Below are 110,343 nucleotides of genomic sequence, written 5' to 3' on the forward strand. Positions count from 1 at the left end.
AGTGCCTGCCCCCAGGAAAGCCCCGGGCCTCGACGGGAAAGTCGACGAAAATCATTCGCCTGGGGCTCGATTTCTTGCACTCAGGGGTAATAGGGCAGGGCGATCTGGTCGCTGCGCTCGACGCCCTCGGTCAGCTGCCGGCACAGCTTGAGGAATTCGCGCATCCCGGTGGTCAGGTACTTGTGACGGTGCCAGATAAAGGCGAACTGGCGGCGCAGGTCTAGCTCCGGGGTGGCGATGGGCACCAGGCTGCCGCGGCGGAAGGCGTCGCGCAGCGCCAGCCGCGACACGCAGCCGATGCCCAGCCCCGACTCCACGGCGCGCTTGATGCCCTCGGTATGCTCCAGCTCCAGCAGGGTATTGAAGCGCCCGCGGCGGTGACGGGCGGCGTGTTCCAGGGTCAGGCGGGTGCCGGAGCCCGGCTCGCGCATGATCCAGGCCTCGCGCATCAGCCGCTCCAGGGGCACCGCCTCGCCCGCCGCCAGGGGGTGCTCGGGGCCGCAGAATACCACCAGCTCGTCCTCCACCCAGGACTGCATCACCAGGTCCTCGTGCTGACAGTCTCCCTCGATCAGCCCCAGGTCCAGCTCGTGCTGGACGATGCGCTCGATGATGCCCTGGGTATTGCGCACCGAGAGGCGCACCCGGCTGCCCGGGTGGCGCTGCATGAAATCGCCGATCAGCAGGGTGGCCAGGTAGTTGCCGATGGTCAGGGTGGCGCCCACGTCCAGGGAGCCGACGCCGTGCTGGCCGCGCAGCAGTTCCTCGATCTCCTCGGCGCGGTCGAGTAGCGCCACCGCCTTGGGCAGCAACTGGAAGCCCAGGGCATTGAGCTTGAGGCGCTTGCCGATACGGTCCAGCAGCTGGCAGTCGAACTGGCGCTCCAGCTCCGCCAGGGCGGTGCTGGCCGCCGACTGGGAGAGGGCCAGGGCACGGGCCGCCCGGGAGACGCTCTCGTGCTGGGCCACGGCCACGAAGACCTCCAGCTGACGCAGGGTGTAACGCATAGGTGCCTCGCTCGGCAGGATCTTATATCTGTATTATAGATAAGCTTTATCCATACAATCCATTTAACAGATATGAGGTCGGCTCTTAGAATTAGCACAAAGATCAGCTTAGTCGCCTTATGCGCTAATCGAATATGAGAAGGAGTCGGTCGTGAGCAAGTTTGCCTCGGAAGAAGTCTTGAGCGTCCACCACTGGAACGACACCCTATTCAGCTTCCGCACCACCCGGGAGCGCAGCCTGCGCTTCAAGAACGGCCAGTTCGTGATGATCGGCCTGGAAGTGGACGGCAAGCCGCTGATGCGCGCCTACTCCATCGCCAGCCCCAACTACGAGGATCACTTGGAGTTCTTCAGCATCAAGGTGCCGGACGGCCCCCTGACCTCGCGGCTCCAGCACCTCAAGGTGGGCGACCATATCATGGTCAGCCGCAAGCCCACCGGCACCCTGGTCACCGACGACCTGCTGCCGGGGCGTAACCTCTACTTCCTGTCGACGGGCACCGGCCTGGCGCCCTTTATGAGCCTGATCCAGGACCCCGAGGTCTACGAGCGCTTCGAGAAGATCGTGCTGGTACACGGCGTGCGTACCGTCAGCGAGCTGGCCTACGCCGACTTCATCACCAAGGAACTGCCGGCCCACGAGTACCTGGGCGAGGAGATCAGCGAGAAGCTGGTCTACTACCCCACCGTGACCCGGGAAGAGTTCCACACCATGGGCCGCCTCACCGACCATATCCGCAACGGCAAGCTGTTCGAGGATACCGGCCTGCCGCCCCTCGATCCCAAGCAGGATCGCGCCATGATCTGCGGCAGCCCGGCCATGCTCGACGAGACCAGTGCCCTGCTCGATGACCTGGGTTTCAAGATCTCCCCGCGCATGGGCGAGCCCGGCGACTATGTGATCGAGCGCGCCTTCGTCGAGAAGTAAGCGTTACGTCATTAGCGCGAAGAAAAACCGCCCTCATGGCTCTGCCATGGGGGCGGTTCGCGTTCGGCCGGCTTTTCGCCGGCGCTTAGGCTGGTAGAATGCCGCCACTCCCCCAGGTGAAGGCGCAGCCGTGTTGACCCAGCTAGCCGAGCGTGTCGCTCGCCATCTCGAGGCCTCCCCCCGTACCCCCAAGTACCTCTGCCTGCGCGATGCCCTGGTCGAGCTGATCAACGAGGGCGAGCTGCCCGAGGGCACCCGGCTGCCCACCGAACAGGCCCTGGCCGAGGCGCTGCCGCTGAGCCTGGGCACGGTGCAGAAGGCGCTGCGCGACCTGGTGGAGAGCGGCGAGCTCTACCGCCGCCGGCGCCTGGGCACCTTCGTGGCCGCTGGCGACCATCGTCGCGAGATCACCACCCCGGCCTTCCACTTCCTGCGCCCCGATGGCTCCCCGGTTAAGCTGGTGTTTATCCGCCTGCTCAGGCGCGAGGCCCTGACTCGCCAGGGTGCCTGGGAAGCGGTGCTGGGCGAGTGCCGGAGCGGCTACCTGCATCTGGTGCGCCAGGACCGCATCGACGGCACCTTCGACTGCTATACCGAGATCTACCTGCGTGCCGACCAGGCCGGCGAGCTGATGCGCCTGCCCGCCGAGGCCCTGGAGCACGAGAGCGTGCTGCCGCTGCTGCAGCGCCTGGGGGTGGCGCCGACCCTGGCCGATAACCGCATCGGCCAGGGGCGCCTGCCCAAGGCGGTGGCGCGGGCCATCGTGCCGGAGCTGGCCGAGGCCCCGCCCCCGGGGATGCGCCTGGAGACCCGCTATCAGGATGGCGAGGGGCGCACCCTGGCGTGGCAGATTATGTACATTCCCCCCAACGATTACCGGCTGACCCTGACCACCCAGCTCCGCCAGTTCGCCGAAGGCTAGCCCCCTCTGTCCCTTTCTTTCTTGCGTCCTCGCCCGATGAATACTATATAGTATTGACAGGCGAGGCGGCTCGACTATACTCGCCTACATAGGATCAAATAATAAATCGTGTTTCATTATTGATACGCGAGCACGGACGACCCACGCATCCAATGATGAGGACGGCCCCATGAGTTGGACCCCTGTCTGCAAGACCGATCAGGTGCAGGAAGACTTCCCCTTCTCCGCCAAGCTGGGCGACAAGGAGATCGGCGTCTATGTGCTGGACGGCGAATACTACGCCCTCGAGGACGTCTGCCCCCACGCCTATGCGCTGCTCTCCCAGGGCTTCGTCGAGGATGGCCAGGTGGAGTGCCCGCTCCACGAGGCGGTATTCGACATCAAGACCGGCAAGTGCCTGCGCGAGCCCGCCGACCGGGACCTGCATGTCTACCCGGTACGCATCATCGACGACGAAATTCAGCTGCAAGTCAGCGAGGAGGCCTGATCGCCATGTCCACCACCCTCGACCATAACCCCGAGCTCAAGACCTGGGCGCGCATCATTCCCTCCTCGGAGCCGGGTCAGGGACATATCGAGCGCCCCGGCGGTTTCGACAACCGGGTCTGGCAGAACCGCCAGCGCTCCCCGGAGGCCTTCGAGCTGGCCCTGGTGGCGGCCCTGGAGGCCGTCTTCGAGAGTGGCGCCAGCGAGCTCGAGGCGGTGATCGCCGGGCTCAACGAGCGCCATAGCCAGGATCGCCAGGGCCAGCCCTGGACCCAGGAGAGCTTCCTCCAGGAGATGGCGGTGTTGGGCCAGTAAGGCCGCGCCCCGAGACAACGATAATCAAGGTGAGAGAGATGACGACAGCCGCTTCCATGGACGCCGACGTCCAAGACTATCTCGATACCGGCCTGCGCTCCCTGTGGTACCCGGTGGTGGCCAGCTGGGAGGTGGGCAGCAACCCCCTGGGCATCACCCGCCTGGGCGAGAACCTGGCCCTGTGGCGCGATCATGACGGCGTGGTGCACGCCATCGAAGACCGCTGCCCCCATCGCGGTGCCCGCCTCTCCAAGGGCTGGAACCTGGGCAATCGCCTGGCCTGCTGGTACCACGGCGTCGAGGTGGACGGCGAAGGCACCGTCTGCGACGTGCCGGCGATCAGCAACAGCCCCATGGTGGGCACCTCCTGCGTGCGCCACTACCCGGTGCAGGAAGCCCATGGCGCCATCTTCGTCTTCTTCGGCACCACTCCGGACGAGGAGCCACCGGCGCTGGAGCTGCCCGAGCAGCTCACCGACGAGGCCACCTACGGCAACTTCCTGTGCACCGCCACCTGGAAGTGCAACTACCAGTATGCGGTGGACAACGTCATGGACCCCATGCACGGCACCTACCTGCATGCGGATTCCCACTCCATGGCCGAGGGCGACCGCCAGGCGGAGATGGTGCTGGAGCCTACCGCGACCGGCTTCGTCTTCAAGAAGACCGGCCAGACCGGGGTCAACTTCGACTGGGTGGAGTACGGCAACGGCGGGGCCCTCTGGTTGCGCCTGTCGATTCCCTACCAGAAGCGCTTCGGGCCGGGCGGTCCCTTCTGGATCGTCGGCATGGCGGTCCCCGAAGACAAGGAGCACACCCGGGTGTTCTTCTGGCGGGTGCGCAAGGTCGACGGCTGGCAGCGCCAGGTGTGGCGCTTCTTCTACCGTACCAAGCTCGAGGGCCTGCACTGGGACGTGCTGGAGCAGGATCGCATCATCCTCGAGAACCTGGCGCCGGACGCCCGTCACCACGAGAACCTCTACCAGCACGACGTGGGCCTCTCGCGGCTGCGCCGGGTGATGCTGAAGATGGCCAAGGCGCAGCTCGCCAAGCGCCAGGAGGCGGCCTGAGATGGCCGGGCAGGGGCTGGCCGGCAAGCGGCTGATGATCACCGGCGCCGCCCGCGGCCTGGGGCGTAGCATCGCCGAGGCCGCCGCCGCCGAAGGCGCGCGCCTGGTGATCAGCGATATCCTCGAGGCGGAGCTGACCCAGACCGCCGCGGCGCTGCGCGAGAGCGGCGCCGAGGTGGAAGCGCTGGTGATCGATCAGGGCGATGTCGCCTCCATCGAGGCCGGCCTGGCGCGGGTCGCCGAGGGCGGGGCCCTGGATGGCCTGGTCAATAACGCCGCCATCGCCACCAATGTGGGCGGCAAGACCCTGGACGAGTACGACCCCGAGCTGTGGGACCGGGTCATGGCGGTGAACGTGCGCGGGGTCTGGCAGATGACCCGGGCGGCACGGCCACTGCTGGCCCAGGCCAAACGCGGCAAGGTGGTCAATGTGGCCTCCGACACCGCCCTCTGGGGGGCACCGCGGCTGATGGCCTATGTGGCCAGCAAGGGCGCGGTGATCTCGATGACTCGAGCCATGGCCCGGGAGCTGGGCGAGCAGGGCATCTGCATCAACGCCATCGCCCCGGGGCTGACCCACTGCGAGGCCACCGAGTACGTGCCCGAGGAGCGCTACGCCTACTATGCCGCCGGGCGCGCCCTCAAGGAGGAGCAGCACCCCCGGGACATCGACGGCACCGTGCTCTACCTGCTCTCGGACTGGTCGAACTTCGTGACCGGTCAGCTGATCCCCATCAACGGCGGCTTCGTCTTCAACTAGGGGGAAAGGACCATGTCCAGCGAGGAAATTTCCCGCATCGTGGTGATCGGCGGTGGCCAGGCCGGCGGCTACGCCTGCAAGGCGCTGCGCGGCGAGGGCTATACCGGTCGCCTCACGGTGGTGGCCGACGAGCCCCACGACTTCTACGAACGCCCGCCGCTCTCCAAGGGCGTGGTCACCGCGGACGAGCCGCTGCCGCGGCTCTTCCCGGAAGACAGCCTGGCGGCCCTCGATATCGACTGGCAACGGCCCAAGCGGGCTTCTGCCATCGATCGCGAGGCCCGGGAGGTGGTGCTCGACGATGGCCAGCGCCTGCCCTACGACCGGCTGCTGATCGCCACCGGCAGTCGGCCGCGGTTGCCGGTGGCCGAGTGGGCGGAGCTCGGCCGTGTGATGACCCTGCGCACCTGGGACGACGCCACCCGGCTCAAGGCGCGGCTCGCCGAGAGTCGTCGCCTGGGGGTGATTGGCGGCGGCTGGATCGGCCTGGAGGTGGCCTCCAGCGCTCGCAAGCTGGGCCTCGAGGTGGATGTCTTCGAGCGCGCCCCGGCCCTCTGCGGGCGCAGCGTGGGGCCGGAGGTGGCCGAGGCCATCCGCGGGCTCCATGAGCATCACGGCGTGGGCCTGGCGCTGAATCGCCAGGATATCCAGCTGAGCGAGGCGGCCGATGACCGGGTGACGATCACCGCCGATGGCGAGGCCCATGCGCCCTACGACCTGGTGGTGGTGGGCGTCGGCGTCGAGATCAACCTGGAGCTGGCTCGCGACGCGGGGCTGTGCACCGAGCAGGGCATCGTGGTGGACGCCGCCGGTCGGACCTCGGACCCGCGGATCTTCGCCGCCGGCGACGTCTCCCAGCACCCTCAACTGGGGCTCTGCCTGCAGTCCTGGGCCTATGCTCAGAACCAGGCCCGGGTGGTCGCCGATGCCATGCTCGGCAAGGCCGCCCACTACGACGAGCCGGCCTGGCTGTGGTCCGATCAGCACGGGGTCAATATCCAGATCCTCGGCGTGCCGAGCGGCGAGCTCCAGTGCGTGGTGCGCCATGAGGCCCAGGGACCGGTGTTCTTCTACCTGGACGAGGCCCAGCGTCTGGTGCAGATGGTGGCCTTCGACCAGCCGCGGGCCATCAAGCTGGGCAAACGCTGGATCGCCGCCGGGCGGGTGCTGGATGCCGCCGAGCTGGCCGATCCCGACTTCAACCTGATGTCGCTGCGTTAAGCGCCTGATCGGGGAGGGGCGTCGCGTCCCCTCCCGCCCCGGGAGTCCCTATGCTGATCCCGTCCCGCTACGGCCACTGGGTCGTCTCCGTGTTGATGACCACCTATATGGCGGGGCTGATGACCCTCGCCATCACCCTCGTCAATACCGGCCTGGATGGCGGTTTCCCCGGTCGCTGGGGGCGCTCCTTCCTGATCTCCTGGCCGATCGCCTTCGGCCTGATCACCCTGGGCCGCCCCCTGGTCCTGCGCCTGGCCGATAAGTTGATTCGGCACTGATTCCGCGGCCGCCTCCGGAGGCGTTGGTCGATGTCCGGCCGCCGGGGCCGCTCCTTCCTGAGCTCCTGGCCGACACGCTGATTCGTCATTGATCCTGTGCCTGGCCAGCCCCCGATCCGTTATCGTTCTTCCTCTCGCCAATGGCCGCCCCCTGTCTCGGGGCGGCCATTGGCGATTTCGATGTTTGACAAAGCCTCGGGCTCGACCTACAGTCTGACTATCAAATAATAAACTCTGTTTTATATATGAAATAAGGCGACCCAGAGAGATCGCCCGAGCAGAGTCAACGACGGAAGGACCTGCGCACTTCCCTGGCGCATCCCGGGAGCCGAGGCTCCCTCCAGGACGTTCCCAGTAGCTCAGAAACAGGTGGGGTATGACAAAGCTAAGAATTGGTATCTGTGGTGGTGGTGTGGGCGGTCTCTGTGCGGCCATCGCCCTGCGTGAGGCGGGCCACGAGGCCATCGTCTTCGAGCAGGCCAAGCAGTTCCTGCGCATCGGCGCCGATGTGAACCTGACGCCCAATGCGGTACGCGCCCTGGATCGCCTGGGCGTGGGCGACGTCCTGAGGGAGACCGCGGCACGGCCCACCCACCGCCTGAGTCGCACCTGGGACAGCGGCGAGATCACCTCCAAGCTGCCCATGAGCGATGCCGCCGAGGAGAAGTATGGCGCGCCCCAGCTGACCATTCACCGTGGCGACCTTCTCAAGGCGCTGGAAGCGAAGCTGCCGGCGTCGGCGATTCGCCTGGGCAGCAAGGTGTCCGGCGTCGAGGCCGGTGAACAGCCGGTGGTGCACTTCGAGGACGGCAGCAGCGAGCGCCTGGACGTGGTGATCGGCGCCGATGGCATTCACTCGGCGGTGCGTCGTTCCCTGTTCGGCGACGATAGCCCCGAGTTCACCGGCCTGGTCTCCTACCGGGCGGTGGTGCCGCGCAGCGCCGTGCCCGAGGTGGAGAACCTGGATGCCTTCACCAAGTGGTGGGGCGAGACCGCCGACAGTCAGGTGGTGGTCTTCCCGCTGACCCGTGGCGAGGAGGTCTTTATCTTCGCCACCACGCCCCAGGAGGGCTGGCGCGAGGAGTCCTGGACCCTGCCCGGTGACGTGGACGAGCTGCGCGACGTCTACAAGGATTTCCACCCTGATGTGCGTGCCCTGCTGGCGGCCTGCGACAGCGTCACCAAGTCGGCCCTCTATGTGCGCGAGCCCATGGAGCGCTGGTCCGAGGGCCATGTGACCATCCTCGGCGATGCCGCCCACCCCATGGTGCCCTTTATGGCCCAGGGCGCCTGCATGGCCATCGAAGACGCCGTGGTGCTGTCGCGTTGTCTGGCCGAGGCCGGGCGCGACGAGGTGCCGGCGGCCCTGGCCCGCTATGAGCAGGCCCGCCGCGAACGCACCGCCCAGGTGCAGCGAGGCTCCCGTGCCAATAATTGGCTCAAGGGCGAAGGTAATGCCGACTGGGTTTATGGGTATGATGCCTGGGGTGTGGCCCTGGACTGAGTGACGCCTGCGGTAACCACAACAACGAGAGCCACAATAATGAGAGAGAGTGCAATGAAAACAACGACTCTGACGTCCCTGGTGGCCGGTATTTCCCTGGCCGGCCTGAGTTTCACCGCTGCCGCCGATGAGGTGAGCCTCAACGTGGTGAGCTTCACGCCCAAGACGGCGGCGGTCTCCGCCGGCTTCGAGCACTTCGTGAATGCGGTGAACGAGGAGTTTGCGGGCGAGCTGTCGCTGAACTGGCGCGGGGGCCCCGAGGTGATGCCGCCCTTCCGCCTGGCCGATGCGGTGCGCAACAACTCCATCGACATGGCGCTGATCAGCCCCAGCTACTACTCCGGCCTGGTGCCCTCCTCGAGCAGCGCCAACTTCTCCTTCAAGAACTACGAGGAGATCCTCGAGAGCGGCTACTATGACCGCATGACCGAGATCCACGCCGAGCGCGGCCTGCGCTACCTGGGCGAGATCCCGGCCACCGACGTCAAGTTCTTCCTCTTCTTCCAGGATCGCGTCGACGGCATCGATGACCTGGCCGGCAAGCGTATCCGCGTCTTCCCCACCGGCCTGCCGTTTATCGAGGCGCTGGGGGCCAATGGCCTGGTGCTGCCCATCGGTGAGATCTATACCGCCATGGAACGGGGCGCCATCGATGGCTTCATGCAGGGTAACCTGGGCTGGGCCGAGCAGTACGAGGACGTGGTCAACTACTACATCACGCCGCCCTTCTACCGTGCCGGCTTCAGCATCCTGGTCAGCGAGCGGGCCTGGGAGCGCCTGCCCGAGGAACTGCGTGGCGAGCTCCAGGACTACGTACGCAACACCCTGGGGCCGGAACTCGACCAGAGCTGGGGCGACGTGATCGCCGCCGGTAACGCCGAGGTGGAGGCCGCCGGCTTCGAGGAGATCGCCCTGGAAGGCGAAGAGGCCGAGCGTTACCTGGAGATCGCCATCGACGCTGCCTGGGAGCATATGCAGGAGCAGATCGGCGACGACGAGCTGACCGCGGAGCTGCGCTCCATGCTGGTGGAGTGATCCACCCCGGCGGGGCGCCCTATCCCATCCTGGATGGGGCGCCTCCGACTTTTTCTATCTCAGGTGGCTCGATATGCAACAGTCACTCTCTCGCGGTTCCTCTCCCCTGGCACTCCTGATGCGGGGCGTGAGCCGTTTGAACCTTTACCTGGCAGGTTTCAGTGCCTTCGTTTTGCTGGCCGCCACGGCGGCGGTCTTCTGCGAGATCCTGTCGCGACTCTTCTTCGGCAAGTCGCTGGTCTGGGTGGTGGAGCTCAGCGGCTACTCGCTGCTTTACATGACCTTCCTGGGGGCGCCCTACCTGCTGGAAAAGAATCGCCACGTGGCCATCGATATCGTCACCGAGCACCTGCCGCCGCGGCTGCAGATGCCGCTGGCGTTCCTGGTGGCCCTGTTCGGGGCGGCCATCTGTCTCTATGCCGCCTGGTATGGCCTGGCGGTGACCCTCGACCAGTTCCAGTACGGTTCCCGCGAGACCACCGTGCTGGCGCCGCGCAGCTATCTGCTCACCTGGGTCTTTCCCCTGGGCATGGTGCTGCTCTCCATCCAGTTCGTGGCACAGGCCGTGGCCTGTCTGAAGCGCTGACCCCGTCGGCTCACCCGACTCGGGCCCCCTGTGGAGGTATGTTATGGATTGGTGGCTAACGCTATCGCTTATTCTCGGCGCCCTGCTGGTATTGATGATGCTGGGGCTGCCGGTGGCCTTTGCCTTTCTGGCGGTGAACCTGGTGGGCGCCTATGCCTTCTTGGGCGGCACCTCCGGCATCGAGCAGCTGGTGATCAACACCACCGATGCCCTGACCAGTTTCACCCTGGTGCCCATCGCCATGTTCATGATCATGGGCGAGGTGATGTTCCGTTCCGGTATCGCCAATGACCTGATGGACACCCTCGACAAGTGGTTCGGCAAGCTCAAGGGTCGCCTGGCCTTTATGGCGGTGGGGGGCGGCGTGCTCTTCTCCACCCTGACCGGCAACAGCATGGGCGCCATCGCCCTGTTGGGCTCCAGCCTGGTACCGGAAATGGAGCGCCGCGGTTACAAGAAACCCATGTCCCTGGGCCCGATCATCGGCTCCGCGGGCCTGGCCATCATGATTCCGCCCAGCGCCCTGGCGGTGGTGCTGGGGGTGGTGGCGGAGCTCTCCATCGGCCGGCTGCTGATCGCCATCATCCTGCCGGGCCTGCTGATGGCGGTGCTCTATGCCCTCTATATCTGGGGGCGCTGCACCTTGCAGCCCGACCTGGCGCCCACCTTCGAGGTGCAGCCCACGCCGCTCCGGGTCAAGGTGGAGGCGGGCATTCGCAACATCCTGCCGATCGGCTTTATCGTCTTCGCCGTGGTCGGGGTGATCTTTCTCGGCCTGGCCACGCCCACCGAGGCGGCGGCCTCCGGCGCCGTGGCCACCATCCTGCTGGCCCTGGCCAAGCGTCGCCTGACGGTGGAGAACTTCCGGGTCTCCATGTTCGAGAGCGCCAATATCTCGGTGATGGTGCTGCTGATCGTCGCCGGGGCGGTGGCCTTCAGCCAGCTGCTGGCCTTTACCGGCACCACCTTCGGCATGATGGACGCGGTGCTCTCCCTGCCACTGAACGACCATATGATCGTGCTGGCCATGGTGCTCACCGTGGTGCTGCTGGGCATGTTCATGGGGCCGCTGCCGATCATGCTGATCACCCTGCCGATCTTCGTGCCGGTGGTGGAGCAGCTAGGCTTCGATACCATCTGGTTCGCGGTGCTCTTCCTGCTGGCCATCGAGACCGGTTCCACCTCGCCGCCGCTGGGCGCGGCCCTGTTCGTGATGAAGGCGGTGGCCCCCCAGGGCACCACCATGGGCAGCATCTACAAGGCCGCCATTCCCTTCCTGGTCTGTGACTTCGTGGCCATCGCCATCATCTTCGCCTTCCCGCAGATCGTTACCGTGCCGGTTAGCTGGATGTTCGGCTGATCGCGCCGCTCTGGCCCCGGCCGCCCCGCCGGGACCGGAGCCTCGGCCCCGGAGAGTCCCGATGCGACGCCCCAATTTCGTGATCTTTATCACCGACCAGCAGCGTGCCGATCACCTCGGCTGCTATGGCAACCCCACTGTCAGGACGCCGCATATCGATGCCCTGGCCGCGGCCGGGGTGCGCTTCGAGCGCTTCCACGTGGTCACGCCGATCTGCCAGCCCAACCGGGCGGCCCTGGTCACCGGCCAGATGCCCTCGGTGAACGGGGTGCGCCAGAACGGCATTCCCCTGGGGCTCGATAGCCTGACCTTCGCCGAGGTGCTGCGCGGAGAGGGCTACCGCACCGGCTATATCGGCAAGGCACACTTCCAGAACGTCACCGATATCCCGGCGCCGCCGCGGGTCCCGGGCGGGGTGGGGGACACGCCGGAACTCGTCCTGAGCCGGCGCGACCAGCGTCAGGGCCCCGACTATGGCTGGGAGGTGCGGCGTCGCTGGGCCGAGCAGCCCGGCCTCACCCTGTCCGGTCCCTACTACGGCTTCGAGCGGGTGCGACTGTGCATCGGCCACGGGGACCTAGTGGATGGCCACTACACCGCCTGGCTGAACGAGCGCCACCCCGATCCGGCCGCGCTGCGCGGGCCCGCCAACGCCCTGGCGTCGACGGTGACGGCCCCCCAGTGCTGGCGTACCGCCGTGCCCGAGGCGCTCTATCCCACCCGCTATGTTCAGGAGCAGGCCTGCGACTTCCTCGCCGAGCAGGACGCCGAGACCCCCTTCGTGCTGGTGGTCTCCTTTCCCGACCCCCATCACCCCTTCACCCCGCCGGGCCGCTACTGGTCGATGTATGACCCGGACGAGGTGGATCTGCCGGCCTCCTTCCACCATCCGGTGGAAGCCATCGAGGGGCTGCCCGCCTCGGCCCTGGAGGCCTACCGCTGGGGCGCCGAGGACCCGGAGAGCCACTGGCCCTTCGCGGTGAGCGAGCGCCAGGCCCGGGAGATCATCGCCCTCAACTACGGCAGCATCAGCATGGTCGACGATGCCGTGGGCGAGGTGCTGGCCGCCCTCAAGGCCCAGGGCCTCGCCGACGATACCGTGGTGGCCTTCACCTCGGACCATGGCGACTACATGGGCGATCACGGCAGCATGCTCAAGATGGGCCTGCACTTCCAGAGCGTGCTGCGGGTGCCGCTGATCTGGCATGATCCGCGGCGGCCAGGCGAGGGTGAGGTTTCCGAGCGCCTCGGCAGCGCCATCGACCTGGCCCCGACGCTGCTACAGCGGGCCGGCCTCAGGGTGCCGATCGGCATGCAGGGCCAGGACCTGTTCGGCGAGGTGCCGGCACCGGACGTGCTGGTGGAGGACCCGGGCATCCGGGTGTTCCGCGACAGCGAGGCGCGGGCGAGCATCATCAGCCTGGTCACCGAGCGCTGGCGGCTGAGCCTCTTCGAGGGCGAGGCGGGGGGCGAGCTCTATGACCTCAAGGCCGACCCCCATGAGCTCAGCAACCGCTGGGGCGATCCCGCCTACCAGGCGGTGCGTCTCGACCTCCAGGCACGACTGAGCCAGCGTTTGATCGCCCTGCGCGACCGCAGCCTGGTGGCCACGGCCCGCGCCTGATCCCTCCGTCGCGTCGTTTTTCTCCCCAAGCCTGTCTACCGCACCCTCGGCTGTCGCCGAGGGTGTCGGGAATCACTATATAAATCAGCGAATTACGCTTGACATTTTGCATGGGATCGAGCCTTGACAAGGGCCCGATAACCACCTATCTTGGTTGTATCAAATAATAAATCGTATTTCATATTTGAAATTTACCGAGGCGGGCCGCGAGGCCGCCGAAACACCGGACGAGATCGACTCTCCCAGGGCCATGGCCGCGGAAGCGACTCGCGGTGCCAGACGACCGAGGCGCGCAGACATGCCGCGCGACAGAGGCAGGGGTATGCTGGTACCCGAATGGCCAACCACGGAGAGCACGCCCTATGAGCAATAAAGACGAGCGCAAATACCTGATCCCCGGCCTGGAGCGGGGCCTGACGATCCTGATGGAGCTGAGTCGCAGCCATCGCGAGATGAGCTTCGCCGAGATCGCCAAGCGGGTGGATATTCCCAAGGCCACCGCCTACCGGGCCATCCAGACCCTCGAGTACATGGGTTTCCTGCGCCGTCACCCCACCACGGGGCACTACTCCCTGGGGGTCAATGTGCTGCGTCTGGGCTTCGAGTACGTGGCGTCCCTGGACGTGGTGCAGGTGGGGCAACCGGTGATCGAGTCGCTGCGCGATGCCACCGGCTGCTCCAGCCATATCGCCATCCGCGATGGCCAGGACGTCATCTACGTGGCCCGGGTCAGTGCCGCCAACGCCACGGTGCGGCGGGTCAGCGTCGGCACCCGGCTGCCGGTGCACCGCACCTCCCTGGGGCGGATGCTGCTCACCGGGCTGAGCCGCGCGGAGTTCGAGGCCCTCTACCCGGATGACGAGCTGCCGGATGCCAAACCGGGCTCGCCGGACAGCCGCGAGGCGTTGTGGGAGCTGGTGCAGGCGGATCGCCGGCGGGGCTATGTGGTGGCGGAGTCCTATTTCCAGTTCGGCATCTCCTCCATCGTTTACCCGATCTACAACGCCGACGGCGAGATCGAGGCGGTGGTCAGCATCATGGTGCCGGTGCACGAGATCCCCGCCGAGGAGCGGGAGCGGCTGCGCGGTCATGTGGCCGAGGCCTCCGAGACCATCTCCGGCCTGCTGGGCCACCAGGGGAGTGCCTCGGGACGAAACCTGGGGCAGGAGCCCTAGCACCAGAGACAAGGGTCGGCGTCAGACGCCGAGCCACGAGTAACCAGCGCGTCGAGGACGCAGGAGAGAGCGATGAGCATCGTGGGTATCGAAGAGTTGGAGTTTGGCGTCGAGGATCTTGATGCCGCCAAGCGGTTCCTGGAAGACTTCGGCCTAAGCGCCGCCGGCAGTGACGCCCAGGGGCGGGACGTCTTCGAGACCCTGGATGGCGCGCGCCTCAGCGTGGCCGGCGTGGATCATCCCAGCCTGCCCAGCGCCTTCGAGGAGGGCTCCACCCTGCGCCGCATGACCTGGGGAGTCGCCGACGGCGAAGCCCTCGAGGCCCTCAAGGCGCGCCTGGCCGACCAACCCGGCTATGTCGACCAGGGCGACGCCATCCAGTGCACCGACCCCAACGGCATGACGGTGCGCATTCGCGTCACCGGCCTGCGCGACGTCCAGCTTGAGGTGACCCCCATCAACCAGTGGGGCGACATGCGCCGGGTCGATGCGCCGAGCCCGGTCTACGAGCGGGCCACTCCGGCCTCCATCGGCCATGCGGTCTTCTTCGTCGATGACCTGGAGGCCACCGAGGCCTTCTACCGCGATACCCTGGGCTTCGCCGTCTCCGACCGCTACACCGACCGCGGCGTCTTCCTGCGCATGCAGGCCCGGGGCGGTCACCACAACCTCTTCCTGCTCAAGCTGCCGCACCGCGGTCGGGGCCTCAACCACGTGGCCTTTACCGTGCGCGATATCCACGAGGTGATCGGCGGCGGCCTGGCCATGAACCGCAAGCAGTGGAGTACCTTCCTGGGCCCGGGCCGGCATCCGGTCTCCTCCGCCTACTTCTGGTACGTGAACAGCCCCCTGGGCGGTGCCTTCGAGTACTACACCAACGAGGACTACCTCACCGAGGCGTGGCAGGCGCGCGAGATGCAGCACTCCCTGGCGTCCTTTACCGAGTGGGCCATCGAGGGCGGCATCGACGCCGAGACCCGTCGCCAGAAGAAGAGCGAGGCCTGACGGTTACTTCGGTTTATATAAAGTAATAACGACCCTGGCGAACAATGCCTAGTGAACTAGGAGGGTACGACTCGATAACGAGACAATAACGCCCGAATACTTATTCAACGCCTCGATCATCGATTAATGAATAGGTCGATTGCCGCTTCGCCGGCGATCCGGGGACTCCTTTGTCTCGAAAGCCGCGAGTCGTCATTGATGGACCCTGGTGGGTCACGATATTTCCCGGAAAGTTTCCGTGGACACCGACAAGAGGAAACGACGATGTCAGAGATGCTCGAAACCTGGAAGAAGCCCGACGATCTCTCCTTCCAAGAGTGGATGGAAACCCGCGTGGCTCGTTTCAAGGGGCGCAAGTACGACTGGAACGCCCTGAAGTTTCAGGCCGATTTCGACCCCAAGTATCGCCGTGCCCAGATGCGTTATATCGGCACCGGTGCCACCGGCGTCAAGGCGGACACCAATACCATTCCCGCCGAGCACTTTACTTTCTCCACCATGGTGCTGCCGTCCAAGTGCGAAGGACCGCTGCATGTGCATGACGACGTGGAAGAGGTCTTCTTCGTGCTCAAGGGCACCATCACCCTCTTCCTCAAGGACGGCGACGATTATATGGAGACGGTGCTCGAGGAGCGTGACGTCATCTCCATTCCGCCGCGTATCTATCGGGGGCTGTTCAACCATGGCGAGGAAGAGGCGCTGATGTGCGTGATGCTGGGCACGCCCAAGCCGCAGATCCCCACCTATCCGGAGGATCACCCCCTCTCCAAGGTCAAGCGCAACTAAGCCCGTCAGCGGCTACCCGAGGAGGACCATCGTGGACGCCAAACGCCTCACTCTCGATAGCGGAGTCCAGTGCTACCGCGAGCAGCCACGGCCCGAGCCGGCCCCGACCCTGGTGCTGCTGCACGGCATCAGCTCCGGCGCCGGTTCCTGGGCGAAGCTCGCCGAGCATCTGCCCGGCTACCGCCTGCTGGCCTGGGATGCCCCGGGCTACGGCGACAGCCGTCCGCTGCCGGCCAAGGCGCCCAGCGCGGCGGACTATGCCCAGCGCCTGGAGGCCTGGCTGGCCGGGCTCGGCATCGAGCGCTGCGTGCTGGTGGGGCACTCCCTGGGGGCCATGATGGCCGGCGCCTACCTGGCGTCCTACCCCGGCCGGGTGGCCGGGGTGGTGTTGGCGGACCCGGCCCAGGGCTACGGCGATGCCGATGAGGCCAAGCGCGACGAGGTCTACCGCAGTCGCTGGACTCAGTTGATGACGCAGGGGCATGGCGCCTATGCCCGGGCCCGGGCACCGCGGCTGCTGCGCGAGGACGCCGAGCCGGCGGATGTCGCTCGGGTCGAGGCGGAGATGGGCAAGCTTCATGTGGAGGGCTTCGCCCAGGCCGGCTGGATGCTCGCCAATGACCAACTGGGCGACTACCTGGCGGCGACGCCAGCGGTGCCGGCCCTGGTGGTGTGCGGCGACGAGGATCGCATCACCCCGCCGGAGGATGCCCGGGCCCTGGCCGATCGCCTGGGGCTGCCCTACCGGGATATCCCGCGGGCCGGCCACGCCAGCTATATCGATGCCCCCGCGGCCTTCGCCGCGGCCCTCGACGACTTCGCCCGCCCGCTGTTCGGCGGGGCGGCCGCCCCCGAGATTTCCTAGGAGAGTCCCATGAGTTTCCTGATCGAACGACGCGTCGCCGTGGTCACCGGCGGTTCCTCCGGCATCGGCCTGGAGGCGGTGCGCCTGCTGCTGGCGCAGGGCGCCCGGGTGGCCTTCTGCGGCCGCAATCGCGAGCGCCTCGCCGCCGCCGAGGCCGAGCTGCGCGCCGCCTTTCCCGAGGCCGAGCTGCTGAGCCAGGCCTGCGATGTGTTGGACGAGGCCTCCTGCGCCGACTTCGCCGCCGCGGTGGCCGAGCGCTTCGGCGGCGCCGATATGCTGATCGCCAACGCCGGCCAGGGCTATGTGGCCCACTACGACGACACGCCCAAGGAGGCCTGGCTCGCCGAGGCCAACCTCAAGCTGTTCGGGGTGATCAACCCGCTGAATGCCTTCCGAGGCCAGCTGGCCGCCTCCGAGATCGGCTCGCTGACCTGCGTCAACTCCCTACTGGCGCTGCAGCCGGAGCCGCACATGATCGCCACCTCGGCGGCCCGGGCGGCGCTGCTCAACCTGACCCATTCGCTGGCCCACGAGCTGATCGACGAGGGCATCCGCGTCAACTCCATCCTGCTGGGCATGGTGGAGTCGGGCCAGTGGCGGCGCCGCTTCGAGGCCCGCGACGACCAGTCGCTGAGCTGGGAGCAGTGGATCGCCGGCATCGCCACCAAGCGCGGCATTCCCATGAAACGCCTGGGGCGCCCCGAGGAGCCGGCCCGCGCCCTGGTGTTCCTGGCCTCGCCCCTGGCCTCCTTTACCACCGGCGCCGCCCTGGACGTCTCCGGTGGCTTTAACCACCACCTTTAAGCCGAGGACCCCCTCCCCATGACGACCAAGCGTTTGATGATTATCGGTTACGGGGCCATGGCCCGGGAAGTGCATCGCCTGCTGCCGGCCGGCCTGGAACTGGCCTGGGTGGTGGTGCCCGAGGCCCAGGTCGCCGCTACCCGCGAGCTGCTGGGCGATGGCGTCGAGGTACTGTGTCGCGTCGCCGACTGTCAGGCCCGCCCCGACCTGGTCGTCGAGTGCGCCGGCCAGCCGGGCCTGGCCGAGCATGGCGAGGCGGTGCTCTCCCGGGGCCTGACCCTGGCCATCGTCGCCACCGGCGCCCTGGCCGATGAGGGCCTCTATGGCCGCCTGCGCCAGGCCGCGGAGCGCGGCGACGGGCGCATGCTGGTGCTCTCCGGCGCCGTGGCCGGCATGGACGGCCTGGCCGCGGCCCGGGAGGGCGGCCTCGACAGCGTCACCTACGAGGCCTGCAAGGCCCCCAAGAGCTGGAAGGGCAGTCATGCCGAGCAGCTGGTGGACCTGGATGCCCTGACCGAGGCGACGGTCTTCTACGAGGGCACCGCCGGCGAGGCCGCGCGCCTCTTCCCGGCCAACGCCAACGTGGCGGCCACCATCGCCCTGGCCGGCATCGGCATGCAGGCCACCACCGTGCGCCTCACCGCCGACCCGGCGGCGACCCGCAATACCCATCGCATCCATGCCCAGGGACGCTTCGGCGAGTTCCGTATCGAGCTCAATGGCCGGCCCCTGGAGAGCAATCCCAAGACCTCGATGCTCGCCGCCCTGTCGGTGGTCCGCGCCTGTCGTCAGGCGCTGGACCCGGTGACGGTGTGAGCGAAAGGAGCACTCCCATGACGCAACCGATCTTTATCGCCGGCGAATGGCGCCAGGGCCGCGGCGACCCCATGGCCTCGGTCTTCCCCGCCGATGGCTCCGTGACCGCCCGGCTCCACGCCGCCAGCCTCGAGGACGTGGCCGAGGCCATCGAGGCCGCCGATGCCGCCTGGCGTCGCCCCGAGTGGCGCGACCTGGTGCCCCACCAGCGGGCCAGCATCCTCTACCGGGTGAGCCAGTTGATCGAGTCGCGTCTCGAGGAGCTGGCCGCCCTGCAGACCCGCGATAACGGCAAGCCCCTGGCCGAGACCCGCGCCCTGGTGGCCAGTGCCGCCGGCACCGCCCGCTATTTCGCCGCCGCCTGCGAGACCCTGGAGGGCGAGCTGCCCACCCCGCGCAGCGGCGACCTGATGACCCTGAGCACCTACGAGCCGCTGGGGGTGATCGCCGCCATCACCCCCTGGAACTCGCCCATCGCCAGCGAGATGCAGAAGATCGCCCCGGCGCTCGCCGCCGGCAACGCGGTGGTGGTCAAGCCCGCCGAGGCGACGCCGCTGCTGGCCCTCAAGCTCGCCGAGCTGTTCGAGGAGGCGGGCCTGCCCAAGGGGCTGCTCAGCGTGCTGCCGGGCCGCGGCCGGGTGATCGGCGAGGCCATCGTGCGCCACCCCAAGGTGCGCAAGATCTCCTTCACCGGCGGCACCAGCACCGGCCGTCACCTGGCGCATATCGCCGCCGACAAGCTGATCGGCACCTCCCTGGAGCTGGGCGGCAAGTCGCCGACCATCGTCTGCGAGGACGCCGACCTGGAAGAGGCCACCCAGGGCATCGCCTACGGCATCTTCAGTTCCGCCGGCCAGGCCTGCATCGCCGGCTCGCGCCTCTTTATCCCGCGTCGCCGCTACGACGAGGTGATGGGGCGCCTGCTGGAGATCACCCAGGGCCTGCGCATCGGTCACCCCGAGACTCCGGGCACCCACCTGGGGCCGCTGGTCAGCCCGGCTCATCGCGATAGCGTCGCCGCCTACGTCGACCAGGCCCGCGCCGAGGGCGGCCGGGTGTTGTGCGGCGGCCAGGCCCCGCAGGACCCCGAACTGGCCGACGGCAGCTACTACCTGCCGACCATTATCGAGGGGCTGCCCCACGACAGCGCCGTCTGCCAGGAGGAGATCTTCGGCCCGGTGCTGGTGGCCATGGCGTATGACGACGAGGAGGAGCTGGTGGGGCTGGCCAACGACAACGTCTTCGGCCTGGCCGCCGGCATCTGGACCGCCGACTACCGCCGCGCCCTGCGCCTGGCCGCGCGGCTGGAGGCGGGCACGGTGTGGATCAACACCTACAAGAAGTTCGCCATCTCGACCCCCTTCGGCGGCTTCAAGGAGAGCGGCCTGGGGCGCGAGAAGGGACGCCAGGGCATCCAGGCCTATATGCAGCAGAAGAGCCTCTACCTGGGCCTAGGCACCGCGCCCATGGGCTGGGCCAACTGATGCCGCGCCGGCAACCACAATAAAGGAAGTCACCATGAGCACTATCACCGTCGGCGAAGCGATCGCCCGTACCCTCGAAGCCTATGCGGTCTCCGCCGTCTATGGCGTGATCTCCATCCATAACCTGCCGATCGCCGACGCCATCGGCCGTCGCGACAAGGTCCGCTTTGTGCCGGCCCGTGGCGAGGCCGGGTCGGTGACCATGGCCGACGCCCATACCCGGGTGGGCGGCCTGGGCGTGGCCCTGACCAGCACCGGCGCCGGCGCCGGCAACGCCATCGGCGCCCTGCTCGAGGCCCTCAACGCCGGCACCCCCCTGCTGCATATCACCGGCCAGGTGGAGAAGGATTACCTGGATCGGGACGCCGGCTTTATCCACGAGACCAAGGATCAGCTGACCTTCCTCAAGGCCAGCTCCAAGGCCGCCTACCGGGTCTGCACCCCGGAGCAGGCGGTGCCCCTGCTGCACCGCGCCATCCGCGAGGCAATGACCCTGCCGCGGGGCCCGGTGAGCCTGGAGATCCCCATCGATATCCAGGCCGCCCCGGTCGAGTGGGTAGACACCGCGCCGGTGGTCCCGGCCACCCCGGCCCCGGTGAGCGATGCCGAGATCGACGCCCTGGCCGAGCGGCTCCAGGCGGCCAAGCGCCCGCTGCTGTGGATCGGCGGCGGCACCCTGGAGGCCGGGGACGCCGTGGAGCGCCTGGCGGATCTCGGTATCCCGGTGGTCTCCAGCACCCATGCCCGGGGCGTGCTGCCCGACAACCATCCGCGCAGCCTGCGCGCCTTCCATAACGCCGCCTCGGTGGAGGCGCTGTTCGCCGAGAGCGACCTGATGCTGGTGGCCGGCTCCCGGCTGCGCAGCAACGAGACCAAGACCTACTCCGTCGAGCTGCCGCGGCCCCTGGTGCAGATCGATATCGATCCCGCCGCCGCCCACCGCAACTACCGGGCCGACGCCTTCCTGTGCGGCGACTGCGGCGATGTGCTGACACGCCTGGCCGAGCGCCTCGAGGGCCGCGAGCCGGATGCCGCCTACGACGCCGCCGTGGCCAAGGCGGTGGCCGAGGCCGAGCAGGCCCTGCGCACCCAGGTGGGCGAGTACGCCAAGCTCAGCGACGCGGTACGCGCCGCCCTGCCCGAGGATGGCATCTTCGTGCGCGATATCACCGTCTCCGGTAGCACCTGGGGCAGCCGCCTGCTGCCCATCCAGCGGCCGCTGACCAATATCCACTCCCTGGCCGGCGCCATCGGCCTGGGCCTGGCCCACGGCATCGGCTGTGCCGTGGCCCAACCCGAGCGCAAGGTGGTCACCCTGGTCGGCGACGGCGGCCTGGCACTCGGCGTCGGTGAGCTGGCGACGATGGCCCAGGAGAACCTGGACATGGTGCTGGTGGTGATGAACGACGGCGGCTACGGGGTGATGCGTGGTATCCAGGAGAAGTATTTCGAAGGGCGCCAGTACTACAACGAGTTGCATACCCCAGACTTCCAGCAGTTGGCCGATGCCATGGGCATCAAGCGCTGGAAGGTTAGCCATGGCGACGACTTCGCCGCGGTGCTGGCCGAGGCGGTGGATTATGCGGGGCCGGCCCTGGTCGAGGTGGATATGCCCAGCGTCGGCGAACTGAAGTTCTCCGGCCCGCCCCAGAAGAAGCTCTATTGATGATTTAGCCAGGTTAGGCCACCGGAAGACTCACGCCGGTGGCTAGACACTCCCCGCGAGCTTGATGGAGGTAAAGCACCAATAACGACTCGCTTAACACCATAACAACAGCACGAATCCATTATCGTTAAAGGGATACACTCCAATGAAAACCAAACAGACCTTTGCATTGGCGGCGATGCTGCCGGTAGGCCTGGCTGCGGCCATTCATGCCCATGCCTATGATGTGGTACCCGCCGGCCAGCCGGTGGTCACCGGCGAGCCGAGCCGCGTCGGCGCCCCCTGGAACCATCGTTCCACCTTCAATATTCCCGGCACCAATACCGATGTAACCTTCGGTGGCTACATCAAGTTCGATGCCATCTATGACTTCGACTACGATCTGGGCAGTTCCACCGATCCGCTGGCGGCCGCCAGCGAGGGTAACGCTACCGATGGTCGCACGACCTTCACCGCCCAGGAATCTCGGCTGAACTTCCGCACCCAGACCCGCTTCGGCGACGAGATGCTGCGCACCTACTTCGAAGGGCACTTCCTGCCCGACGACAAGTTCAACCTGCGCCATGCCTACGGCGAGTACAATGGCTTCCTGGCCGGTCAGACCTGGACCAACTTCATGCACTTCCTGGGCACGCCGCGCATCCTCAAGCTGGGCGGTCCCATCGGCTATGCCACCGGGCGTCCCGAGCAGGTGCGCTACACCTATCAGGCGGGCCCCAACACCTTCGCCGTGGCGCTGGAGAACCCCGAGTCCTCGATCTCCGACCTGGGGCCGGGCGGTGCGGTCGACGAAGGGACCGAGCTGCCCGACCTGACCCTGCGCTACCAGTACGGCCGCAGCTTCGGCATTTCCGGCGTGGTGCGCCAGTTCTCCACCGACTCCGAGGTGAGCGGTCAGGACGAGAGCACCACCGGCTTCGGCATCGCCGCCCAGGGGGCCTTGCCGTTGGGCAGCAGCACCACCCTCAAGGGTAACCTGATGGCGGGTAGCGGCCTGGGCGGGTATCTGGACTACGTGCCGGCGTCCGGCGCCAAGTTCCGCGCACCGGATGCCTACCTGGATGCCGACGGGAATCTCGAGGCCGTCGACCTGCAGAGCGTTGGCATCTCCCTGGACCACCGCTGGAATGCCGACTGGTCCAGCTCCATCGGCACCTCCCGGGTCGAACAGGACCTGGCGGACGATGCCCCGGCCTTCCAGGGCATGGCCGACACCGTGCAGTTCTCCCACGTCAACCTGATCTGGGACGTCAACGACCGCCTGACCGTGGGGGCCGAGTACCAGTACATCGACCTGGAGAAGGTCAGCGGCGAGGAGGTGGACGCCAGCCGCGTGATGGCCAGCGCCCAGTTCCACTTCTAAGCCGGCCTTCGGGCCGACCCCGGGGATGGCGCACCGTTCGCCTTGGCACCGTCCCCGGCACGGAGTCGCTGTTTCGATTGGCGGTATCGAGCCGCCCGCATTGTGCCGATGGTTTCCATCGGCACTTTTTCGTTGTGGGCGATAAGGGGGCAGTATGAAGACGATTCGCGCCCTAAGGCGTGGGTTGGAAGTGATCGATTGCCTTGCCGCGAGCGCCGAGCCTCTGGGGCTCGCCGAACTGTATCGCGCCACCGGCATCGACAAGAGCACCCTGCTGCGGCTGCTGGCGACCCTGATCGAGCAGGGCTGGGCCTGCCGAGGGCTGGGGGATGGTCGCTATCGGCTGACCGCGACGCCGGTCACCCTGGGGCCGGCGAGCGCGGAGGTATCCTGGCTGAGCCTGGTGGGGCCTTATCTGGTCGAGCTCCACGATGGCCTGGGCTGGCCCTCGGACCTGGCGTTGGTCGATGAGGCAAGCCTGCGGATTATCGAGACCTCGCGGCCCCTAAGCCGACGGATCCGGCATCGTGAGGTGCTGGGCTTTCGTCCGGGCCCGCTGCGCTCGGCCCTGGGGCGGGCCTGGCTGGCGGGTAGCGAAGAGAGGCGCCGGCAGACCCTGCTGAGACGGCTCGCATCGGGGCCCGGCGAGGCGGCCTGGCTGGCCCGGGACAAGGACTATCTGGCCCGTCTAACCCAGGAGTTCGACGCGCTAGGTTATGCCCGCCGCGACCCCGCCGAGCGGTTGATGGTCTCCGCCGAGGAGCCCGGCTACGCGGCGATTGCCCTACCTATCCGCCGGGGCGGCGAGGTATGCGCTTGCCTGAGCGTGGTCTTCGTCCCCGGCGAGGCCGAGGAGGCCCAACTGGCCCAGGGGCTGCGCCACGTCATCACCGCCCTCGAGACCCCGGCTACGCCAGGAGTTTGAGTCTGTGAGAAAACCGCCCCATGGCCTAGCCATGGGGCGGTTTCTATTAGCTTGCTAAGAATAGTCGCGCGACCCGGGTTGCGGGATCAGACCGCGTCTTTATCCGTCTCGCCGGTACGAATCCGGCGGTGCGGCGTTCCGCTCACCTGCTCCAGGGCGGAGACGAAGACCTTGCCGTCGCCGATCTTGCTGAATGTATTAGCGCGACTCGGGTAGCGGGATCAGACCGCGTCTTTATCCGTCTCGCCGGTACGAATCCGGATCACCTGCTCCAGGGCGGAGACGAAGATCTTGCCGTCGCCGATTTTCCCGGTATTGGCCACCTGAGTAATCGCATCGATCACCTGCTCGGCCATGGCGTCGTCCACGGCCACTTCCAGCTTTACCTTGGGCAGGAAGTCGACCACGTACTCGGCGCCCCGATAGAGCTCGGTGTGGCCCTTCTGCCGACCGAAGCCCTTGACCTCGGTGACGGTAATGCCCTGTACGCCGATCTCGGAAAGTGCCTCGCGAACGTCGTCGAGCTTGAACGGCTTGATGATGGCGGTCACCAGCTTCATGGTCTGTCTCCTCGCATCTAAGGGTCGGTCGGCGGTTGCCGGTCTTGGCACAAGCATACACCAAGAAAAAAGGCCCCCGAAGGGGCCAGGGGAGCACGCCAGCTCACTCGGTTCGCGTCGACAGACGCGCTGATTGGCTCAGGCCGTCGTTCTGGGGGCGGCCGCTGCCACCGCCACGCACCTTGGCGACGGTGAATTCGGGGTAGGCCTCCAGGCCGCACTCGGCCAGGTCGACGCCCTCATACTCTTCTTCCTCGCTGACCCGCAGGCCCATCGCCGCCTTGATGATCAGCCACACGGCCAGGCTGGCCAGGAAGACCCAGACGAAGATGCCGATGATGCCGAGGACCTGGGCGCCGAAGGTGGCGTCACCATTGGTCAGCGGCACCGCCAGCAGGCCCCAGATGCCCACCACGCCGTGCACGGAGATGGCGCCCACCGGGTCGTCGATCTTCAGCTTGTCCAGGCCGACGATGGCGGCCACCACGATGGCGCCACCCAGGCCGCCGATCAGGGTCGCGCCCAGGGCGGAGGGCGCCAGGGGCTCGGCGGTGATGGCCACCAGACCGGCCAGAGCGCCGTTCAGGGCCATGGTCAGGTCGGCCTTGCGGAACCACAGCTTGGCGATGATCAGGGCGGCGATCACCCCGCCGGCGGCGGCGGCGTTGGTGTTGACCAGAACCTGGGCCACGTTGTTAGCGGAATCCACGTCGGAGACCTTCAGCTCGGAACCGCCGTTGAAGCCGAACCAGCCCATCCACAGGATAAAGGTGCCCAGGGTGGCCAGGGGCATGTTGGCGCCAGGAATGGCGTAGATGCTGCCATCCTTGCCGTACTTACCCTTGCGCGGACCAAGGATCAGCACGCCGGCCAGCGCCGCGGCGGCGCCCGCCATGTGCACGATGCCGGAGCCGGCGAAGTCGGAGAAGCCGGCGGCGGAGAGCCAGCCACCGCCCCAGGTCCAGTAGCCGGAGACCGGATAGATGACGCCGGTCATCACCACGGCGAAGGCCAGGAAGGCCCACAGCTTCATGCGCTCGGCCACGGCCCCGGAGACGATGGACATGGCGGTGGCCACGAACACCACCTGGAAGAAGTAGTCGGCACGCATCGAGTAGTAGGGGGCGTCATCGCCACCGGCCAGCACCGCGTCCGCGCTGTTTTCGCCGCCCAGCAGGAAGCCCAGGCTGGGCAGCACGCCGCCCTCGCTGCTGGAGTACATCAAGTAGTAGCCCACCAGCAGGTACATGGTGCAGGCGATGGCGAACAACGCGATGTTCTTGGTCAGGATCTCGGCGGTGTTCTTGGAGCGCACCAGGCCCGCCTCGAGCATGGAGAAGCCGGCGGCCATCCACATCACCAGGACGCCGCAGATCAGGAAATAGAAGGTGTCGAGCGCGTAACTCAGCTCTACTAGATCGGTCATGGTCGTAACTCCTGAGCCAGTCGGGCTGGCTGGAAGGGGAAAGAGGGGCGAACTCAGACGGCGTCGGCGCTACGCTCACCGGTACGAATACGGATCACGTCCTCCAGGCTGGTGACGAACAGCTTGCCGTCACCGATCTTGCCGCTGTTGGCGGCGCCGCGGATGGCGTCCAGCACCGTCTCGACGCGGGCATCGTCGACGGCCACCTCGACCTTGACCTTGGGCAGGAAGTCGACGACATATTCGGCGCCGCGGTACAGCTCGGTATGGCCCTTCTGGCGGCCGAAGCCCTTGACCTCGGTGACGGTGATGCCCTGAACGCCGTTGTCGGCCAGGGCCTCGCGGACGTCGTCGAGCTTGAAGGGCTTGATGATGGCGGTGATGAGTTTCATCCCGGTCTCCCTACAGCGAAGTTGTCATTGGCGTGCAGCAGGCGACTGCCTGCCTTAGCTATTGCGTAAAGCATGCCAACTGGAGATTTTTTCCTTATAAAGCAGTCGTCTGTCTGGCTCTTGTGGCGCCGGGGGGACGATAATGGCGCGGCGGGATGCACCAGGCTGGTGCTCGCCGTCCGGGGTGGTGCATCCCCGCGGCGCATGCGTGATGGCCGCGGCTTGCGTATCCTGTAGGGCAGTTCATGGCGTTTTTTTCAGGAGTCGATCGGCGATGATCAACAACGAGCGAATCGGGCGGCTCGCCCAACAACTGGGTGAGCGCCTGCAGGGGGCCTCCCAGGCCCCGGAGGAGCTGCAACGCAGCGTGCAGCAGGTGGTCAAGGGCGCCTTCGATCGCCTGGAGCTGGTCTCCCGGGAAGATTTCGACATCCTGATGGAGGTGCTGCAGCGTACCCGCTCCCGGGTCGAGGCCCTGGAGGGCCAGGTGGCCGAGCTGGAGCGCCTACTCCAGGCGCGGCTGGAGGCGGAGGCGCGGGACGCGTCACCCTCGCCGGCGGCGGAAGATGCCGGCGGTGGCGAGGCTCAGGACGAGACGTCGCCCCGGGCCTGAGTGTCGTCCTGGCGTCCCTGAGCTAGGGTTAAGGAATCCTCGACTACTCAGGGACGAGTCATGACGCTGGCCATCGTTACCACCCGTGCCGCCCTGGGGCTGGAGGCCCCAGAGGTGCGGGTGGAGGTGCATCTGGCCAATGGCCTGCCCGGCATTACCCTGGTGGGATTGCCGGAGACCGCCGTTCGCGAGAGCCGCGAGCGGGTGCGTAGCGCCCTGCTCAATGCCAACTTCGAGTTTCCCACCACCCGCCGCATTACCCTCAACCTGGCCCCCGCCGATCTCCCCAAGGAGGGCGGACGCTTCGACCTGCCCATCGCCCTGGGCATTCTCGCCGCCTCCGGCCAGCTGCCCGCCGACGCCCTGGCCGACCTGGAGAGCCTGGGAGAACTGGCCCTGGATGGTCGCCTCTGTCCGGTCGGAGGGGTGCTGCCGGCGGCCCTGGCGGCCAAGCGCGCCGGGCGGCGGCTGATCCTGCCCCGGGAAAATGCCGCCGAGGCGGCCCTGGTGCAGGGCCTGGAAGTGCTGCCGGCAGCGCATCTGCTGGAAGTGGCGGCGCACCTCTGGGGGCGCGAACCGCTGACGCCCCAACCCCTCAGCCAGCCCGAGCCGGCGTGCCTCGAGGTCGCCGACCTGGCCGAGGTGCGTGGCCAGCCCCAGGCCCGTCGCGCCCTGGAGGTGGCCGCCGCCGGTGGCCACAACCTGCTCTTCGTGGGGCCGCCGGGCAGCGGCAAGACCCTGCTGGCCAGCCGCCTGCCGGGCATCCTGCCGCCCCTGGACGAGGATGAGGCCCTGGCGCTGGCGGCGATCCGCTCGGTGGCGGGGGAAGCGCCGCTCGAGGGGTGGGGCATTCGTCCCTTTCGTGCGCCCCACCATACCGCCAGCGCCGCGGCCCTGGTGGGCGGCGGCTCCTCGCCGCGCCCCGGCGAGGTTTCCCTGGCGCACCATGGCGTGCTCTTCCTCGACGAACTGCCGGAGTTCAACCGCAGTGTGCTGGAGGTGCTGCGTCAGCCCCTGGAGTCGGGGCGGGTGGACCTGGCCCGGGCCCGGGTGACCCGCCGTTACCCGAGTCGCTTCCAGTTGGTGGCGGCCATGAACCCCTGTCCATGCGGCTTCCTGGGCGATGCCCGCCGCGACTGCCACTGCACGACGGGGCAGGTGCAGCGCTACCAGTCACGCCTCTCGGGGCCCCTGCTCGACCGTATCGATCTGCAGGTCGAGGTGCCGGCCCTGCCCGCCGAGCAGCTGACGGCGGCGACGACGGCGGAAGCCTCGGCGCGGGTGCGGGAGCGGGTAGTGGCGGCGCGGGGGCGTCAGCGGGAGCGGGGCGGCCTCAATGCCGCCCTTCCCGTAGCGGCCCTGGAGACGGCCTGTGCGCTGAGCACGGCGGATCGCGCCTGGCTGGCCCAGAGCCTGGAGCGGCTACACCTCTCGGCCCGGGCCTATCATCGGGTGCTGCGGGTGGCCCTGACCCTGGCGGACCTGGAGGGGCTCGGGCGTCCCGGCCGCGATCAGTTGCTGGAGGCCATCGGCTATCGGCAGCTGGAGCGTCTATTGGGTCGCCGATAAGGCGTGACGCGCCGGTAATGACTAAAGGGCATCGGCATCGAAGGCGCCGCTGAGGGTTCGCTCCCAGCGTGGCCGGGCGTCACCCGGCCGCCGCAGGCCAAGCTCCAGCCGGTAGGGGAGCAGGGCGCGGTCCGAGAGCCGCAGCTCGGGGCCGTCGGCCGCCAGGCGCGCATCCAGCAGCCACTGGCCGGCGGGAGTCGCCGCCTGGCCGGTCTGCGGCTGCCAGTCGATCACCTGGGGGCCATCCGGGTAGGCCAGCAGGGCCCGGGTCAGGCTCTCGGCGAAGCGCTCGGCGCCGATGGGCAGGGCGCTATCCACCTCGGTGCTGGACAGCAGCAAGACGATCTCTCGGGCCTCGAGCTCCCAGGCCGGCTCCTCCATCAGTAGCCGGCTGGCGTCCTCGCCGAGCCCCAGCAGCGCCTGACGCAGCTGGGTGGGGCGATCCGGCGGGCTGGCGCAGGCCGTCAGCAAGGTGAGCGTCAGCAGCAGTATCGCCAGGCGTCTCATTGGGGGGGCTCGCGACGGGCCAGGAAGCCGTCCAGTTCATCGAATAGCGCCTCGCGGATCGGCAGCGTCTCGTTGACCAGATGATGGCGCGCCTCCGGATGGCGATGAATCTCGGCGTCGGGGAACTTGCGAGCCAGGATATCCAGGTTCCACTGCCAGTCTACCGTCAGGTCCTGTTCGCCTTGCAGGATCAACACCGGCAGCTGTGCCGGCGGCAGCGCCAGCAGGCGCGGGATCCAGCGTCGCATGGCGCTGATCCAGTTGACCGAGAGGCGATCCGGCTGGAGGGGGTCCTGGTCGCGGAGGAAGGCGGTGAAGTCCGCATCATTGGAGTTGGCCCGGTACTTGCGCGGCAAGCTGCGGATAAAGGGGCTGGCCACCAGGTGCAGCCAGCTGGACTGGTTCCAGCCCCAGGGGCGTACCAGGGGCGCCAGCAGGACCAGACCGGCCCACTGGCTCTCGGCCTGACGGTCGAGGGCGTCGGTGGCGAGGACGGCGGCGCCGGTGCTCTGGCCGATCCCCACCCAGGGGCGCGGGGCCAGGCCTTCCAGGCTGAGGCGCCGCTGCAGGGCGGCCAGGCAGCGTCCGTAGTCGTCGAAGTCATCGATGCAGGCGCGGCGCCCGGTGGAGAGGCCGTGGCCCGGCAGGTCCCAGAGTACCACCCGCCAGCCACCGTTCAGCAGGCGTTCCAGCAGGTGGCGATAGAGCCCCAGATGATCGAAATAGCCATGTACCACGAAGGCGGTGCCGCGAGGGTGGGGAGGGCTCCACACCTGGGTCCAGAGACGGAAGGGATCGGCCTCGGTATAGCCCACATGCAGCCCGATGCGATCCTTGAGCAGCGGCATCAGGCGGTAGTGGACGAGATAGTCTTCCAGGTGCGGCATGGCCTGTGGTGCCTGGCCGGCAGGCATGATGGGGCCCAGGGTGGTGAGGGGCGTGAAATCGGTCATGATGGCCTCCCGTCAGGCACCAATCCTAGCGTCATGAGTCCTCCCAGGCCATATTGCCGGCAGGGGGAATTCATCATTTGGTCGAGGCGGGCAGACCAGACGCCCAAAATCGGGTAGCATATGGAAGGTATTTCCACAAATATATGCCGGTTTCGTATTAGAGATAACGACAAGCAGTCGGCGGTGCCGGCCGGCTGCAGCGCATCAGGAGGCCCCATGACCGACCGAGTCACTCGCCACCGTCTCCAGGTGGCCAGCGAGCTGGACCATTTCATCAATGAACAGGCCCTGCCGGGGTCAGGTATCGATGCCGAGGCCTTCTGGGCCGGCGTCGATGCACTCTTTCATGATTTGACCCCAAAGAACAGGGAATTGCTCGCCGAGCGCGAGCGTCTGCAGCGCGAGCTGGATAGCTGGCATCGCGATAACCCGGGCCCGGTGCAGGATATGCCGGCCTATCGCCGCTTCCTCGAGGAGATCGGCTACCTGGCCGAGGTCCCGGCCAAGGTCGCGGTCAGCACCAGCAAGGTGGATGCCGAGCTGGCCTCCCAGGCCGGCCCCCAGTTGGTGGTGCCGGTCAGCAATGCCCGTTATGCCCTCAACGCCGCCAATGCGCGCTGGGGCAGCCTCTATGATGCGCTCTATGGCACCGACGCCATCAGCGAAGCCGACGGCGCCGAGAAGGGCAAGGCCTTCAACCCCAAGCGCGGGGCCAAGGTGATCGCTTACGCCCGCGGCGTGCTGGATATCGCCGCGCCGCTGGCCACCGGCTCTCACCGCGAGGCGGTCAAGTATGTGATCCGTGATGGCCACCTGGTGGTGACCCTGGAAGGCGGTCGCGAAACCGGCCTCAAGGATGCCGGCAAGCTGGTGGGCTATCGTGGCGAGGCGGCCTCCCCCGAGGCGGTGCTGCTCGGTAACCATGGCCTGCACCTGGAGATCCAGTTTGATGCCGAGCACTTCATCGGCAAGGACGATCCGGCGCATATCAAGGACCTGCTGATGGAGGCGGCCCTCTCCGCCATCATGGACTGCGAGGACTCCGTGGCCGCGGTGGATGCCGAGGACAAGGTCGGGGTCTATCGCAACTGGCTGGGCCTGATGAAGGGTGACCTGGAAGAGCGTTTCGAAAAGGGTGGCAAGACGGTAGTGCGTCGCCTCAATCCGGATCGCCGCTACACCACCCCGGATGGCGGCAGCCTGAGCCTGCCGGGGCGTTCCCTGCTCTTCGTGCGCAACGTGGGTCACCTGATGACCACCCCGGCGGTGCTGGATGCCGAGGGCAACGAGGTGCCCGAGGGCATCCTCGACTGCGTGGTGACCAGCCTGATCGCCCTGCGCGACCTGCACAAGGGCGCCGACGAGCCGCGCAACTCCCGCGAGGGCTCCGTCTATATCGTCAAGCCGAAGATGCACGGTCCCCGGGAAGTGGCCTTCGCCAACGAGCTGTTCGGTCGCGTCGAAGACCTGCTGGACATGCCCCGCGATACCCTGAAGATGGGCATCATGGACGAGGAGCGCCGCACCTCCACCAACCTCAAGGCGTGCATCCATGCCGCCGCCTCCCGGGTGGTGTTTATCAACACCGGCTTCCTCGATCGCACCGGCGACGAGATGCATACCGTGATGCAGGCGGGGCCCATGGTGCGCAAGGGCGACATGAAGCATGCCGCCTGGATCCAGGCCTATGAGCGCAACAACGTACAGATCGGCCTGGCCTGTGGCCTGCGCGGTCGCGCCCAGATCGGCAAGGGCATGTGGGCCATGCCGGACCTGATGGCCGCCATGCTGGAGCAGAAGGTGGCCCAGCCCAAGGCCGGAGCCAACACCGCCTGGGTACCGTCGCCCACCGCCGCGACCCTGCATGTGCTGCATTACCATCAGGTCGATGTCCAGGCGGTGCAGCGCGAGCTGGAGGCCCAGGGCGAGCCCGACTACCTGGGCGATCTGCTGAGCGTGCCGGTGGCACAGGACCCGAACTGGTCCGATGACGAGATCCAGCAGGAACTCGACAACAACTGCCAGGGCATCCTCGGCTATGTGGTGCGCTGGGTCGAGCACGGCGTCGGCTGCTCCAAGGTGCCGGACATCCATGACGTGGGCCTGATGGAGGACCGCGCGACCCTGCGGATCTCCAGCCAGCACGTGGCCAACTGGCTGCACCATGGCGTGGTCAGCGCCGAGCGGGTCCAGCAGACCCTGGAGCGCATGGCCAAGGTGGTGGACGAGCAGAACGCCGGCGACCCCGCCTATGTGCCGATGAGTCGCGACTTCGCCGCCTCCACCGCCTTCCAGGCGGCCAGCGAGCTGGTCTTCAAGGGCCTCGAGCAGCCTTCCGGCTACACCGAGCCGCTGCTGCACCATTGGCGGGCGGTCCACAAGGCGCGCGCCAACTAAGCCCCATCGGCCATCCCGCTAGTGCAACGCCCCGGCGGCCTTTCGGCACCGGGGCGTTGGTGGTTTCGGGCTGGGCCCGGAGGCGGCCTTGCGCTATCTTGTGGCGCAACGCTTGCCACCGTTTCGCCAGCCGCAGGGAGCGCCGCCATGACCGTGATGACTGCCGCCGCCATCGAGGAATTCCTCGACGAGGTCTTTCCCCAGCGCCAGGGCACCATCGAGGGCGTCGACGAGATGCGCGCCACCATGAGCCTGGCCATCGAGGACGAGCACCTCAGGCCCGGCTCTTGCGTCTCCGGGCCGACCCTGATGGGGCTGGCGGATGTCTGCCTCTATGTGGCCATCCTCGCCCAGGTGGGGCCGGAGCCCATGGCGGTGACCACCGACCTCAACTGCCACTTCCTGCGCCGCGCCCGGGGCGACCGCGACCTGATCGCCAACGCCCGCATCGTCAAGCTGGGGCGGCGCCTGGCGGTGGGCGAGGTGCAGCTCTTCTCCGCCGGGGAGGAGGCACCGGTGGCCCTGGTGACCGCCACCTATGCGCTGCCGGATGGCGACTAGCGCCGCTCTCGGTCGCGCCCCATGCCGGGCCCGGCGCGCAGCACGCAGGCCCCCAGGGCCAGCCAGCCGCCGATCATCGCCAGGCCACCCAGGGGGGTGATCAGGCCCAGGCGGCCCAGGCCGCTCAGCGCCAGGGCATAGAGGGAGCCGGAGAAGAGCGCGATGCCCAGGGCCCAGAGGCCCAGCACCAGGCGCTGGCCGGCCATCGGCGTGGCGGCCCGCCAGGCCAGCACGCCGAGCATCGCCAGGGTGTGCCAGGCCTGATAGCGGACCCCGGTCTCGAAGGCCGCCAGCAGGCGCGGCGCCAGGTGCCCCTCCAGGGCATGGGCGCCGAAGGCGCCGGCGGCGACCAGCAGGGTCCCCGAGGCGGCCACCAGCAGCCACCAGTTGCGATCACGCATCGCTTGTCTCCCAACCATTCATGGCAGGCGCTACCGTACCCCGAGCGGGGCGAACAGGCTACAATATGGCCCCTGCCATCCTGCTATCGAGAGGACGCCATGCAGATCCAGCTCAATGGAGAATCCAAGCCGCTCGATGGCGAGGTGACGATCCAGCAACTGCTCGAGTCCCTGGGGCTCGCCGGGCGGCGTATCGCCGTCGAGGTCAACGAAGAGATCGTCCCCCGCAGCATTCACGCCGAGACTCGCCTCGCCGAGGGCGATCGAGTCGAGATCGTGCACGCCATCGGCGGCGGCTAAGTCCGCGGCGTCCGTATTCGACGCCCTGAGATCCCGCGGCCAATCGAGGAAGCCAAACAGATGACTCAAACACTCAGCGACCAGCCCTTCGTGGTGGCCGGCCGCCCCTTTAGCTCCCGCCTGCTGGTGGGGACCGGCAAGTACCAGGATTTCGACGAGACCGCGGCGGCCATCGACGCCAGCGGCGCCGAGATCGTCACCTTCGCCGTGCGGCGCACCAACCTGGGGCAGGATGCCTCGGCGCCGAACCTGCTCGACGTGATCTCGCCGCAGCGCTATACCCTGCTGCCCAATACCGCCGGCTGCTACACCGCCAAGGACGCGGTGCGTACCTGCAAGCTGGCCCGGGAGCTGCTCGACGGCCATAACCTGGTCAAGCTCGAGGTGCTGGGCGACGACACCACCCTCTACCCCAATGTGGTGGAGACCCTGAAGGCCGCCGAGGCGCTGCTGGCCGATGGCTTCGACGTGATGGTCTATACCAGCGACGATCCCATCGTGGCCAAGGAGCTAGAGCGCTTGGGCTGCTGTGCCATCATGCCCCTGGGCTCGCTGATCGGCTCCGGTCACGGCCTGCAGAACCCGCACAATACCCGCCTGATCGTGGAGCAGGCCGAGGTGCCGGTGCTGGTAGACGCGGGCATCGGTACCGCCTCCGACGCCGCCATGGCCATGGAGCTGGGCTGCGATGCGGTGCTGATGAACACCGCCATCGCCCATGCCCGCCAGCCGGTGCTGATGGCCCAGGCCATGAAGCAGGCGGTGGAAGCCGGGCGCCAGGCCTATCTGGCCGGGCGCATGCCGCGCCGCCAGAGCGCCGATCCCTCCTCGCCCTTTGCCGGCCGTATCAACGGCTGAGCCCGACCCAGGAATCGAACGAGGCGTATGAACGACGAACGTACCCCCGAGCCGGGCGCCGAGGCCGCCGGCGAGGCCAGTCAGGACACGCTCTACAAGCGTGGAATCAAGAGCTATGTGCTGCGTGCCGGTCGCATGACCGGCGCCCAGACCCGCGGCCTGGAAGAGGTCTGGCCGCGGCTGGGACTGACCCTGGACGGCGGGCGCCTGGACCTGGATGCCCTCTTCGGGCGGCGGGCCCGGCGGGTGGTGGAGATCGGCTTCGGCATGGGCGCCTCCCTGATCGAGCAGGCCGAGACCCACCCGGATACCGACTTTATCGGCATCGAGGTGCATGCCCCCGGCGTCGGCAAGCTGCTCGACGAGGCCGACAAGCGGGGCCTGACCAACCTGCGGGTATTCCGCGAGGATGCGGTGCGGGTGTTGGACGAGTGTTTCCCGGCGGACAGCATCGACACCCTGCAGCTGTTCTTCCCCGATCCCTGGCCGAAGAAGAAGCACCACAAGCGGCGCATCGTGCAGCCCGCCTTCGTGGAGCTGATTCGCCGCCGTCTCAAGGTGGGTGGCACCCTGCACATGGCCACCGACTGGGAGAACTATGCCGAGCATATGGCCGAGGTGATGGCGGCGGCGCCGGGTTACCGCAATACCGCCACCGCGGAGACCGCGCCCTATGTGCCGCGCCCCGAGTTCCGGCCGCTGACCAAGTTCGAGGCCCGCGGCGAGCGCCTGGGGCATGGCGTCTGGGACCTGATCTTCGCGCGTAGCGAGTAAGTGAAGGCGATGGGGTCGGGGCGGCCCCTTCGTCTGCCAGGCGGCGCCAAAAAAAGCGGCGACTCCGAGGGAGTCGCCGACAAGGACCGTGACTAGCTTGATGAGGAGAAACCATGGCAGGGGGCCTGACACCCGCTGCGATGGGTATGGCGTCTGGCCGACGCCATGTAGACAAGGTAATCATTCGCATTTCTCGCGTCAACAGAAAACGAGAATCTTTTTCGTTTGCCCTCGTCCCCTCCCAGGCATAAAAAAGCGGCGACTCCGAGGAGTCGCCGACAAGGACCGTGACTAGCTTGATGAGGAGAAACCATGGCAGGGAACCTGACATTCTCTGCGATGGGTATGGCGTCTGGCCGACGCCATGAAGACAAGATAATCATTCGCATTTGATGAGTCAACAGCAAATGCGACTATTTTTCATTTGTAGCCTATCGAGCCACCAGACTCAGCCATAGCGGTAGGCTCAGCATCGCCAGCAGCGTCTGCCCGGTGATCAGCGCCGCCATCAGTTCGGCGTCGCCCCCCAGCTGGCGCGCCAGAATATAGGCCGAGGTGGCGGTGGGCAGGGCGGCGAAGAGCAGGGCCACGTCGCGACTCACGCTATCCAGCCCCAGTGCCCAGGTCAGGCCTAGCACCAGGGCCGGCATCAGCAGCAACTTGATGCCATGGGTCGCCCAGACGGCGCGATCACGGCGCAGCAGTGCCTGGGGGCGCAGCGCCACGCCCACCGCCACCAGGCCCAGGGGCAGGGCGGTGCGGCCCAGCAGCTCCAGGGTGGGAGCGCTCCAGCCGGGCAGGCCCAGGCCCGAGAGATTCAGGGCGATACCCCCCAGGCAGGCGAGGATCAGCGGGTTACTGACCAGGGCGCGCAGGCTGCGACCCAGGCTGCCGGGGCCCAGGGTGCCGACGCCGATAAAGCAGAGCACGCAGAGCAGGTTGACGGTCGGCACCATCAGGGCCACGGCCACCGCCGCCGTGGTAGCGCCGAGGCCGCCATGCAGCGCCGCGGCGCCGGCCACGCCCACGTAGGTGTTGAAACGCAGGCTGCCCTGGAACAGCGACGTAAAGGTGGGCGCCTCCGGCGTGAGGCGAGGGCGCCACCACCACAGCAGGATGGCGAACAGCAGCATGCCGCCCAGCAGCGCCAGGGCCAGCCGGGCCACCGGGACCCGGGCGATCTCCGCCTCGGCCAGGGTACCCACCAGCATGGCCGGAAACAGCAGGTAATAGATCAGCCGCTCCAGGCGAGGCCAGAAATCGCCGCCGGGCAGCTCCAGGCGTCCCAGCAGGGCCCCCAGCAGGATCAGCAGAAAGAGCGGGCCCAGGGCGTCGAGAATCTGCATGGTGCGACAAGGCTCCAGGTCACGGTCGTTGGCGAGTGCTGATAAGCTTACCCTGATAGAGAGGCGGCCCGCGATGGTCGCGACATGAGACGACGAGGGGGAGAGGATGACGCTGACGGTTCGCTGGTTGAGCGCGGGTGTCCTGGGACTGGCGTTGCTGGCCCTGGGCGGCTGGTTCTGGCAGCAGGGACACGAAGACGATGGCGCGCCCCAGGGTGGCGAGATCGCCCTGCCTTCCACCCATGGCGACTTCGCCCTATCGTCGCTGGGCGAGGAACAGCTGGCGGCCATCTACTTCGGCTACACCTATTGCCCGGATGTCTGTCCCATGACCCTGGCGGTAGTGCGTCAGGCCCTGGGCCAACTGGCGCCGGAACTGGCCGAGCGGGTGGTGCCGGTGATGATCAGCGTCGACCCGGAGCGCGATACCCTGGCGCGACTCGAGGAGTATATGGGCTATTTCGGCGATGAATTTATCGGCGTCCGGGGCAGCGAGGCGCAGCTGGCGGAGGTCGCCGAGCGCTATGGGATCTTCTGGCGTCGGGTCGAGATGGAAGCGTCCGCCATGGGCTATACCGTGGATCACGGCGCCTCGCTCTATCTGGTCGACCGAGAAGGGGAGATTCGCCGGCGGGTGCTCTATTCATCGACTCCCCACGCCCTGATCGAGGCGTTGCGCCAGGAGCTGGGCGAGGGGTAGGTCGGATAAATGCCACCGGGCGACGCTACTCGCTCGCCTCGGGTGGACTGAGCAGGCGTTCCACCATGGCATCCAGGGCCCGCAGCTGGCGGCCATCGCGGCTGTCATGGTCGGGGCGGGGACGCCAGCTGTTTTCGTCGTAGCCCCACCAGTCCCAGCAGCCCTGGGGGTTACCCAGGCTGGGCGAGACCTGGGGGTAAAGCACGGCCAGACGGTATGCCTCGGCCCAGGCATTGAGGCCGGAGTGGCGGGCGAAGGCATCGCCGACCTGCTCGGTGGCCATGCCACAGCCATGCAGGGCCACCACCAGGCCGCAGGCCTCGCCATCGGCGCATGCCGCCGGCAGATAGAGATAGCCGCTCTCACCCAACTGGCGTGCCCCGCTGTCGACCTCCTGAGAGAAACGCGAGAGTTCTCCCGAGGGGGCGGCCGGGGGGGACTCGGCCTCGCCATAGAGCCAGGCCAGGGCCTCGCCGGGGCCGTCGTAGCCGCAGTCCAGCAGGTAGGGGCTGCCCCCCGCCGCACAATCCACCAGGGGCGCCTCTTGGGCGACGCGCTCGCCGGCCACCGGCCAGCCATGGCCGGCCCCCGGCGTGACGACCCGGCGCAGCTGGGCGTCGGCATCCGCCAGCCAGTCACGATACTGCTCGACGAGCCGCTCCCCCACGGCGGGGAGCACGGTGCCATCTTGCTCGCCATGCCAGAGGAAGACCCGCTGACGGGCCAGCGCCTCGGGGGGGCCGACTCGGCCCTCGGCCAAATAGGCGGCGTGGCGGGCCGCCAGCTCGCTCGGCTCGGGGAGCCCCCGGTGGGTGAGCATGCACCGACCCAGGGCCTGGCCGAGGCTACCCTGGGCGCAGCCCCAGGGGCCGGCGGCGAACACCCCCAGCCGGGAATAGCGCGCCGGGTAGGCCACGGCCAGTTGGGTGGCCATATAGCCCCCGGAGGAGACGCCCAGCACGGCCAGGCGTTCGCCGTCCAGGCCTAGTGCTGGTAGCGGCGGAGGCGCTGCCTCCTCGGCGAGGGCGGCACCGCCGAGGAGCAGCGCCGCCACACCGAGGATGCCCTTACTCGGCATCGGCCTCGTCATCGACGCCCAGCAGCTCCACCTTGAAGGTCAGGGTCTCGTAGGGACCGATGGGGCCGCCGGTGCCGGCCTCGCCATAGGCCAGGTCGTAGGGCAGGTAGAGCATCCAGGTGTCGCCCTCGCTCATCAGCTGCAGGGCCTCCTGCCAACCCTCGATCACCTGATCGACGCGGAAGCTGATCGGCTCGCCGCGCTCATAGGAGCTGTCGAAGACGCTGCCATCCAGCAGGGTGCCCTCATAGTGCACCTCGACCTGGGACTCGGGACCCGGGGAGGGACCCTCGCCGGACTCGATGACCTTGTACTGCAGGCCGGAGTCGGTCACCACCACGCCCTCGGCGTCGGCGTTCTCGGCGAGGAAGGCCTCGCCGGCTTCGCGGGCCGACTCGGCCTGGCGCTCGGCCTCGGCCTGGCGCTCGGCCATTGCCTGCTGCTGGAACTGCATCAGCGTCTCGGCCATCTGCTCCTCGCTCAGGGCCAGTTCCGCGTCGGCGTAGACATCGCGAATGGCCTGGGTGAAGGCTTCGATATCCAGGTCGTCCACGTCCTGAACCAGGCTCTGCCCCAGGGTCACGCCCAGGCTGTAACCGAGCCGGGCCTCGTCGCTTTCCAGGTCGGCCAGGGCGAAGGGCGCGGCACACAGCAGCGAGCCCAGGGTGGCGGCGCGAACCAGTGTCTTCATGCAGTATCCTCGATCGATGGGGTCATAAAACACCCCTCGGACTCTATCAGGAGTGGCCGGGTTCCGCACCCGCCTACCCCGGGTACAAAAAGACAGCGGGCCGGGGAGTGCCCGGCCCGCTGCTAGGGTCGCGACGGGGGTGGCGTCAGACCACCAGGGTGGGGCACTTGGCCATGCTGGCCACCCGCTGGGAGACGCTGCCCAGCAAGTACGAGGTCTTGTCGCCATTGGTGCCCTGGGAGCCGATCACGATCAGGTCGATATCGCGCTTGCGGGCGAAGCGCACGATGGTATTGGAGGGGCGGCCTCCCTTGACGAAGGCGCGTACCTTGGTGGCCCCCCGCTCCAGGGCATCGTGCTTGGCCTGGACGGCGATCTCGGTGGCGTACTCCTTGAGGGCATCGTCGGGGATATCCAGCTTGCTGGGACGCACCATGGACAGTGACGCCTCCAGCAGGCTGTGATGCTTGAAGACGCAGAGGATATAGAGCTCCGCATCGGTGAGCTTGGCCAGCTCCACGGCCTTCTCCAGGGCCTTGAGGGCCCCCTTGGAGCCGTCCACCGGCAGCAGGATCTTGTGAAACATCGTCGTCTCCTCCATGAGCCAGGATCAGCTGAAGGCCAGGTCCCGGAGGAACAGGGCGATCTGCGGGAAGATGATCAGCAGCGCCGCCGCCGCCACCAGCATGAAGACGAAGGGCGGGGTGCCCTTGATCACGTCCAGGTAGGGGCGTTTGAAGATGGCGATGGCGGTGAAGATATCGCAGCCGAAGGGTGGCGTCGCCGAGCCGATGGCCACCTGCAGGGTGATCAGGATCCCCACCAGCACCGGGTCGAGGCCGGTGGCCTCGATGGCCGGGGCGAAGATCGGCGTCAGGACCAGGATCACCACGATAGGATCGACGAACATGCAGGCCACGAAGAAGGCCACGCAGATGGCGATCAACACCCCGGTGGGGCCCGCCTCGTTGATGCCCACCGCCTCGAGGATGGCCTGGGGGATCTGGGCGAAGGAGATGATCCAGGAGAAGCCGTTACCGACCCCGACCAGGATAAAGACCACGGCGGTAATCAGGCCGGTGGATTTGGCGATGGCGTAGATGTCCGCCATCTTCAGGGAGCGGAAGATCACGAACTCCAGCAAGACCGCATAGAGCACGCAGGCCGCGGCGGCCTCCGTGGGGCTGAAGATGCCGCCATAGATGCCGCCGACGATGATCACCGGGAAGCCGAGGGGCCATAGCGCCCCTTGCACCGCCTGGGCGCGCTCCTTCCAGCTGCTCCTGGGCTCGGTGGGCACCTTGTTGATATAGGCGTAGGCGATGCAGTAGACGGAGAACATCAACAGGATCAGCAGCCCCGGGCCGATGCCGGCGATAAAGAGCTCACCGATGGAGGTACCGGAGATGACGCCATAGATGATCATGCCGATGCTCGGCGGGATCAGGAAGGCGATATCGCTGGCGTTGATGATCAGCGCCAGGGTGAAGGAGTCGGAGTAGCCCGCCTTGAGCATGCGCGGACGTAGCGGCGAGCCCACCGCCACCACCGTCGCCTGGGTGGAGCCGGAGACGGCCCCGAAGAGGGTACAGGAGGCCGCGGTGGAGACCGCCAGGCCGCCCTTCACGTGACCGATGAACGACATCACCATATTGATCAGTCGTTCGGCGGATTGGCCCCGCGTCATGATGTCGGCGGCCAGGATAAACATGGGAACCGCGATCAGCGAAGCGGGACGGATGCCCGCCATGATCTGCTGAATCAGCGTATCCATCTGGCCGAGGCCGTTGAACATCATGAAGAAGCCGATGACTGCCGCCGTGATCAGCGGAATCATCATCGGAAAGCCCAGCAACAGCAGGGCGATCATGGTGACTACCATTATTGTCGTCATCGTATATTCCCCTGGGAGACTCGCCCGGTATCAGACTTCCGTTTCCGTATCCTTGTATCCATCCACCACGCCCGTCGAAAGGTAGACGTCCCGGGAGACCAGGTTCTTGATGGCGGTCAGCAGGTACTGGATGCCCGTGATCAAGAAACCCAGGGGGACCCAGACATAGATGATCCAGATCGGGAAGCCTAGGGCCGGCAAGACCCGCCCCTTGGACTGCAGGTCGAGGATATAGATGATGGAGTAGTAGCAGAGGAAGAACATCACCAGGGAGGTAAAGGTGGCGATGGTTATCATCAGTGCCTTGCGCCCACCCACCGGCAGGGCATCGTAGATGGCCGACATGCGAATATGACGACCGTGGCGAGCCGCGTAGCCGATACCGGCGAAGGTGATCATGATGATCAGGATGCGATTGATCTCGCCGGTAAAGAAGATGCTGTCACCCAGCACGAAGCGGGCGATCACATTGGCGATGGTGTTGATGGCCATCAACAGCACCCCCAGGGCCAGGATGACCGCCTCCACCTTGCTGATAAAGGTGTCGATGGTTCCCAGGAAGCCCGGCAGGCCGGAGCGATAATTCTTTTCGGACTCTTCTTCGGTCATAAGACATTCCTTTCAGCATGCGTCCCTGGGCAGGCACCCACTCTAGTCGTCACCATAGGCCTGATAGGCTGGCTGGGATCGCCGCAAGGTCAACGCTGCTTGCACGTTATGCCACCCAATAAACAGGGGTGACCCTCCCGGGCCACCCCTGTCTCGTGCGCATGACGTTCGACGGCTTACTCGTCGTCGGAGGTCACGGCCTCCAGGTCGGCCTTGAACTGGTTGAGCAGTTCCTCGCCACGCTCACCGGTCATCTCCAGGAAGGCTTCTTCCACCTGCGGCGCCCGCTCGCGGAAGGCCTGGATCTGCTCCTCGGTCAGGCGCGTCACGGTGACCTCGTCGGAGGCTTCCCGAATCAGCGCCAGCGACTCTTCGGAGAGCCCCTGGATGTGCTCGATAGTCACGTCATAGGCGTGATCGGCGGCACTGCGTACCAGTTGCTGGTCTTCCTCGGAGAGCCCCTCATAGAAGTCCTGGTTGGCCATCATGGCGGTGGTGAACCAGCCGTGGCCGGTGAAGATCAGGTTGGGAGAAACCTCGTAGAGGCCGCCGGACTCGATCCAGAAGATGGGATTCTCCTGGCCATCGATGATGCCGGTCTGCAGGCCGCCGTAGACCTCGCCCCAGGGCAGCGGGGTGGGAGTCGCCCCGAAGGCGTTGTAGGTCTCGGAGAGCAGTGGGTTGGTCATCACCCGGATCTTCTTGTTCTGGAAGCCCTCGGGAGAGGTGATCGGCTCGTCGGCGGTGACCACCATCTCGCCTTCCGGGTACATCTGCAGCAGTTCCAGGCCCTGTTCGGCGTAGAGTTCCGGGAACATCTCGTTGATGGCCACGCTCTCGTCGAAGAATTCGAGGACCGTCTCTTCGTCGGTGGGCAGCAGGTAGGGCACGAAGAAGATCTGCGCCTCGGGAATCAGTGCGCCGGTAAAGCCGGGGGACTGATTGACGAACTGCAGGATGCCGTTCTGGGTCTGCTCCATGATGTCATCGGATTCGCCCAGCTCACCGAAGCGATAGATCTGCAGGGTGTGGTCGGAGTTCTCTTCGATATACTCCTTGAAGGCGACGGCGAAGACGTCCTGAACATCGCCCTCGAACTCCTCGTGAGCATAGCGCCAGTTGGCCGAGTAGGCCGTGGCGGACATACCCAGCAGGAGGGCGCCAACACTGGCGGAAGTAAGCAGTTTGCTAGCCTTCATTCTTGTTCCCCTTGGCAGTTTCAGGCCGGTCACTCGGCCATGATGAGCAGATGAAATGTTGACAAATCAAGACGCTCCACTTACTTGAGGCTAGCCGTCGGCGGATAGAGGGTCAAGTTGGGTTTCGAGGGTTTGCAGCGCCGAGACTTGCATTTTTTTCTGCAACAGACCGGCCCGAACCAGGCGTTCGTCGAGGGGAAGATCATCCTCTGTCAGGGGGCGAATGGCATGTCCCACGGTGGCCAGATCGGCCAGCCGGCGTAGGCACTCTCGCTCGGCTAGTAGCTCCGCTCGCTTGAGGGTGTCGCGCAGCTCGGCGACTCGCGGGTCGGTAAGGGCTAACTGTTTGAGGCCGCGGCGCTGTGCTCGCAGCGGCCGGGTGATCTCGGCCTGCCAGGCGCGTATCGGGGCCAGGTGGCGGGGGGCGTCTTCGTCCGGGGTCAGCCCGTGGCGCTGTAGCCAGCAGGCCCAGAGCAGCTCGCAGACGTCGACCATGGTCTGATCCTGCAGCGTCAGGCAGACGGACGCCACGCCGGGGCGGGCATAGAGGTCGAGGGCCTGGTCCCAGAGCGCGATCGCCCAGGGTGCGGCCCGCGCGGTGGTGCCATGGCGAGCCAGCCAGGCCCGCAAATGCCGGCGCAATTGGGTAGAATGCATGCTCATCGAAGGCCGTTCCTCCGCTGCCGCCCCGGGCGGCGGTGGCGAGGGACGACGCCCCCGCCATTCCCGTTATCGGAGCCGGCATGATCGCATTCCGCCAACTCGCCCTGCAACGCGGCACTCAACCCCTGATCGAAGACGCCGACCTGACCCTGCACGCCGGCCACAAGGCCGGCATCGTGGGGCCCAACGGGGCCGGCAAGTCGAGCCTGTTCAAGCTCCTGCTCGGCGAGTTGGCTCCAGACAAGGGGGACGTCGAACTGGCCGGCGGGGTGCGCATCGCCCATATGGCCCAGGAAGTGGAAGCCCTGGAGCGCCCCATCGTCGACTATGTGCTGGATGGCGATCGGGCCCTGCGGGATACCGAAGCGGCCCTGGCCGCCGCCCAGGTGGCGGGGGAGGCCCACCGGGAGGCCGAGCTGCATGGCCAAATCGAGGCCCTGGACGGCTACAGCGCCCCGGCCCGGGCCGCCCAGCTACTGGTCGGGCTGGGCTTCGCCCAGGCCGATCTGTCGCGTCCCCTGGCGGATTTCTCCGGCGGCTGGCGGATGCGCGTCAACCTGGCCCGCACCCTCTTTATGCCTTCCGACCTGCTGCTGCTGGACGAGCCCACCAACCACCTGGATCTGGACGCCCTGCTGTGGCTCGAGCAGTGGTTGACCCGTTACCCGGGAACCCTGTTGCTGATCTCCCACGATCGCGACTTCCTGGACGCGGTCTGTGACCATATCGTGCATTTCGATCGGCGCCGCCTGGTGCTCTACCGCGGCAACTACACCGCCTTCGAGCGCAGCCGCGCCGAGAAGCTCGCCCAGCAGCAGGCCGAGGCCGCCAAGCAGCAGGCCCGTCGCGCGGAGATCGAAGGCTTCGTGGCACGCTTCCGGGCCAAGGCCACCAAGGCGCGCCAGGCCCAGAGTCGGCTGAAGATGCTCGAGCGCATGGAAACCATCGCCGTGGCCCATGTGGACTCCCCCTTCCACTTCACCCTGCCCGCCGCCGAGAAGACCTCGCATCCCCTGCTGGTGCTGGACGAGGCGCGTCTGGGCTACCGTGGCGACGCGGGCGAGACGGTGCAGCTGGACGAGGTCAAGCTGAGCCTGCAGCCGGGGCAGCGTATCGGCCTGCTGGGCCCCAACGGTGCCGGCAAGTCGACCCTGATCAAGTCGCTGACCGGCGAGCTGTCGCTGCTGGGCGGCAAGCGCATCGAGGGCGAGCACCTGGCGGTGGGCTATTTCGCCCAGCATCAGTTGGAGGGGCTGGACCTCTCCGCGTCGCCCTTCCTGCATGTGCAGCGCCTCTCGCCCCGGGCCAGCGATCAGGAGATCCGCAACTTCCTGGGCGGCTTCGGCTTCCAGGGCGACGATGCCTTCGCCGAGGTGGCCAACTTCTCCGGCGGCGAGAAGGCGCGCCTGGCCCTGGCCCTGGTCGCCTGGTTGCGTCCCAACCTGCTGCTGCTGGACGAGCCCACCAACCACCTGGACCTGGAGATGCGCGAGGCCCTCACCGAGGCCCTGGCCGGCTTCGAGGGGGCGGTGATCCTGGTCTCCCACGATCGCCACCTACTGCGTGCCACCGTGGACGAATTCTGGCGAGTGGCCGATCATCGCCTCGAGCCCTTCGACGGCGACCTGGAGGACTATCGCGCCTGGCTCAAGGTGCGCCTGGAGGGCGAGCGCCGCGAGGCGCGGGCCGAGAAGGGCGAGCGTCAGGCGGAGGCCGCCGTGCCCAAAGAGGATCGCAAGGCGGCGCGTCGCGCCGCGGCAGAACTGCGCGAGAAGCTGCGCCCGCTGAAGCGTCAGCGGGACAAGGCGGAGCAGGCCATGGAGAAGACCCAGGCCGCCCTGAGTGAGGTGGAGGAACGTCTGGCGGATGCCGCGCTCTATACGGAGGCGAGTCGTAAGGCGGAGCTCACCGAGTTGCTGGGTCGCCAGGGCGAGCTCAAGTCGCGCCTCGAGGCGCTGGAGGCGGAGTGGTTGGCCGCCGAGGAGGCCCTGGAGGCGATGCAAGCCGAGCTGCTGGCGGCGGAATAACGAGTCCCGAGGAGGCCCCCATGATCCTGCGATCCGTACCGGTCGCGCTGCTGTTGGTCGGCCTGGTCGGCTGCGCCAACCCGCGGCTGACCCTGGATAACTACCAGCGCCTGGAGGTCGGCATGAGCCGGGCCCAGGTGGAGGCGATCCTCGGCTCGCCCAGGGAGTGCCACGGGGCCCTGATGGTGGACCTGTGTACCTGGGGGGCGGGCTCGCGTGCCATTCATGCCCAGTTCCTGGGCGGCGAGGCGCTGGCCTTCCAGTATCAGGGGCTCAAGTGAGAGCGCCCCGGCTCAGCTTTCCAGCAGGAAGGTCACCGGGCCGTCGTTGATCAGCTCCACCTGCATATCGGCCCCGAACTCGCCGGTGGCGACCTTCGGCCAGGCGGCCCGCGCCCGGGTTACCAGGTGGTCGAACAGCGCTTCGCCCTCGGCGGGGGGCGCGGCGCTGGAGAAGCTGGGGCGCAGTCCCTTGCGGGTATCCGCCGCCAGGGTGAACTGGGAGACCAGCAGCAGGCCGCCCTCCACCTGCCGCAGGTCGCGGTTCATCTTGCCGGCCTCATCCGAGAACACCCGGTAGTGCAGCAGCTTGTGCAGCAGCTTGTCGGCACGCGCCTGGTCGTCGCCCTTTTCCACCCCGACCAGGGCCAGCAGGCCCTGGTCGATGGCGCCCACCTCCTGACCCGCCACCACGACTCGGGCGTGGCGGACTCGCTGAATCAAGGCTCGCATCGTCTCTCCTCCTGAGTGCCGGCGCAGGAGGGTAGCATGCGCCGCCATCAGCGGCCCAGCAGGGCGTCGCGGAAGTCGTCGCGCAGCGGCCGGGGCCCCAGCCAGATGCCGAAGAGGGCCCTGGCCAGTTGTGGGTCATCCCCTTCGTAGAGCAGTTCGTCGTTGAGGCGCAGCCGCAGGCGCTCTCCGGCCCAGGTCAGGGCATAGCGGTCGCCGGGCGTCACATCCCGGTAACGGCGGTTGAAGGCCTCGAGCCCTGCCTCCAGGGCCGCATATTCAGCCTCGCCCAGGGCCTGGCGAAGGCTCTCCCGGGTCGCCTCGGCGAAATCTTCGGCGTCGATGGCATAAAAGTAGGCCAGCTCCAGGTGACGGGGGATCCGCGCCTGGGGCGCCGGGTTGGGATTGCCGTCGCCCTGATAGTAGGCGCCGGCATAGGCGTCCCAGATCATGTAACGGAAGAGTCCACTGCCCAGGCGTCGCCAGCGCTGACCATCGGCCTCGAAGCTTGCCTCGAAGCGGGCGCCGTTGATATCCACGGGGCTGGCCTGGGCGGGCCCCAGGACGATGCCGAGCAGTATCGGTAGGAGAAATAGCGAGCGGATCATCCAGGGCTCCTCGAGGGGTATTTCCCTGTACAGACACGCATGCTGTGTAGGAGTTCTGTCTACTACCAGGCGCGACAGACCATGATGTCGCAGTGGGGTTCGGCGAGCAGCCGGGCGGTCAGGCGGCTCTGTTGGCGGCGCTGGCCGCGATAGCTCAGCGCCAGCAGGTCCGGGGGCTGACGGCGCAGCCGGGTCAGCAGCACCTCCAGGGGGTCACCCTGCTCCAGCTCCAGGCGCAGTTCCGGCACCGCCTCCACCTCGCCCATCAGGCGGTCCACCTCCCCCTCCAGTTGTTCGCGCAGGCGGGCCAACTCGCCGTCGCGCCAGCGGGCGAAGTCGCCGCTGGAGCCCAGCTCCCGTTCGCCGGGGATGTCCCAGGCGTGCAGCAGGGTCAGCCGTGCCTCGGGGAAGCGCTTGAGGGTCTCGCGCAGGGTATGGCGGCAGGTCAGCGAGAAGTCCACGGGGACCAGGATATCTCGCCATTCCTGGGTGACCGGGTGGATGGCGGAGATCACCGGGCAGGGGGCGCCACGGATCACCCGCGCCAGGGTGGTGCCGGCCACCAGCTCCGGTTCGCCGCGCTTGCGGTGCCCGCCGAGGAGGATCAGGTCGGCCTGGCGCTCGTGGGCCTCGCGAATGATCTCCTCGAAGGGGGCGCCGGCCACGGTCTGCAGCAGCGCCTGGGGGGCGGGCAGCGCATAGTCCTCGCGGATATCGGTCAGCAGGCGCTCCATCTCCGCCACCACCGCTTGCTCCAGGTCATGGAGTGCCTGGCGCGGCAGGTGAGGATCGAGCACATGCAGGGCATCGAGGCGGGTTCCGCTGTCCACCGCCAGTTGGATGGCGCGGCCGAAGGCGGCGCGATTCTCCGCCGACAGGTCACAGGCGAACAGCAGGGTGCGAGTCATGGTCTCTCCCTCCCTCGAATGATGGCGATGCCCCACCTCAGGATGGTGGCTTACCCGCTCCCCCGCAAGGCGTTACCACCAGGCATGGAAGTGATGCACCGGCCCCTGGCCTCGGCCCACGCCCAGGCGGTGACTCTCGGCCAGGGCCGCCTCCAGCCAGGCCTTGGCCTCGGTCACCGCCGCCAGGGGGGCGTCGCGGTGGGCCAGGCAGGCGGCGATGGCCGAGGAGAGCGAGCAGCCGGTGCCGTGCAAGTTGCCGGTGGCGATGCGCGGGCCGTCGAGCCACTGGGCGCCCTGCTCGTCCACCAGCAGGTCGGGACAGCGCTCGCCACGCAGGTGGCCGCCCTTGAGCAGGACCCGGGGGGCGCCCAGGGCCTGCAGGTGCGGCAGCAGCGCCTCCATGGCATCGGCATCATCGGGGGCGACGGTGTCGAGCAGCACCGCCGCCTCCGGCAGGTTGGGGGTGATCAGATCGGCCAGCGGCACCAGCAGCTCGCGCACGGCGCGGATGCCGGCGTCATCCACCAGCACATCGCCGCTCTTGGCCACCATCACCGGATCCAGCACGACCCAGCGCGGACGCCGCTTGGTCAGGGCCTCGCGGATCACTTCGGCCACCTCGCGGCTGGCGACCATGCCGATCTTCACGGCATCGATGGCGATATCGTCGAGCAGGGTCTCCAACTGGGCGGCGATAAAGTCCGCCGGCACCGGGTGGACCCCGGTCACCCCCTGGGTGTTCTGGGCGGTCAGGGCGGTGATCACGCTGGTACCATAGGCGCCCAGCGCCGAAAAGGTCTTGAGGTCGGCCTGGATGCCGGCGCCGCCGCTGGGATCGGAGCCGGCGATGGTCAGCAGCTTGGGAATCGGGGGAGTGTGAGTCATGAAGAGGTCTTGTCGTTGATGTCGCCGCCTAGCCTACTGCAAGGTGGTGGGGGCTCGCCATGCTGAGTCTCTTTGTAGTAGCCCTGGTCAGTGCCACTCTGCTACCCGGTGGCTCCGAGCTGTGGCTGGCCCGGCTCTGGTGCCAGGGCGAGTCGGCGGCGCTGCTCTGGGCGGTCGCCAGCGCCGGCAACACCCTGGGCAGCCTGATCAACGTCTGGCTGGGACGCTATGCGCGGCGTTTCCAGGACCGGCGCTGGTTTCCCGCCTCTCGGACGGGACTGGTCCGGGCCGAGCGCTGGTATTACCGCTTCGGCGAGTGGAGCCTGCTGCTTTCCTGGGCACCGCTGATCGGCGACCCCCTGACGGTACTGGCCGGGGTCTTCCGGCTGCCCTGGTGGCGGGCCATCCTGCTGATCGGCCTGGCCAAGGGGGCCCGCTATGCGCTGGTGCTGTTGCTGGCCCGGCAGTGGCTGGCGCCGCTGTGTGGCGGCGCCTGACGCCTGTCGGGATCAGAGCTGCGCGGGCAGCCAGGTGGCCAGCTCGGGGAAGGCGGCCAGGGCCAGCAGCATGCTCAACTGCAGCAGGATAAAGGGAATCACCCCGCGGTAGATGGCCGAGGTGGGCACGCTCTCCGGCGTCACCCCGCGCAGGTAGAAGAGCGCGAAGCCGAAGGGCGGGGTGAGGAAGGAGGTCTGCAGGTTGATGGCGATCATCACCCCTAGCCAGACGGGGTCGATGCCCATGGCCAGCAGTACCGGGCCGACGATGGGCACCACCACGAAGGTGATCTCGATAAAGTCGAGGATAAAGCCCAGCAGGAACATCACCAGCATCACGATCAGCATGGCCCCCACCACGCCACCGGGCATCGACTCGAACAGCTCGGTGACCAGGGCCTCGCCGCCATAGGCGCGGAACACCAGGGAGAAGAGGGTGGCGCCGATCAGGATCAGGAACACCATGCTGGTGACCTGGGTGGTGGTGCGGGTCACCTCCTGGAGCATGGCGAGGCTCACCCGCCCCTTGACCAGGGCCAGCACCAGGGCGCCGAAGGCGCCCACCGCCGAGGCCTCGGTGGGCGTGGCGAAACCGCCGAGGATCGAGCCCAGCACGGCGACGATCAGCACCACCGGTGGCACCAGTCCCTTGAGCAGCAGCGGCCAGACGCTGCCTCGATGCCCCAGCTCCTGCATCAGCGCCTGGCGATCGACGGGCGGAGCCAGCCTTGGCCTGAGCCAGGCGGTGAGAATGACGTAGACGATATAGGCCAGCACCAGGATCAAGCCGGGGATCAGGGCGCCGACGAAGAGGTCGCCCACCGAGACCGTCCTGGGACTCCACACCCCCATGGCCAGTTGCGCCTGCTGATAGGCGTTGGAGAGCACGTCGCCGAGCAGCACCAGGGCGATGGAGGGCGGAATGATCTGCCCCAGGGTGCCGGTGGCGCAGATGGTGCCGGTGGCCAGCGCCGGGGAATAGCCGCGCTTGAGCATGGTGGGCAGCGATAGCAGGCCCATGGTGACCACGGTGGCGCCGACGATGCCGGTGGAGGCGGCCAGCAGCATGCCGACCAGGATCACCGCGATGCCCAGGCCGCCCCGCAGGCTGCCGAAGGCCAGGGTCATGGCGTCGAGCAGCGTCTCGGCGACCCGCGATTTCTCCAGCAGCACCCCCATCAGCACGAAGAGCGGCACCGCCAGCAGGGTCTGGTTGGTCATGATGCCGTAGACCCGGTTGGGCATGGCGGAGAGGAAGTTGGCCTCGAAGTGAAGGGCCACGCCCAGGGCCTCCAGGCCCATCCCCAGGCCGGCGAAGGCCAGGGCGGTGCCGGCCAGCGACAGGGCCACCGGATAGCCCAGCATCAGCACGACACAGATGGTGGCAAACAGAAAGAACGGCATATAGTCGAGCACTAGAGCACCTCCTCGTGCTCGGGTTCCGGGGCCGCCAGGCGCCCGCGCAGGATCAGTACCTGACGGATCGACAGGGCGATGCCCTGAATCAGCAGCAGCAGACTCATCAGGGGAATCAGGGACTTGAGCAGGTAGATCACCGGCAGGTTGGCGTCCGAGGAGCGCTCCAGGATGGCCCAACTGCTGGCGACGTACGCGAGGCTGCCCAGGCCGATAAACAGCACCACCGGGAGCAGCAGGAAGAGGGTGCCGGCCAGGTCGATCCAGGCGCGGCCCTTGGCGGAGAGGCGGCGATAGAAGATGTCCACCCGCACATGGCCGTCATGCCGGAGGGTGTAGGCGGCCCCCAGCATAAAGACGACGGCGTGCATATACATCACCGATTCCTGCATCGCCATGCTGTGGATGCCCAGGGCGTAGCGCATTACCACCAGCGCGAACTGCACCAGCATCATCGCCAGGGTCAGCCAGGCGATGGCCCGGCCGAGGGTCTCGATAACGCCCTCGATCCGCCTGAGCAGCGCCGGTTCTTGGCCCGTCGCGTTGCGAGTCGTGGTCATGGAAGAGTCTCGTCAATTGTCCAGCAGAGGCGGCATCATCGCCGATTCGATGCCGTTCGTCATCCACTGGCCCCGACGAGGTATCAGGACTGGAGGGTGCGCCTGTGGGGGTAGAGGGCCCGCTGACAGGCCGCGGGCAGGTGGATGTCCACCGCCACCGGCAGATGATCCGAGAAGAGATGATCCAGGACGCGCACCTCATCGGCCACCAGGGAATCGGATAGCAGGATATGGTCCAGGGCCCGTCGAGGCTGCCAGGAGGGATAGCTGAGCAGCGGCTTGACCGGGTGCAGGGGCAGGGCCGCACAGAAATCGGAGTGGGCGTGGAGCTGGTCCGGCGTGCAGTTGAGGTCTCCCATCACCACCACATGGCGTAGCGGCATGATCAGTTCGCTGAGGTAGTCGAGCTGACGCTTGCGGCCGCGGTGGCTCAGGGCCAGATGAGCGACGAAGAGATGCAGGGCATCGGGGCCCTCGCCGAAGCGGGCGTGAATGGCGCCGCGGCCGGGCAGGGTGCCGGGCAGGCGGTGTTCCTCGACATGCGCCGGCGGCAGCCGCGACAAGAGGCCATTGCTGTGCTGAGCGAAGCGCCCCAGGTTGCGATTGAGCTGTTGAAAATGGTGGGGAAAGCCGGCGCGGCCGGCCAGGTACTCCACCTGATTGATATGGTTGGAGCGGAAGCTGCCGCCGTCGACCTCCTGGAGGCCGACGATATCGAATTGCCCCAGGACCTTGCCGACCATGTCCAGGCGGCCGCGGCGCTTGGGGTGGGGCAGCAGGTGCTGCCAGCTGCGGGTCAGGTAGTGGTGGTAGGCCGAGGTGTGAATCCCCACCTGCAGGTTGAAGGTGAGCAGGCGCAGGTGGCCCGACTCAGGCAGCGGGTGGAAGACCTCGGCCCGGGCCATGGGCTTACTCGCCCCGTTCCTGGCGAACCTTGTCGATCAGCGCCTCGGCGATCTGCGGCATGTTTTCCAGGCTGCCGGCGCTGGAGGGGCTGACCAGGTAGCGGCCATCGATGACCAGGGCCGGGACGCCCATCAGGCGCATGGCGCGCATGCGGGCATGGGCCTGATTGACCTGGGAACGCACGCCGAAGGAGGTCAGGGCCTCCCGGGCCTCGGCTTCGTCGACGCCATGCTCGGCGAAGAAGGCCGCCACCTCGTCGGTGTCGGTCAGGCGCTCGCCCTGCTGGTGAATGGCGTCGAAGATCTCGGCGTGGACCTCCTCGAGGATGCCCAGGTCGTCGGCGGCATAGAAGACGCCGGCATGGGTGTTCCAGTCGCCGCCCATGGTGGCGGGCAGATGCACCACGCTGACGTCGTCGTCCAGGGTGGGGTACCAGTCGGCAAGGCTCGACTGCAGGCGGTAGCAGTGCGGGCAGCCGTACCAGAAGGCCTCGGTGACCTCGATCTGGTCCGCTTCCACCACGGTCGCCACCGGGTTGGCCAGCACCTCGTAGTGTTCGCCCTCCACCAGGGGCGTGGACTGGGCCTGGGCCAGGCCGGCCAGGCCGACGAGTGCCAGGGACGCCATCAGGGGCTTGAGCATGGGGGAGATCTCCTTGGGGCTAAAGGTAACAGGGTTCGCCGGAGGCTGCGTGGCGCGCCGCAGGCTTGGAGCCCTTCCGGGGCCTGAGGTTCCCCGAAAATGACACGGGGCGGCCTGGAATGGCCGCCCCGTGTGTCAGGCGCTAGCGGGCTCGCTTAGTGGAGGCCGAGCACATAGTTGGCCACGGCTTCCATGTCGCGGTCGCTCATCTTGGTGGCGATATCGCGCATGATGGCGTTGGGGTCGTTGGCCCGCTCGCTATCGGCGAAGGCCTGCAGGGTGGCGACGACATAGTCGGGGTGCTGGCCGCTCAGGGCCGGGTAGGCCGCGGAGCCGATGCCCACCCCGGTGGGGCTGTGACAGGCGGCGCAGGCCGGGATGCCCTTGGCCATGTCGCCGGCCCGGTAGAGCTCCTGGCCGCGAGCCACCAGCTCGGCGTCCGGGTCGGCCTGGCCCAGGTTGGCGTCCTGCTGGGCGAAGAAGGCGGCCACGTCCCAGGCGTCCTGATCGCTGAAGTTATCCACCTGCCCGGCCATCTGCGGCACCAGGCGGTTGCCGTCGCGGATATCCATGATCTGCTTGGCCAGGTAGGAGGCCTGCTGCCCCGCCAGATTGGGGAAGGCGGGCGAGATGCTGATGCCCTCCTGACCGTGACAGGCGGCGCAGGTCTGCGCCTTCTCGCGGCCCGCGGCGGGGTCGCCCTGGAGGTCGGCGTGGGCCACGCCCACTGCGCCCATGGTCAGGGCCAGGCTTGCCAGTAACTTTCTCATCGCTAATCCACTATGCCATTGATTGTTGACCGGAACGTATCCTGGGCGCCGCCCGCTGTCCATGCTGCGCCGCGAGGGCGCGGGTCGTTGTCGGCGAGAGCAGGGTGGTACACTAACGTGTCCCAGGTCGCTGAAAAATACAGGGCATTATAACGACTCGCCAGGGCGAGGTGAATCTGCCCGACCTGCCACCTAAGCCGAACTTTCGCCAGGATCCCATCGATGCCGTCTCTTAACTACCAGACCGCCCGCTTTCTCACCAGTGCGCCGACCCTGGCCCAGTGCCCGCCGGACGAGGGGCGCGAGGTGGCCTTCGCCGGGCGCTCCAACGCCGGCAAGTCCAGCGCCATCAACACCCTGACCCAGCAGAAGGCGCTGGCGCGGACCTCCAAGACCCCGGGGCGTACCCAGTTGATCAACTTCTTCTCCCTGGGCGAGGAGACCGGCCGGCGCCTGGTGGACCTGCCCGGCTACGGCTTCGCCAAGGTGCCGGAGAAGGTCAAGCTGGAGTGGCAGCGCCACCTGGGCGAGTACCTGCGCGGTCGCGCCTGCCTGGCCGGTTTGGTGCTGGTGATGGACGTGCGCCACCCGCTCACCGAGTTCGACCAGATGATGCTGGGTTGGGCCGACGAGCAGTCGATGCCGGTGCATATCCTGCTGACCAAGGCCGACAAGCTGAAGAGCGGCGCCGCCAAGTCGGCCCTGCTGCAGGTGCGCCGGCGCCTGCAGGAGTGGGAAGACCTGGTCAGCGTCCAGCTCTTCTCGGCCCTCAAGCGTGAGGGCGTCGAGGAGGCCCGGGTGCGGCTGGACGGCTGGCTGGCCGAAGGCTGAGGGGCGTTACGCCTGGCCCCGCAGGCGCGCCAGTAACGCCGGCAGCTCGCGCACATGGGTGAGGCGATGCACGCCCTCCGGCAGGGCCTCGCCCGCTGCCTGGTCGTGACGGTCGATCCAGGCCACCCGCATGCCCAGGCGGCGTGCCGGCAGCACGTCCTCCTTCCAGGAGTCGCCCACGTGCAGGGCCCGCGAGGGGGCGCTGTCGAGGCGCGCCAAGGCGGCCAGGAAGGGCCGCGCATCGGGCTTGGGCGCGAGCAGCTCGCCGGCGATGATCGACACCGGGAAATGGCGCACCAGGGGCAGCCGGTTGAGGTCGACGTTGCCGTTGGTGATGGTGGCCAGGCGATACTCCCCCGCCAGTCCCTCCAGCAGGGCATCCACCTCCGGGTAGGGGGCGAGGCGGTGGCGCAGCTCGAGGAAGCGTTCCATGGCCGCGGTGGCCCACATCTCCGCTTCCCGGGGAGGCAGGCCATAGGCCTCCAGTAACTCATAGAGGCTGCGGTTGCGAATCCAGGTGAAGTCGCCGCGGCGCAACGGGAAGCGCCGCGCCACCTCGCCGCGGTGCTGCACATAGGCGGGCAGCGGGAAGCGCTCGCCATAGCGGCCCAGGCGCTCCAGGCGCGCCTCCAGCCAGGTGCTCAGGGCACTGTCCAGCCAGTGGTAGTGTCCCTGCTCGGCGTGCTCCATCACCGGGCCGTTGTCCCACAGGGTGTCGTCCAGATCGAAGGTCAGGGTATCGAGGCGCGTCATGGGTCATCCTGGCCGCCCTCGGGGCGGCGTCGTGCGCGTGGATGGGCGGCATCGTAGCTGGCGGCTAGGTGCTGCCAGTCGAGGCGAGTATAGACCTGGGTGGTGCTTAGGTTGGCATGGCCCAGCAGCTCCTGCACCGCGCGCAGGTCCTGGCTCGACTCCAGTAGGTGGCTGGCGAAGGAGTGGCGCAGGCGGTGGGGATGCAGGTGCTCGGCGAGGCCGCGCTCCCGGGCCAGCTTGGCCAGGCGTAGCTGGATGGCGCGGTGGCCCAGGCGGCTGCCCCGCCGGCCGACAAAGAGCGCCGGCTCACCCTCGTTGGCCAGCTGGCCACGCACCGGCAACCAGGCGTCCAGGGCCTGGCGGGCCCGTCGCCCGATGGGCAGCTGGCGCGGCTTGGCGCCCTTGCCCAGTACCCGCAGGCGGCGCGGCTGGAGGTCGTCCAGGTCGAGGCCGGCCAGCTCCGCCAGGCGCAGGCCGCAGGAGTAGAAGAGCTCCAGCATGGCCTGGTCGCGGCGCGCCAGGGGCGAGTCGTCGTGGGGCGTATCGAGGAAGCGCGCCAGCTGGTCCACGTCCACCGGCTTGGGCAGGTGGCGGGGCTGGCGAGGCGCCTGGGAGAGGCGCACCGGGTCGTGATCGAGGCGGCCGGTCGCTACCAGGTGAGCCGCGAAGCGTGACAGGGCGGCGCGGCGCCGCGCCAGGCTGCGCGGCGCCAGGCCCCGGGCCCGCTCCTGGCCCAGGAAGCGCCGCACCAGGGCGGCGTCGAGCGCGCCCCAGTCGGCGAGTCCGGTCTCCTCGGCGAAGGCCTGGAAGGCGCTCAGGTCGCGGCGGTAGGCGGCCAGGGTGGCCGGGCTCGCCTCCCGCGCCAGGCCGCCGAGGAAGGCCTCAAGGGCGTCGGCGAGGGCCTCAGCGGGAGGCATCCCCGGCCCTCCCGTGGTGCACCAGCAGCCGTGCCACCACCTCGCCGAGGTACTCGGTGAAGAGGGTGTCGAGGCTGGCGCGGAAGTGCTCGGTGTCGTGGCTGGCCAGCACCAGGTAGCCCAGCGGCTCGCCCAGGGTCAGCCGGGTGATCACGCAGGAGCCGGCCTGGCTCGGCGCCTTGGCGTGGGGCAGCAGCAGCTTCCAGTCGGTGGCGGAGAGCCGACAGCAGCGGCTGTTGCGGCCCTCGAGCAGGGCGCCGAGGCGTTGCCCGGCGGTGTCGTCGAGCACCTGGCGGGGCGCCTGGGGCGGGCGCGGTTCCCGGTCGGTGAGGCTGGCCGGGCACCACAGGGCCACGGCACCGGTCTGGAACTGCTCGGCGAGCTGGGTTGCCAGGGTCTGGCCCAGGGCGTCGCCATCCTCGGCCTCCAGCAGCGCCAGCACCAGGGCCCGGGTGCGGCGATACTGGCCCTCGTTGTGGCGGGCCGAGTCGAGCAACTGCTCCAGGCGCCACTCGGCGGTCTCGGCCCGCTCGCGCAGGTCATGAACCAGGCGCTCCAGCAGCGAGACGGCGCCGCGCCCCTCCGGGTGAGGCACCTTGAGCTGCTGCAGGAGCCCCTCGCGGCCGACGAAGAAGTCGGGATGACGGGCCAGCCAGTGGGCGACCCGGTCCGGGTCGAGGGTCTGGCGGGGCTCGGGGGCCTGGGCACGCGTCATGGGCAGCTCCTCGTCATGGTGATGCGGTTCAGTTCAGGGGGACCCGGCCCTCGAAGACCCGCTCCGCGGGGCCGGTCATGATCAGGGGCGCGTCGTTGCCGGCCCACTCGATGGTCAGGCTGCCACCGGGCAGGCGTACCGTCACCGGGCTCTCCAGCAGGCCCTGGCGGATGCCGCTGGCCACCGCGGCGCAGGCGCCGGTGCCACAGGCCAGGGTCTCGCCGCTGCCGCGCTCGTAGACCCGCAGGCGGATCTCGTGGGGCGAGACCACCTGCATAAAGCCGGCGTTGACCCGCTTGGGGAAGCGCGGGTGGGACTCGATGGCCGGCCCTAGCCGGGCCACCGGAGCATTGTCTACGTCATCGACCCGCAGCACCGCATGGGGGTTGCCCATGGAGACCACGCCGACCTCGAGGCGCTCGCCCTCCACCTCCAGGGCGTGACGCGGCAGGTCCTGGGCGGCCTCGAAGGGCAACGCCTCGGGGGCGAAGCGCGGCGCACCCATGTCGACGCTGACCCGGCCATCCTCCTGGACCACCAGGGTCAGGGGGCCGCCGGCGGTCTCGACGCGGATCTCGTGCTTGTGGGTCAGGCGCTGGTCGCGCACGAAGCGGGCGAAGCAGCGCGCGCCGTTGCCGCAGTTCTCCACCTCGCTGCCGTCGGCGTTGAAGATGCGATAGCGGAAGTCCAGGTCCGGGTCCCGGGGCGGCTCGACGATCAGCAACTGATCGAAGCCGATGCCGAAGTGACGATCGGCCAGTTGGCGGATCTGCTCGTCGCGCAGCCGCGCCCGCTGGGTGACCAGATCGACGACCATGAAGTCGTTGCCCAGGCCATGCATCTTGGTGAAGTGCAGCAGCATCAGTCCGCGGCCTCCGGCAGCAGCGCCTCGCCTTCCCACAGCGCCTCGAGGCGCTCGCGGCGGCGCACCAGGTGGGCCTGGTCGCTATCCACCATCACCTCGGCGGGACGCGGGCGGCTATTGTAGGTGGAGGCCATCACGAAGCCGTAGGCCCCGGCGGAGCGCACCGCCAGCAGGTCGCCCTCGGCGATGGCCAGGTCGCGATCCTTGCCGAGGAAGTCGCCGGTCTCGCAGACCGGGCCCACCACGTCATAGGTGGCGCTCTCCCGGGACACTCGGGTATCCACCGGCAGGATGCGCTGCCAGGCCTGGTAGAGGGCGGGGCGGATCAGGTCGTTCATGCCGGCGTCGACGATGGCGAAGTTCTTGGTCTCGCCGGGCTTGAGGTACTCGACCCGGGTCAGCAGTACCCCGGCATTGGCGGCGATGGAGCGCCCCGGCTCGAACAGCAGGGTCAGGCGCTCGCCGCCGGGCCAGGCGGCCAGGCGTTCGAGCAGGGCGCGGGCATAGTCGAAGGGCGCCGGCGGGCGCTCGTCCTGGTAAGGCACGCCGAGGCCGCCGCCGAGGTCCAGGTGCTCGATCTCGATGCCCGCCTCGCGCAGCCGCTCGAGCAGTACCAGCAGGCGATCCAGGGCATCGAGGAAGGGCGCGAGCTCGGTGAGCTGGGAGCCGATATGACAGTCCAGGCCGCTGACGCGGATATTCGGCAGGCGCGCGGCGAGCTCGTAGACGCCCAGGGCCTCGTCCACCGGGATGCCGAACTTGTTGTCCTTGAGGCCGGTGGAGATATAGGGGTGGGTGCCGGCGTCCACGTCGGGATTGACCCGCAGCGAGACCGGCGCCACCTTGCCGAGGCGCCCGGCCACGGCATCGAGACGCTCGAGCTCCGGGCGCGATTCGACGTTGAAGCACTTGATGCCCGCCTCCAGGGCGCGGGCCATCTCCGCCTCCTGCTTGGCGACCCCGGAGAAGACCACCTTGGCCGGGTCGCCGCCGGCGGCCAGCACCCGCTCCAGCTCGCCCACCGAGACGATGTCGAAGCCGGCGCCGAGGCGCGCCAGCAGGCCCAGCACCGCCAGGTTGGCGTTGGCCTTGACCGCATAGCAGATCAGGTGGGGGTGGCTACCCAGCGCCTCGGTGTAGGCGCGGAAGTGGCGCTCCAGGGTGGCCCGGGAATAGACATAGCAGGGGGTGCCGAAGCGCTCGGCGATCTCCGCCAGGGGCACGTCCTCGGCATACAGGGCACCGTCGCGGTACTCGAAATGATCCATCTTAGGCCTCGTCGTCGGTGGGGGCCGCCGCCTCGGGGGGCGTCGTCTCCGGCAAATACAGGGGCCCCTTCTGGCCGCAGCCGGCCAGCAGCATCAGCACCAGGAGCCCCAGGGTCAGCCGAGCCATCAGCGCAGCGCCTTCAGGGCGTCGCGGGCCCGTTGGGCGGCGGCGCGGACCTGATCGGGGGCGGTGCCGCCGATATGGTTGCGGGCCGCCACCGAGCCTTCCAGGGTCAGCACCTCGAAGACATCCGCCTCGATCACCTCGGAGAACTGGCGCAGCTCGTCGAGAGTCATCTCGGAGAGGTCCTTGGCTTCGCGGATGCCGAAGGCCACCGATTCACCGACGATCTCGTGGGCGTCGCGGAAGGCCACGCCCTTGCGCACCAGGTAGTCGGCCAGGTCGGTGGCGGTGGAGAAGCCCTTGCGGGCGGCCTCGCGCATGCTGTTGGCCTTGGCCTCGATGGCCGGCACCATGTCGGCGAAGGCCTTGAGGCAGTCCTTGACGGTGTCCAGGGTGTCGAACAGCGGCTCCTTGTCCTCCTGGTTGTCCTTGTTGTAGGCCAGCGGCTGGGACTTCATCAGGGTCAGCAGGCCCATCAGGTGGCCGTAGACGCGGCCCGACTTGCCGCGCACCAGCTCCGGCACGTCCGGGTTCTTCTTCTGCGGCATGATCGAGGAGCCGGTGCAGAAGCGGTCGGGCAGGTCGATAAAGTCGAACTGGGCGCTGGTCCACAGCACCAGCTCCTCACTCATCCGCGACATATGCATCAAGAGCAGGCTGGCGAAGCTGGTGAACTCGATGGCGAAGTCGCGATCGCTGACCGCGTCCAGGCTGTTCTCCGCCGGGCGCTCGAAGCCCAGCAGCTCGGCGGTGACGTGGCGGTCGATGGGGTAGGTGGTGCCGGCCAGCGCCGCCGCGCCCAGGGGCATGACGTTGACCCGCTTGCGGCAGTCGAGCAGGCGCTCGTGATCCCGGGCCAGCATCTCCTGCCAGGCCAGCAGGTGGTGGCCGAAGGTCACCGGCTGGGCGGTCTGCAGGTGGGTGAAGCCGGGCATGATGGTCTCGGCCTCGCGATCGGCCAGTTCGATCAGGCCCTCGCGCAGGCGCGCCAGCTCGGCGCCGACGAGATCGATCTCGTCGCGCAGGAAGAGGCGGATATCGGTGGCCACCTGGTCGTTACGGGAACGGCCGGTATGCAGCTTCTTGCCGGTGATGCCGATCTTGTCGGTGAGCCGCGCCTCGATGTTCATGTGCACGTCTTCGAGCTTCACCGACCAGGGGAACTCGCCGCGGTGGATCTCCTCGTTGATCTCGCCCAGGCCGGCGACGATGGCGTCGCGCTCGGCATCGGTGAGCACCCCGACCCGGGCCAGCATGGTGGCGTGGGCGATGGAGCCCTGGATATCGTGGTGGGCCAGGCGTTGGTCGAAGTCCACCGAGGCGGTGAAGCGTTCGACGAAGGCATCGGTGGGCTCGCTGAAACGGCCGCCCCAGGACTGGTTGGTCGACTTCGTCATCGGAGGAGAAATCCTGCAAGTTGGCTGACAAGGTAATGCCTGGCAGTGTACCAGAGTCGACGGGGCAGGCCATGCCGGCGTCGCTCGTGACGGGCACAGTACTCGGGGCGTTCTCAGGGCTATCGCAGTCGAAAGGACAGATGGGCGCTGGGGGCAGGCCAGAGCAAAGCGTCTTTATCATGGACGATAAAGTCGAGCTTCCAGGGAAGGATTCACAGCGTCTTTGCGAGTCCTGCCCCCAGGAAGTCCCCGACAGGGGGGTAAGTGCTAGCTGCAATAGCCCGGGTGCCATTTTTCCTTATCTGGCGACTGCTTTATGATGGAGTAATAAAAGCGGGGCTCGGTCCCGCGCCAACGATTCATGGGGATGCCCGCCAAGGTGCGGGCCCCGCGACGGGAGAACCACGTGTCCGCCATCACTACCCTGCGCATCGCCACCCGCAAGAGCCTGCTGGCCCTATGGCAGGCCGAGCATGTCCGCGACCGCCTCCAGGCGATTCATCCCGGCCTCGAGGTGGAGCTGGTGGCCATGTCGACCCGCGGCGACCAGATCCTCGATGCGCCCCTGGCCAAGGTCGGCGGCAAGGGGCTCTTCGTCAAGGAGCTGGAGGAGGCGATGCTGGACGGACGGGCCGATATCGCCGTGCACTCCATGAAGGACGTGCCCATGCACTTCCCCGAAGGGCTGGGGCTGTCGGTGATCCTCGAGGGTGCCGAGCCCACCGACGCCTTCGTCTCCAACCGGTATGCCGGCCTCGATGAGCTGCCCGAGGGGGCGCGCATCGGCACCTCCAGCCTGCGCCGCGGGTTGCAGATGAAAGAGGCGCGTCCGGACCTGGAGGTCCTCAACCTGCGCGGCAACGTCCAGACCCGATTGGGCAAGCTCGATGCCGGCGACTTCGATGCCATTATCCTCGCCACCTCCGGGCTGCGTCGCCTGGGCCTGGGCGAGCGCATCGCCATGGAGCTGCCCCCCGAGGTATGCCTGCCGGCCTGCGGCCAGGGGGCCCTGGGCATAGAGTGCCGCACCCATGACGCCGACCTGGTGGCGCTGCTGGCGCCGCTGGATGATCCGGAGACCGCCACCCGGGTGCGCGCCGAGCGGGCCATGAACACCCGCCTGGAGGGCGGGTGTCAGGTGCCCATCGGCGGCCATGCGATCCTCGAGGACGACGGTCGTACCCTGTGGCTGCGGGCCCTGGTGGGCAGCCCCGATGGTACCCGGGTGCTGCGCGCCGAGGGCCGTGGTTCCGCCTTCGAACCTGAGACCCTGGGCATCCGGGTCGCCGAGGATCTGCTCGCCCAGGGCGCCGGCGAGATCCTCGCCGAGGTCTACGGCGATAGCTGATGAGCCGGGCGTCGCGGGTACTGATTACCCGACCCGGGGAGCGTGCACGGCCCTTGCTGGCGGCCCTGGACGGTCTGGGCGTGGCGGGCGTCGCCCTGGAGGTGATGCGCCTGGAGGCGCTGCCGGAAACTCAGGCGCAGCGCAGCGCCTGGCTCGACTTCGATGAATTCCGGCATGTCATCGTGGTCAGCCCCTTCGCCGCCGACTGCCTGGCCGAGGCCCTCGATCGTTACTGGCCCCAGCTGCCGCTGGGGCCACGCTTTTATGCGGTGGGTGGCGCCACCGCCGAGCGACTGCATCGGCTGCTGGGGGTGGGGGTACGGGTGCCGCCGCCGGGCCAGGGCGATACCAGTGAGGCACTGCTGACCCTGGCCGGGCTGCGCCGGCTCGATGAACAGAAGGTACTGCTGGTGGCCGGCGAAGGGGGGCGGCCGCTGCTGGCCGAGACCCTGGCCGCCCGTGGCGCCCGGGTCACGCGTCTGGCACTCTATCGACGACGGTGCCTGCCGCCCGCGCCCGAGGCGGTGGACTGGCTGGCCCGGGGCGACTACCGGGCGCTGGTGATCACCAGTGGCGAGCTGCTCGAGCACCTCGCCCCCTGGTGCGGCGAAGCGGCGTTGAACCAACCGCTAATCGTATCGAGCCCCCGCCTGGCTACACTGGCCGGTAGCCTGGGGTTCACCAAGCTTCATACGGCTACGGGAGCCACCCCGGCCGCCTTGGCGGCCGCCGTGGCCGGGGCCTGCAACCTGGATGGCGCCGAACCCGATCATGACGATCTCGACAAGGGCTAGCGATAGATGAGCAAGCAACCACAAGATCAGGACGAACGGCAGGCGCCCGGCGCCGCCTCCCAAGATGCCGCCGAGCAGGCGAGCGAGGCCAGCCAGGCGGAGTCAGGCAAGGGGCGCAGCGGCGGGCGACGCCGACGCGGCGGCCAGGGCAACTTGTCCCGGGCCGGTGGCACCGCCCAGGGGCAGGCCGCCAAGGCGAGCGAGGCGGCGGATACCCGCACCGACTCCTCGACCGCCGGCGCGGCGACGCCCGACAAGCCGGCAGCGACCAAGGCCGGCGCCACCAAGGGGGGCGCCGACAAGCCCCATGCCGGCGGCAAGGCGGCTTCCGGCAAGGCATCCGGTGGCGGACAGGGCGGCACGCCGCCCGGTGCCCCCCAGCGCGCCGGAGGTAAGGCCGGCCCGATCGCCCTGGTGTTGGTGGTGGTACTGGCCCTGGTAGGCCTGGTGCTGGGCTGGATGGGCTGGCAGACCCTGGAGGCGCAGCGCGAGCGCCTGGCCGGCGCCGAGGCGGAACTGGCCGAGCTACGCTCCCTGGGCGACCTGGAGGCGCGGCTGAGCGAGCAGGCCGAAGAGCGGCGTGCCGCCCTGAGCGGCGAGGTGGCGAGCCTGGAGGGCGAGTTCGAGACCTACCGCGGCGAAGTGAACGAGGCCCTGGATCGGGTGCTGGCGGAGCTGGCCCAGCAGCAGAACGCCGACGAGCGGGAATGGCTGCATGCTGAGGCGGCCTATCTGCTGCGCCTGGCCAATCAGCGGGTGCAGCTGGAGCGCGACCCGCAAGGGGCCGCGGCCCTGCTGCGCACCGCCGATGCGCGGCTGCGCGAGGCCGACAATCCGGCCCTGTTGCCGGTGCGACGCGCCCTGGCCGCCGAGCTGGCCGCCCTGGACGCGGTGCCGCGGGTCGACCGTACCGGCCTCTACCTGGCCCTGAATGCCCAGCAGGAGCAGCTGGCGACCCTGCCGCTCTCCCAGGACGTGGAGGCGCTGGCACTGGAGATCGGCAATGGCGAGGCGCCCAGCGGCGGCTGGCGCGAGCAGCTGGGGCGCTTCGCCGGCGAACTGCGCTCCCTGGTCACGGTGCGCCAGCATGACGAGGCCCTGGAGGCGCTGATCGCCCCCGACCAGGAGGCCTACCTGCGCCAGAACGTGCGGCTGCTGATCGAACAGGCCCAACTGGCCCTGCTCAAGGAGGAAGCGACCCTCTATCGCGCCAGCCTCGACGAGGCCATCGCCCTGGTGGAGGACTATTACGCCACCGACCGCGAGGCGGTGCAGGCCTCCCTGGCGCGCCTGGCGGAGCTTCGCGAGCAGGCGGTGCGCCCCGAACTGCCCGATATCAGTGCTTCCCAGCAGGCCCTGAACCGTTTTATCGACAGCCGCTTCGGCGGTGCCGAGGAGGCGGATGAGTCATGAGAAAGCTGATCCTGCTCGTCGTCGTCGGCCTGGCGGTCGGCGCCCTCTTCGGCCAGTTGATGCAGTCCTTCCCGGGCTACTGGCTGATCCGCGTCGGCGACACCTCGGTGCAGACCTCCTTCTGGTTCGGCCTGGTGCTGCTGCTGGTGAGTTTCCTGGTGCTGCACTTCGCGCTGCGGGTCCTGGCGCGACTGCGGCGTCCGGTCAGCCGCCTCAAGCTGTGGAATAGCCGCTCACGCAATCGCACCGCCATGAAGCGTACCGTGCGTGGCCTGGTGGCCCTGGCCGAGGGGCGCTGGAAGCGGGCCGAGAAGTCGCTGGTCAAGGCCGCCGATGATTCCAGCACGCCCCTGGTCAACTACCTCTCCGCGGCCCTGGCGGCCCACTATCAGGGGCGCTACGAGCAGGCCGACACCCTGCTCAAGCGGGCGCACCTGAGCACCGAGGGGGCCGATACCGCCGTGGGCATGATGCAGGCGCAGCTGATGCTGGATCGCCAGCAGTACGAGGAGGCCCTGGCCACCCTGACGCGCCTCGACAAGCAGCTGCCGGACCACCCGCAGGTGCTCAAGCAGCTCAAGCAGGCCTACCTCAGCGTCAGCGATTGGGACGGCCTGCGCCGCCTGATGCCGCGCCTGTCGGCGCAGCAGCTGATCGCCGAGGAGGAGCGTCACGAGCTGGAGAAGCGCGCCTATCGCGAGCTGCTGACCCAGGCCGCGCGTCACCCCGAGGACGTGGAGCGGGTGCGTAACCTGTGGGCGGATATGCCCGACGGCCTGCGCGGCGACGTGGAGCTGGTGGTGCTCTATGCCGAGGCCCTGGTGCGCGGCAAGCAGGAGGGCATCGCCGAACGCCTGCTGCGCCACTCCCTCAAGGTCTGCTGGGACCCGCGCCTGGTGCTGCGCTACGGCCTGCTCAGCGTCGATCCGGCGCGTCAGCTGGTGTATGCCGAGAAGTGGCTGCAGGAGCGTCCTAATGACCCGGACCTGCTGCTGACCCTGGGACGGTTGTCGCTGCGCAATGCCTACTGGGGCAAGGCCCAGGAGTATTTCGAGGCCAGCCAGCGTCAGCGCCCCAGCGGTGTGGTCTGCGCCGAGCTGGCTCGGCTCTATGCCAACCTGGGCGAGCACAACAAGAGTCAACTCTATTACCGTCAGAGCGTCGAGCTGCTCGACAAGTCGCTGCCGGCGCTGCCCCAGCCCAGCGATCGGGACGACTGACCTTAGCTATCCATTCGCTTTGCTCTCCTGGGCGCCTACGGGCGCCCTTTTTTCTGCGCGCCATCCGCCCGGGTCGGCCGGCGGTGGCGTTGCAGTATGGGGATGGCAAATAGGCCCTATCAGGATGGCGACTTGTCCGCTTGGTCAACACTGGCTAGGCTGACCATGTTGACCGAATGGTCAGTTCCTCTGCCATCCCAAGAACAAAGAGGCCATGACAATGACTCAGAGCTCCACCGTCCGTGACGAGGCGGCCAACGAGGGAGCGCCGACGGCTGCCGCCTCGGCCCCCTGGCTGGATACCTACTTCGGCGTGACTCGGCGTGGCTCCAGCCTGCGCACCGAGATCCTCGCCGGCATCGCCACCTTCCTGGCGTCCATGTATATCATCGTGGTCAACCCGGCGATCCTCTCCGATGCCGGGATTCCCTTCTCGGCGGCCCTGACCGCCACCGTGCTGATCAGCTTCCTGAGCAGCCTGGCGATGGGCCTCTATGCCCGCAATCCCATCCTGGTGGCCCCTGGCATGGGCATGAATGCGCTGTTCACCTACACCCTGGTGCTGGGGGCGGGCCTCTCCTGGGAGGTGGCCCTGGGCTGCGTCTTCTGGTCCGGGGTGCTGTTCGCCCTGCTGGCGGTATTCAATGTGCGCAAGGCGATCATCGAGGCGATTCCCGCCTCGCTGCGCTATGCCATCACCTGCGGCATCGGCCTCTTCATCACCTTTATCGGCTTCAAGAATGCCGGCTTTATCGTCGCCAATCCGGCGACCCTGGTCTCCCTGGGCAGCATGGACCCCATGCTGATCACCTTCTTCCTGGGGCTGATGGCCACCGCCATCCTGGTGATCCTGCGCGCCGGGGGCGCCCTGATCCTGGGGATCGCCATCACCACCCTGATGTCCCTGCCCATGGGGCGGCTGTGGGGCGAAGAGGTGATCGTCGAGTGGGCCGGCCTGGCCGCCTGGCCGGACTTCGGTGCGGTGATGCAGGTGGATATCATCGGCGCCCTCGAGGTGGCCTATCTGCCCTTTATCTTCGTGATGCTGTTCACCAACTTCTTCGATGCGCTCTCCTGCTTCATGGCGCTGTCGGAGTCCGCCAACCTCAAGGACAAGGATGGCAATCCGCGCAACCTCAAGCGCTCCATGACGGTGGATGCCTTCGCCTCGATGATCGCCGCCCCGCTGGGCACCAGCGCCGCCCAGACCTTTATCGAGTCCGGCGCCGGCGTCGCCCAGGGCGGTCGCACCGGCCTGGTGGCGGTGACCATCGCCCTGCTGTTCCTGCCCTTCCTGTTCCTGTCGCCGCTGCTCTCTCTGGTGCCGAGCATCGCCACCGCGCCGGCGCTGGTATTGGTGGGGCTGTTTATGCTGGCGCCGATCACCAAGATCGACTGGACCCGTTACGATCAGGCCTTCCCCGCCTTCCTGGCGATCATCCTGATGCCGTTGACTTACTCCATCACCTTAGGGATAGCCTTCGGCTTCCTCAGCTTCGTGCTGATCAAGCTGGCCACCGGTCGCCTGGAGGAGATCAAGCCGGCGATGTGGGTCTCGGCGGCGCTTAGCGTGCTGATGCTGGTGACCACCCACTGACGACGCCTGCGCATCCCGAACGCACGGGGGCGGCTCCTAAGAGCCGCCCCCGTGGCGTTTCAAGTGGCCTGGTTCGCCGCGCTAGTCATGCTCCGTGGAGTTGGGTTTGGCGCGAGGGTCCTCCTCGAAGTGCGGGTCCGGGCCGGCAGTGGCCTGGCCGGCGGGGCGACCGTCGCTATCGAAGGGCTGCTTCATCAGGCGCAGGTTGGCCGGCGGGGCCTCGCCCTCCTTGCCCACCCCGAAGTAGAGGGTGGTGTGCGGGAAGGGGATCTCGATGCCCTTGGCGTCGAAGTGCAGTTTCACCAGGCGGTTGTAGGCGCGCCCCACGGCCCACTGCATGCCTGGCACCGCCTTGATGCGTACGCGGATATTCACCGAGCTGTCGGCGAGGGCGATAACGCCGGCCACTTCCAGCGGGGCGAGGATATTCATGCGGTGTTCCTCGCTGGCGGCCAGCTCGTCGAAGGCCTCCTGCAGGGCGATGATCGCCTCGTCGATGCTCTCCCGATAGGCGATGCCGTACTCGCCGACGTGATAACCGAACTCGCGCATGTAGTTCGACACGGTGTCCACGCTGGAGAAAGGGATCAGGTGGTAGGTGCCGTTGAGGTCACGAATGCCCACCGAGCGGATGCTCAGGCGCTCGGCGGTGCCGGTGATGCCGCCTACCGTGACCACGTCGCCGGTGTTCATGGCGTTTTCCACCTGGATAAAGATACCGGTGATGATGTCCTGTACCAGCTTCTGGGCGCCGAAGCCGATGGCCAGGCCGAGCACCCCGGCACCGGCGATCAGCGGGCCGATATTGATGCCGATCTCGGCCAACACGATCATCAGGGTGAGGGTGAGCATGGCGATGGCCAGGGCATTGCGGAACAGCGTCAGCAGGGTCTTGGCGCGGGCCGAGGGCTCGCCGCTGCCGGTCTCCGGGTTGAGGCGGTGCTCGATCAGGCTGGCCAGGGTCAGCCAGAGGCCGGCGGCCACCACCAGGATCAAGGCCACGCTGACCAGCCGTCCCACCAGGGCGCTCCCCGCCTCGGAGGCGTACCAGGCAGCCAGGTCGAAAGCGCCCCAGGCATTCAGCACCAGCAGCACGACCGCCACCAGGATCACCACCCGGATCACCCGTAGGGCATTGGGCACATAGGCATTGAGGCGGGTTTCCAGCAGCGGCAGCTTGTGGCGCAGCTCCTCAGAGAGGCTGATATGGCGACCGATGGTCTGGGTCAACAGGCTGGAGAGCAGCATGCCCAGGCCGACGATGACCAGGGTCTTGAGGGTGGCCATCAGCACGAAGGGCAGGGCATCCTCGGGACGCAGCAGGGTCAGCGTCAGGACCACCAGGAAGTAGAGGATGGCGACGATATGCCAGGTGCGGGCGAAGAGGTTCAAGGAGATCCGCGTGGCGGTGAAGTCGGACTTCTTTGCCGCCGCCTCGATGGCCTGGCGCAGCTTGAGGCGGTTCTTCAGCACCACCGTCACCGCATAGACAAAGGCCCCCAGCATGATCAGGGTGCCGACGGCCTGACCCAGGGCCGGGGCCAGATAGACATTGATCAGCGGCACGGCGACCAGCAGGCCGTAGCCGGCCAGGCCGATCAACCGGGCGATCCAGCGGTTCCAGTAGGAGGCCTCGGCGGCGGAGATGGGCACCAGGCGCAGCCCTTCGTAATGGGAGGCGAAGAGCATGCGCAGGGCCGCCTTGATCAGCTCGATCACCAGGAAGGCGTTGAGGAACAGCGAGGCCCGGGTGGAGAGCTCACCGGCCTCGCCGACCAGGAAGGTAGCGATCAGGTTACCCCCCAGGTAGGCCAGCGCCACCACCAGCACATCGATGGTCGCGGCGATGGCCACGGCGACCAGCAGGCGTAGTACCGGGGGCGGTCCACCGTCCGCCAGGGACCACTGGCTGAGGCGAGTAAAGGCACCCCGGGCCAGTCGGCGGAAGGCGAAGAACAGCACCAGGGTGGCGAGGATCACCAGCACCAGGTTGAGGCTGGCCGCGAATACCGCCGACATGTCGATGGGCGTCTCGGCCTGGCCGGTGATCAGGTCGTCCAGGGTGTCGGCGACCTGGCCGAGCTGGCTGCCCAGGTCGCCGGCGATCTGACTGGTGCTCTCCGCGAGGCGCCGAGCCAGGGTCGGCTCGCTGGCGGTTGCCGTTTCGGCGGCGGCCGCCTCGGGGTTACCCCCTTCGGCCAGCTGGCGTAGCCGAGTGATCAGCTCGCCGCGACTCTGCTCATTTTCCAGCAGGTCGGCCAGGGTGGCGTAGGGAGTCGTGGGCTCTTGCTGGGCCAGGGCCGGTAGGCCGAGGGTCATCAGCGTGACCAACAGCCAGGCCAGCAGGCCAATTCGGCGCGGATTCGGCACGCTTGCCTCCATGTATAAGCGTGAATGGGTGCGATACGGCCCGTCGGGACGAGCGTTCGATCATCTTGGCTTGCCATGTCGCAAGGCACAAGCCGGTCGCGGCCGGCTTGTGCCGCGAAGTGACTATACTCGATGGCAATGTCGACCCTTTGGCAAGCGAGCGGTACCCTTCGCCACCCCTTCGCGGGTGGCGCTTTCTATGCTGGCGCGGGTAGCATTGGCGCCATCGCGAGAACGGGAGATCGGGCATGGGAGCCGGGCCAAGCTTGCTGCTGGTGGTGCTGGGGGGTGTCCTGGGGGGGATGGGGCGTGTCTGGCTCGGCCAGTGGGTGGGGCGTCATGCGCCCAGCGAGTTCCCCTGGGGAACCCTGGTAGTCAATCTCCTCGGGGCCCTGGCGCTGGGCGGCATCGCGGCGCAGGGAAGCGCGGGCGGTGCGCTCTGGCTGCTGCTGGCCGTCGGCCTGCTGGGCAGTTTCACCACCGTCTCTTCCTTCGCCTACCAGACCCTGACCCTGCTGCGCGGCCCCCGCCCCGGCCTGGGCTGGCTCAACCTGGTGATGACCCTGGCGCTGGGGCTCGCCGCCCTGATGTTGGGCCATGCCCTGGGCGTTGGCCTGCTCGCCCCGGGGGCGGCATGACCCAGGGGCGGCTGGTGATGGCGGCGGGACTGGGCAGCGGCCTGGGGGCGCTGCTGCGCTATGGACTCGCCGTGCTGCCATGGGGCTCGGCCTTCCCCTGGGCGACCCTGCTGGCCAACGGCCTCGGCGCCTTGGTCATGGGGCTGATCGCCACCCTGGCGCGGGTGCCGGGGCGCTGGCGGCTCTCGCCCATGGCCCAGCACTTCTGGCTGGCCGGCGTCTGTGGTGGCTTTACCACCTTCTCGCTATTTAGCCTGGAAGTGGTCGAGCTCTGGCAGGGGGGCGCCACCGGCCTGGCCGCGAGCTATCTGGGCGGCTCGGTGGCGCTGTGGCTGGTCGGCGCCTGGGTGGGCATCCTCCTCGGCGAGCGGCTCAAGGCGCGCTGGCGCCTGCCGCGGGGCTAGGACGACCCGGCAAGGCACTGAATCCGCGGCTTAAGCGCGCCCCGCTTCTTCCAGCAACCAGTCACGAAATTCGCCGGCAATCGAGCGCTCCTGGCTTGGGCCGGCACTGACCACGTAATACGCCTGGTCGCAATCCAGGGGGCGGTCGGCCAGCACCACCAGCTTGCCGGCGGACAGCTCCGCCCGGTGGAGCTCCCGGCTGCCAAGCAGTGCGCCCTGACCGGCAATGGCCGCCTCCATCGCCAGCAGGCCGTTGCCGAAGCGAAGCTCGCGCAGGGTTTCGCCGTCAACCCCCTGCTGCCTGAACCAGGCCTTCCAGCCGTAGGGCTCGTTCAGGCGGGTCAGGGTGCCGTCGCAGAGTAGCGGCAAGCCGCGCAGTGCCTCGATATCGTCCACGCTGGCGGCCAGCTCCGGCGCGCAGAGCGGCACCAGGTCCAGGCTCAGCAGGCGCCCGGGCTCCAGGTCAGCGTAGTTGCCATAGCCAAGGCGCACGGAGACGTCGATGCCCGCGCGCTTGAGGTCGGCGGCGGCGAAGGTGCTCTCCCGGGCGCGATCCACCGTATGCAGGCTCGCCTGCAGCCGCACTTCGGCGTCCGGGCAACGGGCATAGAAGCGATGCAGGCGCGGCACGATCCACTTGGTGGCGAACAGCGGTTCGGCGCATACGGTGACGACCAGGCGCTCTTCGCCATAGCAGCGAATCTTGTCCACGGCGCGCCCCAGCGCCTGAAACCCCTCCTGCAGCTCCGGCAAGGCACCACGCGCGGCCGGCGTCAGGCTGACCCGACGGTGGTGACGAACGAACAGCTCGACGCCGAGGTGCTCCTCGAGTGCCTTGATCTGGTGGCTGATCGCCGCGGGTGTGACATTGAGCTCCTTGGCGGCGGCGGCGAAGCTCTTGGTGCGCGCGGCGACCTCGAAATAGGAGAGGGCGATCAGGGGAGGGAGTCGTGACATAACCAGTGCTCGCATGAAGGGCGGTGGTCACCGGCCCGATCGAGTGACCCGGTGAAGGGTCACTATAAGCGTTGATCGGGCGAACGCCATACTGCTCACTCGGGGCCGTGTCGGTGCTTCCCCCGTTCAACTCATGCCGGCTGACCGCTCTCGAGTCGCTGGCGCAACTGGAACTTCTGGATCTTCCCGGTCGAGGTGGTCGGCAGCCGGGTGAAAATCACCTTCTTGGGGGCCTTGAAGCGGCTGATGTTCTCCTTGCAGAAGCGGATCAGTGCTTCCTCGCTCAACTCGCTGCCGGGGCGCAGCTGGACGAAGGCGGCGGGGACTTCCCCCCACTTCTCGTCGGCCATCGCCACTACCGCCGCCAGCTCGACGTCGTCGTGGCGCTGGATGACCTCCTCGACCTCCAGGGAAGAGATGTTCTCTCCGCCAGAGATGATCACGTCCTTGAGTCGATCACGAATCTTGACGTAACCGTCCGGCTCCACCACGGCGAGGTCGCCGGAGTGGAACCAGCCGCCGGCAAAGGCTTCCCGGGTGGCGGCCTCGTTGCGCAGGTACCCCTTCATGACGATATTGCCGCGGAACATGATCTCGCCCACCGTTTCGCCGTCGGCGGGGACGGGCGCCAGGGTGGTCGGGTCCAGCACCACCAGGTCTTCCTGCAACGGGTAGGCGACGCCCTGGCGCCCGTTGAGCCGAACCCGCTCCTCCGCGGGGCGCCGGTCCCAGTCGTCCTGCTTGGCGCACACCGCTGCCGGACCGTAGGTCTCGGTCAGGCCGTAGACATGGGTGAGTTCGATGCCGAGGGCTTCCATCCGCGCCAGCACCGACGCCGGGGGCGCCGCGCCGGCGATCAGCCCCGCCACGGGATGGGCGATCGGTTCCTGAGCCGCCACCGCGGCATCGGCGATCATCGAGTGGACCACGGGAGCGCCGCAGTAGTGACTGACCCGGTGCCGCCGGATCGAGTCCAGGATCACCTCCGGGTCGACCCGGCGCAGGCAGACGCTGGTCCCGCCGATCGCCGCCAGCGTCCAGGGGAAGCACCAGCCGTTGCAGTGAAACATCGGCAGCGTCCAGAGGTAGACCACCTCGGCGGGCAGCGACCAGGAGAGCACATTGCTGACCGCATTCAGGTAAGCGCCACGATGGTGGGTGACGACGCCCTTCGGGTTGCCGGTGGTGCCGGAGGTGTAACCCAGCGCGATCGCGTCCCACTCGTCGGCCGGAAGCTGCCAGTCGTCCAGCGCCGGCTGCTCGGCCAGCAGCGCCTCGTACTCCAGGTCGCCGAGGAAGCGCTCCGCGCCCTGGCTCGGGTCGGAGACGTTGATCACCCGGGGCGCCGGCCCGTCCATCCGGGCCAGGGCCTGGTCGACCACATCCGCGTATTCGGGGTCGACCAGCAGCAGCCGCGACCGGCTATGGTCGAGGATAAAGGCGACCGCTTCCGCATCCAGGCGAATATTGATCGCATTGAGCACCGCTCCCACCATGGGCACTCCGAAGTGGGCCTCGTACATGGCCGGAACGTTCGGCAGCATGACCGCGACGGTATCCCCCCTGGCGATGCCAAGGCTCCTTAACAGGGAAGCGAGTCGACGACAGCGGTCATAGGTCTGCCGCCAGCTGTGCCGGGTCTCGTGATAAATCAACGCGGTCCGGTCGGGATACACGGCGGCGGCCCGCTTGATGAAGCTCAAGGGGGACAGCGCCACATGATTCGCCGCCGTCTTCTCGAGCGCCCCATTGAAATGGCAAATATCGTTCATGGATTAACCCCTGTTATTTTAGGGAAGGGCTTATCACCCGGACAGCGGCACGAGCCATTAGCCGTTCGGCCGTCCTCAAGGATCCCGACGGCCCGGCTGCTCCCAGACGGGCTGTCGCTTGCCGAGGAAGGCGTCGATCCCCTCGCCGGCATCGGGGTTCATCATGTTGTCGGCCATCACATGGCCGGCAAACTCATAGGCATCGGCCAGGGCCATCTGACGCTGGGGATGGAACATGGACTTGCCGAAGCGCACCGCCGCCGGGCTCTTGCCGAGGATCTGCTCCACCTTGTCCGCCACGGCGGCGTCCAGGTCGTCGTCCTCGGCGACGCCGCTCAGCAGCCCCCACTCCAGGGCCGTGTCCGCATCGATGAAATCGCCCGACACCAGCATGTCGAATGCCCGCTTAGGCACGATGCAGCGTGACAGCGCCACGGCCGGGGTCGAGCAGAACAGGCCCACGTTGATGCCCGATACCGCGAAGCTGGCCGATTGGCCGGCGATGGCCAGGTCGCAGCTGGCTACCAGTTGGCAGCCCGCCGCCGTGGCCATGCCCTGGACCTTGGCGATGACCGGGACCGGCAGTTCGACGAGGCTCTGCATCACCCGGCTGCAACGGCGAAACAGCGCCTGGTAATAGGCCTTGTCGGGGGTGGCGCGCATTTCCCGCAGGTCGTGCCCGGCGCAGAACCCGCGTCCCGCGGCGCCGATCACCACGCAGCGCACGGCCGGATCGTCGGCGATCGCCTCCAGCTCCCGCTGCAAGGCGGTCAGCATCGCTTCGGACAGGGTGTTGAACTTCTCCGGACGATTCAGCGTGAGATACACGGCCCCACCCTTGTCCTCCCTGAGAAGAATGTCGTCCATGGTGTGACTGGGACTCATAGAGGCCTCCCGACAGAGCTGGCTGATTAACGGTGGTTGATCGTCACCTCGGCGGTGATCGAGTGGCGGATAAAGCAGTTGCGGTGGGCACCGTCGTGCATTCTCGATATCGCGTTCTGGTCGGGCACCTTGTCGCCACCGAAGGTGATGCGCGGCGACAGTTCGACACGCGTGACCTCCATGCCCTTTTTATCATTGCGTTCCAGATAGCCGACCGGGTCGTCCTCATAGGAGTCTACCCGGTAGCCCTGAAACTCGGCGATGGCGAGAAAAAACAGCATATGACAGCTGGACACGGCGCTCACCAGCAGCTGTTCGGGGTCGGCACAGCCCGGGTCACCCTTGAACTCGACCGAGGCGGAAACGTCGACCTGCTGATCGCCGCTCAGCGTAACGCGATGATTACGCGAGTAGGTGTCTGGATCGCTGGGATGGTTGGCACGTTGCCAACGAATGACGGACCGATGGGCTGACATAGGCAAACCTCCTGAGCATGCCCGCAGGCTAAGCGACCCAGGAGTCCTTCGTAAAACGACGATTGCTAACCAGAAAGGTTAGTCCCGCTAATGTGAAATCGAGTCGCTTCTACCATCGCTGGCCAGTCGGCAGCGATATGAAGGGAAAATACGAAGTCTCGGTGAGTGATATGGGCAGAGATGAATGACAAAAGGTAAGTCAAACGCTTAGGAACTATCACTTTACCCCCGCGACGGCCCCCGCTTAGCCTGCAGGGGTCGTGACGTCATGTGGGATGGGGTGATTGATCATGAAGACCAGGAATGTGGAATATGCCATTATCGGTGCCGGCACCAGTGGGTTGGGCGCCTATGCGACGATCAGCCGCGAGACCGACAGCCTGGTAATGATCCAGGATGGCCCCTACGGCACCACCTGCGCCAGGGTCGGCTGCATGCCCAGCAAGCTGCTGATCACCGCCGCCGATTACGCCCATCACCTGCACACCAGCGATTGCTTCGGGGTGCCCGCCTCGGGGCAGGTGGACGGCCGCCGGGTGCTGGAACGGCTGCGCCGAGAACGAGACCATCGCTTCGTCGCTCGCAACCTCGGCTACGTCGACAAGATTCCGGCGCATCACAAGCTCGAGGGGCGAGCTCGCTTTATCGGCCCGGGCCGGCTGATGGTGGGCGAGTCGGTCGAGGTCAGGGCGGAGAAGATCATCCTCGCCTGTGGCTCCCGGCCGGCGATCGGCGCGGTGTTCGAGCCCGTGATGTCCCGGGTCCTCACCAGCGACACGATCTTCGAGCTGGAGGACCTGCCCCGTTCGGTCGCGGTGATTGGCATGGGCGTCATTGCGCTGGAGCTGGGCCAGGCCCTCCATCGATTGGGGGTCAAAACGACCCTCTACGGCCGCTCCGGCCGAATCAACGCCCTTACCCACCCGACCATGCAGCGCCGTGCGCTCGATCTCCTCGCCGGCGAACTGGATATCCACCCCAGCGGCCGGGTGCTGAGTACCTGGGAAGACGCGGAAGGCGCCTGGATCGAGTATGAGTCGTCGAACGGCCAGCGCATCACCCGGGTGTTCGAACGGGTCCTGGTCGCCACGGGGCGGGAGTCCAACCTGGACCGGTTGGGGCTGGAGCAGGCGGGCGTCGACGTCTCCGAGTCTGGCGCGGTGCGCTTCGACCCACAGACGATGCGCTGCGGTGACCTGCCCCTCTTCATTGCCGGGGATGCCACCGATGACCTGCCGGTATGGCATGAAGCCTACGACGAGGGACGCATCGCCGCCGGCAATGCATTGAGCTATCCAGACTCGACGCCGGCGGTGCGTCGGACGCCGTTGATGGTCTTCTTCACCGATCCCCAGATCGCCGTCATTGGTCAGAGCTTCCGGCAACTTCAGGGTCGCGAGATCGTGATCGGTGAGCTGCCGTTCACCAGCCCCCGCCATGTGGTCTGGAACAAGGTGCAAGGGCATATCCAGGTCTATCTGGACGCACACACCGGCACTATCCTCGGTGCCGAGCTGCTGGGACATCAGGCCGAACACCTGGCACACCTGCTGGCCCTGGCCATCACGCACGGCATGACGGCGGAGCAGGTACTGGCGATGCCCGTCTACCACCCCAGTGCCGAAGAGCTGCTGAGAGACGTCTTGATCGATGCCCAGAAAAAACGCAGGCGCCACGAAGCGGAGAAGGAGAGCCTTAGCCTATCGCCTTAGGCTATCCACCCGCGTTCGGGCAGTCCTGCATCCAACCAACAAGGGCAGGCCCGGAGCGGCGTGAGACGTCGCTTCGCGCCGTCCCGCCTGCTGGGCCATCGCCGCCATATCGCCAGCGATCCGCCCTGGGGTTCTTCCTTTACGGCGCAAGGCAATATGCTATCGTGCCCTTCGAGTCGTCGGGTACTGCGACGCTCTTCCGTGGTCGGCCAGCATCGGTAGATTCCTGGCCTCTGGCGGAAGGTGGCCTGGGGGCGTCCATGAATATCTCGACTATTATATTCATGGAATGCAGGTTTTGTTGTGTTGCGACTCGTCGTTGCCACTCTTGCCGAGAAGGCTTACCTCACTCCTGAATCAGTCATGCCCACAGGAACGACAATGAAGGCTGAGAATCAATGAGGAAAGTTGCCATCGATGCGGCGGACATTCGTATTCTGCGCGCACTGCAGCTGCATGGACAGCTTAGCAAGACCAAGCTCTCGGAAATCGTCAACCTGTCGCCGACGCCATGCTGGATTCGCTTTACCCGGTTGAAAGAAGCCGGCCTGATACGCGGGTATCACGCGGATATTGCTATCGATAAGATTGCGAACTCTACCACGGTAGTGGTGACCGTTTCGCTCGAAGGCCATCGAAAGTCCAATTTCACGCGTTTCGAAGATTATATCGCTCGAGTCGATGAGATCGTCGAGTGCATGGCGACGGGGGGCGGAATGGACTATGTCTTGAAGGTCGTGGCGCCTAGTCTTTCCGCCTTTCAAAATGTCATGGATCGGCTGCTTTCGGAAGAGCTGGGCATCGCGCGTTATATGACATATATCGGTACCCGAGAGATAAAGTCGACACAGCTCAATCTCTCCAGCCTGATGGCTAACCACGACGACTAGTTTCTCCCTCCTCGCCGAGTCTCTCTCCGCGCGGTAAGCGCCACGCCCTGGCGCGCGACAACGCAGGCGGGTGGGCTTCCCCACCGTTATGCGGCCTTTCCTATGGGTGCATGAAATAACTTCATATTTATCATGTGGTTGAGTGACTTTTGTGGCGATGGCGACCTGCCGTCGTCGAGCTTCCGTCCGCCCCTGGGGCTCGTCGTCCGAGGGCCGTCGCTTGTCGGCCGGGACGACCGGTGGTGGCGCTGTTGAAGACGGCGGGGTCGCATCCGGTTGGGGCTAGGCTAAACGGTCTGCGGCCGGCCGAATCTTGGCCCGTTCATGCTGGTTTCTGTTCGCTTTTAGGCCGACTTTCAATGTCGCCTGGGTCTATAGTCAGCGGTGCCGAATAAGTGAGTTCGAGCAGCACAGTGAGTTCTATATCACAATAAAGGTAGCTGTCATGACAAACGTCACGCCCAGCAATGTAGTCAAGATGGAAAAGAAATCTGATTTCGGGTTCGGGACACAAATCCGAAAGTCTCCCTACTTCGATGCGACGGTACGTTGGGGGGCAACGGCCTTTTCGGTATATAACCACATGTATATCCCGCGTGACTTCGGCGACCCGGAGCAGAATTTCTGGAACCTCGTTAACGATGCGATCCTTTGCGATGTTGCCGCCGAGCGTCAGGTGGAAATCACTGGGCCCGATGCGGCTCAGTTCGTGCAGCTGCTGACGCCGCGTGATCTGTCGGAGATGGCCGTCGGGCAGTGCAAGTACATTCTTATCACCAATGCCGATGGTGGCATCCTGAATGACCCCATTCTGCTGCGTCTGGCAGAGAACCACTTCTGGATCTCATTGGCCGATAGCGACATCTTGTTGTGGGCCCAGGGCGTGGCGATCCACTCCGGTCTCGAGGTGACTATCCGCGAGCCCGATGTGTCTCCCTTGCAGTTGCAGGGGCCGAAGTCCGGCGAGATCATGAAGACCCTCTTCGGCGAGGGCATCATGGACCTTCGCTACTACTGGCTTCGCGAGCTGGAGCTCGACGGTATTCCGCTGATCGTCTCGCGTACCGGCTGGTCTAGCGAGCTGGGCTATGAGCTGTATCTTCAGGATGGCTCCCGCGGCGACGAGCTGTGGGAGAGAATCATGGCGGCGGGGCAGCCCTTCGGATTGCAGCCCGGACACACCTCCTCCATTCGCCGTATCGAAGGCGGGATGCTCTCCTACCACGCCGATGCCGATATCGGTACCAACCCGTACGAGCTGGGGATGGAGCGACTGGTGAACCCGGATATGGAAGCCGACTTCATCGGCAAGGCGGCCCTGCAGCGTATTCGCGAGAATGGCGTGAGCCGCCAGCAGGTGGGCCTGGTGATCGACGCCGCGCCGCTCAAGGGGCCGAATACCTCCTTCTGGTCGATCAGTCACCATGGCGAGGTCGTCGGCAAGGTCACGTCCGCGGTCTACTCCCCGCGGCTCGAGCAGAATATCGCCCTGGCCATGGTGGCCGTTGAGCATGCTCGCCTCGGAACCGAGCTGGAAGTCCAGACCCTGTCGGGGCCGGCGAAGGCGCGGGTTGTCGAAAAGCCCTTCTTCGACCCCAAGAAGAAGATCGCCGTATCCGCCTGAGGAGCGATCTATCGGGCGAGCGACCGGGGGGATGCATGAGGCGCCGTCAAGTCGCGTTAGGAGGCCCGGGATCGCCAGCCGAGATGACCGGGAGGGGGCCCGGGCCATCTCGGCAAGCCAGGGCCCACCCCGTACCGAGGCCGTGGGATCTGGTGGAAGCCGGTGACCGTCAAGCGGCGCTCGCCGAGTGGCCCCTCCTCGATGGGGGCATTCGGGTCCTGGGTGAGCGATCCACCAGGGAGGTGTCATGAACCCAGGATGCAACAATTGGCTCCACGGCGGTGCTGCCGTGGCAGGAGACGCTTGTGTATTCCCTTCGTTTATGGGCCGCACGACACGCGAGAGTGTTTGAGCTCACCTATCGGGCCTTCGAGCCGGTGGTCGTCAAGCTGCATCCGCTGTGGAAGTCGGTGGGTTATCGGCGTGCAGAAAAACCGATGGGCAAGCTGGAGAGGCTCTGCAAGGGGCTGCTGTTCGACTGCCAGATGTGCGGTCAGTGCGCTCTCAGTGCGACCGGCATGTCCTGTTCCATGAACTGCCCCAAGACCATGCGTAATGGCCCCTGTGGTGGTGTCCTGCAGAACGGGAACTGTGAGGTCTACCCCGAGAAGCGCTGTGTCTGGGTGGAGGCCTGGGAGGGCAGCCGCAAGATGCGAGGGGGCGATGCGATACGGGTGGTGCAACTGCCGGTCGATCATCGCCTGAAGGGGAGTTCGTCCTGGCTGCGCGTGGCGCGTGACGCATCGGAATCGGGCGAACGACATCGGGAGGCTGCGAGGTGAACATGACTATTGGCGTCGATCATGACAAGCGGGTATCCGATGGGTTGGGCCATAGCTCTTCCGGACGGCTGGAGCGTGTGTTGAGGGCCGGGCAGTTTGCCGTCACCGCGGAACTCGCGCCTCCTGATTCGGCGAACCCAGAGGAGGTCTATGCCCGGGCCCGTGTATTCGACGGGTACGTGGATGCCATGAACGCCACCGATGGATCCGGGGCCAACTGTCATATGTCCAGCGTGGCGATGTGTGCGCTGCTATCGCGGCGGGGTTACGAGACGGTAATGCAAGTCTCCTGCCGCGACAGGAACCGGATTGCCATACAAGGAGATGTCCTGGGCGGGGCGGCGCTTGGTATCAACAATATCCTCTGCCTGACGGGGGATGGCGTCCAGGTAGGGGACCACCCGCAAGCCAAGCCGGTATTCGATCTGGACTCCATGTCGCTATTGGAGACGGTCGCCGGGTTGCGCGACAAGCAGGTCTTTGCCAGCGGAAGAGCGCTCAGCGATCCACCGAGGGTCTTTCTCGGTGCCGCGGAGAACCCCTTCGTGCCGCCTCACGGCTTTCGGCCCCATCGGTTGGCGAAGAAGATCGCGGCGGGGGCTCAGTTCATTCAGACGCAATACTGCTTTGATCTGTCTCGTTTTCGGGCCTTCATGGATCAGTCCCGGGATCTTGGGCTGCTTGATAAGTGCTTTATTCTTCCTGGGGTGGGCCCGCTGGCCTCGGCGAGGACGGCAGAGTGGATGCGCAGGCATGTCCCGGGGGTACATATTCCGGATGCCATTATTCGGCGATTAGAAGGGGCCAGGGATCAGAGAGTGGAGGGACGAAATATCTGTATCGAGCTTATCCAGCAGCTGCGAGAGATCGAGGGGGTCAGTGGCGTCCATGTGATGGCCCACCGGCAGGAGGCCTATGTCGCAGACATCATCGAGAAATCGGGCGTCTTAGGTGACCGAGCACCATGGTCTCCCTCTTGCAATAAAGCGTTGGAAAAACAGCATGCCTAATGTCGCGGAATAAAAACTCAGCCAGTAAACAGCCTGATATCTCGCCCACAGTCATGCTGGCCAGATAGTAGGGGCAAGGTGGCTATCCGACGTGCCGTAAAACAACCATCGAAGTATAGGGGTTCCTGTTATGAAAACCTCCCTGGATCAGAACAATCAATTCGTCCTCACCGTCAGTTGCGAAACCGGGACGGGTATCGTTTCCGGAATCACCTCATACCTGTCAGAACGTGGCTGCAATATCGTCGAGCTGGCACAGTTCGATGACAAGGTCACCGGCCAGTTCTTTATGAGAAGCGTGTTCAGCATTCTTCCGGACGCTCAGCATGCCTTCGAAGACCTGCATGCCGGGTTCGTCGATGTGGCCGAAAAGTTTGGGTTGGACTGGGCAATGCATGATGCCCTTCGGCCGACCAAGGTGTTGATCATGGTCTCTCGGTTCGACCACTGCCTCGTCGACCTGCTCTATCGCCATCGCAAGGGTGAACTGAATATCGAGATCACCGCGGTGGTGTCCAACCACCTGGATCTGCGTCCGATCGCCGAGCGGGAAGGCATTCGCTTCGTTCACCTGCCGGTGACACAGGAGACCAAGCCCGAAAAAGAGGCCGAGCTGCTCAATATCGTCAACGAAACCGGCACCGAGCTGGTGGTGCTGGCGCGCTATATGCAGGTGCTGTCCGATAGCCTGTGTGAACGGCTTCATGGCAGGGCCATCAATATCCATCACTCCTTCCTGCCCGGCTTCAAGGGGGCCAAGCCCTATCATCAGGCGTTCGAGCGTGGCGTCAAGCTGATCGGGGCCACCGCGCACTACGTGACCGCCGACCTGGACGAAGGCCCGATCATCGAGCAGTCCGTCCAGCCGGTAAACCATGCCTACTACCCGGAAGAGCTGGTTGCCTTGGGGCGGGATACCGAAACGGTCGCACTGGCACGGGCCGTGAAACTGCATGCCGAGCATCGGGTTTTCCTGTCGGGCAACAAGACCGTCATTTTCAAGTAGTCGCGGAGGATGTCATGGCCCAATTAATCGACGGGAAACGGCTCTCGAACCAGGTGCTTCAGGACGTTGCCTGTGAAGTCGAGCGCCTCCGGAGCGAGCATAACGTAGTGCCGACGCTCGCCGTGGTGCTGGTGGGTGAGGATCCCGCCAGCCAAGTGTACGTGAGAAACAAGGTGAAGCGAGCGAAAGAGGCGGGGATGGGGTCCATCCTGCATCGTCTGGATGCCGGAACCACTCAGGGGGAGCTGAATCGGCTGATCGATCGGTTGAATCATGACTCCCAGGTGCACGGTATCCTGGTGCAGCTGCCCCTGCCGTCACACCTCGATGAGGACGAGGTGATCGCCGCCATCAATCCGGCCAAGGACGTCGATGGCTTTCACCCGCTCAATGTCGGAGCGCTCGCCGCCGGGCAGGCATCGCTGGTGCCATGCACGCCCCAAGGCTGCATGATCATGCTGCATCGGGTCATGCCCGAGCTGAGGGGGAAGCATGCGGTAGTGGTGGGGCGCTCCAATATCGTCGGCAAGCCGATGGCGGCACTGCTGTTGCAGGCAGACTGTACCGTGACCATGGCGCATTCGCGCACGCAGGAGATCGAGTCGCTGTGTCGCAACGCCGATATCGTGATCGCCGCCGCCGGCCGGCCGGGGCTCGTCGGGGCCGACTGGATCAAGCCCGGCGCGACGGTCATCGATGTCGGTATCAATGCCGTCGAGGTGGAGGGCACGAGAAAGCTCGTGGGTGACGTGGCGTTCGATGCGGTCTCTCGCACGGCGGGGGCCATTACCCCGGTGCCCGGTGGCGTGGGCCCGATGACGATCGCCTGCCTGCTCCTGAACACGACGCGTGCGGCTAGGCAGCAGTTGGCGAGCCTCGCGCCGCCGCGACCCTCCGTCAGCTGCCCCTAGCGTGTACCCGGCAACGGCAACGGCCCCGCCAGGAAGCCGGCGTCCGTACACAAGAAAGGGGCCCGAAGGCCCCTGTTCTTGCGGTTTCTGGCGTGTCGTGCCATGAAACCTGTGGTTGGTGGAGGCGGCGGGGATCGAACCCGCGTCCGCCGGCACTCGCCTATCAGCTCTACATGCTTAGTTTCGTCTTTTGATTTAACACGGCTGGCTCCGACGAGCAGGATCCAGACGCGCGATTCTTCGAGAGTTTAACGACCGGCGTGAAGACGTCACCGGACGCGATCCCATCAGTCTTGGCTCGTATCCCCTCGGCGATGAATGGGCACATCGCGTTGGGGCCGGACAAGAAGCTAACAGCGTTTAAGCTGCCAGCGCGCCCTGAGCGTAGTTTTCGTCGTTTGCGACTATTTAATTGTGATGTTGGATTTACGAGATACATCACGCTCTCGGCATGCACCTCAAGGGTTGTCACCGGCGTCGAAGCCATGTCGCCCCCATAACTGGGCATTCTATCAGCTTGCCCGAGGTTATGACAGCCTAGGCCTTGGCATGTTCCCGCATGATGCGACCCTTTTGACGATTCCAGTCGCGATCCTTCTCGGTGGCCCGCTTGTCATGCAGCTTCTTGCCGGTCACCAGGGCCAGTTCGCACTTCACCCGGCTACCCTTCCAGTAGAGCTTGAGGGGGACGCAGGTGTGGCCCTTGTCCTGGGTGCGCGAGAAGATCTTGGCGATCTCCTTCTTGTGCAGCAGCAGCTTGCGGGTACGCGTCGGATCGGCGATCTCGTGGGTGCTGGCGGTGTTCAGCGGGGTGATATGACAGCCCATCAGCCAGGCCTCGCCGCGCCGCACCAGGATATAGGTGTCGGTGAGCTGGGCCTTGCCGGCGCGCAGGCTCTTGACCTCCCAGCCGGCCAGCGCCAGGCCGGCCTCGAAGGTCTCGTCAATATGGTATTCGAAGCGCGCCTTCTTGTTCTGGGCGATGACATTGCTGCCGGGGCCCTTGCCCTTGCCTTTCTTGGCCATGGAACCTCGTGTCGTGATCTAGCGTTAGCTGGCCCCTCCGACAGGGAGGGAAGCGTGATACCATTCGAGCAAAACAACCACTCATGATACGCCCAGGGCCCTGTAAAGTCAGCGGAGAGGTAGATGCCTACGGTCAATCGGTCCGCCCTCGTGCGGCACTCCCCCCAGGCCATGTTCGATCTGGTCAATGATTTCGAAAGCTACCCGGAGTTCCTGCCGGGCTGTCGCTATGCCCGGCTGCTGGAGCAGGACGAGGCCCATCTGGTGGGGGAACTGACCCTGGCCAAGGCGGGCATCGAGCAGAGCTTCACCACCCGCAACGACCTGCATGCCCCGGAGCGCATCGAGCTCTCCCTGGTGCGTGGCCCCTTTCGCCGCCTGCAGGGGCGCTGGCTGTTCACGCCGATGGGCGAGAATGCCTGCAAGGTGAGCCTGGAGCTGGAGTTCGAGTTCGCCAGCCGGCTGCTGGGCATGGCCTTCGGCCGACTCTTCCAGCAGGTGGCCGGCCAACTGGTGGACTCCTTCACGCGTCGCGCCGACGACCTCTATGGCCGCTACTGAATCGCTGAGCATCGAGGTGGCGTTCGCGCTGCCGGAGAAGCAGCGCATCGTCGCCCTGGACGTGGCGCCGGGCACCACGCCTCGCCAGGCGGTGCGGTTATCGCGCATCCATGAGCAGTTTCCCGAGCTGCCCGCCGAGACCTTCGAGGCGGCGCAACTGGGCATCTTCGGCAAGGCGCTGCGCGACCCCGAAGCCCATGCCCTGCGGGAGGGCGATCGGGTCGAGATCTACCGCCCCCTGCAGATCGACCCCAAGGCGGCGCGGCGGCAACGGGCCGCCGGAGGCTGAGGTGGCCGGGGAGTCACTCCCCGGTGGGCAGCTCGATATCTCCGGAGAGGTCGCCCTGGGTCGTCACGTCCGCCAGGCGGTCGTTGACGAAGGTCAGGGTGACCCGGCGCTGCTCCACGCCGCCATAGGCCTTGTCGAGGCGGAACACATAGTCCCACTGGTCGGCATCGAAGGGGGCCTCCAGTAGCGGGCTGCCCATCAGCTGGCGCACCTGGCTACGGCTCATGCCGGGTTGCAGCCGTTCCACGACGCTCTGCTCCACCAGGTTGCCCTGGGGCAGGTCACGCTTGTAGACGCCGAAATAGCTGCAGCCGCTGACCAGGGTCAGGGCGACGGAAAGGGTGACTGTTTTAATCAGCTTTTGCATTTGCGCCTGTTCTTCACTATCGTTGATTTGGTCGATCATACCCGACCCTACACCTTACTGCGAAGAGCAACCATGGCCGACCAGAACCATGAATTGCGCAAGGCCGGGCTCAAGGTGACCCTGCCGCGCGTCAAGATCCTGCAGATCCTCGAGAACACCAGTGACCGTCACCTGAGTGCCGAGGATGTTTACAAAGCCCTGTTGGACGCCGGTGAGGACGTTGGCCTGGCCACCGTCTACCGGGTGCTGACCCAGTTCGAGTCCGCCGGCCTGGTAATGCGTCACAACTTCGATGGCGGTCACGCCGTCTTCGAGCTCTCCCATGACGAGCACCATGACCATATGGTGTGTCTGGAAAGCGGTGAGATCATCGAGTTCTTCGATGAGACCATCGAGCGTCGTCAGCAGGAGATCGCCGAGGAGCACGGCTTCGAACTCGTCGATCATGCCCTGGTACTCTATGTGCGCCCCAAGGGCTCCAAGGCGACCCGCCAGGAAGGCATCCAGAAGAAGTAAGCGGACCGCCTCGCCCTGATATCGCTCGGCCCCGATCCTTGATCGGGGCCGAGTGCGTTTGGGCTGGGGCGTGGCGGAGTGGCCTCGATGGCGCGGGCGCTGGCGGGGCATCGAGAGCCGCCAGCCAGCGCTCCTGGCTACCTAGTGGTGCGGACGCTGGCTGGCGTCGAGCATCTCTCGGGCATGGGCCAGGGTCTGGTCCGAGAGATTTACCCCACCCAGCATCCGCGCCAGTTCGCGTACCCGGCCGGCGCCATCCAGCAGCGCCATACGGGTCAGGGTGGTGTCACGCTTGGCCTGCTTCTCGATATGCAGGTGCTGGTGGGCCTGGGCGGCCACCTGGGGCAGGTGGGTCACCGTCAGCACCTGGCCCGCGGCGCCCAGGCGCTTGAGCAACTGGCCGACGATCTCCGCGGTGGCGCCGGAGATGCCCACGTCGACCTCGTCGAAGACCAGGCTGGGAATGGTGGAGTGGCTGGCGGCCACGACCTGGATGGCCAGGCTGATCCGCGACAGTTCGCCGCCGGAGGCCACCTTGGCCAGGGGGCGGGGCGGTTGCCCCGGGTTGGCGGCGATCAGGAAGGCGACGCGGTCCAGGCCCTCGGCGGCGGGGGCCTCCCGCTCGCCGACTCGCACCTCGAAGCGGGCCTTGCCCATGGCCAGGAAGGTCAGTTGCTGCTGCACCGCCTTGGCCAGCCGGCCGGCGGCCTCGCGACGTGCCTTCGACAGGGCCTTGGCCTGCTGGCGCCACCGTTCGCCCAGGGTCTCCACCTCGGTGGCGAGTTGCTCCAGGTCCCCTTCGCCGCCCTCCAGGCCGCCCAGCTCCGTCGCCAGGCGCTGGTGCAGCTCGGTCAGTTCCTCGGGCAGGCAATGATGCTTGCGGGCGATGCGATGCACTTCGCCCAGGCGGCCATCCACCCAGGCCAGACGCTCCGGGTCCAGCTCGGTGGTATCGGCGAAGCGCTGCAGTTCGCGGCTCGCCTCGCCGACCTGGATCTGCGCCTCCTCGAGCAGGCCCAGGGCCTCGGCCAGGGCGCCGCGATCGCTGCCCGGCAGCACGCTCAGGCGGCTGGCCGCCTGGTGCAGCAGGGCCAGGGCACCGCCTTCGTCGTCGTCGCAGCACTGGGCGGCGAACTGCGCCTCACGCAGGCTCTCCTCGGCATGGGCCAGGGTCTCCTGTTCCTGTTCTAGGGTCTCCAGCTCGCCGTCGGCCAGGGCCAGGGCATCGAGCTCATCCACCTGGTAGCGCAGCAACTGGCGTCGGGCGGCCAGTTCCTCGCCGCTCTCGGCCAGGCGCTTGAGGCGTCGGCGACTGGCCTGCCACTGGCGGAAGGTCTCGGCCAGCTCGGCGGCGGCGCCGGCCTGGCCGGCGAAGTCATCGAGCAGGCTGAGGTGGGTCTCCTCGCGCAGCAGCGCCTGGTGGGCGTGCTGGCCATGCACCTGGATCAGGCGCTCGCCGAGGCCGCGCAGGTCGGCCACGGTGGCGGGCTGGCCGTTGATCCATGCCTTGGAGCGACCATTGGCGGTGACTACCCGGCGCAGTAGGCAGTCGTCGGCGGGCAGGTCCCGAGCCTCCAGCCAGGCGCGCGCCTCGGGCAGGGCGCTGATCTCGAAGCGGGCGCTGAGGTCGGCGCGCTCGGCGCCGTGGCGCACGCTGCCGGCATCGGCGCGCTCGCCCAGGCACAGCCCCAGGGCGCCCAACAGGATCGACTTGCCGGCGCCGGTCTCCCCGGTAATGGCGGTCATGCCGCCACCCAGGTCCAGTTCCAGGTCGTCGACGATGGCGTAATCGTGGATCGCAAGCTGCACCAGCATGGCCTATTCCTCCCTGGGTCGTGCGGCGGGACCGGCGAGTCAGTCTGTTCTTTTATACAGTGTTTTATACAGTAGCCCAAGGGCGACGACAATGCTCCCGCGATTCCTCCCTTGAGATCGCCGCCGGCATCCCCATATCAGGGAGCAACTCAAGCTCAACCCCAAGCGTGGTGGCTTCGCGCCGCCGCCGACGTCAGGAGATACCCATGGCCAAAGACCCGCAGACCCCACTGGACGAGGAACTGATGCGCCAGGAACGGGAGGCCGAAGCGCAGCCCGTGGAGGGCGAGGTGGAGTCCGCCGCCGAGGCGGTCGAGCAAGCCGAGAGCCAGGGCGAGCCCAGCGACAACCCCGAGGCCGAGGTGCTGGCGGCCCGGGTCGAGGAGCTGGAGCAGGGCCTGGCCGAGGCCAAGGATCAGGCCCTGCGTGCCGCCGCCGAGGCCCAGAACGTGCGCCGCCGTGCCGAGCAGGAGGCGGAGAAGGCGCGTAAGTTCGCCCTGGAGAAGTTCGTCAAGGAGCTGCTGCCGGTGGTGGACAGCCTGGAGAAGGCCCTGGAGGCCATGGACGAGGAGGCCAGCGAGGCTCACCGCGAAGGGGTGGCCATGACCCTGAAGATGCAGCGCGATGTGCTGACCAAGTTCGGCGTCGAGATGGTGGAGCCCGCCGGCGAGCCTTTCGATCCACAGGTGCACGAGGCCATGGCCATGGTGCCCAACCCCGAGTTGGAGCCCAACACCGTCATGGACGTGATGCAGAAGGGCTATCTGCTCAACGGGCGCCTGGTGCGCCCGGCCATGGTGGTGGTCAGCCAGTCCGTCGGTTGAGCCGCAAGAGGGGGCTTGAAAAGCCGTAAGGCCTCCCCCACATACAGCACAACGCCGCGGCGAAGGCCGCAACGCACGAATTCAAGATCACGACTTTTCGAGGATTTCCTATGGGACGCATCATCGGTATTGACCTGGGGACCACCAACTCTTGTGTGGCCGTGCTCGACGGCGACAGCGCCAAAGTCATCGAGAACGCCGAAGGTGGCCGCACCACGCCGTCCATCATCGCCTACACCGATGATGGCGAGACCCTAGTGGGTCAGGCGGCCAAGCGCCAGGCGGTCACCAACCCGCAGAACACCCTCTATGCCATCAAGCGCCTGATCGGTCGCCGCTTCAAGGACGACGTCGTTCAGAAGGACATCAAGATGGTGCCCTACGCCATTACCGAGGCCGACAACGGCGACGCCTGGGTCGAGGTGAAGGGCAAGAAGCTGGCGCCGCCGCAGGTCAGCGCCGAAGTGCTGAAGAAGATGAAGAAGACCGCGGAAGACTACCTGGGTGAGGAAGTCACCGAGGCGGTCATCACCGTGCCGGCCTACTTCAACGACAGCCAGCGTCAGGCCACCAAGGATGCCGGCCGCATCGCCGGCCTCGAGGTCAAGCGCATCATCAACGAGCCGACCGCGGCGGCCCTGGCCTACGGCATGGACAAGTCCCGCGGCGACAAGACCATCGCGGTCTATGACCTGGGGGGCGGCACCTTCGATATCTCCATCATCGAAGTGGCCGACGTCGACGGCGAGACCCAGTTCGAGGTGCTGGCCACCAACGGCGACACCTTCCTGGGTGGCGAAGACTTCGATATGCACCTGATCAACTACCTGGTCGATCAGTTCAAGGCCGACAGCGGCATCGACCTGTCCGGCGACAACTTGGCCATGCAGCGCCTCAAGGAAGCCGCCGAGAAGGCCAAGATCGAGCTCTCTAGCGCCCAGCAGACCGACGTCAACCTGCCCTACATCACCGCCGACAACACCGGTCCCAAGCACCTCAACGTCAAGGTGACCCGGGCCAAGCTGGAGTCGCTGGTGGAGGAGCTGGTCAAGCGCTCCCTGGCGCCCTGCAAGACCGCCCTGGCCGATGCCGGCCTGTCCGCGTCCGAGATCGATGATGTCATCCTGGTCGGCGGCCAGACTCGCATGCCGCTGGTGCAGAAGAGCGTGGCCGAGTTCTTCGGCAAGGACGCCCGCAAGGACGTCAACCCGGACGAAGCCGTGGCCGTGGGTGCGGCGATCCAGGGCGGCGTGCTGGGCGGTGACGTCAAGGACGTGCTGCTGCTCGACGTGACTCCGCTGACCCTGGGGATCGAGACCCTGGGTGGCGTGATGACGCCGCTGATCGAGAAGAACACCACCATCCCGACCAAGAAGACCCAGACCTTCTCCACCGCGGATGACAACCAGACCGCCGTGACCATCCACGTGCTGCAGGGCGAGCGCAAGCAGGCGGGCGGCAACAAGTCCCTGGGTCGCTTCGACCTGGCCGACATCCCGCCGGCGCCGCGCGGCGTGCCGCAGATCGAGGTCGCCTTCGACCTGGACGCCAACGGCATCCTGCACGTCTCCGCCAAGGACAAGGCTACCGGCAAGGAGCAGTCGATCGTCATCAAGGCCTCCAGCGGCCTCTCCGATGACGAGATCGAACAGATGGTCCGCGACGCCGAGGCGCATGCCGACGAGGACAAGAAGTTCGAGGAGCTGGTGGCCCTGCGCAACCAGGCCGACGGCATGATCCACGCCTCCAAGAAGACCCTGGAGGAAGCCGGCGACAAGGCCAGCGACGAGGAGAAGCAGGCCATCGAGAGCGCCATCGGCGAGCTCGAGGAGGCGCTGAAGGGCGACGACAAGGACGAGATTCAGGCCAAGCTGGACAAGCTCACCGAGGCCTCCGGCCAGGTCGCCCAGAAGATGTACGCCGAGCAGGCCGAGGCCGCCCAGCAGGCCGGTGGCGAGGCGCAGGACGCCGGTGCCAAGCAGGACGATGACGTGGTCGACGCCGAGTACGAAGAAGTCAACGACGACCAGAAAAAGCAGTAAACCACGACATCGGCATCAAGGATGACACCAGCGCGGGGGCCTGACTCCCGCGTTGGTGTTTCCGCGGTGCCGCGACGGAGGCGGACAGACCGATGTCCAAACGCGATTATTATGAGGTGCTGGGCGTAGAGCGCGGTGCCGACCAGAAAGAGATCAAGAAGGCCTACCGACGCCTGGCCCAGAAGTATCACCCCGACCGTAACCCGGACGACGATACCTCGGCGGAGAAGTTTCGCGAGGTCTCCGAGGCCTACGAGGTGCTGGCCGACGGCGAGAAGCGCGCCGCCTATGACCAGTTCGGTCATGCCGGCGTCGACGGCCAGGCCGGCGGCTTCGGCGGCGGTGGCTTCGGTGGCGCCGGGGCCGGCGGCTTCAGCGATATCTTCGGCGATGTGTTCGGCGATATCTTCGGTGGCGGCGGTGGTGGCCGGCGTAACCCCAACGCCCCCCAGCGCGGCAGCGACCTGCGCTACAACCTGGAGCTCGACCTGGAAGATGCCGTCACCGGCACCAGCGTCGATATCCGCGTGCCGCGCCATGTGGAGTGCGAGCGCTGTGACGGCGAGGGCGCCGAGCCCGGCTCCACCAAGGAGACCTGCCCCACCTGTAACGGTCATGGCCAGGTGCGCATGCAGCAGGGCTTCTTCGCCGTGCAGCAGACCTGCCCGACCTGTCACGGCAGCGGTCAGCACATCAAGGTGCCCTGCCACAAGTGCCACGGCGAGGGCCGGGTGCGCGAGACCCGCACCCTGTCGGTGAAGATTCCCGCGGGGGTCGATACCGGCGACCGCATTCGCCTGAACGGCGAGGGCGAGAGTGGCGTCAACGGCGGCCCCCCCGGGGACCTCTACGTCCAGGTGGCCATCAAGCCGCACCCGATCTTCCAGCGCGACGGTCGCCACCTGCAGTGCGAGGTGCCGATCAACTTCGTCGACGCGGCGTTGGGCGGCGAACTGGAGGTGCCGACCCTGGACGGCCGGGTCAAGCTGAAGATTCCCGCCGAGACCCAGACCGGCAAGCTGTTCCGCCTCAAGGGCAAGGGCGTCAAGCCGGTGCGCGGCGGCCCCGCCGGCGACCTGCTGTGCCGAGTGGTACTGGAGACCCCGATCAGCCTCTCCGAGGAGCAGAAGGAGCTGCTGCGCAAGTTCCAGGAGAGCCTCGGCGAATCCAATAGCCACTCGCCGCGCAAGAAGAGCTTCTTCGACGGCGTGAAGAAGTTCTTCGAGGATATGAAGCCCTAAGCGGCCTCCTCCCTCGACGAGCCCACCAGGCCCCGGTATCCCCAGATACCGGGGCCTGGCCGTTTCGGGGCGTCAACTCAGCAAGCGTTCCAGGCGCCAGGCCAGCGCCTCGCGGCAGGGCTGGCGGTCGGGATCCCTGGGCAGCACCAGCGGGTGGTCGTCCAGGTCGCAGAGCCAGCGATTATCGCTATTCAGCGTGTCGATACCGGGGCTGACGTGCCAGCGATGGTCCGGTCCCGGGGCGATCAACTGGTTGTCCATGGCCCAGTGCAGGTTGGGCGTCAGGGCGATGCCGTTGGTCGGTCGATCGTCCTGGCTCTCGGCGAAGGGGATCAGGTGGGCGGCCTCCACCAGGTAGCGATAGTCCGGTGTGATATAGCGCAGGCGGCTTGCTGCGCAGCGGTAGTCGTAGGCCTCCAGCACCAAGGAGCGAAAGGCGGCGGAGCGGGCATAGGTCTGGCTTTGTTCTTTCACACTGCCTTTCAGTCGCTCGGGATGCCGCTCATAGTTGCCGCTTTCCAGTGCCGTGGTCAGGTAGGTGTGCAGTGCCTGGTAGGCTTTCGGGGCGGCGGAGAAGTAACGAGATACCAGCAGGGCGCACGCCTCTCGCGAGACAGGTTCACTCCGGAGGGCCTCGAAGAGGGTGGCGTCCAGTCGGGCACTGGTAAAGCGCTCCCGAAGCTTCCTGAGGGACTTGGGCTGGCCGAGTTGTGGCTCCACGGCGCTCAGGCTGTCCGTGAACTCCGGCGACCAGAGGGGGCCCGATGGGCCCTGGTCATTTCTCAGATGCCAGAGGGGAAGCTGGGGGTTGGCGGACGACCTGTTCCCGGTGGCTGCTTCATAAAGGTCGTGATAGCGGGCGATCAGCCGGTCATCGATGGTGACCCGGGGAGAGGCGATATGCCCCGCCTGGATTTCGCAGATGATCGCCAGCAAGAGGCAGGGCTTGTTGGGGGCCGGCACTCCCTTGCTATGCCCGACCCTGAGCCTGCCCAGGCACTCCAAGGATGCATTCACGTCGTCTTCCTTTATCGCCTTTTGTGAATTCAAGCCCAGCCTAGCATGGCGGCCCCTGAGTGGCTCCGCAGAGACAAAAAAGCCCCCTCTGGAGAGGGGGCGGAAAGCGCAGCAGGTTGTGCCGGGTGGCGTGGCGGGGCTAGAAGAGCAGCTCCGGCAGCCACAGGGCGATGCTCGGGAAGATGATGATCAGCGCCAGGCCGAGGATCTGCAGGCCCACGAAGGGCAGGGCCGAGCGATAGATATCGGTGATGGTGATCGACTTGGGCGCCACCGAGCGCATGTAGAAGAGGTTGTAGCCGAAGGGTGGCGTTAGGTAGGCGGACTGCATGCTGAGGATAAACAGCACCGCGAACCAGGTGGTGTCGAAGCCCAGTTCCCGCACGATGGGCACATAGAGGGGGATGGTGATAAAGAGGATGGCGAAGTCATCCAGGAACATCCCCAGCACGAAGAAGCTCAGCACCATGACGATGATCACCGTATAGGGCGACAGGGCGAAGTCCTCGATGATCTCGCTGAGGATCATCCCGGCGCCCAGGCCCATGTAGATTCGGCTGAAGAAGACCGCGGCAATCGCGATCCACAGCAGCATGCCGGTGATCTTGGTGGTATTGAGCATCACGTAGCGCAGCAGCCCCCAGTTGAGCTTACCGCGCAGGGCGGCGATCAGCAGGGCGCCACCGGCACCCACGGCGGAGGCCTCGGAGGGGGAGGTGACGCCGCCGATGATGCAGCCCAGCACGGCGAAGACCAGCAGGCCCGGGGCGATCACATGGCGCAGCGACTTGAGCTTCTCCAGGGGCGTGAAGCGCTCTTCCTTCGGCGCCGCCGGGCCCAGTTCCGGGTTGATTCGGCAGCGGATCAGGATATAGGCCATGTAGATGCCCGCCAGCATCAGCCCCGGCATCAGGCCGGCGGTGAACAGCTTGCCCACCGACTCCCGGGCCAGGAAGGCGTAGACGATCATCAGCACGCTGGGCGGAATCAGAAAGCCCAGGGCGCCGCCGGCCATGATGGTGCCAGTGACCAGGCGCTTGTGATAGCCACGCTTGAGCATGGCGGGCAAGGCGATGATGCCCAGGCTGACCGTGGCGGCACCGGAGACGCCGGCCATGGCGGCGATCAGTGCGCAGATCAGCACCGTGCCCACGCCCAGGCCGCCGGGTAGGCTGCCCATCAGCTTATGGATCATCTCGAAGAGATCATCGGTGATCCCCGAGCGCTCCAGCACCAGGCCCATGAAGATAAACAGCGGCAGTGAGACGAGCAGGAAGTTGTCCATCGCGCTGAAGGCCGAGGCCAGCAGCAGATCCAGCCCGCCGGGCCCGAACATCAGGTAGGCGCTGCCCATGCCGGAAATCATCAGCGCCCATGCCAGGGGGGCGCCCATTGCCATCAACACCAGCATGGAGAAGAACATGATGGCGGTAATCGTTAGGGGCTCGAAGCCAGCCATAGGAAAGCCCTTTGCAAGACGGGCCCGAGTGGGGCCGTCGAATGTGTTTCTATCCCTGTCGCGATGTGGGGGTCTCGACGAATCCGGCCTCAGGCCGTCTCGCTGGCCTCATCATCCCTGGGGTCGTCGTAGCGCACCCCGGCCACGCGTAGCGCGGCACGCACCAGCTCGGCCAGGCACTGCAGGATCAGCAGGCCGACGGCCAGCGGAATGGTGGCCTTGATCGGCCAGAGGGGCGGACGCCAGAGGCTGCTGTTGGAGAATTCGCCGATGCTCCAGGAGTGGTAGGCGAAGTCCACCGCCATGCGGAAGAAGACCGTCAGTACCAGGATGCCCAGGGCGAAGACCACCAGATCGCAGAAGGCCTGAGCGCGCAACGGCAGCAATCGATAGACCACGTCGCTACGGACATGACCGTGATGGCGAAGGGTGTAGCTGCCCGCCAGGATGCTCAGCGCACCGAAGAACATGGTCGACAGTTCATGCCCCCAGATGGTGGGGGCATTGAGGATATAACGAGCCACGACTTCGTAGAGCAGTACGCCGATGATGCCCAGCGTCAGCCAGGAAGTGGCCCTTCCGACCCAGTCGGAAAGGCCATCCTGCACCCTCAGATAGCGGGTGACTTTACTCACTCAGGCGTCCTTGCTCGATGGCGTTGTTGATCAGGATATCGATGGCTTGGGCGTGGCGCTCGCCCTTCTCGGCTTCGGCTTCCCAGATCGGCAGGGCGGCCTCGGCGAGGCGGTTGGAGTCTTCCTGCGGCAGCACGGCGAATTCGAACAGCTCACCCTCGTCGATGATGCGCTGGTTGCCCTCTTCCAGCCACTGGTGCACGTCCAGCAGGTACTGATCGATGGCGTCGGTGAGGATCTGCTGCTGCTCCTCGTCGAGGCGCTCCCAGGTGTTGGGGTTGATCAGGGCGTTCTCGGTCCAGCCCGGGTTGAGCAGGTTGAGGTCGGTGTAGTGGCCGGCCACTTCATGCAGCTTGAGCTGCTCGTATTCCACCGGGCCGCCGTAGACGGCGCCGTCGATCACCCCGGTGGAGAGGGCCACGTAGAGCTCCTGGCCGGGCAGGAAGACGGTGGGAATATCGAACGGCTCCAGCACCGCGGCGATGGAGCTGGTGGCGCGGATGCGCATGGACTGCAGGTCTTCCAGGCTGGTCACCGGCTCGCGGGTCACCAGGCCGTAGTCGCTGCCGAAGCCGCGGCCGATCAGCTTGACCCCGCGCTCCTCGTAGGCGGCGGCGACCAGCTCCTCGAGGCCCTGATTCTCGAAGATATCGCGGGCTTCTTCGACGTTGACCCAGGCGCCCGGCAGGCCACCCTCGATGGTGCCGATGCTCACGGCGCCCGGCCAGTAGCTGCCCACGCCATGGGCGATATCGATGGTGCCGCGGGACACCGCATCGACGAACTGGTCGCTGTCGACGAGCTCGCCGGCACGGAAGAACTGGATGCGGATGGAGCCGTCGCTGGCCTCATTGACCCGGTCGCGCAGGTCGCGGGCGATGTCGTCGACCTCGGTGCCGTAAAAAGTGTGCATGCGCAGGCGCACGGTGTCGGCATGGACGGTGTGGCTGGCGACGATGGAGGCGGCCAGGGAGGTGGCCAGGGCGCCTTTGACGAAAGTGGAGAGCTTCATGGGACCTCGTTGCGATGCAGTTATGGAGTTATAGATTGTCATCGATGGTCGGTGTGGCCCCGACCTGTCAGACTGCGCTTTGAGTAAATCACACGGGTGATGAATATTCCATACGCATCCCTTCAACGTTAGGATAATGTCTACATTTTTTAATGTTTGTTGCCTAACTAGCTTTTTGTCAAAATCTTCGCCCTGATTGCATCGATGCGCCACGCTGGCGAGGCCGCATTGTCTGCCGGCGGGAGGCTGACTAGAGTGAAGGCACCGCGCCGCTCGCTCCCCAACACCTATTCAGCGTAGCCTCGGTGACGCGAAAGGCCACGTCGGGGTGGGAGTCCCGGCGTACTCCGTTTTTCCGGCCGGGGGCGATGCGCCCCGGCCCCTGCCCAGCAAGGAACCGCAGGCATGACTCGCGAGACTCTGGTCCTGGGTGCCGGTATGGTCGGCACCTCCATCGCTTATCACCTGGCCCGGCGCGGCCGCTCGGTGACCCTGGTCGATCGCCGGGCGCCGGGGGAGGAGACCTCCTTCGGCAATGCCGGCATTATTCAGCGGGAGGCGGTCTTTCCCCATGCCTTTCCCCGCGACCTGGGCACCCTGCTGCGGGTGCTGCCCAATCGCAGCATCGACATTCGTTACCGCCTCAAGGGCATGGCCGCCGCCGCCGGGCCGCTCTTCCAGTACTGGCGGCGCTCGGCGCCGGCCAGCTATCGGCAGATCGTCCCGGAATACGCCTCCCTGATCATGCGCTCCACCGAAGAGCACCAGCGCCTGATCGACGCCGCCGGCGCCGAGGCCCTGATCAGTCGCAAGGGCTGGTTCGACGCCTTCCGCAGCCAGAAGCACCTGGAAGCCTTCGCCGGCGAGGCCGAGGAGGCCGCCCGGCGTTTCGGCGTCGGCTATCGCTCCCTGACGCCTGCCGAGCTCAAGGCCCAGGAGCCCGACCTGGCCGCCGAGGCCTTCGTCGGCGCCATCGAGTGGACCAATAGCTGGACGGTGCTCGATCCCGGTGGCCTGGTGCGGGCCTATGCCGGGGCCTTCGAGGCCGCCGGTGGGCGCTTCCAGCGCGGCGAGGTGCGCCAGGTGGTGCGTACCGCCAGCGGCTGGCGCCTGGACCTGGCCGACGGCAGCCTGGAGGCGCAGGAGCTGGTGCTGGCGGCGGGCCCCTGGAGCGGCGACTGGCTTCAACAGCTCGGCTATCGCCTGCCGCTATTCCCCAAGCGCGGCTATCACATGCACTACGCCGGCGAGGGCGAGGCGCGCCTGAATCACTGGCTGATGGATTTCGATGCCGGCTACCTGCTGGCGCCGATGCGCGCCGGGGTGCGCCTCACCACCGGTGCCGAGTTGACCACCCGGGACGCGCCGGCGCGCCATGAGCAGCTGGCCGCGGCGGAGAAGGTGGCGCGTCGGCTCTTCCCCCTGGGGCCCCGCCAGGACGCCGCCCCCTGGGTGGGCAATCGCCCCTGCATGCCGGATATGAAGCCGGTGATTGGCCCGGCCCCCCGTCACAAGGGGCTCTGGTTCGCCTTCGGTCATGGTCACCAGGGCTTTACCCTGGGCCCCGTCACCGGGCGCCTGATGGGTGAGATGATGGATGGCGAGGAGACCGCGGTGCCCATGGCACCGTTCCGGGCCGAGCGTTTCGCCGGGGTCTGAGTGGCGGGGGTGGCGTCCCGGCTGGCCGCGCCTTAGTCTAGAGGCGTTGAGTCCACCGCCAGGAGGCCGCCATGCCCATTTCCCGCGCCGTGATCGCCACCGACTCCGGGGCCCGCTTGATCCATCGCCTGTGCAAGCACTGGGCCCACAAGCTCGAGGTCGAGCAGGAGGAGAACCAGGGGCGAGTCGCCTTCGAGGAGGGGGTCTGCCTGATGCGCGCCGATGATGCGGCCATGACCGTGGCCATCGAGGCCCTGGACGAAGAGGCACTGGATCGCCTGGAGGGCGTGGTCAGCAGTCATCTCGACCGCATGGCCGGCAAGGAGCCGCTGGATATCGTTTGGGAGAACTGAGTCGCGCCCACCTGGGCATGCTGCTCTGGGCCCTGCTGGTGGGGCTCTCCTTTCCGGTGGTGGGCTGGCTCGGTGCGCTGCCGCCCCTGCTGCTGACCGCCCTGCGTTTCGTGATCGCCTGTGCCGGCCTGATCTGGCTGGTGCGCGGCGAGGCGGCCTTCCTGCCCCGCGGTGGGCAGTGGTGGCTCTATGGCCTGCTGGGCGCCTGCCTGGCGGGCTTCTTCGGCGCGATGTTCTGGGCCGCCCACCACACCACGCCCCTGGCCATGGCCACCCTCTTCGTCAGCGTGCCCCTGCTCGCCTACCTGCTCGGCCTGCCGCTCGGCGTGGAGCGCCCGGGGTGGCGATTGCCGGCGATCCTGGCGCTGGGGGCCCTGGGCGCCCTCGGATTGGCCCTCGCCGAGGCCCGGGGGGCGCCCGCGGGGCTGGCCTTCGGGGCCGGCGAGGCGGTCTTCTTCCTGGGCTGCATCGCCTCGGCCTGCTATCCGGTGCTCAGCAAGTGGGGGCTGGCGCGGGGCTGGCTCCCCGCGTCGGCGGCAGTCCGTACCTTCTGGAGCCTGGCCTGCGGGGCCCTGCTGGTGGGGGTGGCGGGGCTGGCGCTGGAGCCGCCGTCCCGGCTGCTTGGCCTGGGCTGGCGGGATGCCCTGCTGATCGTCTACCTGGGGCTGGGCTCCAGCGCCCTGACCTTCTGGCTGCTGCAGCGGGCCACCGCCGTGCTGAGCCCGGCCAGCGTCACCGCCTACGGCTACCTGGTGCCCTTCGTCTCCATGCTGCTGCTCCTGGTGCAGGCGCCGTCACGCCTAGGCTTCGCCTGGCTGCCGGGCAGCCTGCTGGTGCTGCTGGCCATGGGGCTGCTGTTTCGCCAGGGGCGCCGGGAAGCGAGAGGCTGAGGGCGGCCCGGCGCCCTGTTATACTGGCGCCCCTTTCCCAGTCGCCACCTTTCAGGAGTCCACATGACCCGTATCGCCATCGTCGGTGTCGCCGGCCGCATGGGCCGCACCCTGGTCAACGCCGTGCAGCAGGACCCCCAGGCCAGCCTGGCCGGGGGCAGCGTCGAGCCGGGCAGTTCCCTGGTGGGGGCCGATCTGGGCGAATTGGCCGGCCTGGGCAAGCTGGGCGTCACCGCGGTGGACTCCCTGGCGGCCATCGTCGATGACTTCGACGTGCTGATCGACTTCACCGCGCCCCGGGTGACGCTCGCCAACCTGGCCTTCTGCGCCGAGCACGGCAAGCGCCTGGTGGTCGGCACCACCGGCCTGGATGACGACGAGCTGGCTCAGCTGGACGCCTATGGGAATCGGGTGCCCTTCGTCTTCGCCCCCAATATGAGCGTGGGCGTCAACCTGACCCTCAAGCTGCTGCAGACCGCCGCCAAGGCGCTGGGCGACGAGGGCTACGATATCGAGGTAGTCGAGGCCCATCATCGCCACAAGGTCGATGCCCCCTCCGGCACCGCCCTGAAGATGGGCGAGGTGGTGGCCGAGTCCCTGGGGCGCACCCTCAAGGAGCATGGCGTCTTCGAGCGGGTGGGGCAGTGCGGCCCGCGGACCGACAAGGAGATCGGTTTCGCCACCCTGCGTGCTGGCGATATCGTCGGCGAGCACACCGTGATGTTCGCCACCGAGGGCGAGCGCATCGAGATCACCCACAAGGCGTCGAGCCGCATGACCTTCGCCAAGGGCGCGGTGCGCGCGGCCCGCTGGGTCGCGGAGCGTCCGGCCGGCCGCTACGATATGCAGGATGTGCTGGGGCTGGCGGACTAAGCGCGGCGCGGGTAGCCCCGGCCTCCGAGGAGAGGGCGTGTTAACGGCAATCGCTCTGCGATGAGGTAGACGGGGGGGTGGTGAGCCTGCGGCGAATCCTGTAATATTCCAAAAATTTTGGCCGGGCGCTGCGAGAATCTGTCCCGCAGAGGCGTGTCGAGGCGGCCCAAGGGCATAGAATAATGCTAAAAAGCGGGATGAAACCGGTCTTATCGGCTTTCGTCCCGCTTTTTTACGACTCGAATCAGGCGCCCACCAGCGATCACTTTGTCGGTTATCGAGACCGCCTTCCCGGCTGGTCTCACGAGCATGGGAGGAAGTTGCGTTGAACAGACCCGCGATATTGGCCTTGGAAGATGGTAGCGTTTTCCATGGGTCTGCCATCGGAGCCGATGGCCTGACCAGCGGTGAGGTGGTGTTCAATACGGCCATGACCGGCTACCAGGAAATCCTCACCGATCCCTCCTATTCCCGACAGATCGTCACCCTGACCTACCCGCATATCGGCAACACCGGCGTCAACGCCGAGGACGTGGAGTCCGGGGCCATCGCCGCCGCCGGCCTGGTGATCCGCGACCTGCCGCTGCTGGCCAGCAGCTTCCGCTGCGAGCAGTCCCTGGATGCCTACCTCAAGGGCCAGAACATCCTCGGCATCGCCGATATCGATACCCGTCGCCTGACCCGCATCCTGCGCGACAAGGGCTCCCAGAACGGCGCCATCCTGGCCGGCAGCGAGGCCGAGGGTGAGGATGCCGTGGCCCGCGCCCTGGAGGCCGCCTGCGCCTTCCCGGGCCTCAAGGGCATGGACCTGGCCAAGGAAGTGACCTGCCAGCACGCCTACGAGTGGAGTGAGGGCGAGTGGGCCCTGGGCGAGGGTTACGCCGACGCCGCACAGGCCGAGCGCCCTTATCATGTGGTGGCCTACGATTACGGCGTCAAGCGCAATATTCTGCGCATGCTGGCCTCCCGCGGCTGTCGCCTCACCGTGGTGCCGGCCCAGACCCCGGCCGCCGAGGTGATCGCCATGAATCCGGACGGTATCTTCCTCTCCAACGGCCCCGGCGACCCCGAGCCCTGCGACTACGCCATCCGCGCGATCCAGGAGATCCTCGAGACCGAGATCCCGGTGTTCGGCATCTGCCTGGGTCACCAGCTGCTGGCCCTGGCCAGCGGGGCCAAGACCGTCAAGATGGGCCATGGCCACCACGGCGCCAACCACCCGGTGCAGGACCTCGACGGCGGCCAGGTGATGATCACCAGCCAGAACCACGGCTTCGCCGCCGACGAGGCGAGTCTGCCCAGCACCCTGCGTGCCACCCATCGTTCGCTCTTCGATGGCACCCTGCAGGGCATCGAGCGCACCGACCGTCCGGCCTTCAGCTTCCAGGGGCATCCGGAAGCGAGCCCCGGGCCGCGTGACGTGGCGCCGCTGTTCGACCGCTTTATCGAGATGATCAAGGCACGCCGATAATCGCCCGACCGCCATCGAGATGATCCGGGCGCGCCGTCATTCGCCCGTCCGTCGATCCTCGTTCGTCACCCTTTTTCTGCGGGAAGCACCATGCCCAAGCGTACAGACATTCAAAGCATCCTGATCATCGGCGCCGGCCCCATCGTCATCGGCCAGGCCTGCGAATTCGACTACTCCGGCGCCCAGGCCTGCAAGGCGCTGCGCGAGGAGGGCTACCGGGTCATCCTGGTGAACTCCAACCCGGCCACCATCATGACCGACCCGGCCATGGCCGACGCCACCTATATCGAGCCGATCACCTGGCAGGCGGTGGAGAAGATCATCGAGGCCGAGAAGCCCGATGCCATCCTGCCCACCATGGGCGGCCAGACCGCGCTCAACTGCGCCCTCGACCTGGACAAGCACAGCGTGCTCGACAAGCACGGCGTGGAGATGATTGGCGCCAACGCCGACGCCATCAACAAGGCCGAGGATCGCGACCTCTTCGACAAGGCGATGAAGAACATCGGCCTGGCGTGCCCCAAGGCCAAGGTCGCGCACACCATGGATGAGGCCTGGGAGATTCAGGCCGAGCTGGGCTTCCCGACCATTATCCGCCCCTCCTACACCATGGGTGGTTCCGGCGGCGGCGTGGCCTACAACAAGGAAGAGTTCGAGGAGATCTGCACCCGCGGCTTCGAGCTCTCCAACAACCATGAGCTGCTGATCGACGAGTCGCTGTTGGGGTGGAAGGAGTACGAGATGGAGGTCGTTCGTGACAAGAACGACAACTGCATCATCGTCTGCGCCATCGAGAACTTCGACCCCATGGGCGTGCACACCGGTGACTCCATCACCGTGGCCCCGGCCCAGACGCTGACCGACAAGGAATACCAGATCATGCGCGACGCCTCCCTGGCGGTGTTGCGCGAGATCGGCGTCGAGACCGGTGGCTCCAACGTCCAGTTCGGCGTGGACCCCCGGACCGGTCGCGTGGTGGTCATCGAGATGAACCCGCGGGTCAGCCGCTCCTCGGCCCTGGCCTCCAAGGCCACCGGCTTCCCGATCGCCAAGATCGCCGCCAAGTTGGCCATCGGTTACACCCTGGACGAGCTGCAGAACGACATCACCGGCGGGCGCACCCCGGCCTCCTTCGAGCCGTCCATCGACTATGTGGTCACCAAGATCCCGCGCTTCACCTTCGAGAAGTTCCCCCAGGCCAACGACCGCCTGACCACCCAGATGAAGTCGGTGGGCGAGGTGATGGCCATCGGCCGCACCTTCCAGGAATCGCTGCACAAGGCGCTGCGCGGCCTGGAGACCGGCAACGACGGCCTCGATCCGATCGTCACCGACTTCACCACCGAGGGCATGGCGCAGATCAAAGGCGAGCTGCAGGCCGCCGGCGCCGAGCGCATCTTCTTCGTCGCCGATGCCATGCGCGCCGGGATGAGCGTCGGCGAGGTCTTCGCCCTGACCAAGATCGATCCCTGGTTCCTGGTGCAGATCGAGGACCTGATCAAGACCGAGGCCGACCTGGCCACCCGCTCGCTCTCCGAGCTGGATGCCCGGGCCCTGCTGCGCCTCAAGCGCAAGGGCTTCTCCGATGCCCGCCTGGCGCGCCTGCTCGGCGTCTCCGAGAAGGAGTTCCGCAAGACCCGCCAGAAGGCCGGTATCCGCCCGGTCTACAAGCGCGTCGACACCTGTGCGGCGGAGTTCGCCTCCGATACCGCCTACATGTACTCCACCTACGAGGAGGAGTGCGAGGCGGAGGTCTCCGATCGCCAGAAGATCATGGTGCTGGGCGGTGGTCCCAACCGCATCGGCCAGGGCATCGAGTTCGACTACTGCTGCGTCCACGCCGCCTTCGCCATGCGCGACGACGGCTATGAGACCATCATGGTCAACTGCAACCCGGAGACCGTCTCCACCGACTACGACACCAGCGACCGCCTCTACTTCGAGCCGGTGACCCTGGAGGACGTGCTGGAGATCGCCGACAAGGAGAAGCCGGTCGGCGTGATCGTACAGTTCGGCGGCCAGACGCCGCTTAAGCTGGCCCGCGAGCTCGAGGCCGCCGGCGTGCCGATCATCGGCACCACCCCGGACGCCATCGACCGCGCCGAGGATCGCGAGCGCTTCCAGCAGATGATCGACAAGCTGGGCCTCAAGCAGCCGCCCAATGCCACCGCGCGCAGCTTCGACGAGGCCTTCGCCAAGGCCGAGGCGATCGGCTACCCGCTGGTGGTGCGCCCCAGCTACGTGCTCGGCGGCCGGGCCATGGAGATCGTCTACGACGCTTCCGAGCTCGAGAACTACATGACCCACGCGGTCAAGGTCTCCAACGACTCGCCGGTGCTGCTCGACCACTTCCTCAATGCCGCCATCGAGATCGATATCGATGCGGTCTCCGACGGCCAGCAGGTGGTGATCGGCGGCATCATGCAGCATATCGAACAGGCCGGCGTGCACTCCGGTGATTCCGCCTGCTCGCTGCCGCCTTACTCGCTGCCCGCCGAGGTGCAGGACGAGATGCGCGAGCAGGTCAAGCGCATGGCGGTGGAGCTGGGCGTCAAGGGCCTGATGAACGTGCAGCTGGCCTGGCAGGACGGCGAGATCTATGTGATCGAGGTCAATCCTCGCGCCTCGCGCACCGTGCCCTTCGTCTCCAAGTGCATCGGTACCTCCCTGGCCCAGATCGCCGCCCGCTGCATGGCCGGCACCACCCTGGCCGAGCAGGGCTTCGAGCAGGAGATCGTGCCGCCCTTCTACAGCGTCAAGGAGGCGGTCTTCCCGTTCAACAAGTTCCCCGGGGTCGATCCCATCCTGTCGCCGGAGATGAAGTCCACCGGCGAGGTGATGGGCTCCGGCGAGACCTTCGCCGAGGCCTTCTTCAAGGCGCAGCTGGGCGCCAGCGAGCCGATGCCGGGCCTCAATGGCCAGCGGCTGGCCTTCCTCTCGGTGCGCGAGCCGGACAAGGCCGCCATCGTCGAGGTGGCGCGTTCTCTGCTAGCATTGGGCTTCTCCCTCTGCGCCACCCGCGGCACCGCCGCCGCCCTCGAGGCGGCCGGCCTCGAGGTGTCGGTGGTCAACAAGGTCTACGAGGGGCGGCCGCATATCGTCGATATGCTCAAGAACGACGAAGTGGCTTATATCGTCAACACCACCGAGGGGCGTCAGGCCATCAACGACTCCTCGATCATCCGCCGCACCGCCCTGGCCCATAAGGTGCCCTATGCCACCACCCTGGCGGGGGCCCGCGCCGTTTGCATGGCGCTGGAATACGGCAATCAGATCACCGTGCGGCGGCTTCAGGAATTGCATGCAGGAGCCAGTCAATGAACAAGGTCCCGATGACCGTAGCAGGCGAGCAGCGTCTGCGGGACGAGCTGGATCAGCTCAAGAGCGTCGAACGGCCGAAGGTGATCAATGCCATTGCCGAGGCTCGTGAACACGGCGACCTCAAGGAGAACGCCGAGTACCACGCGGCCCGCGAGCAGCAGGGCTTTATCGAGGGGCGCATCCAGGAGATCGAGAGCAAGCTCTCGGCTTCCCAGGTGATCGATGTCACCAAGCTGCCCAAGACCGGCAAGGTGATCTTCGGCGTGACCGTGGGCCTGCTCAACCTCGATACCGACGAGGAGGTGACCTACCGCATCGTCGGCGAGGACGAGGCCGACATCAAGGCGGGACGCATCTCGGTGACCTCGCCCATCGCCCGTGCCCTGATCGGCAAGGAAGAGGGCGACGTGGTGCTGGTCAAGACGCCCGGCGGCGACGTGGAGTACGAGATCGCCGGCGTCGAGCACCTGTAAGCCAAGCTCGAGGCCTTGAGCCGGACGCTTGAAGAAAAACACCCCCGCAGCCATGGCTGCGGGGGTGTTTCGTCTCTACGGCGAGTGAGTCATGCCGTCGACAGACGGCCTCCCGCTCGCGCGAAGCGTCAGTGCCGGCCGTGGTGGCCTTCGAAACGCTGGATATTCGAGAGCTTGGGGTTGGCCTTGGGGTTCTTGCGGTAGAGCAGGGCCATCTTGCCGATGGTCTGCACCAGTTCGGCGCCGCTGTTCGCCACCAGTTCGGCGATCATGGCGGCCCGGTCGTCGCGGTCGGGCAGGGCCAGCTTGACCTTGATCAGCTCGTGATCCGCCAGCGCCCGGTCCAGCTCGGCCAGGACGCCCTCGGAGATGCCGTTCTCGGAGAGGGTGACCACGGGGTTGAGGTGGTGGCCGATGCTGCGAAATGCTTTCTTTTGTGCCTGTGACAAGCTCATGGTATCTTGAGATTTCCGGTTGCGCTGAACCCGCCATGGTAAGGCGAAAGCCGTCGCGGTGAAAGCCTCCCGTCGGCGCCGACCGACCCCGCTCTCCGTGTGGCGAACTCCCGATCCCAGGTGCCCTAGTGACATCTCCTTCCCGTCCCCGCAAGTCCGCGTCTCCGCGTCATGCCAGCAAGTCCAGTGCCGGTTGGCTCAAGGAGCATTTCGACGATCAATATGTGCAGCGCTCCTGGCAGGAGGGCTACCGCAGCCGCGCCAGCTACAAGCTGCTCGAGCTGGATGCCAAGGACCGGCTCTTCACGCCGGGCATGACGGTGATCGACCTGGGGGCGGCGCCCGGCGGCTGGAGCCAGGTGGCCGCCGAGAAGGTGGGCGCCAAGGGCCTGGTGATCGCTTCCGATATTCTCGAGATGGATGCCCTGGCCGGGGTCGAGTTCATCCAGGGGGACTTTACCGAGGAGGCGGCCCTGGAGGCGATCCTCGCTACCCTGGGGGAGCGGCCGGTGGACCTGGTGATGTCCGATATGGCCCCCAATATGAGTGGCATGGCCGCCATCGATCAGCCCCAGGCCATGTACCTGGTGGAGCTGGCGCTGGATCTGGCGCGCCAGACCCTGAGCCCCGGGGGGCGCTTCCTGGCCAAGGTGTTTCAGGGTGAAGGTTTCGATGCCTACCTGAGGGAGCTGCGCGGCAGCTTCGCTCGGGTGGTGACCCGCAAGCCGGAGGCCTCGCGGGCGCGTTCCCGCGAGGTCTACCTGCTGGCGGAAGGATTCAAGGGCTAGGGCGGCGATAGCTTCCATCAACCGAGGCAATAGCCGGACAGGGGGCGAAAGATATGCCACTGTCGTCCCGTCAGGGTGGTTGAACACCCGCGGCTGCTGTAATGTCGAAGGTCTAGCCGGTACGCAGATCGATTTAGCAATGAGGGTGTTCCCTTGAATGATATGGCGAAGAACCTGATCCTGTGGTTGGTCATCGCGGCAATATTGCTGACGGTGTTCAACAACTTCAGTGTCGATAACTCACCGCAGACGATGAACTATTCCCAGTTCGTCCAGCAGGTGCAGAACCAGCAGGTGCGCAGCGTCACCATCGATGGCTACACCATCACCGGTGAGCGCAGCGATGGCTCGTCCTTCCAGACCATTCGCCCGGCGGCGGAAGATCCCAAGCTGATGGACGATTTGCTCTCCAATAACGTCACCGTGGTGGGCAAGGAACCCGAGCGCCAGAGCCTGTGGACGCGGCTGCTGGTGGCCAGCTTCCCGATCCTGATCATCCTGGCGATCTTCCTCTTCTTCATGCGTCAGATGCAGGGCGGCGGCGGCGGCAAGGGCGGTCCCATGAGCTTCGGCAAGTCCAAGGCCAAGCTGCTCTCCCAGGACCAGATCAAGACCACCTTCGCCGACGTGGCCGGCTGTGACGAGGCCAAGGAAGAGGTGGAGGAGCTGGTCGATTTCCTGCGCGACCCCTCCAAGTTCCAGCGCCTGGGCGGCACCATTCCCCGCGGCGTGCTGATGGTGGGCCCGCCGGGGACCGGTAAGACGCTGCTGGCCAAGTCGATCGCCGGCGAGGCCAAGGTGCCTTTCTTCTCGATCTCCGGTTCCGACTTCGTCGAGATGTTCGTCGGCGTGGGCGCCTCGCGGGTGCGCGACATGTTCGAGCAGGCCAAGAAGCAGGCGCCCTGCATCATCTTCATCGACGAGATCGATGCCGTGGGCCGTTCCCGTGGCGTCGGCATGGGCGGCGGCAACGACGAGCGCGAGCAGACCCTCAACCAGCTGCTGGTGGAGATGGACGGCTTCGAGGCCAACGAAGGCATCATCGTCATCGCCGCCACCAACCGCCCCGACGTGCTCGATCCGGCGCTGTTGCGCCCGGGCCGTTTCGACCGCCAGGTCACCGTGGGTCTGCCGGATATTCGCGGCCGCGAGCATATCCTCAATGTGCACCTGCGCAAGGTGCCCCTGGCCGATGACGTCAAGCCGTCGTTGATCGCCCGCGGTACCCCGGGCTTCTCCGGTGCCGACCTGGCCAACCTGGTCAACGAGGCTGCCCTGTTCGCCGCGCGTCGCAACAAGCGCCTGGTGGGCATGGACGAGCTGGAGCTGGCCAAGGACAAGATCATGATGGGCGCCGAGCGCAAGTCCATGGTGATGTCCGAGAAGGAGAAGCTGAACACCGCCTATCACGAGTCGGGCCACGCCATCATCGGCCTGGTGATGCCGGAGCACGATCCGGTCTACAAGGTCACCATCATTCCCCGTGGCCGCGCCCTGGGGGTGACCATGTTCCTGCCGGAGGAGGATCGCTATAGCCTCTCCCGTCAGCAGATCATCAGCCAGATCTGCTCGCTGTTCGGCGGGCGCATCGCCGAGGAGATGACCCTGGGGCCGGATGGCGTGACCACCGGGGCGTCGAACGATATCAAGCGCGCCACCGAGCTGGCCCACAACATGGTCGCCAAGTGGGGCCTCTCCGAGGAACTCGGGCCGATCATGTACGACGAGGACGAGTCGCACCAGTTCCTCGGCGGCCCGGGCCAGGGCGGCGGCAAGTTCAAGTCCGGTGAGACCACCTCCAAGCTCGACAAGGAAGTGCGGCGCATCATCGACGACTGCTACGCCAAGGCCAAGCAGATCCTCGAGGAGAACCGCGACAAGCTGGATGCCATGGCCGAGGCGCTGATGAAGTACGAGACCATCGATGCCGACCAGCTCAGGGACATCATGGAAGGGCGCGATCCGCGTCCGCCCGAGGGTTGGGATGACGATGGCAGCGGTGGTGCCGGCATTACCCCGGATGCCCAGGCCAGGCCGGACGATGCCGAGGCGCCCTCCGCCGAGGAGGGCGATGACGAGGAGGATGACGAGCCGCGCCGTCGGCCCTCGGATCCCCTCGGCGGTCCCGCCGGCCAGTAGGTCGGGAGTGACGGAACCACAGCAGGCGCCCCTCGGGGCGCCTGTGTCGTCTCTGCCTGTCGTCTTGCATGGTGCCGGGTGGCTGATTAGAGTAGGTTCCCTCTCTTTGCCTACCCTGTCAGGACCCGCCCCATGAGCGACGGACAACCCGCGACCATGCTCCATTGTGGTCGCCATCGGCTCGATCTCTCCTATCCCCGAGTCATGGGGATTCTCAATGTCACCCCGGACTCCTTCTCCGACGGCGGGCGCCATGTGGCGCTGGATGATGCCCTGCGTCACGCCGAGCAGATGCTCGCCGAAGGAGCCGCCATCATCGACGTGGGGGGAGAGTCGACCCGACCCGGCGCCGTGCCGGTGGCGCCCCAGCAGGAGCTGGATCGGGTTGCCCCGGTGGTGGAGGCCCTGGTGCGCGAGCTGGATGCCCTGGTCTCGGTGGACACCAGCAGTCCCGAGGTGATGCGCGAGAGCGCCGCCCTGGGGGCGGGGATGCTCAACGACGTGCGTGCCCTGCGTCGCGAGGGGGCCCTGCAGGCGGCGGCCCATAGCGGCCTGCCGGTATGCCTGATGCACATGCTCGGCGAGCCCGGCGACATGCAGGTGGCGCCTCATTACGAGGTGCCGGTGGAGGAGGCGGTGGCCGACTTTCTCGAGGCGCGGGTGGCCGCCTGCCTGGCCTCGGGGTTGCGCCCCGAGCGGCTGCTGCTCGACCCCGGCTTCGGCTTCGCCAAGACCGTGGAGCATAACCTGCGCCTGCTGCACCGCATGGATCGTCTGCAGGCACTCAAGCTGCCGCTGTTGGTGGGCATGTCCCGCAAGAGCATGATCGGCAAGGTGCTGGAGCGCCCCGTCGAGGAACGCCTGCCCGGCGGCCTGGCCCTGGCGGCCCTGGCCGTGGAGCGCGGCGCGCGAATCCTGCGTGTCCATGATGTGGGGCCCAGCGTGGATGCCATCAATATGACCTGGGCCGTACTCCAGGAAGGATGTGACCCATGAGTCGACGCTATTTCGGCACGGACGGGATCCGTGGCACCGTGGGGGAGTTCCCCATCACCCCCGACTTCATGCTCAAGCTGGGTTGGGCCACCGGCCGGGTGCTGGCCCGTCAGGGGCGCACCAAGGTATTGATCGGCAAGGATACGCGGATCTCCGGCTACCTCTTCGAGTCGGCCCTGGAGGCGGGGCTCTCCGCCGCCGGAGTGGACGTCTCCCTGTTGGGCCCCATGCCGACCCCGGGGATCGCCTACCTGACTCGCACCTTTCGTGCCGATGCCGGTATCGTGATCTCGGCCTCCCATAACCCCTTCGCCGACAACGGCATCAAGTTCTTCTCCGCCGAGGGGGCCAAGCTGGATGACGCCATCGAGGCGCGCATCGAGGCCGAGCTGGACGAGCCGCTGACCACGGTAGCCGCCGCCGAGCTGGGCAAGGCAGTGCGCATCAACGACGCCCCGGGGCGCTATATCGAGTTCTGCAAGTCGACCATCCCCGACCGCCTCAGCCTGCATGGCATGAAGGTCGTGCTCGACTGCGCCCATGGGGCCACCTACCACATCGCCCCCAGCGTGTTCCGCGAGTTGGGCGCCGAGGTGAGCCTGATCGGCGCCGAGCCGGATGGCCTCAATATCAACCGCGAGGTGGGCTCCACCCATCCGGCGGCCCTGCGTGCCGCGGTGATCCAGCGTGGCGCCGACCTGGGCATCGCCTTCGATGGCGACGGCGACCGGGTATTGCTGGTGGATGCCGACGGCCGTGAGGTGGATGGTGACGATATCCTCTACCTGATCGCCAAGGATCGCCATGAGCGGGGCGAGCTGGGCGGCGGCGTGGTCGGCACCCTGATGACCAACTTCGGCCTCGAGCTGGCCTTCGCCCGCCTGGGTATCCCCTTCGAGCGCGCCAAGGTGGGCGACCGCTACGTGATGGAGCGCCTGGCCGCCAATGCCTGGCAGCTGGGCGGCGAGTCTTCCGGGCATATCGTCTGTGGCCATGTGCAGACCACCGGCGATGGCATCGTCGCCGCCCTCCAGGCGGTGGCCATCATGGTCCGCGAGGGGCAGCCCCTGGCGCGGCTGCTCGCCGGCCTGGAGAAGGTGCCCCAGGCGCTGGTCAACGTGCGCCTGGCGCCGGGGAGCGACGCCAAGTCGCTGATGGCGGCGCCGGCGCTGCAGGAGGCGGTCGCCGCCGTGGAGGCGGAGCTCGGCGATGAGGGGCGGGTGCTGCTGCGCCCCTCCGGCACCGAACCGCTGATCCGGGTGATGGTGGAGGGGCGTGCCCACTTCGACGTGGAGGCCCTGGCCGAACGCATCGCCGCCGATGTGCGCGCGCAGATGGCCTGAGGCCGAGGGTCCGCGAGGTTGTCAGGCGGCGGTTGTCATGCTAGGGCCGCTCCTATACCATTTCGCTCCACCGTGAACGAGGACAGTCTATGCGTACGCCGCTGATTGCCGGCAACTGGAAGATGAATGGCTCGGCCGACCTGGTCGAGGCGTTCGGGCGTGCCTTTGCCGAGGCCGAGCTGCCGGACGGCCTCGAGGTGGCGATCTTTCCGCCGTTTCCCTATCTGGAGGCGGCGCGGCGTGCCTTCGCCGAGACGCCCATCGGCCTCGGGGCCCAGACCCTGAATCCGCTCCACTCGGGGGCCCATACCGGCGAGGTGAGCGGGCGCATGCTGTGTGAATTCGGCGTGCGTTATGCCCTGGTGGGGCATTCGGAGCGTCGCCAGCTCTATCGCGAGAGCGACGAGCAGGTCTATGACCGCCTGCTGGCCGCCCTCGGCGTCGACCTGATCCCGGTGCTCTGCGTGGGCGAGACCCTCGAGGAGCGCGATGCCGGGCGTACCATGGAGGTGGTGTTGCGTCAGGTGGGCTTCGTGATGTCGCGCCTCGAGCCGCAGCAACGCTCGCGTGTGGTGATCGCCTATGAACCGGTGTGGGCGATCGGTACCGGCCGCACGGCCACGCCGCAGCAGGCCCAGGAGGTGATGGCCGCCATCCGCGACTACCAGGCGAGCTT

111 protein-coding genes and 1 other RNA gene (1 of these 112 only partly in view) are annotated in these 110,343 nt (G+C 66.9%); 67 read left to right on the forward strand and 45 right to left on the reverse strand.

The window, feature by feature from the left end:
* Window positions 1-80 precede the first annotated feature (80 nt).
* On the reverse strand, window positions 81-1,007 hold the full coding sequence (locus HPA02_RS03415) for a LysR family transcriptional regulator (protein WP_146801679.1): 927 nt from the start codon (window positions 1,005-1,007) through the stop codon (window positions 81-83).
* Window positions 1,008-1,158: 151 nt separating this feature from the next.
* Here HPA02_RS03415 and HPA02_RS03420 point away from each other — a divergent pair, with 151 nt between their 5' ends.
* The 23 genes from HPA02_RS03420 to HPA02_RS03530 all read left to right on the forward strand — a co-directional run bounded on the left by HPA02_RS03420 (window position 1,159) and on the right by HPA02_RS03530 (window position 23,985).
* The gene (locus HPA02_RS03420; protein WP_146801680.1) at window positions 1,159-1,935 is read left to right on the forward strand and encodes a ferredoxin--NADP reductase; all 777 of its coding nucleotides are present in this window, start codon (window positions 1,159-1,161) and stop codon (window positions 1,933-1,935) included.
* 130 nt (window positions 1,936-2,065) lie between these two features.
* The gene (locus tag HPA02_RS03425; protein WP_146801681.1) at window positions 2,066-2,857 is read left to right on the forward strand and encodes a GntR family transcriptional regulator; all 792 of its coding nucleotides are present in this window, start codon (window positions 2,066-2,068) and stop codon (window positions 2,855-2,857) included.
* 169 nt (window positions 2,858-3,026) lie between these two features.
* Entirely contained in the window at window positions 3,027-3,344 is a 318-nt protein-coding gene (nirD, locus tag HPA02_RS03430; protein WP_146801682.1) for a nitrite reductase small subunit NirD, read from the forward strand.
* A gap of 5 nt (window positions 3,345-3,349) precedes the next feature.
* Window positions 3,350-3,658: a recombinase-like helix-turn-helix domain-containing protein gene (locus HPA02_RS03435; RefSeq protein WP_146801683.1), complete on the forward strand. Its 309-nt coding sequence runs from the start codon at window positions 3,350-3,352 to the stop codon at window positions 3,656-3,658.
* A 38-nt stretch (window positions 3,659-3,696) separates the two neighbouring features.
* On the forward strand, window positions 3,697-4,728 hold the full coding sequence (locus HPA02_RS03440) for a Rieske 2Fe-2S domain-containing protein (protein ID WP_146801684.1): 1,032 nt from the start codon (window positions 3,697-3,699) through the stop codon (window positions 4,726-4,728).
* A gap of 1 nt (window position 4,729) precedes the next feature.
* Complete coding sequence (locus HPA02_RS03445) at window positions 4,730-5,488, forward strand: SDR family oxidoreductase (protein WP_146801685.1); 759 nt, start codon at window positions 4,730-4,732, stop codon at window positions 5,486-5,488.
* A gap of 12 nt (window positions 5,489-5,500) precedes the next feature.
* A complete protein-coding gene (locus tag HPA02_RS03450) occupies window positions 5,501-6,709 on the forward strand; it encodes an NAD(P)/FAD-dependent oxidoreductase (protein ID WP_146801686.1) in 1,209 nt (402 codons plus the stop codon).
* A 50-nt stretch (window positions 6,710-6,759) separates the two neighbouring features.
* Window positions 6,760-6,987 carry a DUF2798 domain-containing protein gene (locus tag HPA02_RS03455; RefSeq protein WP_146801687.1) on the forward strand — a complete coding sequence of 76 codons (228 nt, stop codon included), beginning with the start codon at window positions 6,760-6,762 and terminating at the stop codon, window positions 6,985-6,987.
* A gap of 376 nt (window positions 6,988-7,363) precedes the next feature.
* Complete coding sequence (locus tag HPA02_RS03460) at window positions 7,364-8,491, forward strand: FAD-dependent monooxygenase (protein ID WP_146801688.1); 1,128 nt, start codon at window positions 7,364-7,366, stop codon at window positions 8,489-8,491.
* A 54-nt stretch (window positions 8,492-8,545) separates the two neighbouring features.
* Entirely contained in the window at window positions 8,546-9,526 is a 981-nt protein-coding gene (dctP, locus tag HPA02_RS03465; RefSeq protein WP_186809912.1) for a TRAP transporter substrate-binding protein DctP, read from the forward strand.
* A 73-nt stretch (window positions 9,527-9,599) separates the two neighbouring features.
* Window positions 9,600-10,112: a TRAP transporter small permease gene (locus HPA02_RS03470; protein ID WP_146801690.1), complete on the forward strand. Its 513-nt coding sequence runs from the start codon at window positions 9,600-9,602 to the stop codon at window positions 10,110-10,112.
* Between the two features lie 43 nt (window positions 10,113-10,155).
* Window positions 10,156-11,472, forward strand: a complete 1,317-nt coding sequence (locus HPA02_RS03475) for a TRAP transporter large permease (protein ID WP_146801691.1) — start codon at window positions 10,156-10,158, stop codon at window positions 11,470-11,472.
* A gap of 61 nt (window positions 11,473-11,533) precedes the next feature.
* Entirely contained in the window at window positions 11,534-13,096 is a 1,563-nt protein-coding gene (locus tag HPA02_RS03480) for a sulfatase-like hydrolase/transferase (RefSeq protein ID WP_146801692.1), read from the forward strand.
* A gap of 362 nt (window positions 13,097-13,458) precedes the next feature.
* Entirely contained in the window at window positions 13,459-14,271 is an 813-nt protein-coding gene (locus HPA02_RS03485; protein ID WP_146801693.1) for an IclR family transcriptional regulator, read from the forward strand.
* Between the two features lie 72 nt (window positions 14,272-14,343).
* On the forward strand, window positions 14,344-15,276 hold the full coding sequence (locus tag HPA02_RS03490; protein ID WP_146801694.1) for a VOC family protein: 933 nt from the start codon (window positions 14,344-14,346) through the stop codon (window positions 15,274-15,276).
* 264 nt (window positions 15,277-15,540) lie between these two features.
* Entirely contained in the window at window positions 15,541-16,062 is a 522-nt protein-coding gene (locus HPA02_RS03495; protein WP_146801695.1) for a cupin domain-containing protein, read from the forward strand.
* 31 nt (window positions 16,063-16,093) lie between these two features.
* Window positions 16,094-16,927 carry an alpha/beta fold hydrolase gene (locus HPA02_RS03500; RefSeq protein WP_146801696.1) on the forward strand — a complete coding sequence of 278 codons (834 nt, stop codon included), beginning with the start codon at window positions 16,094-16,096 and terminating at the stop codon, window positions 16,925-16,927.
* A gap of 9 nt (window positions 16,928-16,936) precedes the next feature.
* The gene (locus tag HPA02_RS03505; protein ID WP_146801697.1) at window positions 16,937-17,731 is read left to right on the forward strand and encodes an SDR family oxidoreductase; all 795 of its coding nucleotides are present in this window, start codon (window positions 16,937-16,939) and stop codon (window positions 17,729-17,731) included.
* Between the two features lie 18 nt (window positions 17,732-17,749).
* A complete protein-coding gene (locus HPA02_RS03510) occupies window positions 17,750-18,547 on the forward strand; it encodes an aspartate dehydrogenase (protein WP_146801698.1) in 798 nt (265 codons plus the stop codon).
* A gap of 17 nt (window positions 18,548-18,564) precedes the next feature.
* Window positions 18,565-20,031 (forward strand): aldehyde dehydrogenase, encoded by a 1,467-nt coding sequence (locus tag HPA02_RS03515; RefSeq protein WP_146801699.1) that lies wholly within the window; start codon window positions 18,565-18,567, stop codon window positions 20,029-20,031.
* Window positions 20,032-20,065: 34 nt separating this feature from the next.
* On the forward strand, window positions 20,066-21,697 hold the full coding sequence (locus HPA02_RS03520) for a thiamine pyrophosphate-binding protein (RefSeq protein WP_146801700.1): 1,632 nt from the start codon (window positions 20,066-20,068) through the stop codon (window positions 21,695-21,697).
* A gap of 145 nt (window positions 21,698-21,842) precedes the next feature.
* Window positions 21,843-23,060 (forward strand): DcaP family trimeric outer membrane transporter, encoded by a 1,218-nt coding sequence (locus tag HPA02_RS03525; RefSeq protein ID WP_146801701.1) that lies wholly within the window; start codon window positions 21,843-21,845, stop codon window positions 23,058-23,060.
* Window positions 23,061-23,214: 154 nt separating this feature from the next.
* The gene (locus tag HPA02_RS03530; protein WP_146801702.1) at window positions 23,215-23,985 is read left to right on the forward strand and encodes a helix-turn-helix domain-containing protein; all 771 of its coding nucleotides are present in this window, start codon (window positions 23,215-23,217) and stop codon (window positions 23,983-23,985) included.
* A 221-nt stretch (window positions 23,986-24,206) separates the two neighbouring features.
* On the opposite strand, the gene glnK is transcribed toward HPA02_RS03530, so the two are convergent.
* The 3 genes from glnK to HPA02_RS03545 all read right to left on the reverse strand — a co-directional run bounded on the left by glnK (window position 24,207) and on the right by HPA02_RS03545 (window position 26,363).
* Window positions 24,207-24,545 (reverse strand): P-II family nitrogen regulator, encoded by a 339-nt coding sequence (gene glnK / locus HPA02_RS03535; protein WP_146801703.1) that lies wholly within the window; start codon window positions 24,543-24,545, stop codon window positions 24,207-24,209.
* A gap of 103 nt (window positions 24,546-24,648) precedes the next feature.
* Window positions 24,649-25,971, reverse strand: coding sequence for an ammonium transporter AmtB (locus HPA02_RS03540; RefSeq protein ID WP_146801704.1), 1,323 nt, complete (start codon window positions 25,969-25,971; stop codon window positions 24,649-24,651).
* Between the two features lie 53 nt (window positions 25,972-26,024).
* Window positions 26,025-26,363 (reverse strand): P-II family nitrogen regulator, encoded by a 339-nt coding sequence (locus HPA02_RS03545; RefSeq protein ID WP_146801705.1) that lies wholly within the window; start codon window positions 26,361-26,363, stop codon window positions 26,025-26,027.
* A 274-nt stretch (window positions 26,364-26,637) separates the two neighbouring features.
* Here HPA02_RS03545 and HPA02_RS03550 point away from each other — a divergent pair, with 274 nt between their 5' ends.
* Window positions 26,638-26,976 (forward strand): accessory factor UbiK family protein, encoded by a 339-nt coding sequence (locus HPA02_RS03550; protein WP_146801706.1) that lies wholly within the window; start codon window positions 26,638-26,640, stop codon window positions 26,974-26,976.
* A 60-nt stretch (window positions 26,977-27,036) separates the two neighbouring features.
* A complete protein-coding gene (locus HPA02_RS03555; protein ID WP_146801707.1) occupies window positions 27,037-28,545 on the forward strand; it encodes a YifB family Mg chelatase-like AAA ATPase in 1,509 nt (502 codons plus the stop codon).
* A 21-nt stretch (window positions 28,546-28,566) separates the two neighbouring features.
* Here the strand turns inward: HPA02_RS03555 and HPA02_RS03560 are convergent, their stop codons facing one another.
* Together HPA02_RS03560 and HPA02_RS03565 are read right to left on the reverse strand one after the other, a co-directional pair.
* The gene (locus tag HPA02_RS03560; protein WP_146801708.1) at window positions 28,567-29,052 is read right to left on the reverse strand and encodes a hypothetical protein; all 486 of its coding nucleotides are present in this window, start codon (window positions 29,050-29,052) and stop codon (window positions 28,567-28,569) included.
* Window positions 29,049-30,005, reverse strand: coding sequence for an alpha/beta hydrolase (locus HPA02_RS03565; protein ID WP_146801709.1), 957 nt, complete (start codon window positions 30,003-30,005; stop codon window positions 29,049-29,051). Before HPA02_RS03565 ends, HPA02_RS03560 begins: the two co-directional genes overlap by 4 nt.
* A gap of 216 nt (window positions 30,006-30,221) precedes the next feature.
* Here HPA02_RS03565 and HPA02_RS03570 point away from each other — a divergent pair, with 216 nt between their 5' ends.
* Together HPA02_RS03570 and HPA02_RS03575 are read left to right on the forward strand one after the other, a co-directional pair.
* Window positions 30,222-32,402, forward strand: coding sequence for a malate synthase G (locus HPA02_RS03570; protein WP_146801710.1), 2,181 nt, complete (start codon window positions 30,222-30,224; stop codon window positions 32,400-32,402).
* Between the two features lie 147 nt (window positions 32,403-32,549).
* Complete coding sequence (locus tag HPA02_RS03575) at window positions 32,550-32,963, forward strand: PaaI family thioesterase (protein WP_146801711.1); 414 nt, start codon at window positions 32,550-32,552, stop codon at window positions 32,961-32,963.
* Here the strand turns inward: HPA02_RS03575 and HPA02_RS03580 are convergent.
* Window positions 32,960-33,364: a DUF423 domain-containing protein gene (locus HPA02_RS03580; protein WP_146801712.1), complete on the reverse strand. Its 405-nt coding sequence runs from the start codon at window positions 33,362-33,364 to the stop codon at window positions 32,960-32,962. The genes HPA02_RS03575 and HPA02_RS03580 overlap by 4 nt on opposite strands.
* Window positions 33,365-33,463: 99 nt before the next feature.
* On the opposite strand from HPA02_RS03580, the gene thiS reads away from it, so the two are divergent.
* Genes thiS through trmB form a run of 3 tightly spaced genes read left to right on the forward strand, consistent with a single transcriptional unit; the run spans window position 33,464 to window position 35,296 of the window.
* Window positions 33,464-33,664 (forward strand): sulfur carrier protein ThiS, encoded by a 201-nt coding sequence (thiS, locus tag HPA02_RS03585; protein ID WP_146801713.1) that lies wholly within the window; start codon window positions 33,464-33,466, stop codon window positions 33,662-33,664.
* Window positions 33,665-33,724: 60 nt separating this feature from the next.
* Window positions 33,725-34,522, forward strand: a complete 798-nt coding sequence (locus HPA02_RS03590) for a thiazole synthase (protein WP_146801714.1) — start codon at window positions 33,725-33,727, stop codon at window positions 34,520-34,522.
* 27 nt (window positions 34,523-34,549) lie between these two features.
* A complete protein-coding gene (gene trmB / locus HPA02_RS03595; protein ID WP_146801715.1) occupies window positions 34,550-35,296 on the forward strand; it encodes a tRNA (guanosine(46)-N7)-methyltransferase TrmB in 747 nt (248 codons plus the stop codon).
* A 431-nt stretch (window positions 35,297-35,727) separates the two neighbouring features.
* On the opposite strand, the gene HPA02_RS03600 is transcribed toward trmB, so the two are convergent.
* Window positions 35,728-36,642, reverse strand: coding sequence for an AEC family transporter (locus tag HPA02_RS03600; protein ID WP_146801716.1), 915 nt, complete (start codon window positions 36,640-36,642; stop codon window positions 35,728-35,730).
* A gap of 106 nt (window positions 36,643-36,748) precedes the next feature.
* Here HPA02_RS03600 and HPA02_RS03605 point away from each other — a divergent pair, with 106 nt between their 5' ends.
* Window positions 36,749-37,342 carry an SCO family protein gene (locus HPA02_RS03605; protein WP_146801717.1) on the forward strand — a complete coding sequence of 198 codons (594 nt, stop codon included), beginning with the start codon at window positions 36,749-36,751 and terminating at the stop codon, window positions 37,340-37,342.
* A gap of 25 nt (window positions 37,343-37,367) precedes the next feature.
* On the opposite strand, the gene HPA02_RS03610 is transcribed toward HPA02_RS03605, so the two are convergent.
* From HPA02_RS03610 to HPA02_RS03640, 7 genes are all read right to left on the reverse strand, one after another.
* Window positions 37,368-38,420, reverse strand: a complete 1,053-nt coding sequence (locus HPA02_RS03610; RefSeq protein WP_146801718.1) for an extracellular catalytic domain type 2 short-chain-length polyhydroxyalkanoate depolymerase — start codon at window positions 38,418-38,420, stop codon at window positions 37,368-37,370.
* Window positions 38,410-39,111, reverse strand: coding sequence for a BamJ family beta-barrel-assembly machinery protein (gene bamJ, locus HPA02_RS03615; RefSeq protein ID WP_146801719.1), 702 nt, complete (start codon window positions 39,109-39,111; stop codon window positions 38,410-38,412). Before bamJ ends, HPA02_RS03610 begins: the two co-directional genes overlap by 11 nt.
* Window positions 39,112-39,256: 145 nt before the next feature.
* Window positions 39,257-39,697 carry a universal stress protein gene (locus HPA02_RS03620; RefSeq protein ID WP_146801720.1) on the reverse strand — a complete coding sequence of 147 codons (441 nt, stop codon included), beginning with the start codon at window positions 39,695-39,697 and terminating at the stop codon, window positions 39,257-39,259.
* A 24-nt stretch (window positions 39,698-39,721) separates the two neighbouring features.
* Window positions 39,722-41,005, reverse strand: coding sequence for a TRAP transporter large permease (locus HPA02_RS03625; RefSeq protein WP_146801721.1), 1,284 nt, complete (start codon window positions 41,003-41,005; stop codon window positions 39,722-39,724).
* Window positions 41,006-41,035: 30 nt separating this feature from the next.
* Complete coding sequence (locus HPA02_RS03630; RefSeq protein ID WP_146801722.1) at window positions 41,036-41,614, reverse strand: TRAP transporter small permease; 579 nt, start codon at window positions 41,612-41,614, stop codon at window positions 41,036-41,038.
* A gap of 176 nt (window positions 41,615-41,790) precedes the next feature.
* Entirely contained in the window at window positions 41,791-42,813 is a 1,023-nt protein-coding gene (locus tag HPA02_RS03635; RefSeq protein ID WP_146801723.1) for a TRAP transporter substrate-binding protein, read from the reverse strand.
* A 90-nt stretch (window positions 42,814-42,903) separates the two neighbouring features.
* On the reverse strand, window positions 42,904-43,476 hold the full coding sequence (locus HPA02_RS03640) for a TIGR02444 family protein (protein WP_146801724.1): 573 nt from the start codon (window positions 43,474-43,476) through the stop codon (window positions 42,904-42,906).
* A gap of 80 nt (window positions 43,477-43,556) precedes the next feature.
* On the opposite strand from HPA02_RS03640, the gene HPA02_RS03645 reads away from it, so the two are divergent.
* Both HPA02_RS03645 and bamE read left to right on the forward strand, forming a co-directional pair.
* A complete protein-coding gene (locus HPA02_RS03645) occupies window positions 43,557-45,503 on the forward strand; it encodes an ATP-binding cassette domain-containing protein (RefSeq protein WP_146801725.1) in 1,947 nt (648 codons plus the stop codon).
* A 20-nt stretch (window positions 45,504-45,523) separates the two neighbouring features.
* On the forward strand, window positions 45,524-45,784 hold the full coding sequence (gene bamE / locus HPA02_RS03650) for an outer membrane protein assembly factor BamE domain-containing protein (RefSeq protein ID WP_244945848.1): 261 nt from the start codon (window positions 45,524-45,526) through the stop codon (window positions 45,782-45,784).
* A gap of 12 nt (window positions 45,785-45,796) precedes the next feature.
* On the opposite strand, the gene dtd is transcribed toward bamE, so the two are convergent.
* From dtd to thiD, 4 genes are all read right to left on the reverse strand, one after another.
* A complete protein-coding gene (gene dtd / locus HPA02_RS03655) occupies window positions 45,797-46,234 on the reverse strand; it encodes a D-aminoacyl-tRNA deacylase (protein ID WP_146801726.1) in 438 nt (145 codons plus the stop codon).
* A gap of 47 nt (window positions 46,235-46,281) precedes the next feature.
* Window positions 46,282-46,839, reverse strand: coding sequence for a chalcone isomerase family protein (locus HPA02_RS03660; protein WP_146801727.1), 558 nt, complete (start codon window positions 46,837-46,839; stop codon window positions 46,282-46,284).
* 62 nt (window positions 46,840-46,901) lie between these two features.
* Window positions 46,902-47,747: a universal stress protein gene (locus tag HPA02_RS03665; protein ID WP_146801728.1), complete on the reverse strand. Its 846-nt coding sequence runs from the start codon at window positions 47,745-47,747 to the stop codon at window positions 46,902-46,904.
* A gap of 72 nt (window positions 47,748-47,819) precedes the next feature.
* Window positions 47,820-48,632, reverse strand: coding sequence for a bifunctional hydroxymethylpyrimidine kinase/phosphomethylpyrimidine kinase (thiD, locus tag HPA02_RS03670; protein WP_146801729.1), 813 nt, complete (start codon window positions 48,630-48,632; stop codon window positions 47,820-47,822).
* A gap of 59 nt (window positions 48,633-48,691) precedes the next feature.
* On the opposite strand from thiD, the gene HPA02_RS03675 reads away from it, so the two are divergent.
* Complete coding sequence (locus tag HPA02_RS03675) at window positions 48,692-49,129, forward strand: YqaA family protein (protein WP_146801730.1); 438 nt, start codon at window positions 48,692-48,694, stop codon at window positions 49,127-49,129.
* 12 nt (window positions 49,130-49,141) lie between these two features.
* Here the strand turns inward: HPA02_RS03675 and HPA02_RS03680 are convergent, their stop codons facing one another.
* The 5 genes from HPA02_RS03680 to HPA02_RS03700 all read right to left on the reverse strand — a co-directional run bounded on the left by HPA02_RS03680 (window position 49,142) and on the right by HPA02_RS03700 (window position 53,423).
* Window positions 49,142-50,545 carry a TRAP transporter large permease gene (locus tag HPA02_RS03680; RefSeq protein WP_186809913.1) on the reverse strand — a complete coding sequence of 468 codons (1,404 nt, stop codon included), beginning with the start codon at window positions 50,543-50,545 and terminating at the stop codon, window positions 49,142-49,144.
* Window positions 50,545-51,105 carry a TRAP transporter small permease subunit gene (locus tag HPA02_RS03685; RefSeq protein WP_146801731.1) on the reverse strand — a complete coding sequence of 187 codons (561 nt, stop codon included), beginning with the start codon at window positions 51,103-51,105 and terminating at the stop codon, window positions 50,545-50,547. The genes HPA02_RS03680 and HPA02_RS03685 overlap by 1 nt, the downstream gene beginning before the upstream one ends.
* 83 nt (window positions 51,106-51,188) lie before the next feature.
* Window positions 51,189-52,010, reverse strand: a complete 822-nt coding sequence (locus HPA02_RS03690) for an endonuclease/exonuclease/phosphatase family protein (RefSeq protein ID WP_146801732.1) — start codon at window positions 52,008-52,010, stop codon at window positions 51,189-51,191.
* 4 nt (window positions 52,011-52,014) lie between these two features.
* On the reverse strand, window positions 52,015-52,653 hold the full coding sequence (locus HPA02_RS03695; RefSeq protein ID WP_146801733.1) for a thiol:disulfide interchange protein DsbA/DsbL: 639 nt from the start codon (window positions 52,651-52,653) through the stop codon (window positions 52,015-52,017).
* 155 nt (window positions 52,654-52,808) lie between these two features.
* Window positions 52,809-53,423, reverse strand: coding sequence for a c-type cytochrome (locus tag HPA02_RS03700; protein ID WP_146801734.1), 615 nt, complete (start codon window positions 53,421-53,423; stop codon window positions 52,809-52,811).
* Between the two features lie 222 nt (window positions 53,424-53,645).
* Here HPA02_RS03700 and yihA point away from each other — a divergent pair, with 222 nt between their 5' ends.
* On the forward strand, window positions 53,646-54,254 hold the full coding sequence (yihA, locus tag HPA02_RS03705) for a ribosome biogenesis GTP-binding protein YihA/YsxC (protein ID WP_146801735.1): 609 nt from the start codon (window positions 53,646-53,648) through the stop codon (window positions 54,252-54,254).
* A gap of 6 nt (window positions 54,255-54,260) precedes the next feature.
* Here yihA and HPA02_RS03710 read toward each other — a convergent pair whose 3' ends face one another.
* From HPA02_RS03710 to argH, 7 genes are read right to left on the reverse strand one after another with little or no spacing between them, the layout of a single operon-like run.
* Window positions 54,261-55,007: an HAD family hydrolase gene (locus tag HPA02_RS03710; RefSeq protein WP_146801736.1), complete on the reverse strand. Its 747-nt coding sequence runs from the start codon at window positions 55,005-55,007 to the stop codon at window positions 54,261-54,263.
* Complete coding sequence (locus tag HPA02_RS03715) at window positions 55,004-55,924, reverse strand: tyrosine recombinase XerC (RefSeq protein ID WP_146801737.1); 921 nt, start codon at window positions 55,922-55,924, stop codon at window positions 55,004-55,006. The genes HPA02_RS03710 and HPA02_RS03715 overlap by 4 nt, the downstream gene beginning before the upstream one ends.
* On the reverse strand, window positions 55,911-56,639 hold the full coding sequence (locus HPA02_RS03720; protein ID WP_146801738.1) for a DUF484 family protein: 729 nt from the start codon (window positions 56,637-56,639) through the stop codon (window positions 55,911-55,913). Before HPA02_RS03720 ends, HPA02_RS03715 begins: the two co-directional genes overlap by 14 nt.
* Window positions 56,640-56,667: 28 nt before the next feature.
* Window positions 56,668-57,501: a diaminopimelate epimerase gene (gene dapF / locus HPA02_RS03725; protein ID WP_146801739.1), complete on the reverse strand. Its 834-nt coding sequence runs from the start codon at window positions 57,499-57,501 to the stop codon at window positions 56,668-56,670.
* Window positions 57,501-58,772, reverse strand: coding sequence for a diaminopimelate decarboxylase (lysA, locus tag HPA02_RS03730; protein ID WP_146801740.1), 1,272 nt, complete (start codon window positions 58,770-58,772; stop codon window positions 57,501-57,503). The genes dapF and lysA overlap by 1 nt, the downstream gene beginning before the upstream one ends.
* A 1-nt stretch (window position 58,773) precedes the next feature.
* Entirely contained in the window at window positions 58,774-58,899 is a 126-nt protein-coding gene (gene lptM / locus HPA02_RS03735; RefSeq protein ID WP_146801741.1) for an LPS translocon maturation chaperone LptM, read from the reverse strand.
* Window positions 58,899-60,293: an argininosuccinate lyase gene (gene argH / locus HPA02_RS03740; protein WP_146801742.1), complete on the reverse strand. Its 1,395-nt coding sequence runs from the start codon at window positions 60,291-60,293 to the stop codon at window positions 58,899-58,901. Before argH ends, lptM begins: the two co-directional genes overlap by 1 nt.
* A 406-nt stretch (window positions 60,294-60,699) precedes the next feature.
* On the opposite strand from argH, the gene hemC reads away from it, so the two are divergent.
* From hemC to HPA02_RS03765, 5 genes are all read left to right on the forward strand, one after another.
* Window positions 60,700-61,641, forward strand: coding sequence for a hydroxymethylbilane synthase (gene hemC / locus HPA02_RS03745; protein ID WP_146801743.1), 942 nt, complete (start codon window positions 60,700-60,702; stop codon window positions 61,639-61,641).
* The gene (locus HPA02_RS03750; RefSeq protein WP_146801744.1) at window positions 61,641-62,435 is read left to right on the forward strand and encodes a uroporphyrinogen-III synthase; all 795 of its coding nucleotides are present in this window, start codon (window positions 61,641-61,643) and stop codon (window positions 62,433-62,435) included. The genes hemC and HPA02_RS03750 overlap by 1 nt, the downstream gene beginning before the upstream one ends.
* Window positions 62,436-62,441: 6 nt before the next feature.
* Entirely contained in the window at window positions 62,442-63,848 is a 1,407-nt protein-coding gene (locus tag HPA02_RS03755; protein ID WP_146801745.1) for a uroporphyrinogen-III C-methyltransferase, read from the forward strand.
* Entirely contained in the window at window positions 63,845-65,068 is a 1,224-nt protein-coding gene (locus tag HPA02_RS03760; protein ID WP_146801746.1) for a heme biosynthesis HemY N-terminal domain-containing protein, read from the forward strand. Before HPA02_RS03755 ends, HPA02_RS03760 begins: the two co-directional genes overlap by 4 nt.
* Window positions 65,069-65,288: 220 nt before the next feature.
* Window positions 65,289-66,665: an NCS2 family permease gene (locus tag HPA02_RS03765; RefSeq protein WP_146801747.1), complete on the forward strand. Its 1,377-nt coding sequence runs from the start codon at window positions 65,289-65,291 to the stop codon at window positions 66,663-66,665.
* 81 nt (window positions 66,666-66,746) lie between these two features.
* Here the strand turns inward: HPA02_RS03765 and ybiO are convergent, their stop codons facing one another.
* Complete coding sequence (gene ybiO / locus HPA02_RS03770; protein WP_244945851.1) at window positions 66,747-68,984, reverse strand: mechanosensitive channel protein; 2,238 nt, start codon at window positions 68,982-68,984, stop codon at window positions 66,747-66,749.
* Between the two features lie 299 nt (window positions 68,985-69,283).
* Between ybiO and HPA02_RS03775 the strand changes: the two genes are divergently transcribed.
* Together HPA02_RS03775 and HPA02_RS03780 are read left to right on the forward strand one after the other, a co-directional pair.
* Complete coding sequence (locus HPA02_RS03775; protein ID WP_146801749.1) at window positions 69,284-69,673, forward strand: fluoride efflux transporter FluC; 390 nt, start codon at window positions 69,284-69,286, stop codon at window positions 69,671-69,673.
* Entirely contained in the window at window positions 69,670-70,077 is a 408-nt protein-coding gene (locus tag HPA02_RS03780) for a fluoride efflux transporter FluC (protein WP_198058097.1), read from the forward strand. The genes HPA02_RS03775 and HPA02_RS03780 overlap by 4 nt, the downstream gene beginning before the upstream one ends.
* Window positions 70,078-70,107: 30 nt before the next feature.
* Here HPA02_RS03780 and HPA02_RS03785 read toward each other — a convergent pair whose 3' ends face one another.
* From HPA02_RS03785 to HPA02_RS03800, 4 genes are all read right to left on the reverse strand, one after another.
* Window positions 70,108-71,034: a LysR family transcriptional regulator gene (locus tag HPA02_RS03785; protein ID WP_146801750.1), complete on the reverse strand. Its 927-nt coding sequence runs from the start codon at window positions 71,032-71,034 to the stop codon at window positions 70,108-70,110.
* 131 nt (window positions 71,035-71,165) lie between these two features.
* A complete protein-coding gene (locus HPA02_RS03790; protein ID WP_146801751.1) occupies window positions 71,166-72,806 on the reverse strand; it encodes an acyl-CoA synthetase in 1,641 nt (546 codons plus the stop codon).
* A 75-nt stretch (window positions 72,807-72,881) separates the two neighbouring features.
* Window positions 72,882-73,691, reverse strand: coding sequence for an enoyl-CoA hydratase (locus tag HPA02_RS03795; protein WP_146801752.1), 810 nt, complete (start codon window positions 73,689-73,691; stop codon window positions 72,882-72,884).
* Between the two features lie 26 nt (window positions 73,692-73,717).
* On the reverse strand, window positions 73,718-74,167 hold the full coding sequence (locus tag HPA02_RS03800) for an OsmC family protein (protein WP_146801753.1): 450 nt from the start codon (window positions 74,165-74,167) through the stop codon (window positions 73,718-73,720).
* Window positions 74,168-74,457: 290 nt separating this feature from the next.
* Between HPA02_RS03800 and HPA02_RS03805 the strand changes: the two genes are divergently transcribed.
* The 7 genes from HPA02_RS03805 (at window position 74,458) to folD (ending at window position 82,102) form a co-directional block, all read left to right on the forward strand.
* The gene (locus HPA02_RS03805) at window positions 74,458-75,879 is read left to right on the forward strand and encodes a dihydrolipoyl dehydrogenase (protein ID WP_146801754.1); all 1,422 of its coding nucleotides are present in this window, start codon (window positions 74,458-74,460) and stop codon (window positions 75,877-75,879) included.
* Window positions 75,880-76,277: 398 nt separating this feature from the next.
* Window positions 76,278-76,769: an Lrp/AsnC family transcriptional regulator gene (locus tag HPA02_RS03810; RefSeq protein ID WP_146801755.1), complete on the forward strand. Its 492-nt coding sequence runs from the start codon at window positions 76,278-76,280 to the stop codon at window positions 76,767-76,769.
* Window positions 76,770-77,214: 445 nt separating this feature from the next.
* Window positions 77,215-78,393 (forward strand): glycine cleavage T C-terminal barrel domain-containing protein, encoded by a 1,179-nt coding sequence (locus HPA02_RS03815; protein WP_244945849.1) that lies wholly within the window; start codon window positions 77,215-77,217, stop codon window positions 78,391-78,393.
* A gap of 305 nt (window positions 78,394-78,698) precedes the next feature.
* On the forward strand, window positions 78,699-79,175 hold the full coding sequence (locus tag HPA02_RS03820) for a methylenetetrahydrofolate reductase C-terminal domain-containing protein (protein ID WP_146801756.1): 477 nt from the start codon (window positions 78,699-78,701) through the stop codon (window positions 79,173-79,175).
* 2 nt (window positions 79,176-79,177) lie between these two features.
* Window positions 79,178-80,185: a methylenetetrahydrofolate reductase gene (locus HPA02_RS03825; RefSeq protein WP_146801809.1), complete on the forward strand. Its 1,008-nt coding sequence runs from the start codon at window positions 79,178-79,180 to the stop codon at window positions 80,183-80,185.
* A gap of 130 nt (window positions 80,186-80,315) precedes the next feature.
* A complete protein-coding gene (gene purU, locus HPA02_RS03830; RefSeq protein ID WP_146801757.1) occupies window positions 80,316-81,191 on the forward strand; it encodes a formyltetrahydrofolate deformylase in 876 nt (291 codons plus the stop codon).
* Between the two features lie 14 nt (window positions 81,192-81,205).
* Window positions 81,206-82,102, forward strand: a complete 897-nt coding sequence (gene folD, locus HPA02_RS03835) for a bifunctional methylenetetrahydrofolate dehydrogenase/methenyltetrahydrofolate cyclohydrolase FolD (RefSeq protein ID WP_146801758.1) — start codon at window positions 81,206-81,208, stop codon at window positions 82,100-82,102.
* Window positions 82,103-82,218: 116 nt separating this feature from the next.
* Here folD and ssrA read toward each other — a convergent pair.
* Both ssrA and smpB read right to left on the reverse strand, forming a co-directional pair.
* Window positions 82,219-82,598, reverse strand: a transfer-messenger RNA (tmRNA) gene (gene ssrA / locus HPA02_RS03840).
* A gap of 41 nt (window positions 82,599-82,639) precedes the next feature.
* Window positions 82,640-83,128, reverse strand: coding sequence for an SsrA-binding protein SmpB (gene smpB / locus HPA02_RS03845; RefSeq protein ID WP_146801759.1), 489 nt, complete (start codon window positions 83,126-83,128; stop codon window positions 82,640-82,642).
* Between the two features lie 123 nt (window positions 83,129-83,251).
* Here smpB and HPA02_RS03850 point away from each other — a divergent pair, with 123 nt between their 5' ends.
* Together HPA02_RS03850 and HPA02_RS03855 are read left to right on the forward strand one after the other, a co-directional pair.
* A complete protein-coding gene (locus HPA02_RS03850; RefSeq protein WP_146801760.1) occupies window positions 83,252-83,689 on the forward strand; it encodes a type II toxin-antitoxin system RatA family toxin in 438 nt (145 codons plus the stop codon).
* On the forward strand, window positions 83,676-83,978 hold the full coding sequence (locus HPA02_RS03855) for an RnfH family protein (RefSeq protein WP_146801761.1): 303 nt from the start codon (window positions 83,676-83,678) through the stop codon (window positions 83,976-83,978). Before HPA02_RS03850 ends, HPA02_RS03855 begins: the two co-directional genes overlap by 14 nt.
* 13 nt (window positions 83,979-83,991) lie before the next feature.
* Here the strand turns inward: HPA02_RS03855 and HPA02_RS03860 are convergent, their stop codons facing one another.
* On the reverse strand, window positions 83,992-84,345 hold the full coding sequence (locus tag HPA02_RS03860) for an outer membrane protein assembly factor BamE (RefSeq protein ID WP_198058107.1): 354 nt from the start codon (window positions 84,343-84,345) through the stop codon (window positions 83,992-83,994).
* Between the two features lie 72 nt (window positions 84,346-84,417).
* On the opposite strand from HPA02_RS03860, the gene fur reads away from it, so the two are divergent.
* Window positions 84,418-84,861: a ferric iron uptake transcriptional regulator gene (gene fur, locus HPA02_RS03865; RefSeq protein WP_146801763.1), complete on the forward strand. Its 444-nt coding sequence runs from the start codon at window positions 84,418-84,420 to the stop codon at window positions 84,859-84,861.
* Between the two features lie 141 nt (window positions 84,862-85,002).
* On the opposite strand, the gene recN is transcribed toward fur, so the two are convergent.
* The gene (gene recN, locus HPA02_RS03870) at window positions 85,003-86,676 is read right to left on the reverse strand and encodes a DNA repair protein RecN (protein WP_146801764.1); all 1,674 of its coding nucleotides are present in this window, start codon (window positions 86,674-86,676) and stop codon (window positions 85,003-85,005) included.
* A 206-nt stretch (window positions 86,677-86,882) separates the two neighbouring features.
* Here recN and grpE point away from each other — a divergent pair, with 206 nt between their 5' ends.
* The 3 genes from grpE to dnaJ all read left to right on the forward strand — a co-directional run bounded on the left by grpE (window position 86,883) and on the right by dnaJ (window position 90,783).
* On the forward strand, window positions 86,883-87,500 hold the full coding sequence (gene grpE, locus HPA02_RS03875) for a nucleotide exchange factor GrpE (protein ID WP_146801765.1): 618 nt from the start codon (window positions 86,883-86,885) through the stop codon (window positions 87,498-87,500).
* Window positions 87,501-87,610: 110 nt separating this feature from the next.
* The gene (gene dnaK, locus HPA02_RS03880) at window positions 87,611-89,542 is read left to right on the forward strand and encodes a molecular chaperone DnaK (RefSeq protein ID WP_146801766.1); all 1,932 of its coding nucleotides are present in this window, start codon (window positions 87,611-87,613) and stop codon (window positions 89,540-89,542) included.
* A 92-nt stretch (window positions 89,543-89,634) separates the two neighbouring features.
* Window positions 89,635-90,783, forward strand: a complete 1,149-nt coding sequence (gene dnaJ / locus HPA02_RS03885) for a molecular chaperone DnaJ (RefSeq protein ID WP_146801767.1) — start codon at window positions 89,635-89,637, stop codon at window positions 90,781-90,783.
* Window positions 90,784-90,855: 72 nt separating this feature from the next.
* On the opposite strand, the gene HPA02_RS03890 is transcribed toward dnaJ, so the two are convergent.
* The 4 genes from HPA02_RS03890 to dctP (HPA02_RS03905) all read right to left on the reverse strand — a co-directional run bounded on the left by HPA02_RS03890 (window position 90,856) and on the right by dctP (HPA02_RS03905) (window position 94,906).
* Entirely contained in the window at window positions 90,856-91,800 is a 945-nt protein-coding gene (locus tag HPA02_RS03890) for an HNH endonuclease (protein ID WP_186809914.1), read from the reverse strand.
* 139 nt (window positions 91,801-91,939) lie between these two features.
* Window positions 91,940-93,259, reverse strand: coding sequence for a TRAP transporter large permease (locus HPA02_RS03895; RefSeq protein WP_146801769.1), 1,320 nt, complete (start codon window positions 93,257-93,259; stop codon window positions 91,940-91,942).
* A gap of 89 nt (window positions 93,260-93,348) precedes the next feature.
* Window positions 93,349-93,894, reverse strand: coding sequence for a TRAP transporter small permease subunit (locus tag HPA02_RS03900; protein ID WP_146801770.1), 546 nt, complete (start codon window positions 93,892-93,894; stop codon window positions 93,349-93,351).
* Window positions 93,887-94,906 (reverse strand): TRAP transporter substrate-binding protein DctP, encoded by a 1,020-nt coding sequence (gene dctP / locus HPA02_RS03905; RefSeq protein ID WP_146801771.1) that lies wholly within the window; start codon window positions 94,904-94,906, stop codon window positions 93,887-93,889. Before dctP (HPA02_RS03905) ends, HPA02_RS03900 begins: the two co-directional genes overlap by 8 nt.
* Window positions 94,907-95,311: 405 nt before the next feature.
* Between dctP (HPA02_RS03905) and HPA02_RS03910 the strand changes: the two genes are divergently transcribed.
* From HPA02_RS03910 to greA, 7 genes are all read left to right on the forward strand, one after another.
* Window positions 95,312-96,565, forward strand: a complete 1,254-nt coding sequence (locus HPA02_RS03910; RefSeq protein WP_146801772.1) for an NAD(P)/FAD-dependent oxidoreductase — start codon at window positions 95,312-95,314, stop codon at window positions 96,563-96,565.
* 71 nt (window positions 96,566-96,636) lie between these two features.
* Window positions 96,637-96,918 (forward strand): DUF2218 domain-containing protein, encoded by a 282-nt coding sequence (locus HPA02_RS03915; RefSeq protein WP_146801773.1) that lies wholly within the window; start codon window positions 96,637-96,639, stop codon window positions 96,916-96,918.
* Complete coding sequence (locus HPA02_RS03920) at window positions 96,906-97,808, forward strand: EamA family transporter (protein ID WP_244945850.1); 903 nt, start codon at window positions 96,906-96,908, stop codon at window positions 97,806-97,808. Before HPA02_RS03915 ends, HPA02_RS03920 begins: the two co-directional genes overlap by 13 nt.
* A 63-nt stretch (window positions 97,809-97,871) precedes the next feature.
* Window positions 97,872-98,681: a 4-hydroxy-tetrahydrodipicolinate reductase gene (gene dapB, locus HPA02_RS03925; RefSeq protein ID WP_146801774.1), complete on the forward strand. Its 810-nt coding sequence runs from the start codon at window positions 97,872-97,874 to the stop codon at window positions 98,679-98,681.
* Window positions 98,682-99,006: 325 nt separating this feature from the next.
* Complete coding sequence (gene carA, locus HPA02_RS03930) at window positions 99,007-100,152, forward strand: glutamine-hydrolyzing carbamoyl-phosphate synthase small subunit (RefSeq protein WP_146801775.1); 1,146 nt, start codon at window positions 99,007-99,009, stop codon at window positions 100,150-100,152.
* Between the two features lie 90 nt (window positions 100,153-100,242).
* Window positions 100,243-103,473: a carbamoyl-phosphate synthase large subunit gene (gene carB, locus HPA02_RS03935; RefSeq protein ID WP_146801776.1), complete on the forward strand. Its 3,231-nt coding sequence runs from the start codon at window positions 100,243-100,245 to the stop codon at window positions 103,471-103,473.
* Entirely contained in the window at window positions 103,470-103,946 is a 477-nt protein-coding gene (gene greA / locus HPA02_RS03940; RefSeq protein ID WP_146801777.1) for a transcription elongation factor GreA, read from the forward strand. Before carB ends, greA begins: the two co-directional genes overlap by 4 nt.
* A gap of 128 nt (window positions 103,947-104,074) precedes the next feature.
* Here greA and yhbY read toward each other — a convergent pair whose 3' ends face one another.
* Window positions 104,075-104,401: a ribosome assembly RNA-binding protein YhbY gene (gene yhbY, locus HPA02_RS03945; RefSeq protein ID WP_146801778.1), complete on the reverse strand. Its 327-nt coding sequence runs from the start codon at window positions 104,399-104,401 to the stop codon at window positions 104,075-104,077.
* A gap of 128 nt (window positions 104,402-104,529) precedes the next feature.
* Between yhbY and rlmE the strand changes: the two genes are divergently transcribed.
* From rlmE to tpiA, 5 genes are all read left to right on the forward strand, one after another.
* The gene (gene rlmE, locus HPA02_RS03950) at window positions 104,530-105,189 is read left to right on the forward strand and encodes a 23S rRNA (uridine(2552)-2'-O)-methyltransferase RlmE (RefSeq protein WP_146801779.1); all 660 of its coding nucleotides are present in this window, start codon (window positions 104,530-104,532) and stop codon (window positions 105,187-105,189) included.
* A gap of 153 nt (window positions 105,190-105,342) precedes the next feature.
* Window positions 105,343-107,328 carry an ATP-dependent zinc metalloprotease FtsH gene (ftsH, locus tag HPA02_RS03955; RefSeq protein ID WP_146801780.1) on the forward strand — a complete coding sequence of 662 codons (1,986 nt, stop codon included), beginning with the start codon at window positions 105,343-105,345 and terminating at the stop codon, window positions 107,326-107,328.
* Between the two features lie 132 nt (window positions 107,329-107,460).
* Window positions 107,461-108,324 carry a dihydropteroate synthase gene (folP, locus tag HPA02_RS03960; protein ID WP_146801781.1) on the forward strand — a complete coding sequence of 288 codons (864 nt, stop codon included), beginning with the start codon at window positions 107,461-107,463 and terminating at the stop codon, window positions 108,322-108,324.
* Window positions 108,321-109,667 (forward strand): phosphoglucosamine mutase, encoded by a 1,347-nt coding sequence (glmM, locus tag HPA02_RS03965; RefSeq protein WP_146801782.1) that lies wholly within the window; start codon window positions 108,321-108,323, stop codon window positions 109,665-109,667. Before folP ends, glmM begins: the two co-directional genes overlap by 4 nt.
* A gap of 89 nt (window positions 109,668-109,756) precedes the next feature.
* Window positions 109,757-110,343, forward strand: the 5' portion of a protein-coding gene (gene tpiA / locus HPA02_RS03970; protein ID WP_146801783.1) for a triose-phosphate isomerase. 163 nt of this gene lie beyond the right edge of the window; only the first 587 of its 750 coding nucleotides appear in the window; it begins with the start codon at window positions 109,757-109,759; its stop codon lies beyond the right edge, outside the window.

Source organism: Bisbaumannia pacifica (assembly GCF_007989625.1).
GTDB lineage: Bacteria > Pseudomonadota > Gammaproteobacteria > Pseudomonadales > Halomonadaceae > Bisbaumannia > Bisbaumannia pacifica.

What these genes read in the sequence shown, in the direction of transcription:
- HPA02_RS03415 (WP_146801679.1), bottom strand. Translation starts at nt 1,007, where the DNA reads ATGCGTTACACCCTGCGTCAGCTGGAGGTCTTCGTGGCCGTGGCCCAG.
- nirD (WP_146801682.1), top strand. Translation starts at nt 3,027, where the DNA reads ATGAGTTGGACCCCTGTCTGCAAGACCGATCAGGTGCAGGAAGACTTC.
- HPA02_RS03435 (WP_146801683.1), top strand. Translation starts at nt 3,350, where the DNA reads ATGTCCACCACCCTCGACCATAACCCCGAGCTCAAGACCTGGGCGCGC.
- HPA02_RS03440 (WP_146801684.1), top strand. Translation starts at nt 3,697, where the DNA reads ATGACGACAGCCGCTTCCATGGACGCCGACGTCCAAGACTATCTCGAT.
- HPA02_RS03445 (WP_146801685.1), top strand. Translation starts at nt 4,730, where the DNA reads ATGGCCGGGCAGGGGCTGGCCGGCAAGCGGCTGATGATCACCGGCGCC.
- HPA02_RS03450 (WP_146801686.1), top strand. Translation starts at nt 5,501, where the DNA reads ATGTCCAGCGAGGAAATTTCCCGCATCGTGGTGATCGGCGGTGGCCAG.
- HPA02_RS03455 (WP_146801687.1), top strand. Translation starts at nt 6,760, where the DNA reads ATGCTGATCCCGTCCCGCTACGGCCACTGGGTCGTCTCCGTGTTGATG.
- HPA02_RS03460 (WP_146801688.1), top strand. Translation starts at nt 7,364, where the DNA reads ATGACAAAGCTAAGAATTGGTATCTGTGGTGGTGGTGTGGGCGGTCTC.
- dctP (WP_186809912.1), top strand. Translation starts at nt 8,546, where the DNA reads ATGAAAACAACGACTCTGACGTCCCTGGTGGCCGGTATTTCCCTGGCC.
- HPA02_RS03470 (WP_146801690.1), top strand. Translation starts at nt 9,600, where the DNA reads ATGCAACAGTCACTCTCTCGCGGTTCCTCTCCCCTGGCACTCCTGATG.
- HPA02_RS03475 (WP_146801691.1), top strand. Translation starts at nt 10,156, where the DNA reads ATGGATTGGTGGCTAACGCTATCGCTTATTCTCGGCGCCCTGCTGGTA.
- HPA02_RS03480 (WP_146801692.1), top strand. Translation starts at nt 11,534, where the DNA reads ATGCGACGCCCCAATTTCGTGATCTTTATCACCGACCAGCAGCGTGCC.
- HPA02_RS03485 (WP_146801693.1), top strand. Translation starts at nt 13,459, where the DNA reads ATGAGCAATAAAGACGAGCGCAAATACCTGATCCCCGGCCTGGAGCGG.
- HPA02_RS03490 (WP_146801694.1), top strand. Translation starts at nt 14,344, where the DNA reads ATGAGCATCGTGGGTATCGAAGAGTTGGAGTTTGGCGTCGAGGATCTT.
- HPA02_RS03495 (WP_146801695.1), top strand. Translation starts at nt 15,541, where the DNA reads ATGTCAGAGATGCTCGAAACCTGGAAGAAGCCCGACGATCTCTCCTTC.
- HPA02_RS03505 (WP_146801697.1), top strand. Translation starts at nt 16,937, where the DNA reads ATGAGTTTCCTGATCGAACGACGCGTCGCCGTGGTCACCGGCGGTTCC.
- HPA02_RS03510 (WP_146801698.1), top strand. Translation starts at nt 17,750, where the DNA reads ATGACGACCAAGCGTTTGATGATTATCGGTTACGGGGCCATGGCCCGG.
- HPA02_RS03515 (WP_146801699.1), top strand. Translation starts at nt 18,565, where the DNA reads ATGACGCAACCGATCTTTATCGCCGGCGAATGGCGCCAGGGCCGCGGC.
- HPA02_RS03520 (WP_146801700.1), top strand. Translation starts at nt 20,066, where the DNA reads ATGAGCACTATCACCGTCGGCGAAGCGATCGCCCGTACCCTCGAAGCC.
- HPA02_RS03525 (WP_146801701.1), top strand. Translation starts at nt 21,843, where the DNA reads ATGAAAACCAAACAGACCTTTGCATTGGCGGCGATGCTGCCGGTAGGC.
- HPA02_RS03530 (WP_146801702.1), top strand. Translation starts at nt 23,215, where the DNA reads ATGAAGACGATTCGCGCCCTAAGGCGTGGGTTGGAAGTGATCGATTGC.
- glnK (WP_146801703.1), bottom strand. Translation starts at nt 24,545, where the DNA reads ATGAAGCTGGTGACCGCCATCATCAAGCCGTTCAAGCTCGACGACGTT.
- HPA02_RS03540 (WP_146801704.1), bottom strand. Translation starts at nt 25,971, where the DNA reads ATGACCGATCTAGTAGAGCTGAGTTACGCGCTCGACACCTTCTATTTC.
- HPA02_RS03545 (WP_146801705.1), bottom strand. Translation starts at nt 26,363, where the DNA reads ATGAAACTCATCACCGCCATCATCAAGCCCTTCAAGCTCGACGACGTC.
- HPA02_RS03550 (WP_146801706.1), top strand. Translation starts at nt 26,638, where the DNA reads ATGATCAACAACGAGCGAATCGGGCGGCTCGCCCAACAACTGGGTGAG.
- HPA02_RS03555 (WP_146801707.1), top strand. Translation starts at nt 27,037, where the DNA reads ATGACGCTGGCCATCGTTACCACCCGTGCCGCCCTGGGGCTGGAGGCC.
- HPA02_RS03560 (WP_146801708.1), bottom strand. Translation starts at nt 29,052, where the DNA reads ATGAGACGCCTGGCGATACTGCTGCTGACGCTCACCTTGCTGACGGCC.
- HPA02_RS03565 (WP_146801709.1), bottom strand. Translation starts at nt 30,005, where the DNA reads ATGACCGATTTCACGCCCCTCACCACCCTGGGCCCCATCATGCCTGCC.
- HPA02_RS03570 (WP_146801710.1), top strand. Translation starts at nt 30,222, where the DNA reads ATGACCGACCGAGTCACTCGCCACCGTCTCCAGGTGGCCAGCGAGCTG.
- HPA02_RS03575 (WP_146801711.1), top strand. Translation starts at nt 32,550, where the DNA reads ATGACCGTGATGACTGCCGCCGCCATCGAGGAATTCCTCGACGAGGTC.
- HPA02_RS03580 (WP_146801712.1), bottom strand. Translation starts at nt 33,364, where the DNA reads ATGCGTGATCGCAACTGGTGGCTGCTGGTGGCCGCCTCGGGGACCCTG.
- thiS (WP_146801713.1), top strand. Translation starts at nt 33,464, where the DNA reads ATGCAGATCCAGCTCAATGGAGAATCCAAGCCGCTCGATGGCGAGGTG.
- HPA02_RS03590 (WP_146801714.1), top strand. Translation starts at nt 33,725, where the DNA reads ATGACTCAAACACTCAGCGACCAGCCCTTCGTGGTGGCCGGCCGCCCC.
- trmB (WP_146801715.1), top strand. Translation starts at nt 34,550, where the DNA reads ATGAACGACGAACGTACCCCCGAGCCGGGCGCCGAGGCCGCCGGCGAG.
- HPA02_RS03600 (WP_146801716.1), bottom strand. Translation starts at nt 36,642, where the DNA reads ATGCAGATTCTCGACGCCCTGGGCCCGCTCTTTCTGCTGATCCTGCTG.
- HPA02_RS03605 (WP_146801717.1), top strand. Translation starts at nt 36,749, where the DNA reads ATGACGCTGACGGTTCGCTGGTTGAGCGCGGGTGTCCTGGGACTGGCG.
- HPA02_RS03610 (WP_146801718.1), bottom strand. Translation starts at nt 38,420, where the DNA reads ATGCCGAGTAAGGGCATCCTCGGTGTGGCGGCGCTGCTCCTCGGCGGT.
- bamJ (WP_146801719.1), bottom strand. Translation starts at nt 39,111, where the DNA reads ATGAAGACACTGGTTCGCGCCGCCACCCTGGGCTCGCTGCTGTGTGCC.
- HPA02_RS03620 (WP_146801720.1), bottom strand. Translation starts at nt 39,697, where the DNA reads ATGTTTCACAAGATCCTGCTGCCGGTGGACGGCTCCAAGGGGGCCCTC.
- HPA02_RS03625 (WP_146801721.1), bottom strand. Translation starts at nt 41,005, where the DNA reads ATGACGACAATAATGGTAGTCACCATGATCGCCCTGCTGTTGCTGGGC.
- HPA02_RS03630 (WP_146801722.1), bottom strand. Translation starts at nt 41,614, where the DNA reads ATGACCGAAGAAGAGTCCGAAAAGAATTATCGCTCCGGCCTGCCGGGC.
- HPA02_RS03635 (WP_146801723.1), bottom strand. Translation starts at nt 42,813, where the DNA reads ATGAAGGCTAGCAAACTGCTTACTTCCGCCAGTGTTGGCGCCCTCCTG.
- HPA02_RS03640 (WP_146801724.1), bottom strand. Translation starts at nt 43,476, where the DNA reads ATGAGCATGCATTCTACCCAATTGCGCCGGCATTTGCGGGCCTGGCTG.
- HPA02_RS03645 (WP_146801725.1), top strand. Translation starts at nt 43,557, where the DNA reads ATGATCGCATTCCGCCAACTCGCCCTGCAACGCGGCACTCAACCCCTG.
- bamE (WP_244945848.1), top strand. Translation starts at nt 45,524, where the DNA reads ATGATCCTGCGATCCGTACCGGTCGCGCTGCTGTTGGTCGGCCTGGTC.
- dtd (WP_146801726.1), bottom strand. Translation starts at nt 46,234, where the DNA reads ATGCGAGCCTTGATTCAGCGAGTCCGCCACGCCCGAGTCGTGGTGGCG.
- HPA02_RS03660 (WP_146801727.1), bottom strand. Translation starts at nt 46,839, where the DNA reads ATGATCCGCTCGCTATTTCTCCTACCGATACTGCTCGGCATCGTCCTG.
- HPA02_RS03665 (WP_146801728.1), bottom strand. Translation starts at nt 47,747, where the DNA reads ATGACTCGCACCCTGCTGTTCGCCTGTGACCTGTCGGCGGAGAATCGC.
- thiD (WP_146801729.1), bottom strand. Translation starts at nt 48,632, where the DNA reads ATGACTCACACTCCCCCGATTCCCAAGCTGCTGACCATCGCCGGCTCC.
- HPA02_RS03675 (WP_146801730.1), top strand. Translation starts at nt 48,692, where the DNA reads ATGCTGAGTCTCTTTGTAGTAGCCCTGGTCAGTGCCACTCTGCTACCC.
- HPA02_RS03685 (WP_146801731.1), bottom strand. Translation starts at nt 51,105, where the DNA reads ATGACCACGACTCGCAACGCGACGGGCCAAGAACCGGCGCTGCTCAGG.
- HPA02_RS03690 (WP_146801732.1), bottom strand. Translation starts at nt 52,010, where the DNA reads ATGGCCCGGGCCGAGGTCTTCCACCCGCTGCCTGAGTCGGGCCACCTG.
- HPA02_RS03695 (WP_146801733.1), bottom strand. Translation starts at nt 52,653, where the DNA reads ATGCTCAAGCCCCTGATGGCGTCCCTGGCACTCGTCGGCCTGGCCGGC.
- HPA02_RS03700 (WP_146801734.1), bottom strand. Translation starts at nt 53,423, where the DNA reads ATGAGAAAGTTACTGGCAAGCCTGGCCCTGACCATGGGCGCAGTGGGC.
- yihA (WP_146801735.1), top strand. Translation starts at nt 53,646, where the DNA reads ATGCCGTCTCTTAACTACCAGACCGCCCGCTTTCTCACCAGTGCGCCG.
- HPA02_RS03710 (WP_146801736.1), bottom strand. Translation starts at nt 55,007, where the DNA reads ATGACGCGCCTCGATACCCTGACCTTCGATCTGGACGACACCCTGTGG.
- HPA02_RS03715 (WP_146801737.1), bottom strand. Translation starts at nt 55,924, where the DNA reads ATGCCTCCCGCTGAGGCCCTCGCCGACGCCCTTGAGGCCTTCCTCGGC.
- HPA02_RS03720 (WP_146801738.1), bottom strand. Translation starts at nt 56,639, where the DNA reads ATGACGCGTGCCCAGGCCCCCGAGCCCCGCCAGACCCTCGACCCGGAC.
- dapF (WP_146801739.1), bottom strand. Translation starts at nt 57,501, where the DNA reads ATGCTGCTGCACTTCACCAAGATGCATGGCCTGGGCAACGACTTCATG.
- lysA (WP_146801740.1), bottom strand. Translation starts at nt 58,772, where the DNA reads ATGGATCATTTCGAGTACCGCGACGGTGCCCTGTATGCCGAGGACGTG.
- lptM (WP_146801741.1), bottom strand. Translation starts at nt 58,899, where the DNA reads ATGGCTCGGCTGACCCTGGGGCTCCTGGTGCTGATGCTGCTGGCCGGC.
- argH (WP_146801742.1), bottom strand. Translation starts at nt 60,293, where the DNA reads ATGACGAAGTCGACCAACCAGTCCTGGGGCGGCCGTTTCAGCGAGCCC.
- HPA02_RS03750 (WP_146801744.1), top strand. Translation starts at nt 61,641, where the DNA reads ATGAGCCGGGCGTCGCGGGTACTGATTACCCGACCCGGGGAGCGTGCA.
- HPA02_RS03755 (WP_146801745.1), top strand. Translation starts at nt 62,442, where the DNA reads ATGAGCAAGCAACCACAAGATCAGGACGAACGGCAGGCGCCCGGCGCC.
- HPA02_RS03760 (WP_146801746.1), top strand. Translation starts at nt 63,845, where the DNA reads ATGAGAAAGCTGATCCTGCTCGTCGTCGTCGGCCTGGCGGTCGGCGCC.
- HPA02_RS03765 (WP_146801747.1), top strand. Translation starts at nt 65,289, where the DNA reads ATGACTCAGAGCTCCACCGTCCGTGACGAGGCGGCCAACGAGGGAGCG.
- ybiO (WP_244945851.1), bottom strand. Translation starts at nt 68,984, where the DNA reads ATGACCCTCGGCCTACCGGCCCTGGCCCAGCAAGAGCCCACGACTCCC.
- HPA02_RS03775 (WP_146801749.1), top strand. Translation starts at nt 69,284, where the DNA reads ATGGGAGCCGGGCCAAGCTTGCTGCTGGTGGTGCTGGGGGGTGTCCTG.
- HPA02_RS03780 (WP_198058097.1), top strand. Translation starts at nt 69,670, where the DNA reads ATGACCCAGGGGCGGCTGGTGATGGCGGCGGGACTGGGCAGCGGCCTG.
- HPA02_RS03785 (WP_146801750.1), bottom strand. Translation starts at nt 71,034, where the DNA reads ATGTCACGACTCCCTCCCCTGATCGCCCTCTCCTATTTCGAGGTCGCC.
- HPA02_RS03790 (WP_146801751.1), bottom strand. Translation starts at nt 72,806, where the DNA reads ATGAACGATATTTGCCATTTCAATGGGGCGCTCGAGAAGACGGCGGCG.
- HPA02_RS03795 (WP_146801752.1), bottom strand. Translation starts at nt 73,691, where the DNA reads ATGAGTCCCAGTCACACCATGGACGACATTCTTCTCAGGGAGGACAAG.
- HPA02_RS03800 (WP_146801753.1), bottom strand. Translation starts at nt 74,167, where the DNA reads ATGTCAGCCCATCGGTCCGTCATTCGTTGGCAACGTGCCAACCATCCC.
- HPA02_RS03805 (WP_146801754.1), top strand. Translation starts at nt 74,458, where the DNA reads ATGAAGACCAGGAATGTGGAATATGCCATTATCGGTGCCGGCACCAGT.
- HPA02_RS03810 (WP_146801755.1), top strand. Translation starts at nt 76,278, where the DNA reads ATGAGGAAAGTTGCCATCGATGCGGCGGACATTCGTATTCTGCGCGCA.
- HPA02_RS03815 (WP_244945849.1), top strand. Translation starts at nt 77,215, where the DNA reads ATGACAAACGTCACGCCCAGCAATGTAGTCAAGATGGAAAAGAAATCT.
- HPA02_RS03825 (WP_146801809.1), top strand. Translation starts at nt 79,178, where the DNA reads ATGACTATTGGCGTCGATCATGACAAGCGGGTATCCGATGGGTTGGGC.
- purU (WP_146801757.1), top strand. Translation starts at nt 80,316, where the DNA reads ATGAAAACCTCCCTGGATCAGAACAATCAATTCGTCCTCACCGTCAGT.
- folD (WP_146801758.1), top strand. Translation starts at nt 81,206, where the DNA reads ATGGCCCAATTAATCGACGGGAAACGGCTCTCGAACCAGGTGCTTCAG.
- smpB (WP_146801759.1), bottom strand. Translation starts at nt 83,128, where the DNA reads ATGGCCAAGAAAGGCAAGGGCAAGGGCCCCGGCAGCAATGTCATCGCC.
- HPA02_RS03850 (WP_146801760.1), top strand. Translation starts at nt 83,252, where the DNA reads ATGCCTACGGTCAATCGGTCCGCCCTCGTGCGGCACTCCCCCCAGGCC.
- HPA02_RS03855 (WP_146801761.1), top strand. Translation starts at nt 83,676, where the DNA reads ATGGCCGCTACTGAATCGCTGAGCATCGAGGTGGCGTTCGCGCTGCCG.
- HPA02_RS03860 (WP_198058107.1), bottom strand. Translation starts at nt 84,345, where the DNA reads ATGCAAAAGCTGATTAAAACAGTCACCCTTTCCGTCGCCCTGACCCTG.
- fur (WP_146801763.1), top strand. Translation starts at nt 84,418, where the DNA reads ATGGCCGACCAGAACCATGAATTGCGCAAGGCCGGGCTCAAGGTGACC.
- recN (WP_146801764.1), bottom strand. Translation starts at nt 86,676, where the DNA reads ATGCTGGTGCAGCTTGCGATCCACGATTACGCCATCGTCGACGACCTG.
- grpE (WP_146801765.1), top strand. Translation starts at nt 86,883, where the DNA reads ATGGCCAAAGACCCGCAGACCCCACTGGACGAGGAACTGATGCGCCAG.
- dnaK (WP_146801766.1), top strand. Translation starts at nt 87,611, where the DNA reads ATGGGACGCATCATCGGTATTGACCTGGGGACCACCAACTCTTGTGTG.
- dnaJ (WP_146801767.1), top strand. Translation starts at nt 89,635, where the DNA reads ATGTCCAAACGCGATTATTATGAGGTGCTGGGCGTAGAGCGCGGTGCC.
- HPA02_RS03895 (WP_146801769.1), bottom strand. Translation starts at nt 93,259, where the DNA reads ATGGCTGGCTTCGAGCCCCTAACGATTACCGCCATCATGTTCTTCTCC.
- dctP (WP_146801771.1), bottom strand. Translation starts at nt 94,906, where the DNA reads ATGAAGCTCTCCACTTTCGTCAAAGGCGCCCTGGCCACCTCCCTGGCC.
- HPA02_RS03910 (WP_146801772.1), top strand. Translation starts at nt 95,312, where the DNA reads ATGACTCGCGAGACTCTGGTCCTGGGTGCCGGTATGGTCGGCACCTCC.
- HPA02_RS03915 (WP_146801773.1), top strand. Translation starts at nt 96,637, where the DNA reads ATGCCCATTTCCCGCGCCGTGATCGCCACCGACTCCGGGGCCCGCTTG.
- dapB (WP_146801774.1), top strand. Translation starts at nt 97,872, where the DNA reads ATGACCCGTATCGCCATCGTCGGTGTCGCCGGCCGCATGGGCCGCACC.
- carB (WP_146801776.1), top strand. Translation starts at nt 100,243, where the DNA reads ATGCCCAAGCGTACAGACATTCAAAGCATCCTGATCATCGGCGCCGGC.
- greA (WP_146801777.1), top strand. Translation starts at nt 103,470, where the DNA reads ATGAACAAGGTCCCGATGACCGTAGCAGGCGAGCAGCGTCTGCGGGAC.
- yhbY (WP_146801778.1), bottom strand. Translation starts at nt 104,401, where the DNA reads ATGAGCTTGTCACAGGCACAAAAGAAAGCATTTCGCAGCATCGGCCAC.
- folP (WP_146801781.1), top strand. Translation starts at nt 107,461, where the DNA reads ATGAGCGACGGACAACCCGCGACCATGCTCCATTGTGGTCGCCATCGG.
- glmM (WP_146801782.1), top strand. Translation starts at nt 108,321, where the DNA reads ATGAGTCGACGCTATTTCGGCACGGACGGGATCCGTGGCACCGTGGGG.